Origin of the sequence: Novosphingobium sp. AAP93 (genome assembly GCF_001296055.1) — a bacterium.
Lineage (GTDB): Bacteria > Pseudomonadota > Alphaproteobacteria > Sphingomonadales > Sphingomonadaceae > Novosphingobium.
In genome coordinates this window covers 55,518-170,860 of sequence record NZ_LJHZ01000019.1, presented here as the reverse complement: position 1 = coordinate 170,860, position 115,343 = coordinate 55,518, and the positions used below count along the sequence as shown (strand labels likewise).

Sequence of the window (115,343 nt, the reverse complement as noted above, 5' to 3'; positions counted from 1 at the left end):
TGCCGGGATCGTTGGTGCCCGATTCCAGACCGATATCGAACCATTGGCGCGCAAGGTAGCGCAAGGTCAGCGTCTCGCCGGGCGTACCGGGTTCGCGACCGCCGTATTCGTCGCTGGACAAGGTGGTGACGTGCTGGCGCAGCTGCGCCTCGATCTGTTGCAACTGGCGCTTGGTGGGGGCCGCGGCGGAAGCGGGAAGCGCGCAGGCCGCCATCACGGCAAGGCAAACTCGGGCGAACCGGATGCGCGGCCGAGACCACCGACGGGGAACCGGAGGGAGGATCATGGTAACCGGTTCACTCACAACGACTCATCGCCATCCTCGAACGCCCCGACGCAGTCACCTTGCTGGCAAATGCCACGCCCCCGCGCAAGTTCCGTCTGATGCGGAACGGACGCCGCGGTTGGCTCTTGCAGGTCTGGCCCAGCCTCGGGCAAACCGGCAGCGGGGACAGGAGAACACTGGATGCGGCTCGACGATTTTGACAGTTCGATCAATGTCGAGGACCAGCGCGGCGGCGGCGGCTTTGGCGGACCGGGCGGCAAGATCGGCTGCGGCAGCCTGATCATCGCGCTCGTCGGTGCGCTGGTCTTCGGGATCAACCCGCTGCAGACGCTGGGCGCGCTGCAGAGCATGCAGGGCTCGTCGGCACCGCAGACCCTGCCCGGCCGGCCCGGCAGCCTGGCCGAGAGCTGCTCGGTGAACGCGTTCAGCCGTGAAAGCTGCAATGCGCTCGCCTCGCTCAACAAGACGTGGAGCCCGCTGTTCCAGAAGGCGGGGATCGACTTCCGCGCGCCCAAGCTGGTGTTCTATTCCCGCGAAGGGCAATCGGGCTGCGGCGAGGCGCAGAGCGCGATGGGGCCGTTCTACTGCCCGGCGGACCAGGGCATCTACATCGACACCGATTTCTACACCGAGATGGACAAGCAGCTTGGCGCGGGCGGGGACTTCGCGCGGGCCTATGTGATGGCGCATGAATATGGCCACCATGTGCAGAACCTTGTCGGCACCTCGGAGCAGGTGACCGAGGCGCAGCGGCGCAATCCGCCGATGGCCAACCGGCTCTCGGTCGCACTCGAACTGCAGGCCGATTGCTACGCCGGGGTCTGGGCGGCGCGGAACAAGGACAAGATCGAGGCCGGCGATATCGAGGAAGGCCTGCGCGCCGCGCACCAGATCGGCGACGATACGCTGATGGCCTCGGCCGGGCGGACGCCGGTGGAAGCCGCCTTCACCCATGGCAGCAGCGCCCAGCGCATGGCGTGGTTGCGCAAGGGGCTGGAGACCGGCAACGAGGACGCTTGCGATACGTTCAGCGCACGCTCACGCAGGGGAACCGAATAGTGCTGGCGACATTGTCATGGCTTGGAGGGGAACCCGCATGAACCACTACCGTCTGGCCATAACCTTCCTGATCGGCGCTGCTGCCACTCCGCTTGCGGCGCAAACCGTCGTCGCGCCGCCCAATGTGACGGCGGGCGATGTGGCGACCGCGCCGCTCGATACGCTGAACCTCAAGAAGGACGAAATCCCGCCGATCCTGATCGCGGCGCGGGAAGACACCTATACCGTCAAGGGCATGAAGTCCTGCAAGGCGATCGGGGCCGAGATTGGCGAGCTTGATGCCGTGCTGGGGCCGGACATCGATATCGCCGCCGACAAGACCAAAGCCGAGAAGCGCGGGAACGCGGTGGGCTCGGTCGCGAAGTCCGTGGTCAACAGCTTCATCCCGTTCGGCGGCGTGATCAAGGAAGTGACCGGCGCGGCTGCGCGAGAACGCCAATGGCAGGTGGCGCTCTATGCCGGGGCAAGCCGCCGCGCGTTCCTCAAGGGCTATGGCCAGGCGCGCGGATGCCGCTATCCGGCGCGCGCGGCCACCGCAGCGCAGGCGGCAGCGATGCAGGCGGCAGCGGAGACCGGCAGCACGCCGCCGCCCCCGCCACCCCCGAAGAAGAATTGGAACGCCCGCAGGCGCCGCTAGATCAGTCTGCCCGCTGCTGTGACAGAGCCTGCGCCACGTCGCGTTCGGCCTTGTCGAGCGCGGCGAGCGCCTGGGCGCGGGCCTTGGCCGGCATATCCTTCTCGCGCATGATTTCCTTGCGGGCCTGAGCGATTTCCATGCGGGCCTCGGCGATGGCTTCGCGTGCTTCGGCCATGCTTTCGGCCGCCTCGCGATCGATCTCGGCGCGGTCGACGAGGGGGGCGTCCGGCGGCGTCGGCGCTTCAGGCGGCGCGGGGGGCGCCGGGGGTGCAGGCGGGGCGGGCGGAGCCGGCGGCGCGGGATGGGCCGCATTGCTGCCGTAAGTGCTTTGAGCCGAGGCCGTTCCGGCAAGGGCGAGAAGTGCGGCGCCGGCAATCAGCATGGCGCGGGTCGGCAAAGTGCGAAGGTGCATTCAGGGGATCCTTTCCGTGGGCTGTCCCATAAGATGCACGTGCCCCTTGCCGACGTCGCCGTCAGCCGGGCTTCTGCGAACAGCAGACTGCGTGCAGATCAACGACAGGTGCGGCACCCCGCCGCGCGACGGCTTGGCCCTTGCGAAAAGCGACAAAAGCGACACCGTGTCGCTTTTGAGAAAGTACATCAATATATTGATATCATGATATAACTTTCACAAAAAGCGACACGGCGACAGAATTGGCGTGCACGCTTGGCGGCGATTGATCCGACGATGGCAAAGAGCGTGAAGGCGGGAGCCGCCCTGCGGCGCGGTCATGCCAGAAAAGGCGGATGTAGGAAAATCGCACGGGCCAACGAAGGCTGACAGGCAAGCAGCCGAGTTCGGTTCTACCCGACCGGGTGCTTCGGCTCGACGATCAGGTAGACGCCGGTGGTCGTGCCGATGTTCACCCCCTCGTGCCAGTCAATGCCGTCGCTCCACCAGTTGTCGCCGGCCTTGAGCTCGCGCACGACAGTGCCTTTCGCCGTGGTGATCCGCATGGTCGAGCCTTGCAGGATGTAGCCCCAGTGCGGCGCGTGGAAATGGCGCTCGTGCCCCCAGCCCGGCGGGAACGTGCAGCGCAGGACGCGCATCTGCGCATTGTCCTTGAGCAGTTCGCAGACGTGCTGGCCCTTCCAGCCTGCCTGCAGCGGATCGGGCAAAGTGGCGGCTTCCGGGGCCGCAACGGCAATGGCCGGGCCTGCCACGAGGACAAGCCCGGCCATCATAAGCCGAAACCCGCTGAGTGCGGACACGTTCAGTACACGCGCTTCTTCGGCTTGATGTACTCGACGTCGTCGGTGAGCGTATATTCGTGGACCGGGCGGTAATCGAGCTTCACGCCGCCGCCCTTGCCGCCCCAGCCGTCGAACCAGCTGACGGTGTGCTTCATCCATTCGCCATCGTTGCGATCGGGGAAGTCCTCGTGCGCGTGGGCGCCGCGGCTTTCCTTGCGGTTGAAGGCCGAATGCATCGTGACCGAGGCCTGCGCGATCAGATTGTCGAGCTCGAGCGTCTCGATCAGGTCCGAGTTCCAGATCAGCGAGCGATCCGAAACCTTGATGTCGCCCATGCGCTCATACGTCGCGGCAAGCTTGGTCTTGCCTTCGGCCATGAGCTCGTCGGTGCGGAACACCGCGGCGTGGGCGGACATCGTGCGCTGCATCTCGATGCGCACCTGCGCCGTCGGCGAGCCGCCATTGGCGTGGCGGAACGTGTCGATGCGGGTGAGCGCCATGTCGGCGCTGTCTGCAGGCAGGGCCTTGTGCGCCAAGCCGGGCTTGATGATCTCCTTGAGGCGCAGGCCGGTGGCGCGGCCGAACACGACGAGGTCGATCAGCGAGTTCGAGCCGAGGCGGTTGGCGCCGTGGACCGAGACGCAGGCCGCCTCGCCCACCGCGAAGAGGCCGGGGACGACGGTTTCCGGATTGCCGTCCGGGCCGATCGTCACGACTTCGCCGTGGTAGTTACAGGGGATGCCGCCCATGTTGTAGTGGACGGTGGGCACGACCGGAAGCGGCTGGCGCGTCAGGTCGACACCCGCGAAAATCTTGCCGCTTTCGGTGATGCCCGGAAGGCGCTCGGCCAGCACCTTCGCGTCGATATGGTCGAGGTGGAGGAAGATGTGGTCCTTGTGCGGGCCGACGCCGCGGCCTTCGCGGATTTCGAGCGCCATCGAACGGCTGACGACGTCGCGGCTGGCGAGGTCCTTCGCGGAAGGCGCATAGCGCTCCATGAAGCGCTCGCCTTCGGAGTTGGTGAGGTACCCGCCCTCGCCGCGCGCGCCTTCGGTGATGAGCACGCCTGCGCCGTAGATGCCGGTGGGGTGGAACTGGACGAATTCCATGTCCTGCAGCGGGAGCCCTGCGCGCAGCACCATGCCGCCGCCGTCACCGGTGCAGGTGTGGGCAGAGGTCGCGGTGAAGTAGCAGCGGCCATACCCGCCCGTCGCCAGCACGACGGCATGGCTGCGGAAGCGGTGGATCGAGCCGTCGTCCATGCACATGGCGATCACGCCGCGGCATTCGGGCACGCCGTTCGCGCCGGGCTCCATGATGAGGTCGATCGCGAAGTACTCGATGAAGAAGTCCGCGTCGTACTTCAGGCTCTGCTGGTAGAGCGCGTGGAGCATGGCGTGGCCGGTGCGGTCCGCCGCCGCGCAGGTGCGCTGAACCGGCGGGCCTTCGCCCATGTTCTGCATGTGGCCACCGAACGGACGCTGGTAGATCGTGCCTTCGGCGTTGCGGCTGAAGGGCACGCCCGCGTGCTCGAGTTCGTAGACCGCCGCCGGGGCTTCGCGCACCATGTATTCGATCGCGTCCTGGTCGCCGAGCCAGTCGGAACCCTTGACGGTATCGTACATGTGCCAGGTCCAGTGGTCCGGGCTGTTGTTGCCGAGGCTGGCGGCGATACCGCCCTGCGCCGCCACGGTGTGCGAGCGGGTCGGGAAGACCTTGGTGATGCAGGCGGTGCGCAGGCCCGCCTGGGCCGAACCCATCGTGGCGCGCAGGCCCGAACCGCCGGCGCCGACGACGACGGTGTCATAGGTGTGGTCGATGATCTTGTAGGCAGTGGAAGCCATGGCTCAGACGCCCCCGAGAGCGATGCGCACGACCGAGACGATGCCGAAGGCAGCGCCCGCGAACGGCACGAAATTGACGAACAGCCAGGCGGCGATCTTGCCGCCATCCTCATGGACGTAGTCTTCCAGCATGACCTGGATGCCCAGGCGCGCGTGGTAGAACGTGTTGATCAGGATGAGGATCAGCGCGGTGGCGGGCAGCGGCTTGGCCGCCCAGGCATGCACCGTCGCGTAATCATGCGAGGGCATGAGCGCGAGGCTGATCATCAGGAACGGGATCAGCACGAGATTGCCGACCGCCGTCAGCCGCGAGGACAGGAAGTGACCCGTGCCGTGGTGGCTGGAGCCGAGACCGCGCACGCGGCCGATGGAAGTTCCGTTACCCATGGGATGTCCTTGAGAAAGGTATGGGGTGAAGGGTTCAGCGCAGCAGCACGACTGCCCAGAACAGGCTGGTGGCCGCGACCGAGAACAGGAGCGTCAGCGAGGACCAGCGCGCATTGGCTTCCAGCTCGTAGCCCGCGCCGATATCGAGCACGAAGTGGCGGATGCCGCTCGCCATGTGCTGGAAGAACGCCCAGGTGAGGCCGACGAGGACGACTTTGCCGAGCAGCGCGGTTGCCGTCTGCAAGCCGCCATCGGGGGCGAGCCAGACCCAGTCGAGGAAGGTCTGATAGCTTTCCGGACCACCGGCAATCGCGCCGACCCACCAGAGGAACAGCGCAAGGCCCACAAAGGCCAAGCCTTCGCCCGTGATGCGGTGCAGGATCGAGACCAGCATGGCCGGACCCCAGCGCCAGATTTCGAGATGCGGCGAAAGTGGCCTCTTGCCGGGCGCCTGCGCCATAGAACCCCCTAAATTGATTACCAAAACCTCTCATGCCTGTGGAGCATGAAGCGAGTGCGATTCGTATTAGCCCAAATGGCCGGGTGTGCAACTATCGCGACGGGGCAATTCCCCTGCCCCTGTTGCACGGCCCATATTCGCTGGTAGAGCGCTTGATGATGCAAGCACCTGTCATTTTAGTCACCGGCTCGACCCGGGGCATCGGAGCAGCGCTCGCCGACGCGCTCGGCGCGCGCGGCGCGGCGGTCATTCGCCATGGGCGCAAGGAGGCACCGGGCGTGGTCGGCGCTGATCTGGGCGAGCCGGCCTCGGCGGAAATGCTGTGGGAACAGGCGCTGGAAATGGCGGGCGGGGCAATCGACATCCTCGTCAACAATGCGGGGCTGTTCGCCGCCAATCCCATCGATGCCTCGGACATCGCGTGGCTGGACGGCTGGGAGGAAACGCTGCGGATCAACCTCACCTCCGCCGCGCAGCTTTCGCGGCTGGCGGTGCGGCACTGGCAGGCGCGCGGCGTGGGCGGACGAATTGTCCATGTCGCGAGCCGGGCGGCCTACCGCGGGGATTCGCCCGCGCACTGGCACTATGCGGCGGCCAAGGGCGGGATGATCGCGATGCACAAGACCATCGCGCGGGGGTACGCCGCGCAGGGCATCCTGAGCTTTGCGGTGACGCCGGGCTTCACGAATACCGACATGGCGGGCGATTACCTCGCCAGCCGGGGCGGACCGGGGCTGCTGGCGGACATTCCGCTGGGCCGGGTGGCGAGCCCGGAGGAAATTGCGGCCATCGGCGTGTTCTGCGCGCTCGATGCGCCTGCGAGCATGACGGGAGCGGTGATCGATGCGAATGGAGCGAGCTTTGTTCGCTAGGGCGCTGATGGCGCTTGCCCTGGCAGCAGCACCGGGCCTCGCCTTCGCGCAGGCCGGACCGGACCGCGCGGCCACGCAGGCGGTGGTGAAGCAGTGCGAGGGCAGGGAGGACTTTTCCGCCCCTGCCCCGCCCGCGCGGCTTTATGGCAACACCTGGTATGTCGGAACCTGCACGGTCTCGGTGCTGCTGGTTACCTCGCCGCAGGGGCATGTGCTGGTCGATGCCGCGACCGAGGAGGCCGCTCCCTCGATCCTCGCCAATATCCGCGCGCTGGGGTTCCGGCCGGAGGACGTGCGCTGGATCGTGACGAGCCATGAGCATTTCGACCACGTCGGCGGGCTGGCGGCGCTGGTGAAGGCCACCGGCGCAAAGGTGGCGCTGAGCGCGCCGGCGGCGGCGGTGATTGCCAGTGGCAAGGTCGATCCGGCGGACTCGCAGGCTGCGGTGCTCAAGGATCACGACTTCGCACCGGTCGCGGCGGACCGAATCGTCCAGACCGGCGATGTCGTGCAGGTCGGCCCGCTGCGGCTGACCATGCTGGCGACGCCGGGGCACACCACCGGTTCGAGCAGCTGGTCGTGGCAGAGCTGCGCCGAGCGGCAGTGCCAGACGGTCAGCTACATCGATAGCATTTCCGCGCTTGCGGCCGGACCTTACCGCTTCACCGATCATGCCGACGTTGTCGCCCGGTTCCAGCGCACCTTTTCCGCAATCGCCGCGCTGAACTGCGGCATCCTTGTGACGCCGCATCCCTCGGTGAGCGATCTGTTCGAACGGATGCTGGGCGAGCAGCCGCTCGCCTCGCCGACGGCTTGCCGCGACTACGCCGCCATGGGCCGCCGCAATCTCAATGCGCAGCTGGTGCGGGAAACCGTCAAGTGAGCTGGAAGATCACCGTCCGCGCGCCCGCCCACGTGGTGCGCGCGGCGCTTGTGGCGCATGAGGATGCGCAGGACTGGGATTTCTCCATTGTTCTGGGTGGCGGGCAGACCGATCCGGCGGTGCCTGATGCCTGGCAGCTGGAAGCCTGGCTGGAGCGCAAGCCGATGGCGGCGGACACGGCGGCGATTTCGGCATTGTTCGCCGAGGGCGCACCCAAGCTGATCATCGAGGAACTGGCAGATGCGGACTGGGTGACGTTGAGCCAGCAGAATGTCGAGCCGATCACCGCAGGCCCTTTCCATGTCCGCACGCCGGATCACCGTCCGGCTCCCGGCTTTCGCGATTTCGTGATCCCGGCGAGCCAGGCTTTTGGAACAGGTCATCACGAGACGACTTCGGGATGCCTTGCCATGCTGGGGCATATGAAGGCCAAGGGCCTCGTCGTGCGCAATCTGGCGGATATCGGCACCGGGACCGGGCTGCTGGCGTTCGCCGCGCTCCACCTGTGGCCGCGCGCGCGGGCGACGGCGAGCGATATCGATGCGGTGTGCGGGCCGGTCGTGGCGGGGAATGCGGAGCTTAACGGCATCGCGCTGGGCGACGGGCCGGGCAAGCTGGCCATGGTCATCGCGCCGGGGATGGAGCATCCGCTGCTCCGGGCCGCTGCGCCTTATGACCTGCTGGTCGCCAACATTCTGGCTGGACCGCTCGCAGAATTGTCGCGCGACTTCGGCAAGGCGGTGGCGCCGGGCGGGAGCGTGCTGCTGGCTGGGCTGCTCACCGCGCAGGAGCCGACTGTGCGGGCTGCCTATACCCGCGCCGGCTTCTCTCTGCGCGCGCGGATGCAACGCGGCAACTGGTCGATCCTGTGGCTCAGACGGCGTTCAGGCCGCTGACGAGCAAGTCCAGGGCATTGCGGGTAAAGGCGATCATGTTGGCGAGGCGGTCGTCATGCCCCGTCTCGATCACCAGCGCCGCTTCGTAGTCTGGCCCGACCACGGCCGCCGCACTGGTGCCGGAGGCGACGCCCAGCGGATGCACGCCCGGCCCCGCGGCGCCGGTTTCCGCGACGCCCCAATCGCTTTCATAGCGCGCGCGGATGAGGCGCGCCTGCGCGAGGGCATAGGCTTCGGTGGCGGAAGTAAGCCCGCGCAGCGAGCCAGGCTCGTGCCCCAGCACCATGCGGCGGCCCTTGAGCGTGTAGATCACCCCGCCGCCGCGAAAGTAGGCCGAAGCGCCGGGCATCGCGAGGAGCGCGGCGGAAATGAGCCCGCCGGTCGCGCCATCGACGACAGCAATGGACTGGCCGCGCGTTTTGAGCAGCTTGCCTGCCTCGGTGCCGATGGGGGTGAGATCTTCGAAGGTCATGGAATGGAGTCCCAATCGCGTGTTTTCTTCAGCAGCCAGATCACACGCGGCAATTTCGCGTATCGCCGCTTGAGACGCCGCTCGTCGAGATCGATCCAATTGCACCGCAACATGCGGGCGGCTTCCGCGATCTGCCTCGCCCGATCGGCGTCGTAGGCTTCCTCGCCGCCCCAATGGTTGCAACCGGCGCGCCTCACAAGGAATTCGCGCACCGGGCGCGGGGCTGCCCGCATCTCGCGCCGGACACGGCCCTCATCAGGATAGGCCGACATCATGGTGGCAGCGGCGAGCAGCAGCAACATCGCCTTACCCCGCTGCCTTGACGATTTCGGCCCAGGCCGCCTCGTCGATCACTTCGATGCCAAGCGCGGCGGCCTGTTTGAGCTTGGAACCGGCGCCGGGACCGGCCACGACCAGATCGGTCTTGGCGGATACCGAACCGGCTGCCCGCGCGCCGAGTGCTTCGGCCTGTGCCTTGGCCTCGTCGCGGCTCATTGTCTCGAGCTTGCCGGTGAAGACGACTGTCTTGCCCGCAACGGCGCTGGCTTTCGTCTCGACGATGTAGTCCGGTGGCGAGACTTCGCTCAAGAGGTCGTCCCACACCGCCACGTTGTGCGGCTCGTGGAAGAAGTCGCCCAGCGCCTCGACCACGACGGGGCCGACGCCTTCGATGGAAAGGAGTTCGGCGCGGGCGTGTTCGGTCTCATCGTGCCCCTCCACCACCTTCGGTGGTTCCCCTCCCCGTTCCGGGGAGGAATGGGCGGCTTCTGCTACGGCGCGCAGCGCCGGCAGCGTGGTGAACCGCTTTATCAGGTCGCGCGCTGTCACCGCGCCCACGTGGCGGATGCCGAGCCCGAACAGCAGCCGCGCTGCATCGGGGCTGCGCTTGGCCTCGATCGCTGCCAACAGGTTGTCCACAGACTTGTCCTTCCACCCCTCGCGCCCGACGATCTCGGCACGGCGGCGGTGGAGGCGGAAGATATCGGCAGGGCTTTCCAGCCAGCCGAGGCCGAAAAACTCGACAATCGTCTTCTCGCCCAACCCCTCGATATCGAGCGCGCCGCGGCTGACGAAGTGGCGCAGGCGCTCGACGCGCTGGGCCGGGCAGATCAGGCCGCCGGTGCAGCGCACATCGACTTCGCCTTCTTCGGCGACGGCTTCGGACTGGCATTCCGGGCAGTGATCGGGAAAGTGATAGGCCTCGCGCGGTTCCTCGCGCGTCAGGTTGTCGACGACTTGCGGGATCACATCGCCCGCGCGCTGGAGCACGATGCGGTCGCCCACGCGCAGGCCGAGCCGGGCGATCTCGTCGCGGTTGTGGAGCGTGACATTGGTGACGGTGACGCCGCCCACAAGCACCGGACGCAGACGACCGACGGGAGTGAGCTTGCCGGTACGACCGACCTGAATGTCGATGGCTTCGATCACCGTTTCGGCGCGTTCCGCCGGGAACTTGCGCGCAAGGCCCCAGCGCGGCGCCTTGGCGACGAAGCCCAAGCGCTCCTGCCAGTCGAGCCGGTCGACCTTGTAGACAACGCCGTCGATATCATAGGGCAGCGACGGACGTTGCGCCCCGATGGCCCGGAAGTGCCCGACCATGGCTTCGACCGAGAGACAGCGCACCAGCAGCGGCGAGACGGGCACGCCCCATGCGGCGATCTGCTGCATCACATCGAATTGCGTCGCGCCAGGGACATGGCTCGCCGCGCCCCAGCCATGGGCAAGGAAGCGCAAGGGGCGGCTGGCGGTGACGCTCGCGTCCTTCTGGCGCAGCGATCCGGCGGCGGCATTGCGCGGGTTGGCGAAGAGCCGGTCGCCCTTCTCTTCCTGCGCGGCATTCAGGGCGGCGAAATCAGCCTTGGCCATATAGACCTCGCCGCGGATCTCGAACACGGCGGGGGCATCGCCGCTGAGGGTCTGCGGGATATCGGCGATATGGGCGACATTGGCGGTGACATCCTCGCCCACCTGCCCGTCGCCGCGTGTGGCGGCGCGGACGAGGTGGCCGTTCTCGTAGCGCAGCGAGCAGGAGAGGCCGTCGATCTTGTCCTCGGCGGTCATCGGCACTTCGGCCTCGGGCGGCAAGGCGAGGAAGCGGCGGACGCGGGCGACGAATTCCTCGACTTCCTCGTCCGAGAAGGCGTTGTCGAGGCTCATCATGCGAACCTCGTGGTTGACCTTGCTCAGCGGCGAGGCGGCGACTTCATGGCCCACCTTGCGGCTGGGGCTGTCCGCGCGGATGAGGTGCGGGAACGCCGCTTCGAGCTCCGCATTGCGGCGGACGAGCGCGTCGTACTCGGCGTCGCTGATCTCGGGCGCATCCTGCGCGTGATAGAGCCGGTCATGATGCGCGATCTGCCTCGCTAGGCGCATCAGTTCGTTGGCGGCATCGGCTTCGGAGATATCAGGCATCACTCTGCTCTCCCCAGCACGGTCACCACCAGCGAAATGCGCGCGCGGAAGCCGAGCGTTTCGTAGAGGCGGATCGCGTGGGTGTTGTGGGCGTAGCTGTGCAGGAACGGGGTGTCGCCGCATTCAAGGAAGCCCGCCAGCACGCGCTTGATCATGCGGCCAGCGAGGCCCCTGCCCTGGCGGTCGGGCGCGGTGCAGACGCCGCTCAGTTCGGCGAGGCCCGGCGCGGGGCGCATGCGCTCGCCGGCCATGGCGATGAGGCGGCCTTCTTCGCGCAAACCGTAGTAGGGGCCGTAGCGATGGGTGTGCGAGCGCCAGGGACCGGGCTGGGTTTCCAGCGCGAGCGCGGTCATTTCCGGCGCATCGGCTTCGGTCATGAGGATGAGCTCGGGATCGATCGGGTGCGATTCGAGCTGACCGTCGGCGATCATCTGGAGCAGCGGGGCGGTGCGCAAGGTCCGGGTGCCGGGCGGCGGGGCCTGCTCTTCGGCCTCGACCAGCCAGATCTCGTCGTCGGCGCCGGTGAGAAGGCCGGCAAGTTCGGCTTCATGGCCGGGCGCGGCGGCGGCGAAAGGGCCGTAGGTCGGATCGATGCGGCAGACCGTGCCGGTGGCCACGGCAAGCGAAGCCTGCGGGCCATTGAGCAGGGACCAGATCGGGCGGTCGAGCGGGTGGGAGGTCATGCCTGTTCGAGCAGACGTTCGGCCTGTGCGCGCGCTTCGGGGGTGATCTCGGCGCCGGACAGCATCCGCGCGATTTCCTCCTGCCGCCCCTCGGCATCGAGCTGGACGACCGAAGTGCGCGTGACGGTGCCTTCGGAGGACTTGGCGATGAGGTAATGCGCCGTGCCGCGCGCGGCGACTTGCGGGCTGTGGGTGACGGCGAGAAGCTGGCCGTTCGATGCGAGCCGCGCCAGACGTTCACCGATGGCGCTGGCCACCGCACCGCCGACGCCGCGGTCGATCTCGTCGAAGATCACCGTGGCGGCGCCGCCCTCTTCCGCCAGCGCGACCTTGAGCGCGAGGATGAAGCGCGAGAGTTCCCCGCCCGAGGCGATCTTGGCGAGCGGGGCGAAATCCGCGCCAGGGTTGGTGGAGATGAGGAACTCGGCGGCATCGACGCCTTGCGGGCCCCAGCGATCTTCCGGCAGGCGGACGACGGCGGTGCGGAAGCGGGCGGCATCGAGCTTCAGGGGCGCGAGTTCCGCCGCGACTGCCGCATCGAGCCGCCGCGCTGCTTCGGCGCGCGCGACCGAGAGGCTTTCGGCCTTGGCGCGGTAGTCGAGCCCGGCGTCCTGTGCGGCGCGGGTGAGGCCAGCGATGGCGGCTTCCCCACCTTCGATCTGATCGAGCGCGGCGCGCATTTCCAGCATGCGGGCGGGCAGTTCGTCGACGCTGCAGCCGTGCTTTCGGCCGGCGGCCCGCAGATCGAACAGGCGCGTCTCGATCCGGTCGAGCAGCATGGGATCGTGCGCGAGGGCCTCGGCGGCCTTCTCGAGCTTGTCCTCCGCCTCGCTCGCCTCGATCACGGCGCGGTCAAGCGCTTCCATCGCTTCGGTGAGCAGCGGGTGCTCGTGCGCGATACGGTCGAGCCGGCGCGAGGCGCTGCGCAGCGAGGCAAGCGCGGAATCCGAGCCGGACCAGAGGTGCTGGAGTTCAGCCAGATCTCCCGAAAGGCGCTCGCCCTTCTGCATGCCCGCGCGCTGCTGCGCCAGTTCCGCTTCCTCGCCCACTTCCGGCGCGAGCAAGGTGAGTTCGGCGAGATGCGCGACGAGGAGGTCCTGTTCGGCCGAGGCGGCGGCGAGACGTGCCTCGGCTTCGGCAAGCGCGTTTTCCGCAGCGCGCCACTTGTCCCATGCAGCGGTGACGTCCGCCACGTCGGCGCGGGCATAGCGGTCGAGCAGGGAACGGTGGCCGCGCGCGTTGACGAGGCCGCGGTCATCGTGCTGGCCGTGGAGTTCGACGAGACTGCGCGCGAGCTCGCGCAGCAGGGCGACGCTGACTGGCTGATCGTTGACGAAAGCCCGGCTGCCCACCGCATTGCCGCCTTCGGCCCGCAGGCGGCGGCGGATGATGAGCGGCTCGCCCGGCTCCACCGCGATCTCGGCATCGGCCAGCGCAGTGCGCAGCGCATCGGGCAGTGCGGCGAACTCGAACGTCGCCGTGACGCTTGCCTCATCGGTGCCGGCGCGGATCAGGCCGCCGTCGGCGCGGTCGCCCAGCACGAGGCCGAGCGAATCCAGCAGGATCGACTTGCCCGCCCCAGTCTCGCCGGTGAGCACGCCGAGCCCGCGCCCGAACGCAAGGTCGAGCGCTTCGATCAGGACCACATTGCGAATGGAAAGCCCGGTAAGCATCGTCAGCGATCCTTACCCAGTCCGCCGCGCCGCGTCACCATGCTCGCAAAGAGAACGCACGATGTTGGCAAACTTGTGGATAAGCCCGGGAAACAGGCCCCTGCGTGACATTGGTGTGACAGAGTGCAACGTGAGCGACACGGGATTGTGACAGGGATTCGGCTCAGTTAGCAAACTGATAGGGATTTCGGGATGACACGCCGCGCACAGGCCTGGGGAATGTCCTCCCCGGCGACCGAACTTGCCAAGTCCATTCCTGCCTGGCTCGATCTGCCCGAGCCGCGCGGTTTCCGGCCCAAGCGCAAGGTGCGCACGGTCTGGGTTTCGGACATCCACCTCGGCACGCGCGGCTGCAATGCCGACATGCTGCTCGATTTCCTCGCCTCGATCGAGTGCGAGACGCTCTATCTGGTCGGCGACATCGTCGACGGCTGGCGGCTTTCGCGCGGGTGGTACTGGCCCGATGCGCACAACGAAGTGGTGCGCCGCGTGCTCAAGATGGCGCACCGCGGCACGCGCGTGGTGCTGATCGCGGGCAACCATGACGAGATGCTGCGGCCCTATGCGGGCATGAGCTTCGGCGGGGTGGAGATCGCGCTGGAGGCGGTGCACACGACCGCCGACGGCCGCCGCCTGCTCGTGACGCACGGCGACAAGTTCGACGGCGTGGTGCTCTATGCGCGCTGGCTCGCCTTCCTCGGCGACCAGGCCTACGCCTTCCTGCTGCGCGCCAACCGCTGGTTCAACAAAGTCCGTCGCTGGTTCAAGCTGCCCTACTGGTCGCTCTCCGCCTACCTCAAGAAGCGGGTGAAGAACGCGGTGCAGTTCGTCTGCGCGTTCGAGGAAGCGGTGGCCCACGCGGCGCGCGACATGGACGTCGACGGGGTGGTCTGCGGACACATCCACTGCGCGGAAATCCGCCAGATCGGCGAGGTGACCTACTACAACGACGGCGACTGGGTCGAAAGCTGCACCGCGCTGGTCGAGGACCATGCAGGCGCGATCAGCATCGTCGACTGGGCGGCGATCTGCTTCGAGGAAGCCTTCGCCAAGACCGCCAAGGACAGCGCCGCCGAAGCTTCGCGGATCAAGGAAGAGGCATGAAGATTGCGCTGTGCACCGATGCCTGGCATCCGCAGGTCAACGGTGTCGTCCGGACGCTGGCCACCACCATCGAACATGTGACCGCGCGCGGCCATGAGGTGATGCTGGTCACGCCGAACCAGTTCTTCACCTTCGGCCTGCCGGGCTACAAGGAAATCCGCCTCGCCATGTTGCCGCGCTTCCGCACCCGGCGGATGCTGCGCGATTTCGATCCGGACATCGTCCACATCGCCACCGAAGGCCCGATCGGCTGGGCGGCGCGCGGCTGGTGCAAGGCGAACGGCGTGCCGTTCACCAGCGCCTTCCACACCCGCTTCCCCGAATATGCGGCGGTGCGTACCGGCCTCAGCCCGGACCGCTTCTGGCCGATCATGCGGCGTTTCCATTCCTCGAGCCACGCGGTGCTGGCCTCGACCCAGACCTTGCTGACCGAACTGGCCGGGCACGGCCTGACCCAGGCAAGGCTGTGGTCGCGCGGAATCGATGCAAGCCTGTTCCATCCGCAGCATGCGCCGCTCGATGTGCTCGCCGATCTGCCGCGCCCGATCCTGCTCAATGTCGGCCGCGTCGCGGTCGAGAAGAACCTCGGCGCGTTCCTCGATGCCGATGTGCCCGGCACCAAGGTCATCGTTGGCAACGGCCCCGACCTCGCGCAGCTGCGCGCGCGCTACCCCGATGCGAAGTTCCTCGGCGCGCTTTCCGGCGCGCCGCTGGCGCAGGCCTATTGCTCGGCGGACGTCTTCGTTTTCCCGAGCCGGACCGACACCTTCGGCCTCGTGATGATCGAGGCGATGGCCTGCGGGCTGCCGGTTGCCGCCTATCCGGTGCCCGGCCCCATCGACGTGGTCGGCCCCGGCGGCCTTGGGCCGGACGGCAGTCTGGCCGAACCGGTCGGCGCGCTGGACGAGGATCTGGCGAAGGCGATCTCTGCCGCGCTCACCTGCAACCGCGAGGCGGCTGCGGCTTACGGCGGCAGCTACAGCTGGGAATGCGCGACCGATCAGTTCCTCGGTGCGCTGGGCAGCGCCGCCCGAAATCGTACCGCGAGCAAGGCGGCCTGATCAGGCCCGCGTTGGAGCCGGGGCTCAGCTGGCGGTCGTGCCGGGCGCCTTCTTGTTCATCAGGCTGTAGGCGCGCTCGTACCACTCGTTGCCGGGATAGTTCGCGCCGAGCACGGCGGCGGACTTCTGCGCCTGCTCTGGCAGGCCAAGCACGAGATAGCTTTCGACGAGGCGGTAGAGCGCCTCGGGCGTGTGGCTGGTCGACTGATACTTGTCGATCACCGTGCGGAAGCGGAGCGCGGAGGCGAGCCACTTGCCGCTGCGCTGGTAGAAGCGGCCGATCTCCATTTCCTTGCCGGCAAGGTGATCGTTGACGAGATCGAGCTTGAGCCGCGCGTCGATGGCGTAAGTCGTGTTGGGATAGCGTCGGATCACTTCGGTCAGCGCGGTGAGCGCCTGCTGGGTGATCTTCTGGTCGCGCGTCACGTCGCTGATCTGCTCGTAATAGCACAGCGCGACGAGGTAGTAGGCGTAAGGCGCGTCCTTGTTGCCCGGATGGATCGACAGGAAGCGCTGCGCCGACTGCACCGACTTCGCATAATCGCGCGCGGCATAGTAGCTGAACGCGCTCATCAGCTGCGCACGGCGAGCCCAGGGCGAATAGGGGTGCTGGCGTTCGACTTCATCGAACAGCGCGGCGGACTGCTTCGCGTCACCCTTGTCCAGTCGGTCCTTGGCGGCGGCGTAGAGCGTATCGACGTCGCGCGCGACATAGGCCACGTCCTTCTTGGCCTTGGTACCGGCGCAGCCTGCGGTCAGTCCGAGCAAGGCGGTGGCGGAGGCTAGTGCGAGAAGGCGCAAAGGGCTGCGACCAGTGACAGGCGGGATCATGCCGGGTGCTATAGCCAGCAGGCGAATGAACGCCAAGTGAAGTTCGCAGCTTTTGCCGGACCTATTGCGCAGCTTCTGTGGGGGCTTCCTCGAACGGCGGTTCGAGCGTGATCGGATCGGCGAGCGTGATGCGGTCGAGCATCGCCGCCATCTCGTCGCGCAGCTGGAGCATCAGGCCGCGCAGGCGGCATTCGGCTTCAGGCAGGCAGTTGTTGCACGTCTCGTGCGCGTTGCGGCTGGCGCAAGGCGTGAGCGCGAGGCTGCCGCGGGTGAGCCGGATGATATCGCCATAGCGGATGTCGACGGGCGGAAGCGCGAGTTCATAGCCCCCTTCCCGCCCGCGGTGCGAAATCACGATGCCCTCGCGCGCCATTTCCGAGAGGATGACGGTGAGGAACTTGCGCGGGATGTTCTGCGCTTCGGCAATCGCGTCGAGCCGCACCGGACCGTGCCCCTGCCCGAAGGTATCGGCAAGGTGCTGGAGAGCGCGGATCGTGTATCGCGTCTTCTGCGAAAGCATGTCCCCAATTTGGCCGGGGACTGCCGAATGTCAACGCCGGGAGTAGAATTACCCCCGCCGCCGTTTACCCTTCAAGCGGCTCGACCGGACGCACCGCATAGAGCCCGAACGCCACGATCACCGCATAGCACAGCGCGGGCAGCACCAGCGCCAGGGTGAGGCTTCCAGTCGCATCGGCGAGCGCGCCGGTAGCGAGCGGGACGACCGCGCCGCCGAAGATCGCGACGTTGATGATGCCTGACCCGTCCGCCGCGCGCTTGCCGAGGCCTTCGCAGGCGAGCGTGAAGATCGTGGGGAACATGATCGAGTTCATCAGGCCGATGGCGAGCAGGCTATATGCCGAGACGAGGCCCGAAGTGTGCGTCGAGATCGCCAGCAGCGCGATCGCACCAGCCGCGCAGCCCGCGAGCGTCCTGCCCGGGCTGACGACCCGCAGCAGCGCCGAGCCGATAAAGCGGCCGACCATTGCGCCGAACCAGTACTTCCAGATCTCGCCGCCCGCCGCCTCGTGCGTGAGGCCCATGACGGTGGGCTGCGCGAGATAGTTGACGATGATCGAGCCGATCGAGACTTCGGCACCGACATAGAGGAAAATGCACAGCGCACCGAAGCCGAAGCGGGGCCGCGAAAGGAGCGCGAAGCTGGCGGAGAGCGAGCTTTCCTCGTGGCGCTCGCCCTTCAGGCGGTTGCGATTGGCCCAGACGACAGCGGCGACCAGCGCGAGGCTGACGGCGAGGCCGATGTAGGTGTTGACGACCAGCTGGCTCTCGGTGACGCGATAGGCATCGAGCGCCGGGCCGACGAGCTGATCGGCCTTCACGTCCTTGATCTGGCCGAGGATGAGGCTGGCGCCGACGAGCGGGAACAGCACGGTGCCGAGCGAGTTGAACGCCTGCGCGAAGGTCAGGCGGCTGCTGGCAGTCTTTGCCGGGCCGAGAAGCGAGATCAGCGGGTTGGAGACGACCTGCACCAGCACGACGCCGCTGGCGAGAATGAACAGCGCGAGGAGGAAGAGCACATAGAGCGCGCTTTGCGAGGCGGGAATGAACAGCAGGCAGCCCGCCATCATCGTCAGCAAGCCCACCGCCGCACCGCGCATGTACCCGATCCGCTTGACCAGCGCCGCGCCGGGGACGCCGACGACGAAATAGGCGGTGAAGAAGCAGAACTGCACCAGCATGGCCTGGGTGTAGTTGAGCGTGAAGAGGTCCTTGAGCTTCGGGATGATCACATCATTGAGCGACGTGATTCCGCCGAACAGGAAGAACAGCGCCATGACGAAGACGCGCAGTTCGGGGGCATCGATATTGCCGGAATCGGACGCGGAAGCGGAATCAGCAGCGGCTGTCGGGGCCATGGCCATGGGGTCTAACTCTCCTTGCAGCCGATTATCCGCCGGCCTTGCTGGCCCTGTTTGTGCCAAGCATGGGAGGAAAGTCCACCTGCATATGCGGCGCATACGTATCGCCGGGGTGGACAGGAGTCCCCCATTCTCCGGAGCTTATACGACAAGCCCCGCTCCGATCGGGCCGGAGCGGGGCTCAAAAGTGAACGTTATCAGCGCGCTGTTACTTCGCCGCGGCCTTGAGGTAGGCGATCACGTCGGCGCGGTCCTGCGGGTTGCTGAGGCCCGGGAAAGCCATGCGCGTGCCGGGGACATACTTCATCGGCGCGGTGAGGAACTGGTCGAGCGTATCCGGACCCCAGGTCACGCCCTTGCTCTTCATGCCGGCCGAGTAGCTGAAGTTGGCGAACGTGCCCGCCTTGCGGCCGATCACGCCCTTGAGGCTGGGGCCGAGGCGGATCGCGCCGGTATTGAGATCGTGGCAGGCGGCACAACGGGCAAAGACCGTCTTGCCACGGGCCGCATCGCCCGCCGGAAGGGCAGCCTGCGCCGCCGTGGCTGCGGCGAGTGCCGCGAGCGTGACCGCGCCGAAAGCCGTGAAACCAAGACCAGTCTTCGAAATTGCCATGAGAAACTCCCCTGTCTGACCCCGACCTTTTAGGACCGGCGTCCTGTATCCGAGCTTAATGTGTTGTTCGCCGGCCCGAAAGGTTCAGGTCCGGTTCGGTGCGGAAAGATAGACCTTGATGATGAGCCGGTAGAGTTCGGCCTGCTCGTCCGCCGTCAGCGGGCTGAGCAGATCGGCTTCATCGGTGAAGATGATCTCGCGCGCGGCGGTGAGCGTGGCGGTGCCGGTCTCGGTGATCCACAGGCCTCCGGCGCGGCGATCGAGCTTCGAAGGTTCCGAGACGAGATGGCCGTTGAGCGTGAGCTGGCGGACGAACTGGTGCACGGTCGGCCGCTCGATCTTGAAGAAGCGCGACAGGTCGGACTGCTTGACGCCGGGATTGGCGTTGACCAGCCAGAGGATCGCGACCTGCTTGGGCGTGACCTTGAACGGTTCAAGCTGGCGCTCGATCCGCGAGACGAGCAGCGTGTTGATCGAGCCGACGTGGATGCCGAGAATGCGGTCGAGCCCGTCGAGGTCTAGTTCGGGCGTGGCGGCCTGCCGACTGAGCGGCACCGGGCGCGTCGCAGTGTCATTGGACCGCGTTGTCTCGATCGACAAGGGGTGGCCTTTCTGTCTCGCTGAGGCGGATTGCGACGGTTTCCTTACGTCGGCGGAAGTCAGGACGCAAATTTTTGTCGCAGTGCAGCGTGAAACGCGGGGGATTTACAGGGTGGGTGCTGTGCTTGGCCCTTGCCCACCCCAAACCCCTCCCGCATGCGAGAGGGGCTTCAGGTCGACCTCAATGGCGGATCAGGTAGTCGAAGGCGGAGAGTGCGGCCTTCGAGCCCTCGCCCATGGCGATGACGATCTGCTTGTAGGGCACGGTCGTGACGTCACCCGCCGCGAAGACGCCGGGCAGGCTGGTCGCGAGATGGCTGTCGATCTCGATCTCGCCGTAGTTGGTCATGGCGAGCGCGCCCTGCAGCCATTCGGTGTTGGGGACAAGGCCGATCTGGACGAACACGCCTTCGAGGTCGACGCGGTGCTCCACGTCGGTGGTGCGGTCGCGGTAGACGAGGCCGGTGACCTTCTCGCCGTCGCCGGTCACTTCGGTGGTGCGCGCCGAGGTGATCACGGTGACGTTGGGCAGGCTGCGCAGCTTGGTCTGGAGCACGGCGTCGGCACGCAGTTCGCTGTCATATTCGATCAGCGTGACGTGCGCGACGATACCGGCAAGATCGATCGCCGCCTCGACGCCCGAGTTGCCGCCGCCGATCACCGCGGTGCGCTTGCCCTTGTAGAGTGGGCCATCGCAGTGCGGGCAATAGGCGACGCCCTTGTTGCGGTATTCCTCCTCGCCCGGCACGCCGATCTGCCGCCAGCGCGCGCCGGTGGAGAGGATGACGGTCTTTGCGCGCAGGCTTGCGCCGCTTTCGAGCTCGACCGTGGCGAGGCCGTCGCCGTTGGCGGGCTTGAGGCTGACGGCCTTCTGCAGGTTCATCACGTCGACATCGTAGTCCTTCACGTGCTGTTCCAGCTGCGCGACAAGGCGCGGGCCTTCGGTGTGCTGGACCGAGATGAAGTTCTCGATGCCCATGGTGTCGAGCACCTGCCCGCCGAAACGCTCGGTGACGACGCCGGTGCGGATGCCCTTGCGCGCGGCATAGATCGCCGCTGCCGCGCCGGCCGGGCCGCCGCCGACGACGAGCACGTCGAACGGCTCCTTGGCGGCGATCTTCTCCGCCGCGCGGGCGACCGCGCCGGTGTCGATCTTGCTGGCGATCTGCGCGAGATCCATGCGGCCCTGCCCGAACGGCTCACCATTCAGGAACACCTGCGGCACGGCCATGATCTTGCGGGCTTCGACTTCATCCTGGAACAGCGCGCCGTCGATGGCGACATGCGTGACCTGGGGGTTGAGCGCGGCCATGATGTTGAGCGCCTGCACAACGTCCGGGCAGTTCTGGCAGGTCAGTGAGAAGAACGTCTCGAAGTGCAGCGGTCCTTCGAGGCCGCGCACGGTTTCGAGCAGGTCCGCTTCTTCCTTGGGCGGATGACCGCCGACATGGAGCAGCGCGAGGATCAGCGAGGTGAATTCGTGGCCGAGCGGCAGGCCGGCGAAACGCACCCGGGCTTCTTCGCCCGCCGCGCCGATGGCGAAGCTGGGCTTGCGGGCGTCGGTGCCGTCGAAGCGGGCGGTCACCTTGTGGGAGAGCGCGGCGATCTCCTCGACGAGGCTTTTCGTGTCGGCGCTCTTCTGGCCTTCCCCGAGCGAAGCGACGAGCTCGATCGGACGGCGCAGATTGCCGAGATAGGTCTTGAGCTGGGCGGTCGTGGCGGCATCGAGCAGCGACATGGCGGAGAGTCCTTGAGGAGGCGTGCGGCGTCCGGCGCGGGGGTGGCATCACCGGCGCGCGAAGGGGAGCTGCATGGAAACGAGGGGCCGGGCGGCGGCAGAGGGGGGAGGAGAAACCGCCGCCCGGCGGGGTGCGAGAGGCCGTGCGGGGGGAGTGCCGGCGCTCTCGCATCAGGTCATCAGATCTTGCCAACCAGGTCGATCGAGGGCGCGAGGGTCTCGCTGCCTTCTTCCCACTTGGCCGGGCAGACCTGACCGGGGTGCTCGCGCCAGTACTTGGCGGCCTTGATCTTGCGCACGAGTTCGGCAGCGTTGCGGCCCACGCCCTCGGGCGTGATCTCGATCAGCTGGATGATACCATCGGGATCGACCACGAAGGTGCCGCGATCGGCGAGGCCGACGCCGGGGCGCAGGTTGTCGAAGGCATTGGTCAGCGTGTGGTTTTGGTCGCCGACGAGGTAGTAGGTGATCTTGCCGATCGCCGGCGAGCTGTCCGCCCAGGCCTTGTGGCTGAAGTGCGTGTCGGTCGAGACGCCGAACACTTCGACGCCCATGCCCTGCAGCTCGGCGTAGTTATCCTGGAGGTCTTCGAGTTCGGTCGGGCAGACGAAGGTGAAGTCGGCCGGGTAGAAGAAGAACACCGCCCACTTGCCGGCGATATCGGCTTCGGTGATGTCGACGAACTTGCCTTCCTTGTAGGCCGTGTTGGCGAAGGGCTTGATCGGGGTGCTCAGCAGGGACATGCGCTCGCTTCCTTGTGATCGCGGGCCGGAATGGTCCGCATGAATGGGGTTAGCCGGTGTGGCTGGCGCGCCTTTAGCGCGAGTCGGTGCGCGGCGCTAATGATCAATCCTGAGCGTATTGATTGATTGGATCGATCAATCACGACCGCGCTTCCGCCCGCCGCAAAGATGGTTAGCGCCTTCGTGTTCGGCAATAGGCAAAGCGCCCGATAGCCCGTTTCACACGCCGCGCACCGGCCTGATGGCATCTCCCGCACCCAACAAACATGCGGAAAGTCTGTGCAGCGATGAAGGGCGTCGTGTTCAACCTCCTCGAGGATGCCGTGGTGCGCGAGCATGGCCTGCTCGCGTGGGACAGCCTGCTCGAAATGGCGGGGCTGGAAGGCGCCTATACGTCCCTTGGCAGCTATCCTGACAGCGAGGTGGTGCGGCTTGTCGACGCCGCCTCCACCGCGCTGGGGCTGAGCGCGGGCGAGGTCCTGCGCTGGTTCGGGCGCAGCGCCATTCCCTTGCTCCACGAACGCTACGAGATGTTCTTCACGCCGCACAAGAGCGCGCAATCGTTCGTGGCGAGCATCAACGACATCATCCATCCCGAAATCCGCAAGCTCAATGCCGGAGCCGGCTGCCCGCATTTCCATTTCCACGATCTGGACGATGGCCGCACCGGCCTTGCCTACAAGTCTCCGCGGCGCATGTGCCGACTGGCGCACGGCTTCATCGAGGGCGCGGCGGATCACTACGGCGACCGGGTGGCCATCGAGCACCTCTCCTGCATGCTGGATGGCCATCCCGTGTGCCGGATCGCGCTGGACTGGAACCCGTGAAGCAGGAAGCGATCCCCCTCCCCGATGATGCGGCGATGGCCGTCGAGCGGCTCGAACGCCTCGTCCAGCGCGAACGCGAGGGGCGGCTGCAGGCCGAGGCGATCGCCGAGCGAGGCTTGCGCGAACTGTACGAAAGCCAGGTGCGGCTCGCGCTGCTGCAGCGGATCACCGATTGCGCCAATCGTTCAAACGATTTCAGCGAAGCCATCGGCGAAGTGCTCAAGGAAATCTGCGAGCACATGAACTGGGCCTTCGGCACGGCCTACCGCGTCGAGGGCGGCGGCGCGGCGGTTTCCTGCGACGCGTGGTATACCGCGGAACCGGCGAAGCTGTTCCCGCTGGTAGAAGCGACGCGGGATCGGACGTTCCCCCGCGGCGAAGGCCTGCCCGGCCGCGTGCTGCGCGATGGCCACCCGCACTGGATCGACGAGACCGAACTTGCCGCCCATGCCTGCCGCCGGATCGCCGCAGCCTGTTGCGGGGTACGTTCCGCCTGCGGCTTTCCGGTGCTGATCGGCGACGAGATCGTCTGCGTGCTCGAATTCTTCTCGCATACGTCCATGCTGGACAAGGACGCGATCCTTTTGACGGTGACTCAAGCCGCGACGCAGCTTGCCCGGGTGATCGAGCGCGAGCGCGCGCGCGCGACCCTGCTTCATGATGCGCTGCACGATGCGATGACCGGCCTGCCCAACCGTACGCTGCTAGACGAACGCTCGCGCGCGGCGTTCGAGCGCCTCCCGGAAAGCCGCGAGGGCCTTGCCGTGCTGGTGATCGACCTCGACGGGTTCAAGGCGATCAACGACAAGTATGGCCATCATGCCGGCGATATCGTGCTGATCGAGACGGCGCGGCGCTTCGACAGCGTGATCACCGCGCGGATGGGCGGCCGGAGACGCGGCGATCAGGCGAGCTGGCGAGCAACTCTGGCGCGAGTGGGCGGTGACGAATTCGTCGTTGTGCTCGATGCCCTGCCCGATCCGGCCATCGCCATGGACCTTTCGGGTGCGCTGATCGATGCGCTGAAAGCACCGATCCTGGTGGCGGACGAATACGTCAACGTCGGGCTTTCGATCGGCATCGCCCACAGCGGCACGAGCTATTGCTCGGTGGAGCAGCTGCGGCAGGATGCGGACCTTGCGATGTACGAGGCCAAGTCTGGCGGCCACGGCGGCGTGGTGACATTCTCGGAAAGCCTCGGCAACGAGCGGCGCAACCGCATGGCGCTGGAAAGCGAGCTGCGCGATGCGATCCGCGAGAAGCAGTTCACGCTCTATTACCAGCCGATCTTCGCGCTGGGAAAGGCGGGCGCGAACACCGGAAAGCTGCGCGGTTTCGAAGCGCTGATCCGCTGGAATCACCCGGATCGCGGTCTGGTCGAGCCGGGGCGGTTCATTCCGGCGGCCGAAGCAGGCGGGCTTATCGTGTTCATCGGCGACTGGGTATTGCGGCAGGCCTGCAACGCGATGGCGCGGCTCCATGCCGAGATGACCGCGCAGGGCCTCGATCCCGGCGAGCTGCCCTACATCAGCATCAATATCGCGCCGCAGCAGTTCCTCCAGCCCACGTTTTCCTCGCACGTCCAGCGCGTTCTGCTGGAGACCGGCGTGCCCCCCGAACTGGTGCGCCTTGAGGTGACCGAGGGCGTGGCGATCATCGATCCCGACCAGACGCGGCAAGTGCTGGAACAGGTCCGCAGCTGGGGGGTGAAGACGAGCCTCGACGATTTCGGCACCGGCTATTCCTCGCTGAGCTATCTGCAGAACCTGCCGTTCGACACGCTCAAGATCGACCGCTCGTTCATCGCCTCGATGGACGATCCCAAGAGCCGCAAGATCATCCGCGCGATCCTCGACCTCGCCAGCAATCTCAACCTTTCGGTGGTGGCCGAAGGAATCGAGACGATGGAACAGGGCGCTTCGCTGCGCGAGATGGGCTGCGAATATGGCCAGGGTTATCATCTCGGCCGGCCGCTGGATGAAGCGAGCGCTTTCGCGCTGGTCTGGCCGGAAGGAACGGCATCGGCTGCGTAAAAACCCTCTGCGGAGACGGCGGGACCGGCTATGATGGCGCCAGTACCGTCACCAGCCGCAGCAAGGAGCCGCCGATGGCCATGAACAGTCCCTGGAGCCACACCCGCAGTGCGGGCATTGCCGACGATATCGATTTCGAGATCAAGGGTCAGGAGCTGCAATTCGTCGAGATCGAGCTCGATCCCGGCGAAAGCGCGGTGGCCGAAGCCGGGGCCTTCGTGTGGAAGGACGGCTCGATCGAGATGACCACCGTGTTCGGCGACGGCAGCGCGGATCAAGGCGGCGGCTTCATGGGCAAGCTGCTCGGCGCGGGCAAGCGCCTGCTGACGGGCGAGAGCCTGTTCACCACCGTGTTTACCCATACCGGCCACGGCAAGGCGCGCGTGGCGTTTGCCTCCCCCACCCCCGGCGCGATCCTGCCGCTCAAGCTTTCGGATCTGGGCGGCACGCTGATCTGCCAGAAGGACAGCTTCCTGTGTGCCGCACGCGGGGTGAGCATCGGGATCGCGTTCCAGCGCCGGATCATGACCGGGCTGTTCGGCGGCGAAGGCTTCATCATGCAGAAGCTGGAAGGCGACGGCTGGGTCTTCGTGCAGATGGGCGGCACGCTGACCGAGCGGACGCTGGCGCCGGGCGAGGAACTCCATGTCGATACCGGCTGCCTTGCCGCCTACACGCCGGGCGTGACCTTCGACCTGATCGGCGCGGGCGGCGTGAAGAGCGTGCTGTTCGGCGGCGAAGGCCTGTTCTTCGCGCGGTTGACGGGGCCGGGCAAAGTGTGGATCCAGTCGCTGCCGTTTGCGCGGCTCGCCGGGCGGATGCTGGCGGCGGCCATGCCGGGCGGCGGGCAGAACCGGGGTGAAGGCTCGGCGCTGGGCGTGCTGGGAGACTTCATCGACGGGAACCGCTGAGCGGCGGGTTCGGATGCGGGGAGGCGCTGCGGGCACCTCCCCTCACCCGCCTTGGTCAGAACGTGAGCTTGACCGTGCCGCCGAACGTGCGCGGATCGCCGACATTGCCGACGATCAGACCGGTGCTGCCGGGCGCGACCGCGAGCTGATCGAAGTAGTTCACATCGAACGCGTTGCGGACCCAGCCGAAGACATCGATGCCGTTTTCCGTCCGGAAGCCGAGGCGGAAGTTCGACAGCGCATAGCCATCGACATTGGTATAGGCCGAGGGGCTGGCATTCGACGACCATGACGAGCGGTAGCTGCCGTCGAAGCCCAAGTAGACCTGGCCTTCCTTGCCCAGCAGCGTGACCGGGACGTTGCCTTCGGCGCCATAGGAGAACGCCCACTTCGAGACACCGGGGAGGCGCGAGCCCGAAATGTCGCACTGTGCGGGGCTGATGCCGGGCGTACCGGGCGCGGCCGTCGGGCCGGTGGGCACGCCGTTCGCATCGAGCGGCTGTGCGGTGCCGCCCGAGAGCTCCGGCGGGCACGGCGCATTGGTGAACTTCACGAACTTGGCATCGGTATAGGCGCCGTTGCCGTAGACGTTGAAGCGCTCGCTCGGGCGGAACGAAGCATCAAATTCCACGCCCAGCGACCGCGCCTTGTCCGCATTGGCGAGGTAGCCGCGGATCAGGCCCACCGCAAAGTTCGAGACCTGCGCCTGATAGTTGCCGATATCGGTGCGGAAGGCCGATAGGTTGAAGGTCACCTTGCGGCCGAACCACTGGGTCTTGATGCCCACTTCGTAGTGATTGACCGATTCCGGCTTGATCGTGGCAAGATCGAGCAGCGGCACGCCGGTCACGGCATCGGCAGGCACGCCGTTGAGGTTGATGCCGCCCGTCTTGAAGCTCTTCGCATAGGTTGCGTAGAGGTGGATGTCGCGGGTGACATCCCACGCGGCGGTGACGTCGCCCGAGAAGTTCCAGTCGCTGAAGTTCGCCTTGAACGATTGCGGGGCAAGCACCGCCAGCTGCGCGCGTTCGCGAGCGCTGTTAAGCGTCCTTCCAGCCGAATCAAATTCGAACACCACAAGATTGCCAGCGCTGTCGGTGACGACCGAGTTGTAGTTGCCTTCCTTCTTGTCGTAGTTGAGGCGGAAGCCGGGCTGGATCGAGAACGTATCGGTCAGCTTGTAGGTGAACTTTCCGAAGATCGCGGCGCTGGTGTTCTTGAAGCTGATGGCGTTGTTGGCGGTCAGCCCGTCGAGCACGGTCGGATCACGCGACAAGGCGTTGCTCGGCGCGATCAGCCAGCGGCTGGCGGCTGCGCCCTGCTGCTGCAGGCCCTGCGTGGTGATCTTCTGGTAAAAACCGAAAGCACCCAAGGTGTAGCCCAGCTTGCCCGTCTCGCCCGAAAGGCGCAGTTCCTGCGAATACTGATCCTGCTGCGAGGGATTCTGCGACTTGGCGGTGATCGGCAGGCCGAGGAAGTCGCGGTCGTTCGAGGGGTCCCAATCCCAGAAGCGCCATGCGGTGACCGAGGTGATCGTGCCGATGCCCGTATCGATCTTTGCCCTGAGCGAGACGCCGCCGATCTTGTTCTTCGCGCGCAGCGGCGTATCGACGTCTGTGACGCGGTCGAACGGATTGGTGCTCGGCACCGCATAGTTCTGGGCGGCGGCGAGCGCCTCGTACTGGCGGTTGAGCGGCCGCTGGGTGGCGCCGACGCGCACGTGGAGCTGGGTGCAGCAAGCGGGATTCTGCCGGCTGAAGTCACCTGCCAGCGTAAACTCGACGCCGTTGGACGGCTTCCACAGGATCTGGCCGCGCAGGCCGAGGTTGTCCTGCGCGTTGACGTCGAGCTTGGAGGTGACGTTGTAGATCGTGCCATTGCGACGGGTGTATGACCCAGCCAGACGCACCGCGACGGTATCGGACAAGGGCGTGTTGACCGCCGCCTTGCCCTGGAAGAAGCCGTAGTTGCCGCCGCTCAGTTCGACACGGCCCTCGGTGTCGAACGAAGGCTGGCGGCTGGTGATGTTGATCGCGCCGGCGGTCGTGTTCTTGCCGTAGAGCGTGCCCTGCGGCCCGCGCAGCACTTCGATCTGCTTCACGTCGAGGAAGTCGAAGGTCGAGGACGCGACGCGCGCCATGTAGACGTCATCGACATAGATGCCAACGCCCTGCTCGATGCCGTCGTTGGTGAGGCCGAGCGGCGCGCCGAGGCCGCGGATGTTCACCGAGGTGTTGCGCGGGTTGGACGAGGTGAACTGCAGCGTGGGGGTGAGCTGCTGGAGGCGGCCCACGTTGAACGCGCCGGTCGCGTCGATGTGATCGCCGCCGACGACCGAAATGGCGAGCGGCACATCCTGCGCGGTCTCGGCCCGGCGGCGCGCGGTGACCACGATGGTGTCGTTGTCGGACTGGCCGGTGCCGACCGAGGTGGTCTGGTCAGCAGGCGCGGCAGCGTCGGTTGCAGGAGCGGTTTCGGCAGCAAAGGCCGGAGTGGCGGCGGCAAGCGGCAGGATCGCCGCTCCGCCGAGGAGCAGGACACGCAAAGTCATCGTCAATCCTTTGGATGAGGGTCACGATGCCTCCGGTGGTCCGGTTGGCGATTGTGAATGAAGTTAAGGGTAGTGGATCAGGTCAGCTCGGCTTGAGCCGCTTCTTTTCGGTCACGTCGATCTGGACGACGCGGCCTTCGTGCACGGTGAGCGCAACGGTGCCGAAGCGCAGTCCGGTCAGCGCCTCGCGCACGCTGGCGAGGCTTTCTTCGAGGTGGCGCTCCGCGTCGGAAGGCGCCGGTTGGGTGGTCATCGGGTTTCTCCTTGGGTCTGGTCTCCATTTGGGTTGAACACGCGGGCGCGGTGGGGATGGAAGCGGATCGTCTGGCCCAGCTGCGGCGCATCGCCGCTGCTCGGCAGATCGAGCTCGACGAACTGGCCACTGCCTTCGAGCAGGCCTTCCGCGCGCCACACCGCGCCCTTGCGGAACACGTTGTCGACGAGCAGCGCCTCCGCGCCGTCCGCCGCGAGCGTGATCTCGTGCGGGCGGAAGTGGATCTCGCCGCCGGGTGCCGGCAAGCGATTGGTCTCGCCCACGAAGTGCGAGACGAAGGGGGTTTCGGGGTTCATGTAGACCGCGTCCGGCGCGCCGATCTGTTCGATCCGGCCCTGGTTCATCACCACCACGCGGTCGGCGAGTTCGAGCGCTTCTTCCTGATCGTGCGTCACGAAGATCGAAGTGAGGCCCATCTGCTTGTGCAGATCGCGCAGCCAGCGGCGCAGGTCCTTGCGGACCTTTGCATCGAGCGCGCCGAAGGGTTCATCGAGCAGCAACAGGCGCGGCTCGATCGCCAATGCGCGGGCGAGCGCGACGCGCTGGCGCTGGCCGCCGGAAAGCTGCCCCGGATAGCGGGGCCCAAGGCCTTCGAGCTGGACGAGGCGCAGCAGCTCCTCGGCGCGGGCGCGGCGCGCGGCCTTGGGCAGGCGGCCCTTGCCCCGGCGCACGCTGAGCCCGAAGGCGACGTTGTCGGCCACGGTCATGTGGCGGAACAGCGCATAATGCTGGAACACGAAGCCGACATGGCGGTCAGCCACCGGGGTGCGCGAGACGTCATCGCCGCCGAGCAGCACGGTGCCGCTGTCCTGGAATTCGAGGCCAGCGATGATGCGCAGGAGCGTCGTCTTGCCCGAGCCCGAGGGGCCGAGCAGCGCGATGAACTCGCCCGGCGCGACATCGAGATCGATGCCGTGAAGCGCCGGATAGTCGCCGAAGCGCTTGGTGATGCCGCGAAGGTGGATCAATGCCGTGCTCCTGCATGGAGGCCGAAGCGCCATTCGAGCACCGTCTTGGCGACAAGCGTCACCAGGGCGAGCAGCGCCAGGAGAGAGGCGACCGCGAAGGCGCCGACGAAATCGTACTCGTTGTAGAGAATCTCGACATGGAGCGGCATCGTGTTGGTCTCGCCCCGGATATGGCCCGAGACGACCGAGACCGCGCCGAATTCACCCATGGCGCGGGCGTTGCAGAGCAGCACGCCGTAGAGCAGACCCCAGCGGATGTTGGGCAGGGTGACGTGCCAGAAGGTCTGCCAGCCGCTTGCGCCCAGGGAGATCGCGGCTTCCTCGTCGTCCTTGCCCTGCTCCAGCATGAGCGGGATCAGCTCGCGGGCGACGAATGGGAAGGTGATGAACACGGTCGCGAGGACGATGCCGGGGACCGCGAAGATGATCTTGAGGTCGTGCTCGGCCAGCCACGCGCCGAACAGGCCGTTGGCACCGAACAGCAGCACGAAGATGAGGCCCGAGACGACCGGGGAGACCGAGAACGGCAAGTCGATCAAGGTGATCAGCAGTGCCTTGCCGGGGAACTGGAACTTGGTGATCGCCCAGCTTGCGGCAATGCCGAAGACCATGTTGAGCGGCACCGAGATCGCGGCGATCAGCAGCGTCAGCCGGATCGCGGCAAGCGCATCGGGGGTGTGGAGCGCATCGAGGAACGGCCCCGCCCCTTCGCGCAGGGCCTCGCTGAACACCGCCAGCAGCGGCAGAAGCAGGAAGAAGCCGAGGAACACCAGCGCGACGGTGATCAGCACTGCGCGCATGATTGGGCTTTCGGTGGTGGCGCGCGTGTTCATGCACCCATCCTCCGGCGGCTGGCGGCCTGGATCAGATTGATCAGGAGCAGCACCGCGAAGGAAGCCAGCATCATCACCACGGCAATCGCGGTGGCGCCTGCATAGGCATATTGTTCAAGCTGGGTGACGATCAGCAGCGGCGCGATTTCAGTGCGGCCTGGCATGTTGCCCGAAATGAAGATCACCGAGCCGTATTCACCCACACCCCGCGCGAAGGCGAGCGCGAAGCCCGTGAGCAGCGCGGGGCCGATGGCCGGGAAGATGACCTGCGTGAAAGTCTGCCAGCGCGTGGCACCCAAGGTGGCGGCGGCTTCCTCCACTTCACAGCCGAGGTCGGCCAGTACCGGCTCGACCGAGCGGACGACGAATGGCAGGCCGATGAAGACGAGCGCGATGGTGATGCCGATCCAGGTGAAGGCAACCTTGATGCCAAGCGGTTCGAGGAACTGCCCGATCCAGCCCTGCGGCGCATAGAGCGCGGTGAGCGCGATGCCTGCGACGGCGGTGGGGAGTGCGAACGGCAGATCGACGAGCGCGCTCACCACCTGCTTGCCGGGGAAGTCATAACGCACAAGCACCCACGCGACGACCAGGCCGAACACAGCATTGACGAGGCCGGCGGCGGCGGCTGTCCCGAAGCTCAGCTGATAGGCCGCCATGGCGCGCTCGCTGAAGCCGACTTCGACGAACTCCGCCCAGCCAAGGCCCGCCGCCTTGAGGAAGATCGTGGCGAGCGGGATCAGCACGATCAGCGTCAGCCACGCGAGCGTGAAGCCGAAGCTGAGGCCGAAGCCGGGCAGCACGGAAGGCTGCCGCCATCGCCAAGTGGAAGTGGACATGGGGCGCCGCGCCTACTTCTTCGTGTAGATGCGGTCGAACACGCCGCCATCGTCGAAGAAGGTCTTTTGCGCCTTGGCCCAGCCGCCGAAGTCCTTGTCGATGGTGACCATCGGGATCTCGGGGAACTGCGCCTTGAACTGCTGCGCAATGGCCGGATCGCGCGGGCGGTAGAAGTTGTGCGCGATCGCGGTCTGCGCTTCGGGGGTGTAGAGGTAGCGCAAGTAGGCGTCGGCCACTTCGCTGGTGCCGTGCTTCTTGGCATTGGCGGTAACGACCGCGACCGAGGGTTCGGCGAGGATCGAGATCGAGGGCGCGACGATTTCGAACTTGCCCGCACCGAGCTTCTTCTCGGCAAGGAAGGCCTCGTTTTCCCACGAGATCAGCACATCGCCGATGCCGCGCTCGACGAACGTGGTGGTGGAGCCGCGCGCGCCGCTGTCGAGCACGGGAACATGCTGGAACAGCTGCTTCACATAGGCTTCGGCTGCCGCATCGCTGCCGCCCGCCTTGCGGCCATAGGCCCAGGCGGCGAGGAAGTTCCAACGCGCGCCGCCACCGGTCTTGGGATTGGCGGTGATCACTTCGACGCCGGGCTTCACGAGATCGCCCCAGTCCTTGATTCCCTTGGGATTGCCCTTGCGCACGAGGAACACGATCGTCGAGGTATAGGGCGCGCTGTTGTCCGGCAGGGCCTTTTGCCAGCCGGCATCGAGCAGCTTGCCCTTGGCCGAAATGGCATCGATGTCGTAGGCGAGCGCGAGCGTGGCAACGTCCGCTTCCAGACCATCGATGATCGCGCGGCTCTGCTTGCCCGAGCCGCCATGGCTCATGCGGAAGGTGACGTCCTTGCCGGTCTTCTGCTTCCAGAACGCCGCGAAGGCCGGGTTGATCGCCTGATAGAGTTCGCGCGTGGGATCGTACGACACGTTGGTCAGCTCGATCGCACCCGACTTGCTGCCGCTGCCTGAACAGCCCGCCAGCAGCAGGCCCATCACGAGCGAGCCGGCGAGAAATGCGCGGCGGGACTTGGATCGGCCTTCAGTCATGCATCGTACTCCCGTTTGCGTCGGCCGAAGGCTTGTGGCCTGCGGCGTCGGGTCGTCCCTAAACTCAATTAATCAGATAGACATTAGAGTTCTGCTTCGTGGCCGGAAAGAGAAGCTATGGGTGATGCGCCTCCAGCGCATGCCCCTGCCCCGCACTTTGCCCCGAATCAGTGCGAATCTGTCGCGAGGAAGCTTATCTCCACCTAATGAGTAGAGAATAGGTCAGCGCCGAAGCGAGGGAAATTGTCGACTAAATGAGTAGACATAGTTTGTTTCGAACGCCCCTCAGGTGATCGGGCATAAGGGTGCCGCTCCCCTTGCATGCCCCGCACTGCCTCGTGCTATGCGAGCGACTATGTCATCGCTCTGTTGCAATCGGCCAGCATTCCGCGCCGCGTTCCGCCGCAATCCGGCGGGCACAGGGGGGATCAATGGCCATGAGTGAACCGCAGCCGCTGGCAGCCAAGGAGAGCCTGCAAGCCCCGCCGCCGCACCGCTATTTCAACCGCGAGTTGAGCTGGCTGGCCTTCAATCGCCGCGTGCTGGCCGAAGCGCAGAACCCGAACTATCCGGTGCTCGAGCGGCTGCGCTTCCTCTCGATCTCGGGCAGCAACCTCGACGAATTCATGATGGTCCGCGTTGCCGGCCTTGCCGCGCAAGTGCGGCAGGGGATCGACGAGCTATCCATCGACGGGCTGACCCCGACGCAGCAGCTGCACGCCGCCTATCGCGGGGTCGAGGAACTGGTGCGCGCGCAGCAGGCGATCCTTGCCGATCTCACCGCGCAGCTCGACGAGGCCGGAATCCGCATCGTCGGCGACCGCAAGCTGGACAAGGCCCAGTCCGAATGGGTGGCGCAGTACTTCGAGGAACATGTGTTCCCGGCGCTGACCCCGCAGGCAATTGACCCGGCGCACCCGTTCCCTTTCATCAACAATCAGGGCACCGGCATTCTCTTCACGCTGACGCGGCTGGCGGACAGCGAGGCGGTGACCGAGATGATTCTTGTGCCGCCCGCGCTCCCCCGCTTCGTCCGCCTGCCGGGAGCCCCGGCGAGCTGGATCAGCATCGAGGAACTGATCCTGCGCGGCGCGGGCAAGCTTTTCCCGGGCTTCCGCATCCACGGCCACGGCACCTTCCGCGTGCTGCGCGACAGCGACATCGAGATCGAGGAAGACGCCGAAGACCTGGTCCGCTACTTCCGCACCGCGATCCAGCGGCGCCGTCGCGGCAAGGTGATCCTGCTGCAGGTCCAGGAAGACTTCGATCCCGAGGCGGAGGCGCTGCTGCGCGACAAGCTGCGGCTCGACCACGCGATGGTGATCAAGGCAGGCGGCCTGCTCGCAATGAACGGGCTTTCGGTGATCGTCGACACCGACCGGCCGGAGCTGAAGTTCGAACCCTATATCCCGCGCTATCCCGAACGCGTGCGCGAGCATGACGGCGATTGCTTCGCGGCCATCCGCACCAAGGATCTTGTCATCCACCACCCGTTCGAAAGCTTCGATGTGGTGGTCGATTTCCTGCGCCAGGCTGCCTCCGATCCGGACGTCGTCGCGATCAAGCAGACGCTCTACCGCGCCGGCAAGCAATCGGCCGTCATCGCAGCACTGATCGCGGCGGCGGAGGCGGGCAAGTCGGTGACCGCGGTGGTGGAGCTCAAGGCCCGCTTCGACGAGGAGCAGAACCTTCACTGGGCGAGCCAGCTCGAACGCGCGGGCGTGCAGGTGATCTACGGCTTCGTCGACTGGAAGACCCACGCCAAGGTGAGCATGGTCGTGCGGCGCGAGGGCGATGGCTACCGCACCTACTGCCACTTCGGTACGGGCAACTATCACCCGGTGACGGCGCGCATCTATACCGACCTCAGCTTCTTTACCGCCGACCCCAAGTTCGGGCGCGATGCAGGGCTGCTGTTCAACTTCATCACCGGCTACATCGAGCCCAAGACTACCGAAATGCTGGCGATCGCGCCCATCGGTGTGCGCCGCAAGCTCTATGAATGCATCGAACGCGAGATCGCCTTTGCGGCAGCGGGCAAGCCGGCTTCGATCTGGGCCAAGCTCAACGCGCTGACCGACAGCCAGCTGATCAGCCGGCTCTACGCGGCAAGCGAGGCGGGGGTGGAGATCAATCTCGTCGTGCGCGGCATCTGCTGCCTCCGGCCCGGCGTTCCGGGGCTTTCTGAGAAGATCCGGGTCAAGTCGGTGATCGGCCGCTTCCTTGAGCACAGCCGCATCTGGGCCTTCGGCAATGGCGCACCGCTGCCCAACCGCCGCGCCAAGGTGTTCATTTCCTCGGCCGACGGGATGACCCGCAACCTTGATCGCCGTGTCGAAGTGCTGGTGCCGATCAAGAACCCGACGGTGCACGATCAAGTGCTCGATCAGGTGATGCTGGCAAACCTGCTCGATACCGAGCAGAGCTGGATACTGGAGAGCGACGGCACTTATCACCGCGCCGATCCCGGGCCCAAGCCGTTCAACGTACACCGCTATTTCATGACCAATCCTTCGCTGTCCGGGCGCGGCGCGGCGCTCACCAAAGGCAGCAAGGTACCCAAGCTCGCCCTGCGACGCGGCGGGATGGCAACCACTTGACCCGACCGGACTGAATGACCCGCTATACCCGCGCCCCTGCCTACGTGCCCACCCGGGCGATCATCGACATCGGTTCGAACACCTTGCGCCTCGTCATCTATGGCGGACCGGCGCGCGCGCCCGAAGTGCTGCACAACGAGAAAGTGACCGCGCGGCTCGGCAAGGGCGTGGCGGAGAACGGCAAGCTGGGCCAGCGCGCGATGAGCACCGCGCTCGCGAGCCTTGCCCGCTATCGCACCCTGCTCGATCTCAAGGGCATTGCCGAGGTCGATGTTGTCGCGACTGCGGCGGCGCGCGATGCAGTGAACGGGCAGGACTTTCTCGCGCAGATCCGCGCGCTGGGCCTCACGCCGCGGCTGCTGAGCGGTGAGGAGGAAGCGATCACCAGCGCGCACGGCGTGATCGGCGCGTTCCCCCGCGCGCAGGGCGTGGTCGGCGATCTCGGCGGCGGAAGTCTTGAACTGGTCGATGTCGATGCGGATGGCTGCCGGCATGGCACCTCGCTCCCGCTCGGCACGTTGCGGCTGCCGGGCCTGCGAGCGGGGGGCGAGCGGGCGTTCGGGCAGACGGTCGCCAAGATGCTCAAGCGCGCGGATTGGCGGGCGGCTCCGGGCTCGACGCTGTACCTGGTCGGTGGATCGCTGCGTGCATTTGCCCGGTATGCGATGACGACGTCCGGCTGGCCGATCGACGATCCGCACGGATTCGAGATCGACGCGGCGCCCGCGCAGGCCCTCGCGAAGGCGCTGGCAAAGCGCAAACCCGAGGCGCTGCTGCCAGTTCCCGGGCTTTCGAGCTCGCGCCTTGCCGCGCTGCCCGATACGGCGGCCCTTCTCTTCGTACTGATCCGCGCGCTGCAGCCGGGGCGGCTCGTGTTCTCCTCGTGGGGCCTGCGCGAGGGACTCCTGTGGGAGCACATGGCGGACGGCGTGCGCATGCAGGACCCGCTGGTGGCGGGCGCGGCTGCGTTCGCGACCGAATACGGGATTGCCGCAGGGACCGCCGCGATGGTCACCGGCTGGACTGCCGCAGCGCGGCTCCCCGATGGAGTTGCCAGTTCCGAACACCTGCGACTGACAGCGACGATGCTGTGCCTTGCCACCGCGATGGTCGAGCCCAATCTGCGCAGTGACCTCGCGCGGGACTGGGCCCTGCGCAAGCGCTGGATCGGCGCCTCGCCCGTTGACCGCGCGATGCTGGCGGCGGCGATGATCGCCAACACCGGGCAAACCGATCTGCCGCCAGACCTCAGCCTGCTCGCCGCACCCGAGCAGTTGCGCACGGCTCAAGCCTGGGGCTTTGCGACACGGCTGTGCCGGCGCTTCAGCGGCAATACCGCGCAAGGGATCAGCGGCAGTGGCTTGCGGGTAGAAGAGGGCACGCTGGTGCTCAACGTGCAGCCGCAGATCGCGGTGCTGGTCAACGAAGGCGTGGAACGCGACCTCCGGACCCTAGCGGCACATCTGGGGCTGAAGGCGGACGTGCGCTAACGCTTCTCGCGCTCGGCCTCCGCCTCGGCCGCCGCCAGCACACGCAGCACGTTGCCTGACCAGATCCTGGCGACATCCGCTTCGGTATAGCCCGCCGCAAGCAGGGCCTTGGTGATCTTTGGCAGGTCGGCGATGTCCTCAAGACCGACCACACCACCGCCGCCATCCCAATCGAGCCCGATGCCGACGTGATCGGCGCCCGCGACTTTCAGGGCATGCAGCAGATTGGCCATGACGTCATCGAATGTGGCGCGGACTTCGGGGTACTTCGCATCGATGGCATGGCGTTCGGCGAGCATCGACTGGCGCTCGGCTGCGGTCAACGTCTTGTCCTCGGGATACTTTGCCTCGAGCGCTTTCATCGCCGCTGCGCGCTCGGGGCTTTGCTTGAGGTCTTTCACGTAGACCGAATTGATCTGGATGACCCCGCCTGCATCGGCGAGCGCCTTGAGGTGTGCGTCGTCGATATTGCGCGGGTGATCGAATACCGCCTTGCAGCCCGAATGGGTGAGGATCAGCGGCGTTTTCGAGAGGCGCAGCGCATCATCGAGCGCGCGGTCGGAGCTGTGCGAGAGATCGGGGACAACGCCGAGGCGGTTCATCTCTGCCAGGAGCTGCACGCCGAGCGGGCTGAGGCCATCCCACTTGGCCTTGTCGGTCGAGCTATCGGCAAACTGGTTGGTGCGGAAATGCGCAAAGCCGGCAATGCGTACGCCCATCGCGTAGAAGCTGCGCAGGAGCGTCGAGTCCTCGCCCAAGGGCCAGGCATTCTCGATCGAGAGATAGACCACGCGCTTGCCGCTGGCCTTGATCGCGGCGGCATCGGCGGCCTTGCTGGCGAGCGCGAAGCTTTCGGGATGGGCGGCGACCATTTCGCGGATGGCAGAAGCGCGCAGGAACGCGAAATCGCGCGCCTTGCGGGTGGATTCCGCATCGAGAGGCCCCTGCGGCGTGTAGATCGCCCAAAAGCCGCCATCGAGCCCGCCCTGCTTCATGCGCGGCAGATCGACCTGCGTGTAATCCTGCGCCACAGTGTGTGCGTCCATGATCGACCAGCCGGGAAAGGCGAGCGAAGCGGGCGTATCGAGATGGGTATCGAGCGTCAGCAGGCGCTGCTGGAGCGCGGCCGCAGGGTCAGCGACCTTCTTGGGCGCGGCGAACGCAGGGCCGGCAGCGAGGACAAGGGCAGAGGCGGCGAGAAGGATCGTTCTGATGCGCATGACCGCAACCTTCGCGCTGCGCCCGCGAAAGTCAATCAGGCGGGGTCGGCATCCACTTGTGCGGCGGGACGCGCAGATGCAAAAGCCGGATGCGCGAGGGCGGCGGCTTCGATCGCTTCAAGCCGGGGATAGTCGGTCCGGGCACCGAAACGGCGGGCATTGGCCAATTGCGGGATCAGGGTGATGTCCGCCAGCGTGATCATGTCCCCGAAGCAGAACGGGCCGCTGCGATCCGCGATCAGGCGCGAGCAGGCTTCGAGCCCGCCCTCGATCACTTCGCGTGCCCAGGCATCGACCGCGGCCTGATCAAGCCCCCGCGCGCGCAGCATCCGCAGCACGCGAAGATTCTGCACCGGGTGGATATCACAGGCGATGGCGAGCGCGAAAGCGCGGACGCGGGCGCGTTCGAGCGGATCGGCGGGGAGCAGCGCAGGCTCCGGGAAGCGTTCCTCGAGGTATTCGATGATCGCGAGGCTCTGCGTGAGCACGGCGCCTTCGACTTCGAGCGCGGGTACCAGCCCCTGCGGATTGCGCGCGACATAGTCCGGCGCGGTCTGCTCGTTGGTGCGCAGATCGTGCGGTGCCGCCTCCCATGGCAGCCCCTTGAGCGCGAGCGCTGTGCGCACCCGCCAAGCCGCAGAAGAACGCCAGTAGGTGTGGAGGACGAGATCCATGCCCGGCGGATAGCGCGGAAATCCGCCGCTTGTCATCATTTCTATCGAGTTAAAGGAATCGTAGTCATTGTGGATATATATCATGCGGGTCCGCCCATTCCGGAGTTCGCATGTCCGCCGAGATGCCCGAGCAACGTCCCCAGCAGGAGCGCCAGTCCGAGCGCCGCCCGCTTATGGTGCGCGTGCAGTACCGGCGCACGATCGTGCGGCTTGCAGCGCAGATCCTCGACCTTTCGTGCCACGGCCTGCGTCTTGCCGGCATGGAGCGGCTGCGCGTCGGCGAATGCGTGTGGATCACCCTCCCCGGCCTGCCGCCGCGCCAGGCCAAGGTGGTCTGGGTGGACCGCTTCGAAGCCGGCTGCGCGTTCGTCGAGCCGCTGCACCAGGCGGTCTTCGACGCGATTGTTGCGGGCCACATGCACTGACGCTTTCCCCCCGCCCCGCGAGTGGGTAGGGGACAGGAATGCTTCGCCTCACCGAACTCAAGCTTCCCCTCGATCACACGACTGCCGAACTTGAAGCCGCGATTGCCGAGCGGCTGGAGATCGAGCCTGCCGAACTGCTGCACTACAGCGTGGCGAAGCGCGGGAATGATGCGCGGCGCAAATCAGCCATCAAGCTGGTCTACGCCATCGATGCGAGCGTGACGGACGAGGCCGCCGTGCTGGCGCGCCATGCCGGGGACGCGCATGTCCGCCCTTCTCCCGATACGTCCTACCGCTTTCCGGTCATGGCGCCCGAGGGCTGGCAGGGCCCGCGTCCGGTAGTGATCGGTGCGGGGCCGTGCGGGCTGCTGGCGGCGCTGATCCTTGCGCAGATGGGGCTCAAACCCATCATCATCGAGCGCGGCAAGGCGGTGCGCGCGCGGACCAAGGACACCTGGGGCCTGTGGCGGCGGAGCGAACTGACGCCGGAATCGAACGTCCAGTTCGGCGAAGGCGGCGCGGGCACGTTCTCGGATGGCAAGCTCTACAGCCGGATCAAGGACCCGCGCCATCTGGGGCGCAAGGTGCTGACCGAGTTCGTCAAGGCGGGCGCGCCGCCGGAAATCCTGACCGAAGCGCATCCGCATGTCGGCACGTTCCGGCTGGTCACGATGGTCATGTCGATCCGCGAGACGATCGAGGCGCTGGGCGGCGAGTACCGGTTCGAGACACGGGTCGAGGACTTTGTCATTGGCAAGGACGAGCGCGGCGAGCGGCAGCTTGAGGGCCTCGTCCTGTCAACCGGAGAAGTCCTGCCGGCAAAGCGCGTGATCATGGCGGTCGGCCATTCGGCGCGTGATACCTTTGCCGTGCTCCACGCTGCAGGGGTGCATATCGAGGCCAAGCCTTTCGCGGTGGGCGTGCGGATCGAGCATCCGCAGCGGCTGGTCGACGTGGCGCGCTATGGCCCTGGTGCCGGCCATCCGATCCTTGGCCCGGCGGCCTATTCGCTGGCGCATCAGACGAGCCATGGCCGCTCGGTCTACAGCTTCTGCATGTGCCCGGGCGGGCGCGTGGTGGCGGCGGCTTCGGAGCGGGGGCGCGTGGTAACCAATGGCATGAGCCAGTATTCGCGCGCCGAGTTCAATGCCAATTCGGGCCTCGTCGTCGATATCAGTCCGGAGCGCGATTATCCGGGTGGGCCGCTGGCGGGTGTGGCGTTCCAGCGCAAGTGGGAGGAACTGGCCTACGTGGCGGGCGGCAGCAACTACCGCGCGCCGGGCCAGCGCCTCGAAGACTTCCTCGCCGGGCGCCCATCGACCCGCTTCGGTTCGATTGCCCCATCATACCAGCCGGGGGTAACGCCGACCGATCTGGCCCAGTGCCTGCCGGACTTTGCCGTTGCCGCGATGCGTGAGGCTCTGCCGGTGTTCGGCCGCCAGATGCCCGGCTACGACCATCCGGATGTGGTGCTGACGGGCGTCGAGACGCGCACATCTTCGCCGGTAAGGATCAACCGGGGCAGCGACTTCCAGAGCCTCAATACGCACGGCCTCTATCCGGCGGGTGAAGGTGCAGGCTATGCGGGCGGCATTCTGTCAGCAGCGGTGGACGGCATCCGCGTTGCCGAGGCGCTGGCGCTCGATTTGCTGGGTCAGTCTGCCGCAGCGCGGGTATAGGCATTCAGCAGCGATTGTCGCAGCGCGCCGAGCGGCGGCAGGTCGAGCCCGCCGAGCTGCGCAATGCCGACGATCTCGTCCGCGCCGTAGCACTGCGAGAGCATGATCGCCTCGCTCTTGATCTTCTTTCCAAGCGGTCTTGACCAGAACGTTAAGACTGTCGGCAGCGCGCGCTCGGTGGGGTCCTCGTCCACGACCATGGCGAGCCGGCCCGAGCGCAGTTCGACGAAAGCACCGATCGGGAAGATGCCGACCATCTCGATGAAATCGACCATAATCGCCGGGTCGAGCCCCTCGCAATGCTCGCCCATGTGGCGGATCGCCTCGGCCGGATCGAGGCCGGGCCGATGGCCCTTGCCCGCGACGAGCAGATCATAGGTGTCGCAGATCGCAGCCATGCGCGAGAGCTGGTCGATCTCGTCCCCGGACAGGCGGTTGGGATAGCCGCAGCCGTCGAGCCGCTCGTGATGGCGCATGCAGACCTTGAGCACGGCGTCAGGAATGTCACCCGCCGCCTTGAGCAGGGCGTGACCGGAAAGCACGTGCTGGCAATGGACATCGTTCTCGGGATCGGCGGTGCTGCCGGACCACGCCTCTTCCGGGTGGGGCGGGCCGCCGGTTTCCTGATTGGCGCCGATGTCCAACAGCAGCCCCGCCATCCCGGCCTCGCGGGTTTCGGCGGCAGAGAGGTTCATTTGGCGGGCCAGCGCGATCATCAGCGCGCTGGTGGCGAGCGCATGGCGATAGGTTTCCTCGCTGTCCTCGCGGCAGCGCAGGAGGCCGTTGAAGGCATAGAGATTGCGCTGCACCGAAGCGTAGATGTCGTCGATCAGAGGATCGACCGTGCGCGCACTGATGCCGCGGCCGAGGCGGGCCTCGATGAACACGCGGCTGACAAGCCTAGAATGGCGTTCGGCAAGTTTGCGCGCGGTGCCGAATTCCCGGGCAGTGGCGACCCGTGCGGTGGCGAACTTGTTTGCCGCGGGGCGCGGCGGCACCAGCGGCATGCCGCGCTGTGGGGGTGGCGGGGCGCCGACGGTTGCCACCTCGCGCTGGGGCACGTTGCTCAGCCCGCGCTCGGTATCGATGATGACCCCATCCACATCGCTGCCCAGCAGCGCATCGAGCATCCACTGTTCTTCCAGCAGGAACTTGCTCTTCCAGAAGGGATGCTTGAACCAGCTCCCCTCCAGCTTCTGGATGAACATGCCGAGCCGGAGCTCGGAGGTTTCGACGCGTTTCAGCATGGTCCGGACAACATGGCACCGGTGTGGCTGAAACCGGCTGACCACACAGCTACGCATTCGCCCTGATAGGGTGCGCAAAGGGTCATTCCCCCGCGCCGGATTCTTGGCTAGCGTTGGAAAGAAAAGCAAAACGATGAGGACGACCTGATGAGCAATGCGAGCGGCGCGGGCCTCAATCCCGGCATGGACCCGGAGGTTTTCGCCCAGTTCCTCGAACAGCTGCAGCGCTATGTGCGCGAGCGGCTGATTCCGGCCGAGGCGCAGGTCATCGCGGGAGATGCGATCCCCGAGGACCTGCTTGCCGAAATGCGCGAGATGGGGCTGTTCGGCCTGACGATGCCCGAGGAATACGGCGGCGCGGGCATGAACATCAGCCAGTATATCGAGACGATCCACGCGATCAGCTATGCGATGCCGGCGTTCCGCTCGATCATCTCGATCAACATCGGCATGGTCTGTTCGGCGATCAAGAACGCGGGCACGCCGGAGCAGAAGGCCGAATGGTTGCCGCGTCTGGCAGCGGGCGAGATTGCGGCGTTCGGGCTGACCGAGCCGGGTTCGGGCTCGGATTCCGCAGGGCTCGCGACAATGGCGGTCCGATCCGGCAATGGCTATGTGCTGAGCGGCACCAAGCGCTACATCACCAATGCGCCCTATGCGAAAGTGGGCCTGATCATGGCGCGCACGAGCAAGGAGAACCTGCCGAGGAATGCGCATGTCTCGGCCTTCCTCGTGCCGCTCGACACGCCGGGGGTGACGCGCGGCAAGTCCGACAGGAAGATGGGCCAGCAAGGCAGCCATATCGGCGACATCATCCTCGAGGATGTCTATGTGCCGGGCGAGGCATTGCTGGGCGGCGAGGAAGGCAAGGGCTTTGCGACCGCGATGCAGAGCCTCGACAACGGGCGGCTTTCGGTGGGCGCGGCAGCGACGGCGCAGGCGCGGCGATTCCTCGATACCGCGATCCGATATGCGAACGAGCGCAAGGCCTTTGGCGAGCCGATCGCGCAGTTCCAGCTGATCCAGGCGATGCTGGCGGACAGCCAGGCCGAAATCTACGCCGCGCAGTGCATGATGCGCGATGCGATCGCCAAGGCGGATGCGGGGCAGAAGATCCTGATGGAAGCCGCCGCTTTCAAGATGTTCGCCTCGGAGATGTGCGGACGCGTGGCGGACCGCTGCGTGCAGATCCATGGCGGCGCGGGCTACCTCGCCGAGTATGAGGCCGAGCGGTTCTTCCGCGATGCGCGCATCTACCGCATCTACGAAGGCACCACCCAGATCATGCAGCTGGTGATCGCCAAGCAGATGCTGAAGGACTTTGCCGCCGGCGCCGCCTGACCCTCACACCTCCGGCATGTTGCATACTTCGCCGTCGCCCTCGGCAAGCGCCACGAACTGATCGAGCAGCCAACGTGCAGCTGGCCCCGGCGGGGTATCGCGGCGCCAGATCGCGGTGAAGCGATAGGCGCCACCGGGGTGATCGGGCATGGCAAGGCGGGTGAGCGTGCCCGCCGCCAGATCACCCGCCACCATCGGCAGCGGCATGTTGCCCCAGCCGATCCCCTCGCGCAGCAGGGCATGCTTGGCGCCGAGATCGGCAAGACGCCAGGTCTTGGGACTGACCACCCCGAAATCGCGCCCCGCCGTGGTGCCCGAGCGGTCCGACAGCACCAGCTGGATGTAGTCGCGCCCGGCGCCGGGCAGGATCTCGGTCATGCGGCCGAGGGGGTGATCGGGCGCCGCGACCGGCACCAGCAACGTCGCTCCGGCCACTCTGCCGTCGATCTCGGCCATTTCGGCGGCCAACGGACCGGAAATCCCGATGGTGGCCGTGCGCGCCTGCACCATCGCGCTGACCGCACCCAGCGCCTCGACGTGAAGCCGCAGCTGAACCGTCGGGAACCCCGTCGCAAACCCGCGCAGCACGGTTGCCAGGCGTTCGGGCGGGACCATGACGTCGACCGCAAGATCGACCTCGGCTTCCAGCCCATCGAGCAAGCCCTTCACTTTCGCGCGAAGGCCATCGACGCCCTGCGCAATGGCGCGCGCCTCTGCCAGCAGCGCGCGGCCGGCTGTGGTGAGCTGCGGCTTGCGCGTGCCCTCGCGGTCGAACAGGATGACGCCCAGTTGGGCCTCCAGGTTGGCAACACCGTAGCTGATCACGGAAACGGCCCGGCCCAATTGGCGTGCCGCACCCGCAAAACTGCCGGTATCGACAATCGTGAGAAAGATGCGCAACTGATCAAGCGTGGGCGTACCGGGACTAGCCACTGTTCAGCTCCATCGAATAAATCGGTGCACTTTATCCCACTGAACAGGAAAGCAGGCAACCGCTATATCGGCTCCAACGAAGGCGCCCTGCCCGTTCCCGTGGCGGGCGCATGACAGGAGAACAGGTCATGATCGAACTGCGCCCCTTTGCCAGCCTCGGCGGTGCGAACCACGGCTGGCTTGATGCCAAGCATCACTTCTCGTTCGCCGAGTACCACGATCCGGCGCGCATGCACTGGGGCAACCTGCGCGTGTGGAACGACGACACGATCGCGCCGAAGAGCGGTTTCCCGCCGCACCCGCACCGCGACATGGAGATCATCACTTACGTCCGCGAGGGCGCGATCACCCACCAGGACAGCCTTGGCAACAAGGGCCGGACCGAAGCGGGCGACGTCCAGGTGATGAGCGCGGGCACCGGCATCCGCCATTCGGAATACAACATGGAGGACGTGACCACGCGCATCTTCCAGATCTGGATCATGCCGACCCGCAGCGGCGAAGCCCCCGGCTGGGGCGCGCGTCCTTTCCCCAAGGGCGAGCGTGCCGGGCAATTCGTGGCGCTCGCTTCGGGCTATGCCAATGACCAGACCGACGGCGATGCCCTCCCCATCCGCACCGATGCCCGCGTTGTCGGAGCAACCTTGCGCGCCGGCGAAACCGCGAGCTATCCGCTGGGCAAGGACCGCAGGGCCTACCTCGTCCCCGCCACCGGCGCGGTGAAGATCGCGGATGTGACCGTGAACGCCCGTGACGGCGCGGCGATTCGCGATCTCGAAGTGCTGACCGTGACCGCGCTGGAAGACAGCGAGATTGTCATGGTTGACGCTGCCTGAAGCGTTGGCGGGGCGTTTCGGACCTGCTCCGGGCTCCCCGCAATGGCGTTTGTCAGGAATTATTGCTCAATTCGAATGATTGAAAGACGATCCATAACGGATCATTTACCGTTTTTGGTCCACAATGGGCTGATGGCGCCGGATCAGCGCCAAGAGGCTCGTTGCAAGGTGATGGTGCGGTAGATGTCATTCATGGCTCCCATTCCACCGACGGATCAGGTCGTGCGGGCCCAGCGCCAGCCGCGGATCATCCGCGCTCGCCTCGTCCACCGCGATGGCGAAGTTCAGGATATCGTCATCCGCAACGTTTCCGAGACCGGACTTGGCGCGAGCGCGCGCGGGCCGGCTCCGGTGCGCGGAGAGCGGGTGCTGGTGGTGCTGCCGGGCGAACAGGAAGCGACCGGGATCGTCCGCTGGTTCAGCGGTCACACGTTCGGCATGCAGCTTGATACGCCGCTCGATCTCGAAGCACTTGGCCGCGCGCTGCAGCGGCAGGCGCATGTCGCGCAGGTTTCCGGCGAATGGAAGGTCGAGACACGGCACCGTGTCGTCACGCCGATGACCGACCCTTCGCGCATCCGCCGCGTCTGACTTGCATCAGCCGGACTGAAGCCCTGCATCAGTTTTTCTTGATGGGAACCAGCGTTCGCCGCGCCGGTTGACCGGACTTGCGCAGGCGTCATGCTGCGCGGCCATGACCAGACAGATCGAAGAACCCGCCCGCCGGATCGACGTGATCCACGAGACCGACGTGCTGGTGGTGGGCTCCGGCCCGGGCGGCCTTGCGGCGGCGCTGGCTTCGGCGCGCGCGGGGGTGAAGACGACTCTGGTTGAACGCTATGGCTGTTTTGGCGGCAATATCACCCAAGTCGGCGTCGAAGGCTTTGCCTGGTATCGCCACCCGACGACCATCGACAGCGAAGGCATCGGCCGCGAATTCGAGGACCGCGCGATCGCGATGGACGCCGCGCTGCCCGAGCCGCAATCGATCAGCCATGCGCTCGATGCCGAAGCCTTCAAGCATGTGGCCGACGTGCTGGTGAAGGAAGCCGGGGTCATCCCGATGCTGCACAGGCTCGTCGTCGCGCCGATCATGGAAGGCGATGTGATCAGGGGCGTGATCGTCGAAAGCAAGGCAGGGCGCGAGGCCATCCTCGCCGCCCGCGTGATCGATGCGACAGGCGATGCCGATCTGGCCCATCGTGGCGGCGCGCCGACGATCAAGCATCCGGTTGACGAGATGATGTCCGTCTCGGTGATGTTCTCGATGAGCGGGGTGAACAAGACGCGCTTCATCGAGGCGGTGAAGGCCGATCCGCAGACTTATGGCGACTGGTCCGGCGGCGGCGAATGGGACATCACGACGAGCGGCAAGGAAGACGAAATGTTCTCGCCGTTCCTGCGGAAGCCCTTCCGGCAGGCGCTGAAAGCCGGGCTGCTGCCGGAAAACCTTGCGACCATCGCGGGCACATGGGGCACCGTTTCGGATCAGGGCGATCTCACCTACCTCAACCTCGTCCACCATTACCTTGACGGCACCGATCCCGACAGCCTGACGCGCGGCGAGATGGACGGGCGCGCCGATGCGATGCATGCGATTGCCGCGCTGCGCGCGTTCATGCCGGGGTGCGAGGGCGCCAAGTTGCGCAACTTCGGGATGACTTTGGGGATTCGGGATACGCGCAAGATCGACGCCCTTTACAACATGACCGGCGACGATGTGCGGGGCGAGGCGCGGTTCGAGGATTCCATTGGCATTTTCCCGGAGTTCATCGATGGTTACGGGCTGCTGATCCTGCCGACGACCGGACGCTATTTCCACGTGCCCTACCGCTCGCTCGTGCCCAAGGGGATCACGAACCTGATCGTCGCGGGCCGGGTGATCGGCGGCGACAAGGTGAGCCACGCCGCCGTGCGCAACATGATGTGCTGCGCGGTGTCAGGCCAGGGCGCGGGCGTGGCCGCGGCGATTTCGGTGAAGACCGGGCGGGATTTCGCGCAGGTGGATATCGCGGCGGTGCAGGCCGAACTCAAGCGGCAGGGCGCGCGGATTCACTAACTGCAACCTTCGTCATTGCGAGGAGCGGAGCGACGAAGCAACCCAGAGCGGCCGTGCGCTCACGCTCTGGATTGCTTCGCTTCGCTCGCAATGACGACGAATGGGGCAGGCCTCAAGCGCCCAGCAGCGGCAGGGCCTCATCCCAGAAGTGGTGCAGGCTGAGCGCATAGCTTGCAGGGACATAGGCGATGCAGGCTTCGTCGCTTTCGGCCCAAAGGCGCACGCCGACATGGTCGATCACGGTCGCAGCCGTGGCGCCAGCCGGGAAGGCGACGGGGCTGGTATCGAAGAAGCCGCCTTCGAGCAGCAGTTCGCGCCAGTGCGGCCCGGCAAGCCGCATGCGGACGATCCCGCCACCGATCGCCGTCAATGCGCCGTCATCGCCAAGAGTGTCGGCCAGGACTGACACATCGCCTTCAACGAGCCAGACGGTCGGCTCGTAACGCAGCAGAGTGGTGTCCGCATTGCCGGCGCTGCGGTTCATCGGCGGCAGCGCGAAGCCGAGTGCCTTCAGGATGCGCGCGGCGGTGGCCAGCGGATTGCTCCAGATCTCCAGCGCATGGAGCGGCGCAGCCGGGAGGGCGGTGATCGAAGTCGGCTCAGTCACGATAGCGTTCCCCGGCGGGATCATAGAAGTGCGGTGCGGTCACGCGGACGCGGGCCCTTTCGCCACGGGTGGGCGAGGTGACGATCAGCTCTTCGCCGTGCCGCTTATGCCCGCCCTGAAGCAAAGCGAGCGCGATGGCGCCGCCTTCGAGGATGCGGCGCGCGGCGGCGGTGACATGGCCTTGCGGCGACTGGCCCGCGCGCTGGATCAGCATGCCGCCTTCGGGGATCGGCCCATCGAGGCCGACGAGGCCGACGAGGTTGTTGCGGTTCGGTGCGCTGAGTGCAGGCCGCGTCAGGCCCGCCGCGCCGATGAAGCCGCCCGCCTTGTTGAGCATGCCGCCCAGGCCGAGATCGTGCGGCGTGCTGCGGCCGTCGACTTCGCCGCCGACGACGACGTGGCCCTTCTCGATCCGCAGCAGTTCCATGGCCTCAAGGCCATAGGGCGCGCCGCCCTCCGCGCGGGTTGCGTGTTCGATGGCCTGCCAGACGGCGGCGGCATGCGTCGCCTCGACATGGATCTCGAAGGCGCGTTCGCCGCTGTAACTGGCAGCAAGAACATGAACCGGAACGCCCGCCAGCACGCCGGGAGCATAGCCCATGTGGCGCGGCGGTTCGGCGCCGATGAGCGAGGCGAGGATGGCGCGTGCCTTGGGTCCGGCCAGCGCAATCCCGGCGTAATGCTCCTGCACGTTGACGACGGAGCACCTGAGGTCCGGCCGCAGCGAGTTGCGCACGTAGGAGATGAAGTGCGCCATGCGGTCGGCGCCGCCGGTGGAGCTTGTCAGCAGGTAGCGGTTTTCGGCGAGGCGCCAGACGGTGCCGTCATCGTTCACGAAGCCGTCTTCCCGGCACATGAAGGTGTAGCGCCCCCGCCCGACGGCGAGCTTGCCGACCGTCGTCGCGCAGACGAGTTCGAGCAGGGCGGCGGCGCCGGGACCGCTGACCTCGAACTTGCCCAGCGTCGAAACATCGCTCAGGCCCGCCACGGTGCGCACAGTGCGCGCTTCGCGCAGGGCCGCCTGCTGCAGCGTTTCGCCGTTCACCGGATACGCGCGCGGGCGGAACCAGTAGCCGAGCGGCTGCCAGATCGGATCGTGCACCTCGTGCAGGCTGTGCAAGGGGATCCGGCGCACGTGTGCCCCCGCATGGCGTGCGCCGGCGCCCGCCATGAGGCCCATGGTGACGGGCGTGAACGGCGGGCGAAACGTGGTGAGACCGGCTTCCGGCACGGTCAAATTCTGCTTTTCGGCAAGGCGCGACAAGGCGACCATGTTGCTGGTCTTGCCCTGATCGGTCGCCATGCCGAGCGTGGTGTAGCGCTTGAGGTGCTCGACCGAGCGGTAGCCTTCCTGCCAGGCGAGATCGATGTCCGCGAGGCTGACGTCGTTCTGGAAATCGACGAAGCTGGTCTTGGCCTTGCCCGCGGGTGCGATGGCGGGCGCGGACGGCGGATTGAGCGCGGCGCCGACGGTCTCGCAAGCCTGCGGCGTCTCGCCCGGGATGAAGGCCTGTGCGGCCTCGTTCCAGGTCAGCTTGCCGCCCGCCTGCATGTGGAGGTGCGCGACGGGGACGAAGCCGCCCGATACCGCGAGCAGATCGGCGTCGAAGCTGTGCTCGCTGCCGCCGATGACGGCAGTGACCTTGCGCAGCGCATGCTTGCGGCCGATGACCTTCGCGGGCTTTGCATCGTAGAAAACCTGAACACCGGCAGGCGCGGTCGGACCGCTGCCGGGGGCGCGGGCATCGAGCAGCGCCACGACTTCCGCGCCCGCTGCGACCAGCGCTTCGGCGGTCAGATAGGCATCGTCGTTGTTGGTGGCGATGACGACGCGCTTGCCGGGGAGCACACCCCAGCGGCGGACATAGCTGCGCACGGCCTGGCTGAGCATCACGCCGGGATGGTCATTGTTGGCGAAGGGCACCGGGCGCTCGATCAGGCCGGTGGCCAGCACCACGCGCCCTGCCCGCACATGCCAGAGCCGCTGGGCAAACCCTTGCGGAGGAACCGCGCCGGGTTCGACAAGGCGCTGGGTGAGCGTGAGGAAGTTGTGGTCCCAATAGCCAGACGCCGTGGTGCGCAGGAGGACTTCGCCGCCGAGCGCCTTGATCCTCTCGATCATGGCGGCGGGATCGATGGCGGGATCGGGATCGCGTAGCAGCGAACCGCCAGGCACGGCATCCTGCTCGACAAGCATGACGCGCTTGCCTGCTTCGGCCGCGGCGAGTGCGGCCTTGAGGCCAGCGGGACCGGCGCCGACGACAAGTACGTCGCAGAACCCGGCCTTGTGCGAGAAGTTGTCCGGGTCCGCCTCGGTCGGCGCATTGCCGAGACCGGCGGCGCGGCGGATGAAGCCCTCGTAGAGCATCCAGTGCTTCGCCGGGCCGAAGAACGTCTTGTAGTAGAACCCGGCGCCTAGCGCAGGCGCGGCGAGCCCGAAGATCGAGGCGACGTCGAACGACAGGCTGGGCCAGCGGTTCTGGCTCTTCGCCACCATGCCGGGATAGACGAACACGTCGGTCGCGCGCGTGTTGGGCTCGGTGCGGCCACCGGTGCCAACGGTGACGAGCGCGTTTGGCTCCTCGATCCCGGCCGTCATGATCCCGCGCGGGCGGTGGTATTTGAAGCTGCGGCCGACGAGGCCGATGCCGTTTGCCAGCAAAGCGGCGGCGAGCGTGTCACCCTGGCGGGCGTGGTATGTAGTGCCGTCGAAGGTGAAGGGGATCGTCTCTTCACCCGTCGCGCTGCGCGAAGGACCGCTCATGGCAGCGCCTCCGGGCCGATGGCCTTCACGGCGTGGATCTCGTGCGTCACGCGGTGGCGAGTGAGCACCATCCATGCGCGGCAGCCATAAGTGTGGCGCCAGATTTCATCATCGAGGCCCATCGGATTGGCGCGGGTGTAAAGCGCCTGCATCGCGGTTTGCGGATCGCCAGCGGGATCGACGACGGAGTCGGTCGTGCGCTCGTAAGTAAACTCGGTCTGGGCGCGCGGGCCGCAGTGGGGACAGGTGATCTGGTACATCGCGTTGCCTGTCTCAGCGGTGGTTCGGGAAAGGACCGACGGACGTTTCGTCGATCGTGGCGCCGGTCATGAAGCGTTCGAGGCTGAAGGGCGCGTTCAGTTCGTGCGGCTTGCCGGTGGCGAGCGTGTGGGCGTAGGTCCAGCCCGAGGCGGGCGTTGCCTTGAAGCCGCCGTAGCACCAGCCGGCGTTGAGATAGAGCCCGTCGATGGGCGAAGGACCGATGATCGGCGAACCGTCGAAGCTCATGTCGGTGACACCCGACCAGGTGCGCAGCATCCGGAGGCGCGAGAGCGCGGGCATGCAGGTGACGGCCTGCGCGATGGCATGCTCCTTGATCGTCGGCTGGCCGCGGCGGGCATAGCTCGGCCAGTTATCCGGATCGCCGCCCATCACGATGCCGCCCTTGTCGGACTGGCTGACGTAGAAGTGCAGCGACTGTGACATGATGACGGACTGGACCATCGGCTTGACGCCTTCGGTGACGAGCGCCTGCAGGGTCTGCGATTCAATCGGCAAGCGCAGGCCCGCGAGGCCCGCGACATGACCGCTGTGGCCCGCGACGCAGATGCCGGTGCGACCCGCAAGGATGCGTCCGCGCGTGGTCTCGACGCCGGTCACGCGGTTGCCGTCCTTGACGAAGCCGGTCACCTCGCACTTCTGGATGATGTCTACGCCGAGCGCATCGGCGGCGCGGGCATAGCCCCAGGCGACCGCGTCGTGCCGAGCGGTGCCGGCGCGCCACTGGATCAGCGCGCCGTCGATGGGGAAGCGGGCATTGCGGGAGAGGTCGAGCAGCGGCTCGATCTTCGCGATCTGCTTGGGGGTGAGCAGTTCGGCGTCGATCCCGTCGCAGCGCATGGCATCGCCGCGTTCGGCGAGCTTGATCATGTCGCCATCATTGTGGCCGAGGAACATCGCCCCGCGCGGGCTGAACATCACGTTGTAGTTCAGGTCGTCGCTGAGATTGTGCCAGAGCTTGAGGCCGAATTCGAAGAAGTTGTGCAGCTGCGGCAGGCGGTAGTTCGAGCGCACCAGGGTGGTGTTGCGCCCGACATTGCCGCCGCCGATCCAGCTCTTCTCCAGCACAGCGACATTGCGGATGCCGTGCACCTTGGCGAGGTAATAGGCCGTGGCAAGCCCGTGCCCGCCGCCGCCGATGATGATGACGTCATAGCTCGCGCGGGGCTCCGGATCGCGCCACGCCGGTTCCCAGTGCTTTTGCCCGTTCAGCGCGCCGCGCAGCAGGCTGAAGGCGGAATAGGGCGTCTTCATGCGGCTTGAGGGGCCTGCCAGCCGCGCTTTTCGCGCCAATCCGCGCCGATGCCGTCAAAGCGCGAGAGGCTGAGCTTCTTGATGTCGGTGAAGCTGCAATCGCCATCGACGACGAGATCGCGCACCGCGTGACCCGAAGCCGGCGAGAGACCGAAGCCGACGCCCGACATCGTGACGACGGTGACGTTCTCGGGGGCCTTCATCCGGTCGATGATCGGGCGGCCGTCCGGCGTGTTTTCGACAATGCCCGCCCACGAGCGGATCACGTTGAGGTGCGCGGCCTTGGGGAACAGCTCGGCGACGCGGCGCGCGAGATTGCGCGTGAGCGGGGAGGACGGACGCGCGGGCGGGCCGGCCTCGTACGTCTCGAGCCATTCGTGCGGACCGCCGCCATAGGCGAGATTGCCGCGCAGGGTCTGGCGGCCATAGAGCCCGTTTCCATCGACGCCGCCGATGGGCATCATCGGGGCGGGCTCGGTGACGATCATTTCGGCACGGGCAGCAGCAAGCGGCACTTCGACGCCGAGCTTGGCCATGAGTGCCTGGATTTGCGGTCCGGCGGCGACGACGACCGCATCGCATTCGTGGCGGCCGCTGGTTGCGTGCACCGCGACGACCTTGCCGCCCTCAGTCTCGAACCCGGTGACGGGGCTGTGCTGGTAGATGCGCCCGCCAAGGTCCTGCAGCGCCCAGGCATAGGCCTGCACGCTGCGCTGCGGGTTCGCGTGGCCGCCGAAGCGGTAGTGCATGCCGCCGAGGCAGTTGTCCCCGGCAAGCGGCACCATGCTGCGCACCTGATCGCCGTCGAGCAGATCGACACGGTAGCCCATGTCGTTGTTCATCTTGGCGAGATAGTGGTATTGATTCAGCTGCTTGGGGCTGACCGCGATAACGAGGCGTTCCTGCTGGTGCTCGGTGGGATAGCCAAGCAGTTCGTCCATGTGCGGCCACATGCGCTGCTCTTCCTCGAACAGCGGGCTCTGGTAGTGCGAGGCGCCGCCGCCGTTGCGACCCGAGGCTTCCCAGCCGACGATGCCCTTGTCGAGCACAGTGACCTGAGCACCCGAGCGCGCAAGCCACCAGCCCGCGCTGAGGCCGGAGACGCCGCCGCCGACGATCACGACCTTCATCTTCGCCGCGGTCCCGGCGATCTTCGCCATGGTTTCCTGCGGGGTTTCCTTCGGAGTGGGCATACCGACGTAAGTCATGTTACAGGCTCCACCCTTCGGCAATGGCAGTCTGGTGCTCGCGTTCGCGCGGCGTGTCGATATCGCGGTAGGGCACCCACTGGGTCGGTATGCCGAACCAGACGTCCCACCCGGCGCGCATCTCTTCGCTTTCCTCCCAGTCGGCCAGAATGCGCAAGGGGAGCGGGCGAACCGGTGCGCGGTGCGTGGCAAGCGGGACCGAGCCGAACGGGCCATCCGCCGCCATGGCCAGCATCATCGCCACCTGATCCCGGCAGCGGCGGCCCTGGCACACGCCCATCCCGGCGCGGGTCAGGCGCTTGATCTGATCGGGGTTCGGCGGGCCGTCCTTGATCAGCGTATCGAGCGAACGGGCCTGCATCGGCGCGGGGCGCTCTAGGTAGCGCGGGGGCTGCACGCCGAGCAGGTCGGCGCGGGTCACTTCCTCGCACTGGCAGACGATGGTGTCGGGCTTGGAGAGCTTGCCGAGTTCGCGCGCCCATTCCATGCGATAAGCGACATGGTCGAAACCGGTATCGGCAAGGCCAGCGCAATCGCCGACGCAGGTCACGCCATCGTTGTCGCCCGGGATAAAGCCGCCGCGCGCGCCATCGAGCACGCGCTTGCCGCCCATGGCGTCGATCAGTTCAATCGAGGGGACGAGGCCGATGGCGAGAACAATCGTGTCGACCGCAATTTCGGCGCCCGAGCGCAGGCGGACCTTTTCGACACCGTCAATGCCGCCGATGGCCTCAGCTGGCGCATCTTCGAGATAGAACGGGATTTGCGCAGCGCGGACGGCTTCGGCGAGCGCTTCCTGTCCTTGCGGCGCGGAGCGGACCTCGACGACACCAGCGACATCAACGCCCTTTTCACGTGCCAGCAGCGCAGTTTCGAGCGCAAGGTCATGGCTGCCGACGATCAGGATGCGCTTGCCCGCGAAGGCCTCGTAATGCGCGAGCAGGCGTTCGAGCGCGGCGGCGCCCATCACGCCCGGCTGGTTCCAGCCCGGAAAGCCGATGGCCAGATCACGTGCGCCAGTGGCAAGGACGAGTTCGCCGTAGCCGACGATCCAGCCGCGATCCTTGTCCGCCAGCGCGACGACGCTTTCCGGAAGTCCTGTCATGCCGGGGCCATTGCGATAGACGCCCCAGGCGCTGGTGCCGAGGAGCACTTCGACACCCGCTTCCATCGCGGCCTCAAGCTGCGGCTCGCTCATGAACACGGTCTCGAGCATGCGCTCGGCGTTCTGCGTGGCAGTGGTCATGCGGCCGCCGAACAGCAGCGGTACGTCGTTGCCCATGGCAGCGCCCGGGATCGGGTTCTCGTCGACGAGGAGGACGGACTTGCCCTCCCCTGCCCCGGCGAGCGCGGCAGCAAGGCCCGCAGGCCCCGCGCCGACGACGACCATGTGATAGTGCGCTTCGGGCGCAGGGAGTTTCGTGCCGATCGCGTGGGGATCGGTGCCGTTGTTGATGTGCATGTGTCAGACAGCCTCTAGTGCCTGGGAAAGGTCGGCGATGATATCATCGGCGTGTTCGAGCCCGACGGACAGGCGCATCGTGCCGTCGGTGATGCCGCCGGCAAGGCGCCCCTCGCGCGGGACGGCATAATGGGTGGTCGTCGCCGAATGGCAGATCAGCGTTTCCGATCCGCCGAGACTGACCGCGAGCTTGAGCAGCTTCAGGGCATCGAGCATGCGGAACGATTCCGCCTCGCCGCCATGGAGGTGGAACGAGAACGTCGAGCCCGCGCCCTTGCACTGGCGATCATAGACCGCGCGCGCCGGGCTGCCCTCGGGCAGGAAGCCGAGATAGGTGACGCCCGCGACCTTGGGATGATCGCGCAGGAACTCCGCCACCTGCCGCGCATTGCTCATGGCCCGCTCGATCCGCACGGCGGCGGATTCGAGGCTGCGCACGACGAGCCATGCCGTGAACGGATCGAGATGGTTGCCCCAGGTGGTGCGCAAGGTGCGCAGCTGGTGGATCAGCTCCAGCCTGCCGCTGACCCCGCCCGCCAGCAGGTCGCTGTGCCCGGCGCAGTACTTGGTAAGCGAGGTCATGCACAGGTCGACACCATGCTCGATCGGACGCTGCGCGAAGGGACCGAGCAAGGTGTTGTCCACCACGACCAGCGGCCGCCGCCCGGTCTCGCGGCCGATCTCGTCGGCAACCGCGACCATGAGATCGAGATCGACCATGGCAGCAGTCGGATTGGCCGGGGTTTCAGCGACAATCAGCGCCAGCGGCCCCTTGGCCAGCGCAGCCCGGGCAGCAGCGCGCACGGCATCCGGATCGCAGCCGTCGGTATAGGTTTCGACGTGGGTGCCAAAGCCCGGCATCACCGAGCCATAAAGCATGTCCACGCCGCCATAGATCGGGCGGCCATGGAGAACGCTATCACCCGGCTTCACGAACGTGAGCGCGATCGAGGAATGCGCTGCCATCCCCGACGAGAACGCGGCAGCCGCCTCCGCCCCGTCAATCGCGGCGAGGCGCGATTCCAGAATGTCGAGCCCCGGATGGCCAAGGCGCGAATAGATGTGTCCCTCACCCTTCTTCCCCGCCAGCGGCCCGGTGCCGTCGAAGAACGCCTCGTGGACGTCCTTGGCGTGCTGGGCGCTGGGGTAGATGAAGGTCGAGGTCAGGTAGACCGGCGGCTTGACCGCGCCGAGCGCCTCGGCGGGATCATAACCGAAGGCGACGGCGAGGGTTTCGGGGCGTAACCCCTTGAGAGAATCAGCGGCCATGCGTCTCGACATACTTGCGGGCGGTGTCGCAGTACCAGTCGGTAAAGCGCAGCGCGAGCATCTCGGCCTCCTGCGAATAGGGACCGGGGACGTAGCCGGGGCTGTTCACGCCGAGCTGGTTGTTTTCCGCCAGTTCCTTGTCCTGCAGGTTGGTGCGCGTCCACAGGTCCGCGAGTTCCTCGACAGAGTAGTCGACGCCCTCGACCGCATCCTTGTGGACGAGCCACTTGCCGGTCACCGCGGTCTCGTGCGGCCCGATGGGCATCGCGCTGAACATGAAGGTGTGGTCTGCGGTCGAATGGGTGAAGCAGTGCGGATCGACGGCAAGGCGCATCGAACCGATATCGCCGCCATTGAGGTCGCACATCAGCTTCTTGACGAGATGCTTGCCGTCCATCGAGAGCGAGACGACCTGGGGATTGAGCTGGAAGCGCGCGAGCTGCCACCAGTCGCCTTCGATCGCGTCGGTAGCAAGTCCGAGAGAGGCCATCGTTTCGTGGAAGGTCTGGACCTGCGTGTCGCCATCGATCTCGAAATGCTTGGACATGCCGACCGGGAAGGTGCGGGCCAGTTCCGGGTGACCGGTTGCGCAGTGATAGCACTCGCGCCCGTTCTCCATCACCAGCTTCCAGTTGGCGTATTCGATGATCGTGCTCTCGAACGCGAGCTTGGCGTTCTTGAGGTCATGCGGCGCGAGGTACTCCTCGAGCCGAAGCGCGAACTCGTTGAACGGCGGCGGATTGTCATCGAAGCAGATAAACAGGCAGCCGGCGACGCGTTCGAGCTGGATCGGGCGCAGGCTGTGGCTCGCCTTGTCGAAATCGGCTTCCATGCGCATGGCGGACAGCAGCGAGCCGTCGAGCTCGTAGGTCCAGCGGTGGTAGGGGCAAACGATCTTTGGAGCCGCACCCTTGCCGGCCGCGCACAGGATCGAGCCGCGATGGCGGCAGGTATTGTGAAAGGCCCGGATTTCGCCATCGCGGCCCTTGACGATGAGCACCGGCCACTTGCCGACCATCTGCGAGATGTAGCTGCCGGCCTTGGGCAGCTCGCACTCGTAGCCGGCCATGAGCCAGCTGGTGCCGTAGATGGCGGTCATGTCGAAGTCGAAAACTTCGGCATCGTTATAGAGAGCCTGGGGGAGGCAGTGGCCTGCCGGCCGCTGGTCCAGAAGCGAGCCGATCCGGCTGAGGTCGATCATGTGTGGGTTGTCCCGATGAGACGAGGAACGAATATACCATCGGGTGGACCAAGCAGGCGAATGCAGCCAATCGGATTTCCTTATGCCGCCATGGAAAATTGACAAAAAGGCATGGCCCGCGGGCGCCGTGAACGCCCATACGGCACCGGCGGATGGTTGCGATTTCGTCCAATTTCGAGCAAACTTCAGCAATATCAGTGCGTTGTGCGCGTGCGCAAACCTATGCACGGCAAGGAGGACCAAAAAGCCACAATCGCCCGCGACGTTGCAGCGCCGCAATCTTGGGGTGGATTTAGGCCTTGCTTTGACCTAGGCTTGTCCAAACGCGACGATGAGCGTGCTGAAAACGGGGAGTAAAATCAGGGAATTGCCTGCTCGGGAATGGTTCGGCCGGATGAGGCAGAACCAGTGAAAGCGGCCAAGTGAAGTGCCCTTCACACAGTTTCCTGCAGGATGTCTCTGATCCTTCCCGCGACATGCACGCGCCGTCGGCGTGGTTTTGAGGGCCCCGGTCAGGTGCCGGGCGGGAAATGAGAAAGATGGGGGTACACATGAAATCACGGTTTATGTTGTCGTGCGCTGCTGCTGCAGTCGCGCTCGGCTCGGGCGAACTGGCGCTGGCGCAGTCCGCGCCGCAGGCCGAGGCCGACTCCACCAGCTCCGATGTGATCATCGTGACGGCGCAGCGCCGTGACCAGTCGATCCAGGACGTGCCGTTCACCCTGCAGGCGTTCAGCACCGACACGCTGAGCAAACTCAACGTCACCAATATTGACGGCCTGCTCCGCTACACCCCGAACGTCACCTTCTCGAACAACGGCCCGGGCCAGGGCGCGATCTTCCTGCGCGGCCTGTCGGCGGGCTTTGCCGGTCAGCAGTCTTCGGCGACGATCGGTGGCTTCCCGAACGTCGCGCTCTACCTCGACGACCAGTCGATGCAGTTCCCGGCGCGCAACGCCGACGTCTACCTCGCCGACATGGAGCGCGTCGAAGTGCTCGAAGGTCCGCAGGGCACGCTCTTCGGCGGCGGCGCGCAGGCCGGTGTGGTTCGCTACATCACCAACAAGCCGAAGCTGAGCAAGTTCGAGGGCCGCTTTGAAGGCAGCTTCGGCGGCACCGTCGGCGGCACCACCAACGGCTCGTTCAACGCCATGATCAACGTGCCGATCGTCGAGGACAAGCTCGCGATCCGCGCGGTTGCCTATATCGATCACCGCGGCGGCTACATCGACAACAAGCTGTCGACCTTCACGCGCCGTCCTTCCGACCTTGGTTCGTACTACCTCGCCTACAACGGCAACGGCAACCAGCTCACCCCGGATCAGCAGAGCCGCGGTGGCAACTACAGCAATGCCGCGCTCGTCGAAGACAACTTCAACCCGGTCGACTACACCGGTGGCCGTCTCGCGTTGGCCTGGCAGATTGCGCCGGATTGGGACCTGCTCGTCACGCAGTCGTACCAGAAGTTGGAATCGAAGGGCACCTTCGCGGTCCAGACCTACACCTACGACTATCAGCCGCTCACTGGCCTTTCTTCGACCCTGTTCTCGCCCCAGTACAACAAGGACGACTACTGGAACACGTCGTGGACGATCAACGGCAAGATCGGCGATTTCAAGCTGATCTACACCGGCGCCTACCTCAAGCGTCACATCTCGCAGCAGGGTGACTACACCAACTACGCCCGCGCGACTTACGGCATCTTCTACCAGTGCACCGGCGGTGCAAACTACTACTGGAACGTCGGCAAGGCGCCTTACTGCTACGAGCCGAACAGCTACTGGTACGACAAGGTGCGCAACACGCACGAGAGCCATGAAATTCGCATCTCGTCGCCCGACGACAAGCGGATCCGTGCGATCGTCGGCGGCTACTACGAGAGCTTCAAGATCCAGGACAACATGGACTGGGCCTACACGACCATTCCGAACTGCGATCTCAACATGAGCGCGGCGGATATCAAGGCTGCGGGCACCGTTTGCCTTGCGCACGTGGCACCCAACCCCAGCGCGACGCTTAACGTGCCGGGTCCGCGCCCGGCGGGTGTGGCGTTTGGTGAGGACATCAACCGCGGTTACAAGCAATACGCAGCATTCGGCTCGATCGATTTTGACATCCTGCCGAACCTGACGCTGACTGCCGGCACCCGTTACTACTCGTACGACAACTACGAAGTCGGTTCGGTCTACTCTTCGTTCAGCGCGAGCTGCTATCAGGCTCCGATTTGCGCAACGGGTTCAAACCTCGATGCGTTGAACCTGAAGAAGAACTACCACGGTTTCCGCAGCAAGGGCACGATTACCTGGAAGCCGCAGCAGGGCACGATGGTGTACTTCACCTTCAGCCAGGGCTTCCGTCCGGGCGCATTCAACCGCGGTCCTTCCGCCCGCGTGTCGGATCCTGTGGCACCGCACCCCAAGCAGCTGCTCGTTCCGGCCGAGTACGCGCCTGATAACCTGACCAACTACGAACTCGGCCTGAAGACCGATCTGTTCGACCGCAAGGTCACGTTCAACCTCTCCGCCTACTACATGGAGTGGAAGAACATCCAGATCGGCTTCTTCAATCCGGCCGCCGGCTTCGGCAACACCGCGTTTGCGACCAATGGCCCGACCTACCACATCAAGGGGCTTGAAGCACAGATTGCGGCTCGTCCGATGGACGGCCTCAGCATCAACGGTTCGGCCACCTACAACGAGAGCAAGCAGGCCAACGCGCCCTGCTTTATCGCCAACAATCCGGCGGCCTCTACTTTCGGCAAGTGCATCACCGAGGTGTTCTCGGGCGGCGTCGTCAAGCCGGTGCAGAGCCCGTTCGGCACCGTCGGCAGCATCACGCCGTTCAGCCCCAAGTTCCAGGGCAATATCCGCGCCCGCTATGAATGGGCCGGCAAGAACGAAATGAACTGGTTCATCGGTGCTGGCGTGAACTACATCAGCACGCAGTACAACCAGCCCGCGACATATCCTGACGGCAACGTCCCGGGTAACGGTAACGGTGTCGGCCCCGGCGGCATCATCGTTCCCGCCACGACCGTGCTGCGCTACAAGATGCCCGGCTATGCCCTTGCGGACGCCCAGATCGGCTTCTCCAAGGACAACTGGACGCTGACGATCTTCGGCGACAACATCTTCAACAGCCACGCTTCGACGTTCACCAACTCGTCGCAGTACATCAAGACGTCGACGATCGTTCGTCCGCTGACCTACGGCATCAAGATCGCAGCCAAGATGTGATCTGATGCAACGGATTGGAGGGGGTGGCGCTTGCAAGCGCCACCCCTTGCTTTCTGGCAAGACATCGAATGCTATGGGCGAGTTTGATGGACACGCGCGGCGATGGCCGACATTGAAAGTGCGTAGATGGCCACGCAAGCTGACTTGACCCGTTCCGAGAATACCCGTCCCGCCCCGCCTTCCGCGGTTCCGCCGGAGGCAGAACTGAGGGCACTCCACGCGCTGCAAGCCAAGGGCGACTATCAGGCGGCGGTCAACGGTGTCCGGCGGCTCCTCCCCACCGCCCCCGCAAATCGCGATCTGCTGCTGATCGAAGCGCATTCGCTGCGCATGATGCAGCAGATCGATACCGCGCTCGCCGCGCTTGACCGGCTTGGAGCGCATCACCCCAATTTCAGCCAGATGTTTCTCGAACGTGGGCTGTGCCATGTCGCCCGGCGCGATGCGCCGGCAGCAATCCTGAACTTGCGCACGGCCGTCACCGCCAACGCAGCGCTGGCGATGGGCTGGCGCATGCTGGACGGGCTCTACCGGATGACGGGCGACACGCGCAGCGCCGAGGTTGCCGCGCGTCATTTTGCCCATCTCGCCAGCCTGCCGCCGCCGATCGTGCAGGCCAAGGTCCTGTTTGGTGACGGTGAGGTCGATGTCGCCGAAGCGCTGATCCGCCGCTTCCTGCTGGAAGCAGGCAATCATCCCGAAGCGATGCGACTGCTCGCCCAGATCGGCCACCAGCGCAACGTGCTCGACGATGCCGAGACGCTTTACGAGGGCGTGCTCGCACTGGTGCCAGACCATGACGAGGCACGGCACGAATATGTCCAGGTGCTGATCGCCCGGCACAAGTTTCCCCAGGCCCGCGAGGCACTTGAACCGCTGCTACAGCGCGATTCCCGCGCTCACCCTCACCGCATCCAGGCCGCAACGATCCGCGTCGGGCTGGGCGATTTCGAAAGCGTGATCCCGGAATACCGGGCCATGATCAGCGAGATTCCCGGCGATACGCTGGAGGCACGGGTCCGCCGCGCCGATCTCAATCTGTGGCTGGGCCATGCGCTCAAGACCGAGGCACGCACCGCCGAGGCGATCGATGCCTATATGGCGGCGACTGCAGACCGGCCCGATTTCGGCGATGCCTGGTGGAGCCTCGCCAACCTGAAGACCTACCGCTTCTCCGCAGAATCCATCGCTGTGATGCAGGAACAGCTCGACGCGCCGGAGACTGCGGAAGTCGATCGCATCCACATCGCTTTCGCGCTCGGCAAGGCGCTGGAAGATGCAGGAGACTACGAGGCCTCATGGCAGGCCTATTCGCGCGGGAATGCGATGCACCGCGCGAGCAACGGCTATATCCCTGAAGTGTTCGAGACCAACACGCGCGAGCAGAAGCGCGTGTGCACGCCGGCCTTCTTCGCCGCGCGCGAAGGCTGGGGGCTCGAAGACCCCTCACCCATTTTCGTGCTCGGCCTGCCGCGCTCGGGTTCCACCCTTCTCGAGCAGATCCTCGCTTCGCACTCGATGGTCGAAGGCACGCAGGAACTGCCCGACATCCAGCGCATCGTCCACGAGTTGCAGGGCCGCGAGCTCAACTTCGACAAGCCGCTCTATCCCGGCTCGATGGCGGATCTGGACCGTGAGGCCGTCCTTCGCTTTGGTCAGCAGTATATCACCGATACGATGCCCAACCGCATCCTCGGCCGGCCCTACTTCATCGACAAGATGCCGAACAATTTCCGGCACATCGGCCTGATCCACCTGATCCTGCCCAACGCCAAGATCATCGATGCGCGGCGCGATGCGATGTCGTGCTGCTTCAGCAATCTCAAGCAGCTCTTCGCGCAGGGGCAGGAATTCACCTACGGCATCGAGGACATTGCGCGCTACTACAAGACATATGTCGAGCTGATGGACCACTGGGACGCCGTGCTCCCCGGCCGGGTGCTGCGCGTGCAGCACGAGGACGTGGTCGACGATCTCGAAGGCAGCGTGCGGCGCATTCTCGATTACTGCGGGCTCCCCTTCGAGGACGCCTGCATCGAATTCCACAAGACCAAGCGCTCCGTGCGCACGCCAAGTTCGGAACAGGTTCGCCAGCCGATCTTCCGTGACGGGCTCGATCAGTGGAAAAAGTTCGAACCTTGGCTCGAACCCCTGCGCGAGGCGCTGGGGCCCGAGCTGGCACCACGATAAGACATCAGGAAAAGGGACAGGAACGGCCAATGGCAGCGATAGGCGCAACGGCAGCCCCGGCGGGCGAGGAGAATGCTTCGGTAGCGCTGCGCTGGTACGTGCTGTTCATCATGATGCTGGCCTACACGATCAACATCGCGGACCGTTACGTGATGTCGACCGTGCTCGAGCAGATCCGGCTCGACCTGCACCTCAGCGATGGCGGGGTTGCCTTCCTCACCGGTGTGTCACTCGCGCTGTTCTACGTCAGCATGGGCATTCCGCTTTCGTGGATTGCGGACCGCTACAACCGGCGCAACCTGCTCGCCATCTCGATCACGCTGTGGTCGCTGATGACCACGCTGTGCGGCCTCTCGCGCGGCTATATCGAGCTGCTGCTGGCGCGCATGGGCGTGGGCATCGGCGAGGCGGGCGGCACGCCGTCGTGCAACTCGATCATCTGCGACTACTTCCCCGCCGCGCGGCGCCCGATGGCGCTGACGATCTTCTGCCTCGGCGCACCGATCGGCGCTTGGATTGGCGCGGACATGGCGGGTGCGGTTGCCAATGCCTATGGCTGGCGCGCGGCGTTCCTCGTGCTCGGCGTGCCGGGACTACTGCTCGCCCTGCTTATCATGGCGACGATCCGCGAACCCAAGCGCGGCTGCCTCGACGTGATCAAGAGCGACGATGATCCGACCCTGATGGAAACACTTCGCTTCTGCATGACGCAGAAATCGGCGGTCCACGTGATGATGGGCAGCGGCGTCGGCGCACTCTGGGGTTGGGGCCTGATGTGGTTCATCCCGACCTTCCTCCAGCGCACCTATCAAATCGACGTGGGCCAGGCCGGCGCGATCGTCGGTCCGATCCACCTCGTGATGGGCATCGGAGCCTCGCTGCTGACGGCGTGGATCCTGGCCCGCCCGTCCTACACCGATCCGCGCAAGATCGTGTATCTGCTCGGCGGCGTGACCGCCGTGGCGACGGTGCCGGGCATCATCGCGATCTACACGCACAACCTGACGCTGGCGACCGTGTCGCTGTGGTTGTTCATTCCGGGCATCTACTTCTACATCGGTCCCGCCTTCGCGCTTGGCCAGAACCTCGCGCCGCCCAAGATGCGCGCGATGTTCAGCGCGATCGCGCTTCTTATCGCCAACGTCTTCAACCTCATCGTCGCGCCGCAGGGCGTCGGCATGCTGAGCGACTGGTTCGCGGGTCCGGCGGGGCCTGACGCCAATTCGCTGCGCTCGGCGCTCCTCATCCTCGCGCCGACCGGGTTCTGGGCGGCGCTCCACTATTTCCTCGCCGCACGCACGATCGTCGAGGACCAGCAGCGGGCTATCGGTCATGTCTGAGCTTTCTCCCCTCCCCTCCTACATCAACGGCGAATGGGTCCTCCCCGCCACGTCCACCGCGGTCTTCGAGGCGATCAACCCGGCGACCGAGGAAGTCTGCGCGCGCGTGGCGCTGTGCGGGCCTGACGATGTCGACAAGGCGATGGCGGCAGCCCGCGCGGCGTTCGACGGCTACTCTTCGATGAGCCTCGAAGAGCGCCTTGCGCTTGTCGAGAAGCTGATTGCCGTATTCGAGGCGCGCTATGACGAGATGGTCACCGCGATCAGCACCGAAATGGGCGCGCCTTACGACCTCTCGTACAACGCGCAGGCCGAATGCGGACCCGGTCACCTCAAGGAAACGGTCAAGGCCGCGCGCGAGATGGTGTGGGAGCGTCCGCTCGGCGGGCGCGGCCGTCTGGTGCACGAAGCGGTCGGCGTCTGCGCGCTGATCACGCCGTGGAACTGGCCGATCAACCAGCTCGCCGCCAAGATCAGCCCGGCGCTGGTCGCGGGCTGCACGATGGTCCTGAAGCCGAGCGAGATCGCCCCGCTTTCTGCGCAGCTGTTCGCTGAATTCATCCACGAAGCCGGCTTCCCGGCGGGCGTGTTCAACATGGTCCATGGCACAGGCCCCGGCATCGGCGACCACCTGACCAGCCATCCCGAAGCCGACATGGTCTCGTTCACCGGCTCGACCCGCGCGGGCATCCAGGTGGCGAAATCGGCTGCCGAGACGGTCAAGCGCGTCAGCCAGGAACTGGGCGGCAAGTCGGCCAACGTGGTTTTTGCGGATAGCGGCCTTGAAGCCGCCGTCACGCGCGGGGTGCGCCACTGCTTTGGCAACTCGGGCCAGTCCTGCAACGCGCCGACGCGCATGCTGGTTGAAGAGTCTGTCTACGACGAGGCCGTCGCCATTGCCAAGAAGGCCGCGGAAGGTGTCACGCTGGGCGATCCGATGGAAAAGGGCCCGCATATCGGCCCCGTTGTCAGCAAAGTGCATTACGACAAGATCCAGCGCCTGATCGAGGCGGGCATTGCCGAAGGAGCTACGCTCGTAACCGGCGGCCCGGGCCGCGCCGACGGGTTTGACCGGGGCTACTATGTGAAGCCGACCGTGTTCGCCGGCGTAAACAACGAGATGACCATCGCGCGCGAGGAAATCTTCGGGCCGGTGCTCGTGATGATCCCGTTCAAGGACGAAGCGGAGGCGGTCAGGATCGCCAACGATACGCCCTATGGCCTCGCCGGCTACGTCCAGAGCGGCGACATGACCCGGGCGCGGCGTGTGGCGCGGCAGATCCGTGCGGGCAGTGTCTACGTGAACGGTGCGGGACAGGATTACTGCTCGCCGTTCGGTGGCTATAAGCAGTCCGGCAACGGGCGGGAGTGGGGCGAGTTCGGCCTCCACGACTACCTCGAGATCAAGGTGATCAACGGCTTCGAGGCGGCATGAAGCTCGCCGATATCGAGACGTTTGTCGTCGGCAACCCGCCGCCGCATTTCGGCGGGCGCTATTTCGTGTTCGTCAAGCTGACGACGGCCTGCGGGATCAGCGGGATCGGGGAGGCCTATTGCGTCCCGTTCTCGCCGCACCTTGTGGCGAAGATGATCGAGGATGTCTTCGCGCGCTATGCAGCGGGGCGCGATCCGCACGATATCGAGAACCTGTGGCGGCGGGTCTATTCGAGCGGGTTCACCCAGCATTCCGACCTCTCGCTGATGGGCGTGCTGAGCGCGCTCGAAATGGCGTGCTGGGACATCGTCGGCAAGGCGGCGGGCCAGCCGGTGTACAAGCTGCTTGGCGGGCGAGTGCATGACCGCCTGCGGGCCTACACCTATATCTATCCGCGCCCGGGCGACCAGACCGACGTCTACCACGATCCCGATCTCGCGGCGGAGCGGTCCGCCGAATACCTCGCCATGGGCTTCACCGCGCTGAAGTTCGATCCGGCGGGCCCCTATTCGGCATTCGACGGGCGCCAGCTGTCGCTGGAAGCGCTTGATCTGTCGGAGCGGTTCGCGAAGACCCTGCGCGAGGCTGTCGGCAGCAAGGCGGACCTCCTGTTCGGCACCCACGGCCAGATGACGGCAGCAGGGGCCATTCGCCTGGCAAAGCGGCTTGAGGCGGCCGATCCGCTCTGGCTTGAAGAACCCGTCCCCCCCGATGCGCCGGAGGAAATGGCCAAGGTTGCGCGGGCGACCTCGATCCCCATCGCGACGGGCGAGCGGCTCTCCACCAAGTACGACTTTGCGCGGCTGCTCGATGCCGGAGGCGCGGCGATCCTGCAGATGAACCTCGGGCGCGTCGGCGGGCTGCTGGAAGCCAAGAAGATCGCCGGCATGGCCGAAGTGCGCCACGCGCAGATCGCGCCGCATCTCTATTGCGGACCGGTGGTGGGCGCAGCGAACATCCAGCTGGCGACGGCAACGCCCAACTTCCTCATCCTAGAAAGCATCGAGGATTGGGGCGGCTTCCATACCGCGATCCTGAAGAAGCCGATCCGCTTCGAGGAGGGCCATGTCATCCCGCCGGCGGAACCGGGCCTCGGTGTCGAGCTCAACGAAGAAGTGGCGCGAAACCATCCCTATACCGGGGATATGCTGCACCTCGAGATGACACAGCACCCGGTATTCTGATGACTGAAATGTTTGATTATATCGTGGTGGGTGCTGGCACCGCAGGGTGCGTGCTGGCAAATCGCCTTACAGAGGACGGCAGGTCGACCGTGCTGCTGCTCGAAGCAGGCGGCAGCGACCTTTCGATCTGGATCCAGATGCCGATCGGTTATGGCCGCACCTTCTTCGACCGCCGGATCAACTGGATGTATGATACGGAACCCGTCGAGGGCCTCGGCGGACGCAGCAGCTATTGGCCGCGCGGCAAGGTCATCGGCGGCTCGGGCTCGATCAACGCGATGGTCTATGTGCGCGGGCAGCCGCGCGACTTCGACGATTGGCAGGCGGCGGGCAATCCGGGCTGGAGCTGGAGCGACGTGCTGCCCTACTTCACCAAGTCCGAGGACTTCGACCGCTTCAGTGCACACCACGGGCGCGGCGGGCCGCAGCACGTGACCGAGATAACCCCGCACGTCCACCCGGTGTGCCACAGCTTCATCGAAACGGCGGAAGGCCTCGGTTTCCCGGTGACGAGCGATTTCAACGGGAGCAACCCGGAAGGGGTCGGCTTTTACCAGATCAACACGCGCGGAGGGTGGCGCGCTTCGACTGCCAATGCGTTCCTGCACCCCGCCCTAAAGCGCAAGAACCTGAAGCTGCAGACCAAATCGCATGCGACGCGTGTGCTGTTCGAAGGCAATCGCGCGGTCGGCATCGAATACCGGCGTGGCGGCAAGCTGCACCAGGTGCGGGCACGGCGCGAAGTGATCCTCTCCGGCGGCGCGATCAATTCACCGCAGCTGCTCATGCTTTCGGGCATCGGCGATGGTGCAGCATTGGCGCGGCATGGCATTTCCGTGCAGCAGCACCTGCCTGCCGTGGGCAAGAACCTGCAGGACCATCTGGCGGTCTCGTACTTCTACAAGGTTCGCACGGCCACGCTCAACGATGAGCTGCATCCGCTGCTCGGCAAGGCACAGGCCGCGCTGCGGTTCGCGTTCGACCGGCGCGGGCCGCTTTCGCTCAGCGTGAACCAGAGCGGCGGCTTTGTGCGCAGCGGGCCGGACGCGCCGAACGTCGATCTGCAGCTCTATTTCAGCCCGGTCAGCTATACCAAGACGCCCTTGGCCGCGCGCAAGCTGCTCAATCCTGACCCGTTTTCGGCGTTCCTGCTTTCATTCAATCCCTGTCGCCCGACGAGCCGGGGGCATCTGGAACTACGCTCAGCCGATCCGCTGGAGCATCCGCTGATCCAGCCGAACTACCTCTCGACCGAGAACGACATCGCCGAAGTGCTGGCCGGAAACCGCCTGCTGCGCCGGATCGCGCAGAGCCGTCCGCTGGCGGACATGATCACCGAGGAACTGATCCCCGGCCCCGAGGTGCGCACCGAGGAAGACCAGCTCGCCGATTTCCGCGCGCGGGCGGATACGGTCTATCACCCGACCGGCACCTGCGCGATGGGGCCCGATGCGGCGACCTCGGTGGTGGATGCGCAGCTGCGCGTGCACGGCATTCAAGGCCTGCGCGTGATCGATGCCTCGATCTTCCCCAATATCACCAGCGGCAATACCAATGCGCCGACGGTGATGGTGGCGGAAAAGGGCGCGGCGATGATCCTCGAGGATGCGCGGCCGTGAGGTCAGCCGTTACCCCGTGAGATCGTTGGCCCTTGCTTGACACGGGCCTTGGCTTTCTTCTTCGGGCGCCGCGCCGGAGGAACAGCCCAACCCCGTGTCAAGCACGGGGTGACGGGGAAAGATCAATACAAGCCGGGCCTTACCGGCGCACCACCACTTCGTAGCCCTGCTCTTCGGGTTCATCGTCGACCATCTGCTCGGGGAAGCCGGTGCCAAGCACCTTGATGCCCAGCGGCTCCTCATAGCGGCGGATGATGTTGGGCGAATGTTCGCGCGGGCCGAAGGCGGCTTCGCCTTCCTTGAACAGGCGCACGATCAGCGGCGACATCTCGACCGGAACGCCGGTCTCCTGCGCGATCTTGTCGAACAGGCCGACATCCTTGGAGACGAGGTCCATCGTGAAGTTGATGTCGCGGCTGCCGTTGAGGATGACTTGGCTCTCGGTCTCGTGGACGAAGCTGTTGCCCGAAGAGATGCGGATCGCCTCGTAAGTCGTGTTCATATCGAGACCGACGGCCTTGCACACCGTCAGCGCCTCGGCGAGCGCGACGAGGTGCGCGGTGCACAGGAAGTTGGTCATCACCTTGAGCTGCGAGGCGGTGCCCCAGTCGCCGGTGTGGAGTACACGGCGGCCGAGCGTCTTGAGCACAGGCAGTACGCGCTCGAAGCCCTCGCGCGGGCCGGCGGCGAAGATCGAGATGTTGCCGGTATCGGCACGGTGGCAGCCGCCCGAGACGGGGCATTCCATGAACAGGCCGCCCCTGGCTTCGACCAGCGGGCCGAGGCGGAGCACTTCGGCATAATCGGTGGTGCTCATTTCCATCCAGACCTGCCCCGGGCGCATGACAGCGAGGAAACCGTCCTCACCTTCGGCCACGGCGGCGCTGGCGGCGGGCGATGGCAGGCAGGTGATGATGACATCGACCGCTTCGCCCAGTTCGCGCGGGCTCGCCGCTTCCTTGGCGCCGCGCGCGACATATTCGGCGACGAGTTCGGGATTGAGGTCGCGCACGGTGACGTCGTGGCCGTTGCGGATGAGGCTGCCCGCGAGCTTGCCGCCGACATTGCCGAGGCCGATGAAACCGATCTTCATGTGCGTTATTCTCCGGGGATCAGCACGATCTTGCCGACGTGCTTCTTTTCAAGAAAGGCGCGCTGCGCCGCGACGATTTCGGAAAGCGGGAAGGTGGCGGCGACGATCGGGCGGATTTCGCCGCGTTCGATGTAGCCGACAAGATTGGGGAAGACCTGCGGTTCAAGGATCGTGCAGCCGTAGAGAGTCAGGTCCTTGAGGTAGAGCGTGCGCAGATCGAGTTCGGCGATCGGGCCGGAAATCGCGCCCGCCACGCCATAGCGCCCGCCGCGCTTGAGCGCGACCAGCAGGCCAGGGAAACCCGCGCCGCCGGCTACGTCGATCACCACATCGAAGCTTTCGGAAGCGAAACTGGCATCGCGGGGCAGGACTTGGGATGCGCCGAGTGCGCGGACGCCATCTGCCTTGTCGGCGCTCGCAAGCGCGGTGATCTCGGCTCCGCGCCGCTTTGCCAGTTGTATCGCTGCCGAGCCGACGCCGCCCGATGCGCCGGTGATGAGGACGCGCTCGCCAGCGGCAAGCGCTGTGCGCGTCAGCATGTTCTCGGCAGCCGAATAGGCGCAGGGGAACGAGGCCAACTCGGTATCGGTCAGCCCCGTATCGATGCAATGCGCATGCACCGATGGCATCTTTGCGAATTGCGCGAAGGCCCCGTCGACTTCCGAACCGAAATAGGTGGCTTCAAAGCGGCTGGCCCCGCGGAACACAGGTTCCACCAGCACACGCTGACCAACGCGGGCGGGGTCTATCCCCTCCCCCACGGCCACGATCCGGCCGACAGCATCGGCGCCTTGGATGCGCGGGAACTGTGGCAGCGCGCCGGTCCAGCCGGAGTCCTCTGTCCTGGCCTCTGCAAAGCCATCGCCCCCGCCCGCCTCGGTCGCCACGGTGACCGACTTGGAATACCACGCGGTGCGTGTGTTGATATCAGTGTTGTTCACCCCGCAGGCGCCGACACGGATCAGCACTTCTCCGGGGCCGGGCTGCGGCACCGGCACGTCGGTGCGATACGACAGGCATTCGAACCCGCCATTGCCGGTTAGCAGCACGGCTTCCATGGTGGCGGGAACACCTTCCATTAGCTCAGGCCAGCGGAGGAAGTTGCGATTTCAGCCAGTCGAAATGCGCATAGGACATGCCGCGATAATCGTCCCACCCGCGCGCCGTTTTCTCGGCAACTTCGTCCGAGAGCACGTTGAGCGGCTGGCTGCTGGCATAGGCAAGCAGCAGCGTCTGCGCGGCCTTCTCGAAGAAGTAGAGGTCCTCGAAAGCTTCGGCGACGGACGTGCCGGTGCAGGTGATCCCGTGATTGCCCATCAGCAGCGTCTTCTTGCCCCCCAGCGCGGCGGCAAGACGCTCGCCCTCCTCCGCCTCGTCGGCAATGCCGCCAAAGCCCTGATCGATCGCCAGCCGATTGAAGAAGCGCGCCGTGTTGTTGTCGAGTGGCAGCATGCGCGGATCGGCAAGCGTGGCGAGCGCGGTGGCGTGCGGCGGGTGGCAGTGGATGATCACGCGCGCGGCAGGGCACTGGCGATGCACGGTGCCATGGATAGTCCATGCGGAGGCATCGGGCGCATCGGGGCGGTTCATCACATCTGCATCGTCGGCATCAAGCAGCATCAGGTCTTCGGGTTTGATGCTGGCGAAATGCTGCCATTTGCGATTGAGGAGGAACTGCTTGCCGTCGTCCGAAACCGCCGCGCTGAAGTGGTTGCCGACCGATTCCGACCAGCCCATCTGCGCGGTGATGCGAAACGCTGCGGCAAGATCCTCACGCAGCGCGGCGACGTCGGCTTCGGTCACTTGAAGCGGCCCTCGCTCGTCAGCGCGCGGTAGGTGCTGCGCATCTCGCCGCGATCGGCATAAGTCCCGCGCAGGTAGCGCGCGCCGCTGGTTGCCGAATAGGCCTCGCGCCCGTGGACGATGCGGTGGTTGTCGAACACGATGCATTCGCCCGCGTTGATGCGGAAGCGCATGAGGTACTTGGCGGACTGCAGCATGCGGCCGAACCGGCAGAACGCGGGGTAATAGCGGTCGAGCACGTCCTGCGGCAGGTCGAACACGTCGGCCATGTGCTGACTGATCGTCACGCCCGAGACTTCGCCGTGCGCATCAAGCTCGATCACCCGCTGGCGCGAGCGGACGTCGTAGGTGTCGTGCTCGCAGTAGAACGGCACTTCGGTTTCGGCGAGGAGCTTGAAGTCCTCCGGGTACAGTTCGCGGAAATCGTTCGCGACCGCTACGCCGTCGAGGAACAGGTTGGCCCCGCCCTCCACGCTGTTGGCACGGCAGTGGAGGAACTGGACGCCGGGGGCCATGTCCTCGGCCGGAGTGTCGGTGTGGAGTTCGAGCGCCTTGGCGGTGTAGGCAAGGTTGGTCGGCTCGATATGGGTCATCACGTCGAAGTATTCGCCGAAGAACGTCGGCCGCACGTGGCCCATCAGCTTGACCAGATCGGTCAGCGCCTCGTCGCTGTCGGGCATGTCGGTCACCAGCGCGACGCCTTCGACGATCAGCGCCTTCAGCCACTCGGCGACCTTGGCCTTGTCTGCCATGAGGTCCGCTTGGCGGAAGCGGGCGACGTTCGGGTAGTGGTCGGCAAACCAGGCACGGCGCGGCAGATCGGAAGGGTCGGGGCGGCGCTTGCCTTCGGCATAGCTTGCCAGCCACTCGAGCGGGTAGCGGCTGGTATGGTTCTCGCCGTCCCACGCGATCTCGAGCGCCCCCTCGACGACCTCGGCGCGGCGCGGACGCGGAGCAGCCTCCAGATGGAAGATATCGAAGACCCGCTCGCGGGTCTGGCTGTCGAACGAAGTCGGGCAGTTGTCGCGCAGCCAGTAGTTGTTGAAATAGGCGGTCTTGCCGCCGGGAAGCAGCACTTCGAGCCCGGTGTCGGTCAGCGTGACCGGTGCGGCGGACGAGGTGGTCAGCGTCATTGTCTTCCCCCGCTGGGATGTGCGGCGGCCTGCCTGCCGCTGTCAGTTACGACTTTAGCCCGGAATGGACTGGCTCAGCAGTGCATCATCAAGAATCATATATCGTATCAATGCGTGTAATGCACTCGCATCGATGGATCAGGCGCCGCCGAGCAAGTCTTCCGCCCAGGGCAGCTGCGCGAGGATCGGCGGGAGGCTTTCCTTGCGGATTGTCTCGCCGGCCAGCGTCGCAGTTTCCAGGGCCAGATCGCCCAGTTCGCCGGCGCGGCTGACGACCTGGATGCGGCGGGCGAAGCGTGCACGCGGGAGCGGCTCGATGCGCAGGTCCGGGATCAGCGCGGGCATCGCGGCGAGGCAGAGCAGCGAGGTGATGCTCCAGCCGATACCGAGCGCGACTGCATTGAGCTGCTGCGGCACGATATCGACTTCGATCACATTGGGCAGGCGCAGCCGCATGCGGGTGAGCTGGCTTTCGATGCGCTGGCCCATGCCGGTATCGAGCGAATAGCGCACGAACGGCAGGCCCTCGGCCGCCGCGATGGGATCGGCAGCGCCGCGGAAACTCGGCGGGAACACCAGCACAAAGGGATCGTCGAGTACGTCGTGGTGGACGACGCCTTCCTGCTTTTCGAGCACGCTGCTGCCGGTGATCAGCAGATCGACCCGCCGTGCAAGGAAATCCTGCTGCTGGTTGAGCGAGATGCCCGAGCGCACACGCCAGCGCGCCACGCGGGGCCCGAGCCGGCTGAGCAGCGGGCCGGTGAGCAGGATCGCAAGCGATTCCGCCATGGCCACGGTCACCTTGTCGATCGGCTGGTTGGCGCCTTCGCGCACTTCATCGACCATCGTGCGCGCAGTGGCGAGCAGGTGCGTTGCGCGTTCGTAGAGTGCCCTGCCCGCTGGCGTCAGGCCCAAGGGACGCAAGGTGCGATCAAACAAGGTCGCGCCAATGCCCTGCTCCAGCCGCGCGATGGTCTGCGAGACGGCGGACTGGGTGATGCGCAGCTGTTGTGCGCTCGCGGTCATTCCGCCCAGCTCGACAGTGAGGACGAAGACTTCCAGCGCATGGAAATCGAACTCGGCTGGGAGCAGCATCAGTGCCTCACGATAAAAATGACTGAAGCGCCATATTATAAACCGTTATCATGGAGCAAGCATGTTCCGTCGGGGCAACGCGGATTGACGTAGATCAATGCGGGGCGCAAAATGTCCACATCGCAAGGGAGATACCGAGATCGCGCCCGATCGCCTCATCAACCGCCGCTGGCTGCCGCTGAACGCGCTGCGCGCGTTCGAGGCAGTGGGACGGCATATGAGCTTCACGGCCGGTGCGCAGGCGCTGACGGTGTCGCAAAGCGCGATGAGCCGCCATGTCTCCAGTCTCGAGGATCTCATCGGTCGCCCGCTGTTCGAGCGCGGGCCAACCGGCCTCAAATTGACGCCTGCGGGTTCGATCCTCCTCCCGGTCGTGAGCAAGTGCCTCGACCGGATGGAGCAGACGATCAACACCATCCGCAACAAGGATCTCGAAAGCCGTCCGATCCGGCTGCATATCCCTCCTTCCCTGCTCTATCAGAACGCACTGCCGCTGCTGGCGAAGTTCCACAAGGAGCATCCGGAAATCCGCATCGATGTGGTGACCTCGAATGTCACCGGCGTCCCCCGCGACAATGTCGACATGGCGGTGGTGTTCGACCGGCCCAATGTCGACGACAGCGTGGCCGACCTGCTGTGGATGGTGCGGGTCGCCCCGCTGTGCTCGCCCGAGACAGCAGCGGCGCATGTCGGCAAGAGCTTCGAGCAGTTCCTGCACGACAACGAGCTGCTGCACGTGAAGCTGGAAGGCGAACCGCGCGGGCTGCTCTGGTCGAGCTACGCCGCGCAGCAGCGCCTCGCGATCGAGACCAATGATGGCCTTGCGTTCGATACTGCGTTTTCGGCCGTGCGCTATGCGATCGGCGCTTCGGGCGTGGTGCTGGCGGATATCGACATGTTCGCGCAGGAAATTGCCAGCGGGCAACTGGTAATGCCCTATGACCGCGTTTCGGCGGACGGCTTCGGATACTATCTCAAGACCCACGCCGAAGACCTCGGCGACCCGGCAATCTTCCTGCTGCGCGAATGGATCATCCGGCACTTCTCTGGCGGCATGGGACGGGATGCCAATGCGCCGACCGAGATGGTGCCGGAGATGCGGGGCTGACCCGCAGCGTCAGGGCGCGGGTGGCAAGTGCTTGAGCAGCAGCCCGTCCTGGTGATCCTTGACGAAACCCTTCCACGTCGGGTTCGCGCCGCCTTCGCTCACTGCATCATAGCGCTTGTCCTCGCTGGTCCACTCGGCGCCGTCGGATTCCTCTGACGGCACCGCGAGGTACTCGGCCTTTGCTGTATCGCCCTTGAGCTGCACATCGAGGAACGCGGTGATGAAGTGAAGCGCGATGGAGTTCACGCGGGGCTTTCGCCACATGCGGTCTTCGAACCAGTCGAAGTCCCACACGGTGCCGCGCATTTCCGCCGGTGCGGGATTGGTGCCGATGGCGTGGCCCGCCCCCTTGAGCGCGAGCAGCCAGCGGTCGGAGCCCTTGGCATCGCGGAAAATGGCGGCAGGGCCGGGATCGTAGCCGACAGTGCGGTCCGCCGTGCCTGCGACGACAAGCAGCGGCGCCTTTATCGCGGAGAGGCCATTGCCGCCCCATGCGGCCCACGGTGCGCCGCCCGCAGGCGCGATGGCCACGACAGCCTTGATGGCAGGATCATGGAGCGCGGCTGCTTCAGAACCGTTGCCGGTGTAGCGATCGACCATTGCGGGGGGCAGGCGCTTGACTGCCGGGCTCGCCGCATCAAGCTCGGCCCCTGCAACAGTAAGCGCGCCATAACCGCCGAACGAATAACCAGCGAGCGCGATGCGTGTGGTATCGCCGAGCGGCCCGAGCAGGCCGCCGCGGATGCGCCGCAGCACATAGGTGATATCTAGCGGGCGGCGGATCAGCGTCGCGGGCGTCTGCGCGGTATCGGTGATGGCCGGATCGCGGTGGCGGATCGCGACGACGACATAGCCCTTGGTGGCAAGGTTCTCACCCAGCCACGAGAGCATGACCGGATCGTTGTTGTAGCCATGCGAGAGCAGCACGATCGGATAGCCCTGCCCCGCCGGCTTGGCATCGGCGACCGCGAGCGCGGGCACGGTGAAGTAGGCAGGCGGCTTGGGCGGTTCGGAGACAAGGCTGGCACGGTAGGTGGCGCGGCGGTCCTTGGGGCCGACTTGCGCGGGATACCAGATGACCAATGGCATCGTGCGGTCGGCGCGGACCAGTTCACCCTTGGCCAGCGTACCAAGCGGATCGACCGCGCCTTTGTCCACCACCGTTTTCTCGATCACGCCCACCCCGTTGGGGCCGACTGCAGCAAGCGCAGGCGATCCGACTTCGGGAATGCTGGGCGGCGGCGCGGCCTCGGCTGGCGCGGCGGCGACCGACGACGCGCTGAGCATCGCGGCAAAAACGGACAGCGGCTTCAAGCGCGAATCATCCGCATGGCGCGATCGCAGACGCGAATGTCCGCGCAATCGGTGGGTTATCCGGGGTTTCCCGATCATGTGCCGGGTTAGTCCTGTCCTCTCGCATGGCCCCTGTTACCGCATTTACCTTGGCGCGCGCTATCTTGTATTCGCATCCCACCTTGCGCTAGCTGCATTTGTCCGACCACGCACGCGTGGCTAAGGAGCGGGCGCCACCACACACGCCGCAATGGCAGGCAGGAGCAACCACGTGCCGGATCCGGAAACCTATGACCTGCTGATCGTCGGCGGGGGGATCAATGGCGCAGGGATTGCCCGCGATGCCGCCGGACGTGGGCTTTCGGTGCTGCTGGTCGAACAGGAAGACCTCGCCAGCCACACCTCCTCGGCCAGCACCAAGCTGATCCATGGCGGGCTGCGCTATCTCGAATACTACGAGTTCCGCCTGGTGCGCGAGGCGCTGATCGAGCGCGAACGGCTGCTGGGCATGGCGCCACATATCATCTGGCCGCTCGCTTTCGTGCTGCCGCAGATGAATTCACCGCGCCCCGCCTGGCTCGTGCGGCTGGGGCTGTTCCTCTATGACAACCTCGGCGGACGCAAGAAGCTGCCCGCCACCCGTACGGTCAACCTCGCCCGCTCGGCGCTCGGCAATGGTCTCAAGCCCGGCGCGAAGACGGCGTTCGTCTATTCCGACTGCTGGGTGGAGGACAGCCGCCTCGTCGTGCTCAACGCCCGCGATGCGGCGGAACGCGGCGCAAGGATCGAAACGCGCACCCGACTGGTTTCGGCCATGCGGGAGGGCGCACTGTGGAAGGCCGAGATCACCGGCAGCGGCGGCACGCGGAGCGTGATGGCCAAGGGCCTCGTCAATGCAGCGGGTCCGTGGGTGGAAGACGTGCTCCAGCGCGCCGCCAGCGCCAGCCAGGACCGCGGCGTGCGGTTGATCAAGGGTAGCCATATCGTGGTGCCGAAGCTCTATGAGGGCGACCACGCCTTCATGCTGCAGAACCCCGATCGCCGCATCGTTTTCGCCATCCCCTACGAACATGATTACACGCTGATCGGCACGACCGACGAACCGTGGCAAGGCCAGCCAGGCAAGGCGCAAATCTCGCCCGAGGAAACCGACTACTTGTGCGAGACGGTGCGGCGCTACTTCGCGCGGGAGATCCACCCGGCAGACGTCGTATGGAGCTACGCCGGCATCCGCCCGCTTTATGATGATCATGCCGCGAGCGCGTCGGCGGTGACGCGCGACTATGTGCTCGATCTTGATGGGGGAAACGGCAAGGCCCCGCTGCTCAGCGTGTTCGGCGGCAAGATCACGACCTACCGCAAGCTGGCCGAGCATGCGCTGGAAAAGCTGGTGCCGTTCTACCCCGGCGCCAAGGGTCACTGGACGGCCGGTGCGGATCTTCCCGGCGGTGACATTCAGGGTGATGACTTCGCGGCGTTTGTCGCGCGGCTTGCCGCCGCGCATCCGGACTTTCCCCGTCCGCTGCTGACCCGCCTCGCCCGCGCCTATGGCACCCGCGCGCAGGCGATCCTCGGAACCGCGCAGACGATGGATATGCTCGGAACCGACTTCGGCGGCGGGTTGACCCAAGCGGAAGTCGACTATCTGGTCGATCAGGAATGGGCGCGCAGTGTGGAAGATGTGCTCTATCGCCGCAGCAAGCTCGGCCTACATGTGCCGCCGGGCACAGCTGAAGCGCTTGAAACTTATCTGGCGCGTAAAAACTTCTAAAATCGAAGGCCTGTTCGCTTAACCACTTTGTGCACCGCAATTCTGCGGTAGATGACGGCTGTGACGCTTGGGACACGACCAGCGCCTTCATTATCGCTGCGAAATAGTCGGCATGGGCGTTTAGAAGGGATTCAGCAGGCACTGGCATTGTCGTAGCTGCCACCCAGCAGCGCGAGCCTTCTGCCATGCCCCGGTTCTCAGACCTGTCCGTCGTAACCCGCGCCGCCGCGAGCACCGACCCGTTCATCAGAGCCCTGCTTCCCGCCGACGCGATGTTCCGGGTAATCTGGTCGACCAAGGATGTCGGCGGTACGACGCAGATCAGCTACAGCTTCCCTTGGGCAGGCGGTGTCGCCAGCCAGTTCACCACGCCCTATGGCCGCGCCGAGAACACCGCCGCGGTCACCGGCGCGGTAAATGCCAATCAGGCGCCGATGATCGCAAAGGCCTTCGAGGCCTGGTCGAATGTCGCCAACATCAAATTCACACCCGTCACCGAGACCGCCGATGGAACGGTCGGCGATATCCGTATCGCCTTCTCCTCGGCGATCTCGGCCGGATACTGGGGCTATTCGCTCGGCGTCTCGGACGGACGCGCCAACGCGCACGGCGATATCTGGATCGACGATACCTACATCGGCCAGTCTTTCGCGCCGGGCACTTACAACTACATGGCGATGCTCCACGAGATCGGCCACAGCCTCGGCCTCAAGCACACGTTCGAAGCACCGAAGATCCCGGCGGGGTTCGACAACCAGCGCTACTCGATCATGTCCTATACCTCGCCCGAGCAGGTGTGGTGGCGCAATCCGGCGACAAGCCGTACCGAGTGGCTGATCAAGACACCGATGGTCTACGACATACTCGCGATCCAGAAGCTCTACGGCGCGAACATGACGTATCGCACCGGTGCCGATACCTACGCCTTCGACCCCGCAGCACCTTCGTTCGAGACGATCTGGGATGCCGGCGGGACGGATACCTTCAGCGTCGCCGCGTTCAGCCAGGGCTGCACCGTGGACCTCCGGCCGGGAGCCTATTCTTCGCTTGCCTATGACAGCGTCGCGCTTACCAACAACATCGGCATCGCCTTCAATTGCAACATCGAAAACGCGTTGGGCGGCAGTGGCGGCGATACGCTGATCGGCTCGGAACTCGCCAACCTGCTCGATGGCGGAGCCGGGGCAGACGGGCTGCAGGGCAACGGCGGCGACGACATTCTGCGTGGCGGCACGGGCAACGACCAGCTCGACGGCGGCGTCGGCAATGACACGCTGAGCGGCGGTGACGGCGACGACGTGCTTATCGGCGGTGCCGGCAATGATCTGCTCGACGGCGGCGCCGGTACCGATACCGCCAGCTTCGCCGCAGTCAGTGCCTCCTTGCGGGTGAGCCTCGCCATCTCAGGCGCGCAGAACACAGGTGCGGGGAACGACACGCTCGTCAGCATCGAAAACCTGATCGGCGGCACCGGTGCGGATATCCTGACCGGCAATGACGGCGCCAACCTGATCAACGGCGGCGGCGGGGCGGACCAGCTGTCCGGCGGCGGCGGCGCGGACATCCTCATCGGCGGCGGCGGACGCGACTCGCTGCAGGGCGGCCTCGGCGGCGACGTGTTCCGCTTTGCCGAACTGGGCGACCTTCCCGACACCACCGCGACTACGGCAGACACGATCCTCGATTTCAGCAGCAGCCAGGGCGACCGCATCGATCTTTCCGCCATCGACGCAGTCAAGTCGACCTCCGGTGTGAACGATGCCTTCACCTGGATCGGCAACGGCGCCTTCACCAAAGTCGCCGGGCAACTGCGCTATGTCGTGGCCAGCGGCGTCGGCCTCGTCAGCGGCGATATCGATGGCAACGGCGTGGCCGATTTCGCGATCCGGATCGAGAAAGCTCCTGCGCTCACCGGCCTCGATTTCATCCTCTAGTTCCGGACCACCTTGAGCGGCACGCCCTGATAGGACAGGCCCGGCAGCAGGCTTTCCTGCTTCATGATCACGCTGCCAGGGCCGACATGCGCGCCCTCGCCCACCACGCAGCCGTAGAGCGGGACGGTGCCGGCGCTGATGGTCGCGCCAGCCATGATCCGCACCTTGTCGACCTTGAGCACGCGGTCCTCGAACGTGTGCGCCTGGAAGAACGCCGTGACCGTCGCCCCGTCGCCGATCTCGATCATGTCGGGATCGACAACTTGCGAGAACTGCGGCCCGAGCACCGCGCGCTTTCCGATCTTGAGGCCCATCAGGCGCAAGTAGAGCGTCAGCAGGAACGTGCCTTCCAGTTGCTGCAGGATCGCATTGGCATAGCGCGCCCAGGCGACGAAGACGAAGTCCCACCGGCTCGCCCAGCATGACCAAAGCGCGTGCTGGCCGGGCTTGACACGGCCCATCAGCGTCCATTTGAGCACGGTCACCGCCAGCAGCAGCGCGAGCAGCGGGGCCAATGTCGCCAGCGGAATGACGATCAACGCGAACTCGAGATTGGTCGCTTCCGGCGCGCCTTCGACCAGCAGCTTGTACCACAGCACCGTCGCCAGCAACGGGCCGACCGGCAGCACGAAGCGCAGGAGTTCCCAGAACACGCGGTTCCAATAGCGGATCGGCGAGGGATCGTGCGTCAGACTGCGGTCCATCTCGACCACCTGGCGGCGCGGCAGATCGAAGCTCGGCCGGCCGAAGCGCGATTGGCCGGCGGCGATTTCCTTCGAATTGGCGACCGTGCTGATGCCGATCAGGATATCGTCCGGTAGCACTTCCCCCGCCGGGATCACCGCATGGTTGCCAAGGAACGTGTTGCGGCCCAGCACGATGGGCGCAAGTCGCACCGTGCCGCGCGAGATTTCTGGCCCGCCGAGGTAGATGCCGTCGGCAAAGAACGTTTCCGCGCCGATGGTGACGAGTTCGGGCGTCACGTCGAAGATCGTGCTGATCTCGCATTTTTCGCCGATGTTCGCACCCGCCAGCCGCAACCATTGTTTCCAGAACAGTGTGCCTGAAAGCCACTGGCCCGCGTTGAAGGTCGTCGCGGATTTGAGCCAGACGCGGATATAGGCAAGGCTCCAGCGGTCAATCACGCCGGGCTTGACGCGGCCCATCGCGCGCACCATCAGCGCGCTCCACACGAGGCTGACAGGGACGCTGATCACAGTCACGCCAAAGACGACCGCGAGGACATGCGGATCGAGCTTGGGCTCGTAGATCCAGACCCAGATTTCCTCCGAACCGACCCCGAGGAGGCCGCACAGCAGCAGCGCGAGGAGCCCAGTCGGCAGTGCACCAAGCATGGTGGCGACGCCCTCGGCCGCGAGCATGGCGAAGCCGTGGGTGACCGGATGGAGGTGGCGGCCATGCGTGGTGAAGGCCGGTGCGTCCGGCGCCGGGCCGACGCGGCGGGCGGGTACGCCGTCCCACAGCTCGCCCGCTGGAATCGTGGTGCCCGAATTGATCACCGAGAGCGGCGCGATCACGCTGCCCGCGCCGATGCGGCAATCGTGCTCGACCGTCGCGCGGGTTTGCAGCGTGGCATCGGCCTCGATCACGATCCGCCCGAACACCACATCGCCCCGGTCATATTCGGCGAGCCCGATATGCGCGTCCTGCCCGAGCGTCACATTGTCGCCGATCTCGAGCAGGTCCCAGCCGCCGCGATGGAGGTGCACGCCGCGATGGATATGCACGCCGCGCCCGATCTTTGCGCCCAGCAGCCGCAGCACCGCATTCTGGAAGACCGTGCCGGACAGCATCGGCCAAGGGATCAGCCGCGCCGACTGGACAGTAACCCAATGCCGCAGATGATAGGGGCTCCACACCGGTGCCCGCACCGGACGATAGCGCCCGATTGCGATCGCCTTGACCAGCAGCGTGAAACCGACCGAGACCGGCAGGTAGAGCGCGACCCCGGCCACGGTGATCAGCGGCGTGAGCAGCACGAAGCCGACGAGATCAAGCTTGTCGAACAGTGCCGGGAACAGTTCCCACGCCACCCACCAGCTGACCCAGCCGCCAAAGGCAAGCTCGCCGGCCAGCCATACCAGCTGCACAATGTTGGCGAGCAGCGGCTGCGCCTTGCCCTCGCGCACCAATTCGGGCGCCTCATGCTGCGCAGCATGGGCAGTGGCCGCATTGGCCTCCTCGCCCATCGCGGCCAGCGCACGCACGGTGCGGGCGGAATAGATATCGCTGACTGTGATCCAGTCTGCCGCGCCGGCTTCGCGCAGCAGTGTGACGAGCAGCGCGGCGCTAAGGGAATCGCCGCCAAGGTCTTCGAAAAAATCGTCGTCGACCGACACGCCGCCCGGCCGCGTCAGGATATCGGCAAAGGCGGCGGCCAATGCGGCTTCGTGCGGCGTTGCGGGCGGTACGATGTCGCGGCCCGGCAAGGTATCCGCCGTAAAGCTCATCGGCGGCAATGCGGCCCGGTTGAGCTTGCCGCCGACCGTCGTGGGCAGTTCATCGAGCAGGCCGATCCGGCGCGGCACCATATAACCCGGCACGGTGCTGGCGAGCTGGGTGCGCAAGTCGTCGAGATCGAGCGCCGTGACGCCTTCCCCCGCCACCACATAGGCGACCAGTTCCGGCACCCCGCCTGCATCCTGCAGCCGCGCCGCCGCTGCGCGCACGCCGGGAAGTGCGGCCAGGCGGGCCTCGATCTCACCCAGTTCGACACGGTAGCCGCGGATCTTGACCTGCGCATCGATGCGGCCGTGATAGAACAGGCTGCCGTCAGGTTCGCGGTGGACGAGGTCGCCGGTGCGATAGATCCGCCCGCAAGTCGGGTGGTCGACGAACTTTTCGGCGGTCAGGTCCTCGCGGTGGCGATAACCGCGCGCAACTCCTGCCCCGCCCATGCACAGCTCGCCCTGCTCGCCTTCTCGCACCGGCTGGAGCGCATCATCGAGCACATAAGCGGCCATACCCGGCACCGGACGACCGATGGTGATCGGGCCGCCGGTCACGATATCGCCGCGCAGGCAAGTGACCGCGCATTCGGTCGGGCCATAGCCGTTGACCATCCGCCGCCCCTTGGCCCAGCGGTCCGCAATATCGCGCGGCAGGGCTTCGCCACCAACATAGAGCAGCTTGAGTTCAGGCAGGGCGCTTTCCGGCTCGCGGCAGCCGCTGCTGCGCAGCAAAGTCGGCGGCGGGCAGAACACTGTGGCACGCTCGTTACGCAGCCATTCGACGATGTCAGGCCCAAGCCGCGCGGCTTCGTCGTCCATCACCACCAGCGTCGCGCCCGAGGCGAGCGCCAGCCAGATTTCCTCGATGGAACTGTCATAGGCGGCGGACGAGCCTTGAATGACGCGATCTGACGGGCCGAGACCGAATTCGGCGAGATCGGACGCAACAAGGTTAGCGACGTTGCGATGTTCGACCATGACGCCCTTGGGCTTGCCGGTCGTGCCGCTGGTATAGATCACGTAGGCGAGCTGTTCCAGGCGGATTTCATCCGGCAATGCTGCGCCCGCAGGCGGCTCCTGCGCCGCCAGCTCCGTCACTTGCAGCAGGGGCACCTCGCCCGCGACGGAACCGAGCCGCACGGCGCCAGCCGCATCGGTCAGGACCGCGACCGCATTGGCGTCTTCCAGCACTTCGGCAATGCGATCATCCGGAAACGAAGGATCGATCGCCGTGTAGGCCCCGCCCGCCTTGAGCACCGCGATCTGCGCCGCATAGAGCATTGGCGAGGTGCGCGGTAGCAGCAGCGCGACAATCCGCTCCGCCTCCAGCCGCGGCGCGAGATGGTGACCGAGCCGGTCGGTAAGGGACACAAGTTCGGCATAGCTGATCGCCTGCCGGTCCGGCCGATTGCGCGCAGGCGGCACCTCGATCGCGGTCTGGTCCGGATAGCGGGCAGCGGCCTCCGCAAGGAAAGCGTGCAGCAAGGCAGGACGGACTTCGGGCGCGGTCAGCATCGCGCCCCTCTATCGCTGCGGCAATTGCGGTCAAGCCGGTGTTCGCCCCGATTCCTTGCAGGAAGTTCCCGTTGCCATAGGCCTCTTGAGGGACCCAGTGTGCAGTGCAAAGAGCATGTGGCAGCACACACTGCGGCAACCACCCTCCTCCGCACTGAGGGCGATCAGCTCCCGAAAAGCCGCTGCGCCGCAGCATCGCACAGCGCAACGCAGCGCTCGCGCGGGGTGCGCTGGTCCGAGAGGTAGAATTCGATCCACAGGCCATCAAGCACGGCAGACAGCAGCGCAATGCCATCCGCAAGCGGCAGCTTGCGCTCCTCCTGCGGCAGTTGCGCGACCAGCCGTTCGAGCAAATCACGCTGGCGGAAGTTGAACCGTGTGGAGACAGCCGCGAAATCGTCCCGGCTGCGCGCCAGCTGCCAGAACACCATCCACGCGCCGATAATGTCCGGCCCGGCCCAGTCGTCGGAGAAAACCGCGACGAAGTAGCGGTGCAGCGCCTCGCCTGGCGCGCCCTCACCGGGCATTGCCGCCGCTTCGAGCTGGGTCAGCATGTCCTCGCAGAGCTGCTCGTAAGTTTCGAGCAGCAGATTGTCCGGATTGCGGAAATAGTGGCGCAGCAGGCCATGGCTGACCCCGGCTTGCCGGCAGATCTCGCGCCCGGTTGCGCCCTTGGCACCCAGCCGGGCGAGGCAGTTGACCGTCGCGGCGACAAGGTCTGCCCGGCGCACTACAGGCGAAGCCCGGCGGCGGCGCGGCGTTGCCTCCTCCCCAGGTGGGCTGGCCATGTTCACGCCGACCGCCTGGCAGCGCGTTGGCCAAGGAGGTAGACGACTGATCCACTGCCGAGAAGGATCGTGGTGAGACCGAGAATCTTGATCACGGCGAGCAGCTTGTTCGGCTCATCCGGCGCAGGAAATCCCGCCAGCACCAAGGCGGTCAGCGTCGTGGCCAGGCCAATGCAGGCGAATACGGTCGAGGTGACGCGGCCGCCCGGCAGGCGCGTGAGGGGCACGTCGCTCGGCACGCCCTGCAGCCGGATCACCGCGAGGAAGACGAGCGCGAACGGCAAAAAGGCGGCGATGATTCCCATGCTGACGAGCACGTCATAGGCGCCTTTCACGCCAGTACCAGCCTGTCCAAGTATGCATAGAACTGCACCAAGCCCGCCCTGCACCAGGATGGCGACATAAGGCGTGCCCCATTTGGGGTGGACCTTGGCGAAAACGGGAGGAAGCAACCGGTCGATGCCGACCGCAAACGGGATGCGAGCGGCGCAGGAAAGAAAGCCGCTCGCCGCGCCCAGATTGCCAAGCGTGATGAGGAGCGCGAGGGGCACGACGATCCACCCTGCCCCCACTTTCTCAGCCGCCACCGCGCCCGCCTGAACGAGGCCCTGCAGCGTATTGACTTCGCTGGAAGGCATCGCCAGCAGGACCGCGAATGTGCCGATGATGTAGCACGAGACGATCACCAGTCCAGCAATCGGCAGCGCGCGCGGGATGGTGCGGCGCGGGTCCTTGATCTCGCCGCTCATGAACGAGGCGGTCTCCGCGCCTGAAAGCGCGAAGGCGATCGCGGCCCACATGATCATGTGCTGCAGATCGAACACCGGCACGAACGATTGCGACGTGAACTCGGTTGCGGAACCGAACTGCGACCACGCGATTCCGCCCAGCACGATCACGATCAGCGCCGGCCCCCACATGCCGACCGCGCCCAGATTGTGCAGCCAGCGTCCGAAGCGCATGCCGAAAATGTTGATCGCGGTGATGAACGCGAGGGCCGTCAGCGCAAAACCCATGAAGAACAGCGGATTGCCGCGCAGGAACAGCAGGCTCGTCCCGCCGATGTAGAGCGCATTGCCGGCATCGAAATAGAGCACGCTGGGGAAATAGGGGAGGTTCGAGGTGAAGTAGCTCCACCCTGCCATGAAGCCGACATATGGGCCAAATGCCTCGCGCGTCCAGATGTAGAGCCCGCCTTCCTGCGGGTAGCGCGAAGAGAGCTCGACGATGGCGAGGACGAACGGCAGATAGAAGCACAGCAGCGCCCCCACCCAGACGACGATCGAGCTTGGCCCGAAAGCGGCTGCAGTGGCGATCCAGCGCAGGCTTACGCCGGTGACGATGTAGAACATCGCAAGATCGGCAACGCCCATGACCTTGTGAGGCTGAGGCGCGCCGCCGGCCATCAGCGACGGCCGTCCCGCTTTGTATCCTTGAGCACCTGCATCGCCGCGTTATGCCCCGGCGCCCCCGTCACTCCGCCGCCGGGATGCGCGCCCGCACCGCAGAGGTAGAGCCCCTCGACCGGCGTCCGATACTGCGACCAGCGCGGCACCGGGCGCATCGAGAACAGCGCGCCGGGATGCAGGTCGCCGTGGAAGATATTGCCTTCGGTCAGGCCGTAGATCCGTTCCAGATCGAGCGGGGTTAGCATGACACGGCCGAGGATCAATTCGCGCAGGTTCGGCATGTGGCGGCTGATCTGGTCGATGATCGTCTCCGCCAGCGCCTCGCGCTTCTCGTCCCAGGTGCCCTCGCGCAGCTCGTAGGGCAGGTACTGGATGAAGCAGGTCAGCATGTGATGCCCCGACGGGCAGAGGCTGTCGTCGACTAGGCTGGGGATCACGCAGTCGATCCACAGCTCGTCAGGCACATCGCCGAAGCGCGCGGTATCAGCGCAGCGCTGCGCGCCTTCGAGCGTCGGCGCGATGGTCAGCAGTGCCCGCTCCAGCGGCGTCGCGTCAGGACTACGACCGATGACGGTCGGCTCGCCGGAAAGCGCGATGTTGAGCTTGGCCGCCGGGCCGCTCATCTTGATCGCGGCGATATCGCGGCGGAAATCGTCCGGCAGATCGGCCTTGGCCAGCAGCGCAAGGAAGGTGCGCTTGGGATCGGCGTTGGAGAGCACGACTTTCGCGCGCACCTGCCGCCCGTCGAGCAGCGTCACACCGGTCGCGCGGCCTTGGTAGACATCGATGCTGCCGACCGGCGCGCTGGTCTCGATCACCGCGCCGAAGCCGCGCGCGGAGGCCGCTATGGCGCCGGAAACCGCGCCCATGCCGCCCATCACGTGGCCGTTGAAGCCCTGAACCGCGTTATCACCGCCCGCGAGCAGATGGAACAGCAGCCCAACGGCCGAGCCCGGCTCATAGGGGCCGCCGTGCTTGCCGTAGACGTTGTTGGCAAGGATCATGCGCTTGGCCGCATCGGACTCGAAATGCCGGTCAAGGAACTCGCCGAGGCTGCCGGTAAGGAACTGCACCATCTCGCCGATTTCGCTGCCTTTGATGCGGCGGAAGCGGCGGATCATCCGCAGCCCCTCGCGGATACGGTCGAGCCCGCGCGCGGCAAGGTCCGGCGGCGATTCCAGGAAGAACGGCTGGAGATAGGCAGCAAGCGCCTTGAGCTTGCGGTCGATCTCGAGAAAGGCCTCGGCATCGCGCGCGGAGAAGCGCGCAATCTCCTGCGCTGTCCGTTCGGGATCAGCCCACCAGCGGATGATCTCACCCTCGCCGAGCGGCACCGTCAGGATCGGATCGCAGGCCACCATGCGCAGACCGTGGCGACCGAGATCGAGATCGCGGATGACCGTCGGCATGAGCATCGATGCGATGTAGGAGGTGAAGGACACGCGGTGGCCGGGGATCACTTCTTCGGTCACGCAGGCACCGCCGACGATGGGCCGCGCTTCCAGCACCAGGACCGAGCGTCCGGCCTTGGCAAGATAGGCCGCAGCGGTAAGGCCATTGTGCCCGGCCCCGACGATGACCGCATCCCAGACCGTGGTCGTCACATCCACCACTGCGCCCGAATTCCTTCCTTGCATTCTGACTGGCTGAGTGCCTCAATGGCACTTATAAGGCAAGCGTCTAATAAGCGGTGCGGAGTGTTGGTGATGAGCGACAAGGCCAATGGCGGAATGGAAAAGTCGCTCGACAGCGCCGCCTACCTGACAGCGGATGCCTTTGCACGTGACAAGGCCGCCATCTTCCACAGGCAATGGTTCTGCGCCGGCCGCGAAGAGGACATGCCCGCCCCCGGCGACCACAATATCCTCGATATCGCCGGCGAAAGCGTGATCGTGGTGCGCGGCAAGGAAGGTACGGTTCACGCCCATTACAACGTCTGCCGCCACCGGGGCGCGCGTATGTGCGACGCCGTGAGCGACGCGCGCTGGAACGTGAAACTGGACGCAGGCGTGGTCGGCCGCACGATGATCCGCTGCCCCTATCACGGCTGGTCCTATGCGCTCGACGGCCGCCTGCTCGCCGCACCGCAGCTGCAGGACGCGCCGGGTTTCGACAAGGCCGCATTCGGCCTGCATCCTGTGGCGGTCCAGACATGGGGCGGCTTTGTCTTCCTCAATCTCTCACCCGATACCGCACCCGATTTCACAGCGGACCTTGCCGAACCCTCGCGCCGCCTTGCCAATTATCCGCTCGCCGATCTCGTGACGGCGCGGACGATCAATTACGAGGTCAACGCCAACTGGAAGCTGATCCTCGAAAACTACAACGAGTGCTACCATTGCCCCGGCGTGCACCCGGAGCTGACCGCGATTGTCCCCGCGTTCAAGGTGCGCGGCGGGATCGATCTCGATTGGGAAGCCGGCATCCCGCACCGCGAGGGCGCCTATACGTATACCTGGGACGGCACCACAAGGCGCGCGCCCTTCCCCGGCCTCTCCGAGGACGAGAAAGTGCGCCACAAGGGCGAGCTGATCTACCCGAACCTCATGCTCAGCGTTTCGTGCGACCATGCCGCCGCTTTCGTGCTCTGGCCGCTGGCGGCGGGTCGTACGTTGATCGAATGCCGGTTCCTGTTCCATCCGGACGAGGTGGCCAAGGGGGATTTCGACCCGTCGGACGCGGTCGATTTCTGGGACCTCGTCAACAGGCAGGACTGGGCGGTGTGCGAACGCGTGCAGTCGGGCATCGCCGCGCGCGTCCACACCCACGGGTTTTACGCCCCGATCGAAGACCTCAGCCTCGATATCCGCCGCTATATCGAACGCTGCGGCGAGCCCTGACGTTAGCCGCTAAACTGGAGAGGAAGTGGCGGAGAGGCAGGGAGTTCAATTTTTCTCTTAACACTATGATTTTAAATTGAATATATTTTTCGCGTTTTGGTAAGACCCACACCCGCCCCCACATTCTGGGCTGGATTGCTTGGGACCAATCAACACTGCGGCCAAATAGTTCCAATCTCAAATTCCCATCTCGAATGGCACGACCTTTGTGATCGTGCGCTCAAGCTCGCGCTTGTTTTCTAAGTCCTGCGGCCGAGTAATGTCCTGGGGCCTACCTGCAGCCTGGCCCTTCGCGGCTGCGGCCCCTAGCCGCTCCGTCACCTCAAGCGCTGAAGTCTTGTCACCGGGGTTGCGACCGACCCCCATCTCGACCTTGTCGCGATTGTCGACGATCAGGGTTAGCTCGTCGCGAATGCGGGTAATGGTGACGAGGAAGTTGCGAGCCGAGAGCAGCTTGCGGGTATGGCTGTCCATCACAGCGATGCCTTTGTCAGAGGTTAGCCCCTGCGCCATGTGGGCATTGAGCGCATAGGCCAGATCGATCCGTGCCAGCATCGGATCGCCAGCCTTGAGTTGCTGGTCCATGCCTGCCGATGTCCGCACCGTCAGGCCACCCTCAGCCATCGCAGTAACAATCGCCCTGTCGGCGTTGATCAGCCCGCGCTGATGATCGTTGGCGGTCCAGCGGACGGTGTCGCCGATGTAGACGGTCAGCGCCTTCCGCTCGTGGAGCTGCAGGGCCTCGTTGTCTCCTCTCGCCGCGATCCGCGAAGGCAGGAACGTTTGCCGGTGACCCTTGGCGTCCCTGAGCTCGACTGTGCCGTTGGCGGGGTCCACTTTCAGAACATCATACCTCCCCTTCGCCAGGTTCTGCCGCGACTGCCGCGCCGTGACCTCCAGAACCATGCCAGGCGCGTAGGTCCGCACCTGTCGGAGCTCCTCGCGTGTCGCGTTGACGCGGGAGAGAACAGTCAGGGTCATATTGTCTGGCCCGATTTCGCCATTGGCGGCGAGCCCGGTCTGCACAGCCGCGTTGACCTCGTCGCGCAGTTGGCGCCCGGAGACATAGATGCCCGTTCGCTCCCGCTCGGCAGGAGGAAGCGTCAGCCAGCGCTCTGCCGCGACGACCGCGCTGTTTTCGCTGACCTCGACAATGTGATCCTTGAGATGGTCCATCGCTTCACCAGTCCGGCCCTGCTGCGCAGCGGCCTGGGCAAGCTTGAGCGTCTCGGATCGCGCCCGCAGATTGGTCTCCATCCGCGCCGTTTCGGTGCCGGCTGCAAGCGCCAGTGCGAAGGGCTTGCCTGCCTCGACCGCACCAAGCTGTTTCGGATCACCCATCAGGACCAAGCGGTCCACCTCGAGCAGATTGGCGAGCCTGACAAGTCTGTCCTGATCGCGTGTCGAGACCATCGAAGCTTCATCAAGCACCAGCACGGTATCGCGATAAGAGGAGCGTGCGTCGTTCTTTTCAGCCTTGGTCGCCGTCCCATCAAGCAACGCCCGGTGCTGCCCTAGGAACCGATGCAAAGTCATCGACGGGATCCCCGTATCGCGCTCCAACATGCGCACCAGCGTGTTCTGCACGCCGAGCCCGATCACGCGCTTGCCATGCTCGGCAAGGATCTGCGCGGTGGGGCGGAGCAGACTGGATTTGCCGGCACCGGCCACGCCCTGCACGGCAACAATGCGGTTGGTCGACGAGAGGATCATCCTCCCCGCCGCTTCCTGTCCGGCGTTGAGTTGCATCCCGAAGTTCAGGCCGGCCGAAGCCTGCAGCTGAGGACCCGCTTTGTCCATAGGGATGATCGGAGCCACGGCGCCTTTGCCCTTCTCGATCTCTGCGAGCATGCGGCTTTCCAGAGCGACGGCATCGGTGGTGGTAAGCCAGCCCTGCATGGCACCGCGCCCCTTGCTGAGCGCCCCTTGGTCAGCCAGCTGACCGATGCGTTTCTCGATCAGCGGCATGGTGGTCGGCAGCGAAAGATCGAGCGCAGCCTTGGCGAGATCGGTCGCCTTAAATGCCGCCTCACGCTCCGACAGATGCCGTACCGCTGAGGCAACAGCATGGGCAGCGGCGATCTCCTGCCCAGGCCGCAGATGGATGCGCGCGGGGACGAGCGGGTCCCCTTCCCTGATCCCCAGACGCTCCGCCAGTTGGAGCACCATGACCTTCCCGCGCTGCGCGATCGAAGGGCGATCGTGTGCCGCCTTTCGGTCGGCGATGGCCATCAATGATGACCTCTGGCGCGCATCACGGACCATGCCGGCGGGGTCGAGACCAAGCCCCCAGGCGCGCTCCTGCCATTGGTTAAGCAAGGCATCGCGATCGACGCCTTGTTCCTTCGCAGAGCGCGTCGCCAGCGTGGCAATCACGCCTGCTTCAAGTCCACTGCCGCGTCGCGCGTCGAGCACTTCCTTCCGCCGCGTTGAGAAGGCCATGACGGCCTCGCGGTCGATCCCGGCAGCCTCGAAGTTGCCATGCTTGCCGACCTCACCGACGCGGTAGCCGAGCTTCTCAACCGCGACCCTGAAGCGCGCCATGGTCATCGCATTGAGCAGGGTATTGAGCTGCCATAGCCGGTCATTGCGGAGCGCTTTCCAGGTGCCGTCCTTGCCCTGCGTCATGTTGGCAACGACCGCGTGGAAGTGGAGATTGGGCTCCTGATTGCGATTGGTATCGTGCTGGAACAGGGCCACAGTCAGGTTGTCCGTCTGGACCTGCCGTTCCTTCCCTGCCTGCTCGACGCGCATGAAGGCGGCGTTCTTCTCTGCCCATTGCAGCGTCTCGATCACGGCTTTGCGGTAGGCATCGATGATGCGCTGATCCTTCCCGATCAGCGCCAGCATCGACCAGCTTTTGGGGAGCGAGAAGGTCAGGTCTGTGCCTGCGCGGTGCGCTGCGCCTTCGTGCCCGATCCGGCCGCCAGTCGGAAGCTCGCCCCGCAGAATGGCCTCGAAGGCACGAGCTTCGACGGTACCCGTCAGACCGAGCTGCTCAGCGCCTTTGCCGACCCAAAGGCCAGACCGATCGGCATCGGCTGAAGTGTAGTAGTTGTCCTTGGCGAAGTAGCTTGCAGCCCCGCCGGCCGAACGCACATTGGCGACCGACAGCATGGCTCAGTCTTCCCTTCTGGCGCGGGCAACCCGCTCGCGGTACTCGTTCAGGCGCTTGCCGTGAGCAGTGTGGACCCGGGTGCGGATACCCTTGTCTGCCTGAGCAAGCAGCAGGCCTTCGGCAGCCGCTGTCGCAAACAGCATATGGCCCATCAACTGGTCGCGATAGGCGGCCTCATCATGACCCTCGATCTTCTCGATCACGGCCAGCTTGAGCCACTGGCTCATGCTCATATGGGAAGCGGCTGCGGCTGCTTTTACAGCCTCATGGAGGCGCTCATCGACGTAGCATTGAAGCGCAAAGCGCATGGGTTCCAGCTCATGCTGGCCGCCACCCTCGGCCGGGAACCCCTCCAGGACGAGACGTTACGATACTGCCAGCGCTGGGAATTGGAAAGAACAAATATAGAACGATTTCTCAGCAACTTAGCAAACCAGGAAGAGCGAGGACCTGCAGATCAAGGGCTGGCATCATCTGACATCAGCCGAGCGCAGAGCCGGAAGCTTCTGGGAACGCAAGCAAATCCGCCAACTTCAGCACACCGGGCACCCGGGTACGGTGTGCTTACCTTACCCCATCCAGAGTGGTGGTTCGAGGCGCGAACACGGTCTGAAAATCGGGATCTGGAAAGCAGGACCGGTGGGATCTGGGGTCGCCCTTAGGCGCTGGCCTGCCCGTACGTAAGCTAGACTATCGGAGCACCTTTCGCGGCGGAGCGTGGGGCTCGATGCCCCCGCGTCGCCGAGTGCGGTTCAAGCACAAAGAAGGCCCCGGCAGATCGCTCTGCCGGGGCCTTGTTCGAGAGGGAATGAGCTCCTCAGTCTTCGTCGATGTCGGGGGGCGCTTTCGCCGGAGGCGGTGCGGCCCCTGGTGAGGAAATCGACCTTGTCGGCGACGATCTCGTCGCGACATACTGAACCGCCCCGGGATTGCCGGAGGCCCTAACTCCTGAGAGGAAGGGTCTACGATGAGCAAGACGACGAACAAGTTTGCCCCTGAGGTTCGTGAACGGGCTGTTCGCTTGGTGCTGGACCAAGAGGGCGAGCACCCATCCCGCTGGGCCGCGATCACATCCATAGCCGCCATGATCGGCTGCTCGGGGCACACGCTGCTGGAGTGGGTGAAGAAGGCCGAGGTCAACAGCGGGAAGCGTGCTGGCGTGCCCGCCGAGTTGGCCGAACGGCTGAAGGCGCTGGAGCGCGAGAACCGCGAGCTGCGGCAGGCCAATGAGATCCTGCGCAAGGCTTCCGCGTATTTTGCCCAGGCGGAGCTCGACCGCCCGTTCAAGCGATGACCAGCTTCATTGATGAGCATCGGAGTGAGTATGGGGTCGAGCCGATCTGCCGGGTATTGCCGATCGCCCCATCCACCTACCACGAGCGCGTAGCACAGCGCCGCGATCCGTCGCGCCTGTCATCACGTGCCCAGCGTGACGAGGCTATGAAGCCAGAGGTTCGGCGCGTGTTCGACGCCAACTTCAAGGTCTACGGCGTGCGCAAGGTGTGGCGGCAGATGCAGCGCAAGGGTTTCGACATTGCCCGTTGCACGGTCGAGCGGCTGATGCGCGAGTTGGGCCTGCAGGGTGTAATCCGGGGCAAGCCAGTGAAGACGACGATCAACGACAAGGCAGCGCCGTGTCCGCTCGATCAGGTAAACCGGCAATTCCACGCACCGGCGCCGAACATGCTGTGGGTGTCGGACTTCACCTATGTCGCGACCTGGCCGGGGTTCGTCTACGTGGCCTTCGTGATCGATGTCTACGCCCGCTATATCGTGGGCTGGCGGGTGAGCAGGACTGCGCATGCCAGCTTCGTGCTCGATGCCTTGGAGCAGGCGATCCATGATCGGCAGCCCGTTCATCGTGGTGGCCTGATCCACCACAGCGACCGCGGCACCCAATACGTGTCGATCAAGTATACCGAGCGCCTTGCCGAGGCCGGGATTGAACCATCGATGGGCAGCGTCGGCGACAGCTATGACAACGCCTTGGCCGAGACGATCAAAGGTCTTTATAAGGCCGAGGTCATCCACCGTCGAGGCCCTTGGCGATCATTTGAAGCCGTGGAATACGCCACGCTCGAATGGGTGGACTGGTTCAACAACCGGCGATTACTCGCGCCGATCGGCAATATCCCGCCCGCCGAAGCCGAGGAACGCTACTACGCCATGCTGGACGACACGCCCATGGCAGCATAATTTAATCCGAATGGCCTCCGGCAATCCCGGGGCGGTTCAGATCAATCTACACAAACCTCATCGTGCATCAGCGAAGGTAATAGGTCGAGTCCCTGCCGACCTTATGCCCGGAACAAGCGTCAGCGCGGCAGGGCGGCAGCAACAGCCGGCTTTGCGGCATCTCCGACCACGACAAAGGCAGCCCAGTAGAACGGGTGCGAGGTCTGCGGATCGTCCATGAGCGCGGTCTCCGCACTGGCCAGCGCATCGCCGACCGATTGCCCGGGCTTGCCGGCAATGAGACCGCCAATGAGCCGCCGCGTCGCGTTGTAGTCGTCCGGAACGGGCCAGTGGCTGGCGATCACGGCACGGGCACCCGCACCTGTGAAGGCACGAACAAGGCCGTCGAGGGCATAGTTGCCGCCCGTGGTGACCCCTGCCTCGCGGCTCGCCGCGACGGTGGCCATCCCCGCCGTATCGCAGGCGGAGAGGATCACGAGATCGGCATCGAGCTTAAGGTCGAAGATCTCGCGGAAGGTCAAGAGCCCATCCGAATCCTTCGCGCCGAAGCTTGTCACCAGCGCCGGCCGCGCCGGACAATCCTTGCGCGGTGCCGATACAAGCCCGTGGGTGGCGAAATGCAGGACCCGGTACTTGTCGAGCGAGGGATCGGCGAGGAGACCGTTATCGGTGAAGCTGGTCCCCGTCTTCACCACGCTGGTGCCGCCCAGTGTCTTGGCGGCAAACAGCAGTTCGTCGGGCTTGACCGGACGCTGCCAGACGGCAAGCGGCCAGTCACAGCTATCCGCAACCGCCGTCACGGGCCGCTGCTGCGGCACGGCGTTGTTGCCGAGGCCGAGATAGGGACGCGGTGCGCTGGACGGGGCCAGCGCCCTGAGATCAAGGAAGGCCCGCGGACTGACCGCGATGGAAATCGCGCGCCCGCGACCGAACCAGGCGATTCCGGTAAAATCGAAGGCATCGGCATCGATGTCCACCGTCCGCGCCTTGTAGGCCGTGATCCCGGCATCCTCGGTCACGAGAACCGCAGGCGGCAATTGCAGCATGGCCGCGTCCGGTTCGAACACCAGATGGCGCACCGCGCCGAGGTCTGTCGCAACGGGGCCAAACAGCGCCTTGTAAAGCGCGCGCGAGCGATCGAGATCGAAGGGCCGGTTGACGGCCTTGCCATTCTCGACGGTGACGATGCTGTTGCGGATCTTCTGGACCTCGCGCGCAAGATTGCCGCGTGTCAGAGGCACAGTGAACAGGCGGGCAGATCCGGAGGTCGCATAGAGGCCGTAGAGATCCTGACCGACCACCACGAGCTTGTAATAGGCCTCGCCTGGCTTCAGCGCGGCCTGCATTTCCGCGAGGGTAACGCGCTTGGGAGCCAGCGCAGTGTAGCGTGGATAGGCGGCCAGCTTGGCGAGGATTTCGGTCTGCTCCCGGCGCAGTGCAGCGAGTGTCTCCTGCTGACCAGCCAGCTCTGCGGTCTCGGAAGAAGTCGCCGTACCGAGCGAGCCTAGCCGCGCGACCTCACCCTCAGCGCGGGCAATATCGCGGCTGCGCACTAGCGAAAGCCGGAACAGCGCGGCCGCGTCGTCATTGCCTTCGGCGAGCTGGCGAGCAAGGATCGCCTGCGTCTGCGCAACGCCGGGGCGTTCCAGCACTTGCGCTGCAGCAAAGGCGGCAGTCGCGCTAGCGGCGGGATCGCTCCCCTCGCCCGCAAGCAGCCCAAAATAGGGTGTGAGCAGATCGCGCAGCGTTGTGCCACTGTCGGGAATCGATGCACTGGCATCGACCACTGCGGCAAACATCGCACGAGCAGGCTCCTTCTCGCCCACAGCCAGCAAGAAGGCAGCCTTGCGCGCTTTGGCCAAAAGCACAGAAGGCGAGGCGGGATAAGCAGCATCCAGCGCGCCGATGGCCCGATCAAACCCCGCCTTGCCTTCCGCGATGTGGCCGGATGCTGCTGCGATCTTTGCGAGTTCGATATCTATTTCAGCATTGAGCCAAACTATCGAGCCAACCGCACCATTGCGTATGAGCGAGAGCCGCTGCCGCGCATGCTTGAAACCTTTCACAGCCTCATCCATGCGTCCAGCCACGTGCGCCGCCGTTGCGGCGATGGCTTCCGCCTGTCCATCGAGGACCTCCGCCTTTTCAGCCCGGGTCAGTGACGGATCGGCAGCACCCATCTGGCGGGTCGCGCTGCTCTCGCGGTTAATCGCCTCGGCCAGCGAATAGCTGATCTCGCCAGCCGCAAGCGCCCCAGCATCGAACACCGCGTTGACCGGATCGACGGGCTTGGCCAGTTCGGCTGCTGCGCCAACCGGGCTGCGCTGGTTGAGTTGATCGAGTGCGCGGTAGTTGCGCAGCAAACGCTGCGCAACGCCGTCACCCTCCAGCGCCGCGCGCTCGCTTTCGCGGAACAGCCGTGCCGCCGCATCGAAATTGCCGAGATTGGATTGCTGCAAGCCCTCGTTGGCGAGGGCTTCGGCAATGGCCGCCTGCTCGCCCTTCTCGCCGCGCGCCTTCTCCGCAAGCACTTCGAAGAACGCGGCGGATTCGGCAAAGCTGTTGCCATTGTTGCGCAGATAGCCCTCACCGCGCACTCCGCGCGGATCGAGCAGCCCAGCCTGAAGGCGTGCGAATGCCGCGGAGTCGGTCAGTTCGGTCGTTGCAACCTTGATCTCGCCGTCCACTGTACGATCGAGCACGACGCTCGCCAGGGCAAGGCGCAGCGCCGCGTCATAGGCGGACAGGCCCTCGACACGGTAGCTCGTGTCCCCGCGCGTTAAGCCATAGCGCCGGTAATCGAGCCCGCTCGCCGGATCTCGGCAGATGATCGCCTGAGCGTCGCCCAGAGCGTCTATCTCCACACGACCGACCGCGCCGCAGACCCGCGTCGCCCCAGCCGCCGCTGGAATCCCCGGCTCAGGCGAGGCATCGATAGGCAGCGCATGACGCACAGCGATGAGTGTGCCAACAGGTCCAGCTGCATCACGGCATGTCAGCGTGTAGGCGCGATCGAACATGCCCGTGAGCCTCGGATCATGCGGCGAGACTTGTGCGGTGCAGACAACCCCTGCTGATCCCAAACGGAAACTGCTGCGCACCGAAAAGGGCACTGACTTCGCCATCAGCGGCGGGGCAGCAACGCCGGCCACAAGTACGCCAAGAACCGCGCACGTGCAGGTCACCCGCCTCATGGCCGCGCCCCTTCCTGCATCTCGCCGATCAGAGCCGGATTGCCGCTACCCGCGATCGGCTCTTCAACTTGTCCCGTCAGAACGTTGGGCTGCACCGGCAGGACAATCTGCGGCGGCTGAATCGCACTCCGGGCCTTCGGTGCCCGCTTCTCCGGATCATCCGGGCTGACGTCGAGCCTCGGCCCGTCAACCCCGTTAATGACCGAGGGCATAAGCGGATTAGGAACGTTAAGCGCGCAAACCACTTCGCTCAGCAGGCAACTATTAAGTCGGCTGTCTGCGCTGAAGCCCGAAAGATCTGCCCCGCTCGCCTTGAATTGCCGCCAGGCTTCCGCTCCGCTGACCAGACCGGTCGCGGTCCGCAGCGTGCCATTGATGATTACCACGACTGGGCTCGCCCCTGCCGCGCGAACCTTGATCGCGCCAAGCGGTTCCTCGAAGCCAAGCGGGTCAAGTCCATTGCCGCTGCGCTGGATATAAAAGCTGCGTCCGACGGTGAATTCGAGGGCACCGGCAGCGAGAACTGGCCCGCTGCCGCCAGCGCTCACCTGATCAAGCGCAGGTTCAACGCCCCCGAAGAAGGGATCGGCAGAAAGCCGGGCAAGGAGGGGCGACGCCGCCACATGGATGTCACGTGCATCGATCCGGAGCGATCCAGTCAGCGCACCGCCCTTGCCCTGTACGGCGATGCTTCCGGTATCCGAGGCGAGCTGGAACTGCTCCGTCGCAAAGACCAGCGCATTGGTCGAGCGGAACCCGGTGGCTTTCAGCGCACCGACGACGCGGATGGCTCCGCTCGGCCCGCCGGTCGGCGTCTCGCTTGTCCTGAAGCTGACAGTCCCGGCAGGATCATCGATCGTGCTGCCCGCATCAGGCCCGGTCACATCGAGCTTCCCGATCACGATATCGACAGCACCTGCATTGTCAGTGCCGAACACGCCGAGCGAGCCGCTGTTGATCCGGCTCCATTCGGCGTTGTCGATCGAGAAGCCACTGGCAGGCACGACGCTGCCGTCGAGCCCGTCGCCGATGCGCATTCCGGCAGAATTGCGGGAATTTATCGCAATGCTCCCGGACAGACCAGCATTGAGGCCGCTTCCCACGGGCATATCGAGATCGTTCGCGGTGAGCGTGATCAGCGGGGAGCGCCATAGTCCACTCAGCCATGCGGTTCCGCCCGCATCGACAAGGATGCTGCGCGAAGCGGTGACGGCATTCAGCCTAGCATCACCGCCAACCGTCGCCGTGAACGTTCCGCCTGAAATCGCGCCGGATACGGTGATGTTGCCCGTTGCCGTCGCACGCAGCGAACCTACTACGCTCGCCGTCTGAATGAGGAGCGATCCACCCCCTGCCACCGGCGCTCCGGCGAAGACTGCGTTGAAGTCATAGGTTCCGAGAGGATCGCCGCCGAAACTCGCCGTCGCGTAGTCAGCGAGCAACACTCGCCCGCTGGCAGCAAGTCCGAAGATCGTTTGATTGCCACCCGCCAGCAGGACAGCGTCGCGCGCGGTGATCTTCCCGGACGACAGCGTGAGCGGGGTGAGCAGCGCAACATCATGCAGCGCGCCAAGATCACCCAGTCCAATCCCGCCCTTGCCGAGAACTGTGATGTCATAGGTCGCAGAGGAAAGCGCCGATGGGCTGACGAGCCCAGCTGATACCCCGTTGCCGGTGATCGCGCCGTCCGAGACGAGCAATACAGAATCGCCCGACTGCACATCCCCCGACAAGGTGAGCTGTGACGTGCCGGTGAGCCGGATCGCCTGCCCGGCTGTCATCGCCCCGGCAGAGAGCAGGCCACCCGCATCAACCGTGATGCTATCAACCGCAGAAACCGTGCCGAGTGTGATGTCGCTGGGCGTCGTGACCGAAACCGCGACGCCCGCCGAAAGATTGCCGAGCGCCGCCGAACCGCCTGCCGAAACGAGCAGCCGCCCGCCGGTCGCGGTGAGATCGCCCGACACGAGGTTCCCAGTCGCCGTAATCGAAACGTCGCCCGTCGTGCTGCTCGCCGAAGTCAGGCCAAGATCCGCGCTGCTGAGTGTGATCCCGCCCGCCGCCGTGACCTTGCCGGCCGCGCCCGCACCCTTGGAACTGAGCGTCACGGTGCCGCTAGTCGCCGCCACATCACCCGCCGCAAGCGTCCCCCCGCCGCTGGCGAGGAGAACCGAACCGTGCCCAGAAACCGCGCCCGACGAAAGATTGCCCGCCGCATTGACCGCCACGTTGCCGCCGCTCGATCCGACCAGACCAGTGGTGACCGCACCGAGGCCCGTCACATCGACCCCGTTCGTTCCGGCAAGGTCACCTGCCTTCAAAACGCCACCGCTGCTGAGCGTGACGACGTCACCGCCGTTCGCCGAGACGATGTCCATCGCCCCCTTCGAGGTCGCAGAAATCGCTCCGCCAACTGATGTCTGCGCATCCGCCTTCACCCCGCCGCCCGTGCTGGTCAGCGTCACCTGCCCCGAAGCGGTGATCGAGCCTGCGACAAGATCCCCCGCCGCCGTAAACAGCGCGCTTCCGTTCGCAGCTTGAACCTTTCCGGTCGTCACTGCGGCCAGACCGTTGACGCTGACGCCCGTCGCGCCAGAAAGATTGCCCGCCGTCAGCACGCCATCCGCGCTCAGGTTGAGGAAATCTCCGGCGCTCGCTGACGTCAGGTCGAGCGTCGTGCCCGCAATGAGATAGATCCTTGCATCGGCGACAACTATGCCCGCCTTGAGTGCAGCGGCGGACCGCAGGTCGACCGCACCACTGGCCGTCAGCGTGCGGGTTGTCGTCACATCGCCGAATGTTACGTTGCCCAGCGAATGCGCGGTGATCGCGCCGACTCCTGACGAGCCTGTCACGGTAATCGGCCCGGAGGCGGCCTGCGGGGCGGCCGTCAGCACCGCATCGAGGTTGTAGGCGCCAAGCGCATCGCCGCCGATCCCGCTCATGGCATAATCGGCCAGAAGCACCCGGCCCGGGGCACTGATCGATGCGATCGATTGGGCCCCGCCTGCCAGCACCGCGATCTCGCGCCCTGTCACCGCGCCGGAAGTTATCGCCACCGGCGAGAGCAGTACGATATCGTGCGCAGCGGCGAGGTCCCCGATGGTCACCGTGCCCTTGCCGAACACCTTTATCCCATAGGTCGCACTGGACAGCGCAGAGGGGCTGATCAGCCCAGCGGAAACGGCGCCTGCACTGATCGCCCCGTCCGAGACGATGAGCACACTGTCACCAGCATCGACCGGCCCGCTCGCCGTCACGCTGGTCGCACCGTCAAGGCGCACCGACTGTCCAGCCGAAACGGCTCCATTATTCAGCGCAGCGCCGGAATTCAGCGAAACGGCATCCGTCGCCGTCGACGCGCCGACCGACACATTGCCCGGTGCATCGACGGAAATCGCGCCGCCCGCCAGAATATTGCCGAGTGAAACGGTCGTCCCCGCCGTGACGAAGACGCTGCCCGCTGACGTCAGGTTGTCGAGTCTCACAAGCCCCGGTGCGCTCAGCGTCAACGCCGAACCGCTATCTGCGGAAAGGTGCCCAAACAGATCGCCGCCAGTCAGGAGCGCGACCGAGCCACTGCCGAAGAGCGTGCCGGGAGCGCCGACAGGCGCCGCGCCAGGGAGCCAGTCCGCCGCCGAGATCAGCGCATTGACGCTGCGGATGTTCGCCCGGTCGAGCGTTGCCGAGAGCGTGCCGGGGATGACGAAGTTGAAATCGCCGGTCACCGTCGTGTCACCGCCGCCCAGCGCAATTACCGATGGCAGCGCGCCGCTTGCCGCCGTGCCGGCCGACGTGAAATCGAGACTTACAGCGTTGATAGCCCCACCCGATTGCAGGAAGCTCAGCGGCTGATCGAGCACCGTGGCAGTGCCCGTCGTGCCGCCCATGCCCCCAGTCGCTGCCGCACTGAAATTCAGCGATGTGGCGCTGAGGGTGCCATCAGCGACCACAAGCTGCGCGCCTCCCGCGCCACCGCCGACCGACGCCGCGCCGCCAGTACCCATCGGGTACGGCCCGGGCTGGATGCCACCGGTTCCTCCGGTCGCATCTGTCTGAATGGTCGCACCAGCACCAAACGTGACAGGCCCGCCCTGAACTAGCAGGGATGCGCCGCCTCCCGCTGCGCTGCCTCCCGCTGCGCTGCCTCCGAGACCGCCAGCTCTGGCTAGAGTACCCAGACCCCCTGCACCACCGCTGCCACCAAACCCGCTTGCGATGACTGTTGTTCCGCCGAAATTTGCTGACCCGCTCGCGGGCGCGCCGGTCACCACCCCAGCGACAATACCAATGGCTGCTGTACCGCCGATGCCGTCGCCACCCGCACCGCCAGTGCCGCCTGTACCTGTGCTGAGCCCATAGCCGCCGAGGCCACCCGCACCGCCGCTGCCATTGGCATTAAGCTGAGTTCCGGCGAGGGTCAGTGTGCCATTGCCCGCCTCGGCCAGCGCACGGGCCTGACCGCCGATGCCAATGCCTCCTGCGCCGCCCGAACCCGCAAACAATTGCGCGGCACCGCCGGCACCGCCAGTGCCGCGCGCTATCAGCCAGGTGCTACCGAACATAACGCGGCCATCACCTTCGATCGCGCTGGAGGCAATAACATCGGCGTCACCGCCTTTGCCTGTGCCGCCATTCCCACCATTGCTACCTGCACCGCCATCGCCATAGGCACGGACGGTTAAGCCGGCGCCGCCAATGGTGCCATTCCGGGCCGTCAGCGATGCCGTGCCACCTTCTCCTACTCCGCCAATCCCGCCAGCACCGCCTATGCCGGTTGCAGCAATAATGGTGGAACCGGTGACAGAAATCGTACCACCAGCGCCGAGCGTGGCTGAATCTCCCGCCGCAAGGTTTGCGCTGCCTCCCGTGCCCGTGCCACCCACGCCGCCGGACCCGGTCGGACTCGAAGCGGCAATGTTATTGATCGCACCTCTACCGCCCACGCCATCGGCGAGGACCGAAAGCGCCGCGTTTGATGTCAAGCTGCCACCACTCGAACGCACAAACGCGGTGCCGCCATGTCCAGCCCCGCCATCCTTGCCCGAACTGGTCGCCGCATTGCCACCAACGCCGACCGCGTCGACCGTGATGTCGCCGCCAGCGGTCAGATTGAGGCCAGAGGTCAGGTCGATGCCAGCGCTGCCGCCGGTCCCGTTGCCACCCTCCACCGTGCAGGCCGAGCAGAAATTGCCATCCGCGCCCGTAGCATCGGCGTAGACACCCAGCGTCCCGCCGACGGTGATCGTGCCGCCACCCGTCAGCCCTTCGACCTGTGCGGTCCCCCCGGTGCCATTTCCGCCACCGAACCCACCCGAACTGACCGTGCCGCCCTGTCCGAAGGCTTCGACCGACAGGTTGCCCGTCACGCCAACCGACGCGCCTCCCCCGACGGAGAGATGCGCCAATCCGCCAATGGCCGCGCCCGATGTTGCCAAGAAGGAATCGGATGAAACCCCCTCACCCGTCGCAGTGCCCGTCACCGCGAGATCGCGCCCGATCGTAACCTTGGCGCCGCCATCCGCAATGAGCGCCGCCTCGCCGCCGGTTGCCACCAGGCCGCCAAAGCCGGAACGGCTGGCATCGATGTTGAGGCTCCCACCGACGGCCAAGCTGCCGCCATTGGCAATCACGCGCGCAGGCGTGCTGTCGCTTGGACCATTGCCAAAGACAACGCCAGCATCGAGCGAGCGCACGGTTAAGTCGCCGTTGACGTCGAGGGTCGAGTTGACGCCCGCCACGCTCACGAATGCAGCGTCCGTTGTCGCTGCGGCCGGGTCCTGGATGCCTTCGAGGATCACGTTCGAGGCAAAACTTCCCGAGGTCCCGCCTTGGACGACGAGCGAGGCCTGCCCGGTGGCCCGTCCCGAGACTTGCGACATTGCCGTGACCGCTCCGATCGAGAGCGTGACAGGCGAATCCCCGCCTGCGGGTGAAACTGTCGCGACGATGTCGCCGTTCGAGACGTCATACCCGGCCGAGAGCACGATCGCGTTGCCAACGACGTCAGCCGCCGCTGCGACGTCAAAGCCGAGCTTGCTGCCCCCCTTGATCGCCATGATGATGGCGTCGTTCTTGGGCACGGCGACCATGTAGACACGGTGTGCCACCTCTGCCGTACCGGCGATGCCGGTGATGGTGCCATCGTTGGTCACCACTTCGCCCGCCGCGTTCGTGCCCTCGTCGATCTGGATATCGAACAAACCGCTTGGCCGGAACGTGATCGTCGAGGCATCGGCGGCGACGATGGCCGCCGAGCCATCGACGTTGATCGTGCCGGAATTGGTTACCTTGGGCGCGATGAGGGCGACAAATGCATCGGACGAGGGCGGCTGGGCATTGATCTTTGCCCCGCTCTGCAATTGCACCGAACTGCCAGGATTGGCCGGCAGGAAATTGTAAGTACTGCCATTTCCGAACACACCGGTGGCGGTATCATAGGTCAGGTCCGATGTGGATAGGACCAGATTGCCGACGTTGAATACCCCGGTCGAGGACACGAGAATGCCGCCGGGGCTGTAGAAGAACAGCGTGCCTCCACGGCTGACCGCACCCGTAGCCAGATCGACAAGCTGGGAAGTGACGGTGCCATTGAACGTGATCGGGCGGCTGATGTCGTTCGGGATGATCCGGTTCAGAACCGTGACGCTTGTCGTATTCTGATTGAAGAACAGCGCATTGGTGCCGGCCGATTGGAAATCGATCGGTCCGCCACCAACAGCCGTGTCATTGGGCGACCAGTCGATGACCACGTTGGCCGCCGTCGTACCGACCGTCGTCCTCCCCGGCGCGGTCGAAATGATCGCACCGCCCGCGACAACCGTGCCCGTGGCATTGAAGGACTGGGCCTGAACGACGCCCGGAAGGCCCGCCAGCACGGCCGCAAGCGCGATGCGCGATGGAAGGCTGCGAGCAGGAGCGGTGCGCATCAGCGGCCTCCCCAGGGCAAGAGGCGGGTCGTCAGCGATATGAGCAGCCGCGGCGCGGGCTTACGCCAGCTCGGTCCGGCATGGTCAAGTGGCACGGCAAGGCTCGCGTCGAGACGGAACCGGCTGCCCAGATCGGCCCGGAAGCCGCCGCCGACCGATGTCAGACGCTGCGCCTTGGCCACGCCGCGATCCCACGTCCATGCCGCATCAGCAAAGGCGAAGGGTTGCACCAGCGGGCCACGGCCATGCTCGATCGCGAAATGCGGCCCGCGCAACTCGGTCGCCACGCCCACGCCGCTGTCACCGGTAATCGTGCCCGGATCATAGCCGCGCCCCACGGTGTAGTTGCCCGGCGCAAACGCCTCGAAGCCGAAGACCTTGCGGAAGGCGTATTGGCCACGTGGATGAATGGCGAGCGAGAAGCGGCCCAGCGCGCGCTCGTATTCGACCTCGCCGCGCAGCACGGTGGCGGCTGGCGATGCGTCAAACCGGCTGGTCGGCACGCGCCCGTTGCACGCGGTGCCGATGCAGGACGGGCTCGCACCGAGGCCATTGACGCCCTGCCGCAGTTCGAGCGAACCGCCAAGGCGCCAGCCCGGCTGCGGGCGCGAAAGATCGACCTTGTCGAAATCGAGACGCGCCCAGAACACGCGCAGATGATCGCGGCTGAGCGGGACGATCAGGTTTGCCGTCTGGTTCAGGAGCTCGAATCCGCCGCCGATCCAGACGTCGCTGGCCTGCGAACGGACCAAGGGATAGCGCGCATAAAGGCTGGCCAGGAGGGTCCGCGCGTCGAGCACCGCCCCCCCTCCGGCCTGTCCCAGATCAGGCCGCGTCCAGGCATACGTGAACGAGGCGCCGAGGAGCAGCCCCTCGTTTCCGGGCCGAAACTCGTGGCTCACCTGCAGGATGCGCTGCTCGCGAAAGTCCGATGTCGAATAGTACGAAAGCGTCGTCGCATCGCCCTCGCCGGTCAGCCCGAACGCTTGCACGCGCAATTGCCCGCCCCACCGCCCCGTCGCCGCCGACGAGAGGTTCTGGACTGAGAAGTCCGCCACAACAGGTTGTCTCAAAACGGTAACTTCACCGATGAGGTCACCCGGTGCAGTTCCAGCGGGGCGCAAGGTGAGTTGCACATTGTAGCCGGGCAGATCCCGCGCAAGCAGCAGATAGCGCTCGGCATTGGTTCGATTGAACACGTCATCCCGCGTCAGCCGGCCGAGATAGCCCATGAGCTTGCGTTCGGCGCCGCGTGTTTCCCCGCGCGCCCGGATCGCTGTGATCCGGGCATAGAGCACTTCCATGCGGACCCGACCGTTCTCGATCCGCTGGACGGGAACCTGCACCGCCGCGAGATATCCCTTGGCACGCATAATCGTTGCCGCAGCGTCGCGAATTTCGCAAAGCACCGAAATGGGCTGCGGCGTTCCTGCCAGCGGCTTCCATGCCGCTTCCAATTCAGCGGCGCTCACGCCTTTCAGCCCGTTGAACGTCACCGCAGTCAGGGTGGTAGTGATCTTGGCAAACTGCGGATCAGCGAGCGGACATCCCGATCGTTCGATCCCGCCCGAAATCGTGAGGCGCGGCGCCTCTGGCGCAGGTACGCTGGTGATCCCGCCGAGTTCATCCCGGCTCGGGCCAGACGTGACGGGTATGCTGACTTGGGCAAGGGCAGCAACAGGAAAGAAAAGCTGGTAGGAAAACACGGCCCCAGCAAGACATAAAGGCAACAAGCGCGGCAAATTTATCAATGCCACAGGCTTGTCAATGCTCGCCCCCTCGCTCATTGCGGGCCCTCGTCTGAGAATACTGCGCTTGTAGCGACCTCGCTGCTAAAACTACCGCTTAATTAATTAGCGCTAGATTACCCAGTCAAATACATTTGGTACCACTCTAAATTATTATAAAATATGCATTTTAAACCGATATTGCCAAATTATAATCATTTTGGTTCCGATGCTTGACTGAGGGTCAAAACAGCAAGGTTGGGCCAAGAGACCTGATCTTGCCGCCGGATCAAACAACCCGCTCGCGCCACCCCAGACAAAGACCCATTAACCGACTCGGGATTGCCGGAGTCCCAACTCTTGAGAGGAAGGGGCTACGATGCCCATACTATGCTTCTGCCCGGCAAAGACATGCTCGATGACCGATCGCTGTGCGTGTGCTCTGGCAACGCGCTCAGCCTTCAAGATCAAGAAACCGCTGGGTCCGTAGAACCCGGACTGGGTCGGCGCTCGGTAAGATCAGGATGAGGTGAAGGTCTATCTCGTAACCGAGAGCAAGGGCAGTGCCAACAATCTGCGCGACGAAGAAAAGGCGGAGATTACCTGCGGGAAGGCACACTTGAAGGCTTTGAAAGTGCCCTACGGCGTCGCCATTGCACTGGATAGGGTACTGGCCATCAAGCGCCGAACAAGACCATGAATACCCGAAGGAAGTAACTTACATCCCTATCAGTATAGTCGTGTCGCGGCCGCCGCGGGCCAAGTCGCAGCGTCGCTTGGAAGCGATGCATTGTCCGCAGTGGTCAACAATGCGGGGATGAGCATCTCGGGGCCGCTGCTGCTCCAGCCAATGGAAGAGATCAAGCGGACAACCGCGTGCCAATTGCGCAAATCGACGAAGCGCATCTCCTCAAGATGACCAAGGTCAACTACTTCGGCACAGTCTGGTTCGTGCAAGCCGTCGCGCATAGTGGCAGGTACATCGAACTCGATCTGCACATCACTCATTCTGACCACCCTTTTCGCATCCCGATCCCACGGCTCCCGACCTCGCGCGACGCGCGAGGCAAGTGAACTTCACAATCCTCGATAGAGCCCGCCCGTCCCGCCGTCCAAGCTGCTTCTTTCCCCGATTAAGTGGATTTCCGAATGATTAGGTCTCCATCGCCCATGCCCTTTCCATGCTTCTCGCCTGACTGGGCCAAACCGCTTGCAGAGCCTTTATGTCATTGAAGCCGACAGCCGCGAGCGATGGCAGCATTATCCTCGCCGCCGAAATGTTCAGTGGAGATCAGAGATTGAAATTTTTCCACTCCTTGCGCAGACTATTTCGGTTCTTCCTCTAGGGCGCTCATTTAAATCTATTAGACACAATCAAAACAATACTTAGCCCACTCGGCCATCATCATCTTGCGCTTCTCGAAAAAGTCTGTGCGCCGATAGGCGGCTTCAACCTTGTTTGGAATGGTGTGAGCCAAAGCAACTTCAGCTACTTCACCAGCATATTGCGTCTCCTCGGCGCACCAGTCTCGAAAGGTAGATCGGAAGCCATGGACGGTGACGGGTACCTCCATCACCTGCAACACCTTCAGCAGTGTCATATCTGAAAGCGGCTTCTTAGGCTTCTGTCCCGGAAAGATCAGGTCACTAAAATCTGATTTGAAGCGTGCCACGCGCTTCAGCACATCAAACGCCGCATCGGACAGGGGAACGCGATGCTCCTTGCCAGCTTTCATCCGTTCGGCAGGAATGCGCCAAATCTTCTCTGCCTGATCAATCTCTGACCAGCGCGCCCCACGCACTTCGCCTGAACGAGCAGCTGTAAGAATCAGGAATTCAAGGGCCAGCCTGGTCACCGATGATCGCTGGCGAAGACGAAGGAGAAATGCCGGCAAATCACTGAACGGCATGGCTGCAAAATGGCCATCCTTGCGAGGCTGGCGCGGAAGCCCGCGCGAAAGTGATCGCATGGGCGCCTCGCTTGCCCGATAGCCTTTAGCGTAAGACCAATCGAGCACTGCCCCGATCCGCTGGCGGACCCTGCGCGCGGTTTCGGGTTTGGCGAGCCAGATCGGGGCGAGCACATCGCGAATTGCAGGACCTTCAATCTCACTGACAAGTTGTGAGCCGAGTTTGGGAAATGCGTAAGTCTCCAGCGTGTTGATCCACTGCGCCTGATGCTTGCCATTCTTCCAAGCTGCCTGATGCTCAGCATGGACTGCTTTAGCTGCATCCTCGAATGTCGGAACGACGACCTTTTCGCGTCGCCGTTTGGCCAGTGGATCGATCCCGCTCCTTGCTTGCCGCCGAATCTCGCCTGCTGCAGCACGAGCATCTGCCAAGCCAAGACTATCAAGCGATCCCAGCCCGATATCACGGCGCTTACCGGCATATTGCACACGCACCACCCAATGTCCGCGGCCAGGGCCCTTAAGATCAAGAATCAGGCCTTCGCCGTCGGAATAGCGTCCGGGCTCCTTAAGACTTTTGATCTTCAATGCAGAAAGGTTTCCCATCGGTCTGGCTCCGAAAGACCCCCACACTTGACCCCACACTCTGCCCCGGCTTGATTGGAACATAGATGGAACAACGAGGATGAGCAATGTGCAAAAACCGCAGCAATTCTGCGGATTTCCGGACTATAGTGGATGGATCTGGAAGAGCCACTTGGCGGAGAGGCAGGGATTCGAACCCTGGATACGGTCACCCGTATGCCGCATTTCGAGTGCGGTGCATTCGACCACTCTGCCACCTCTCCGCGAAGTGTCGATGAGCCAGCAAGCGCCGTCCCGGTCGAGGAAGAGCGCCGTTAGCGCATGGTCTGCCGCTTGCCAAGGGGAAACATGTTACACCTGCCCTACAATCCACGGCTCTGCAGCACGGCTCGCTTGTTTCCCTCAGGCAGCGCCCTATATTCGCACGTATGGATAGAGCGATTTTCTTTTCGCCTCAGGCTGGCCGGGAGATCACGGCTCCCCACGTCGCCAAAGCTCGGTTCGGCATCGGTGATGTCGTGCGGCACAAGCTGTTCGATTTCCGCGGCGTCATCTTCGATATCGATCCGGTCTTCGCCAACAGCGAAGAGTGGTACGAATCGATCCCGGCCGAGATCCGCCCCCCGCGCGAGCAGCCGTTCTACCACCTTCTCGCGGAGAACGACGAGAACAGCTATGTCGCCTATGTCAGCCAGCAGAACCTGATGGCTGATGCGGAAGGCGGCCCGGTGGACCACCCTTCGGTGCACGAGATGTTCGATGCGTTCCGCGACGGGCGCTACCGCTTGCGCCGCGGCCTCTCGCACTGATCCGATGCGCTGACGGCGGCGCGCCCTGCCGTCAGTTCTTCAGCTTCCAGCCCGACTGGAAGATGGCGTAGATCGCCACCCACAGCACGAGGTTCAGCACGCCGAGCCCGATCGCGCCGTGCAGCACCGCCTCATTGGTCGTGCCGATATCGCTCTGGCCGAGGAAACCGAAGCGGAATCCCGATATCACATAGAAGATCGGGTTGAACCGGCTGATCATCTGGAATGTCGGCGAGAGGTTGCTGATTACGTAGAACGTGCCAGAGAGCATCGACATCGGGGTGATCACAAAGTTGGTGATCGCGGCGTTGTGATCGAACTTTTCCGCCCAGAGCGAGGTCAGCACGCCGATCAGGCCGAGGAGGATCGATCCCATGAGGCCAAACCAGATGACAGCCCACGGGTGATGCACCGTAAGGTCAACCCCTGGCCAGAACAGCATCGCGCCTGCAACCGCCAGGCCCACGAGGATCGCCCGCGTCACCGCGGCTGCCACCAGCGCCAGAATCAGTTCCGCGTTCGAAATCGGCGGCATCAGGTAATCGATGATCGTGCCCTGGATCTTGCCCACCAGTAGACCGAAGCTCGAATTGGCGAAGGAGTTGTTGATCATCCCCATCGCGATCAGGCCCGGCGCGACGAAAGTGGCGAAGGGCACGCCGAGCACCAAGCGGCCGCCGCCACCCAATGCCAACGTGAAGATCATCAGATAGAGCAGCGTCGTCACCGCCGGCGCCCAGATCGTCTGGGTCTGCACCTTGAAGAACCGGCGCACCTCCTTCATATAGAGGGTCCACAGCCCCAAGCGATTGAAGCTGCGGAAGCGCAGTTGCCCGGGCGGCGGAAAATCGCCCGAACGGCTGGGTTGTTCACGGAAGGATGCGGCCCCGTCGTGGGGGATCGGTTGATCGGCCATGATCGGTGCGGTATCGCGCATGCCGGATCAAGGCAAGGCATTGCGCGGTTTGCTTCACAGGGCAGGCCCTGTCCTGCGGCGACGGTGCCGACAGGACCACGTACTGAAGGATTTGAGACGGCATGAGCTGGACGGACGAGCGGATCGAGAAGCTGACCAAGATGTGGGAAGGCGGCGCCACCGCCAGCCAGATCGCCGAAGAACTGGGCGGAGTCAGCCGCAACGCTGTCATCGGCAAGGCGCATCGCCTTGGTCTCAAGGCGCGCCCATCCCCGGTCAAGCCGAACGAGAAGACCGAGCCTGCGCCTGCTGCCAAGGCCCCGCGCCCAGCGCCTGAACCTGCCGCCGCGCCCGCCGAACCGCGCGCCGCCACGCCGCGCCCGGTCTCGGCTCAGGCCCAGGCAGCGCCTGCCAGCTCTCCGCCTGCGCCCCGCGCGCCTGCCGCGCCGGTCGAGGCCGCACCGGCTCCCGCCGCGCCCGTACCTGCCGCATCGGCTGATGCTCCCGCCGCCCCGCCGCAGCCGCGCATCGTCTCGGTCGGCCCCGGCGGCTTTCTGCGACAGGGCCCCGGTGACCAGCAGGCGCCGATTCCTCCTGCCCCGCCGCGCCGCCTCGTGCCTGCGCGCCCGAGCCAGGAAGTGGCCGACAAGACCAGCCTGCTCGATCTCAACGACCGCATCTGCCGCTGGCCGATGGGCCATCCCGGCGAGCCGGACTTCCACTTCTGCGGCGACAAGGTGAACCCCGGCTTCCCTTACTGCGTCGAACATTGCGGCCGCGCCTATCAGGCGCAGCTGCCGCGCGGCCATCGCCGTCCGCCGCCGCCGATGCCATTCGGCGGGCCGCGAGTGCGATAGATCCAGTCCGGAATGGCCAATGGGGCAAGCCCCGTCCGATAGGTTTGGGCAGCGCCATATGTCCGTTCCGGTCTAAAAACCGCAGATTTGCCTCACTTTCAGCTCCCACCCGTGGTTAACCTCGGGTGGATACGGCCGTTCTTCCCGGCATGAGCGAACAGACATCAGACGAGAACGCGCGCAAGTCGCGCTGGTGGCAGTGGTTCAGCGGGAGCGCGGAAGCAGACGCCGATGAACCGGGCGTGGAGCCGCAGATCTCGCGTGAGCTTACCGCACGCGAGGTGTGGCTTCCGGCCAAACGGCGGATGATCAGCAAAATTGCCGATTTCCTGATCGATCACGATCTCGAAGTCCTGCCGATGACGCTGACGGTGGCTTACGAATGCGTCACCGGCGGAGCCCCCCGCCTCGCCCAGCTGATCCTGGAGCGCACCGAGAAGGGCCTCCCGATCACGCTGAGCTGGATCGAGGAGCAGCGCGGCGAAAGCACGTACGACAAGAACGGCGAAGCGCTGGCCGTGCTGATGAGCCGGCTGGAGGACAGCCTCGACGAGTTCAGCAAGACCACCAGCGGCGCGCGCACCGCGACGAGCGAGTACAGCAGTGCACTCAAGCAGCATGTCGATGAACTCGAAGGCGTCGGTCGTGCCGGTGTCGTCATCACCGAACTTGCCGCACTGACCCGGGCGATGATGGAACGCAGCATCGCCATCGAGAACGAACTCGCCTGCAGCGAACGCCGCGCCGAAGTGCTGCAAAGCTCGCTCGAGGAAACCCGCCGGATGGCCGAAATGGACCACCTGACCGGCCTGCCCAACCGCCGAGCCTTCGATCACATGCTGGACCGCGAAATGCGCGAGGCGCGCGAGGCCGGGGAAACGCTCTGCGTCGCATTCGTCGATATCGATCACTTCAAACGCGTGAATGACACCCACGGCCACCCGGCCGGCGACCGCGTGCTCAAATTCGTCGGCGAGACACTCAACCGCATCGCCGACGCGCGCTGCTTCGTCGCCCGCCACGGCGGCGAGGAGTTTGCCGTCATCTGGCGCAACCACACCGTTGAAAAGGCGTGGAAGAAGCTTGATGCGGCACGGGAAGATATCGCGGACCGCCGACTGATCAACCGTGCCAACGACACGCCGTTCGGCAAGATCACCTTCTCGGGCGGCATCGCCGATGTCTTTGCCTATCCGGAAAAGAGTGCGGCATTGAAGGCGGCGGACGAGGCGCTCTATCTTGCCAAGCAATCGGGCCGCAACCGCATTCTCAAGGCCGGCGAGGACCCGGGCCCGCTGGTGAAGGCGGCCTGAGGAGGAACACGACATAGCCCGCAAAGCGCCGGTCCCGTGCCAGCGCGGCGGGCGGAGTCCACTCGCCGCCTTCGACCAGCGCGATCTTGTGGGTCAGCGGCAGTGTGTCGATCCGGCGGAACCACGCGGCATAGCCGGGTATCGTGGTGCGGCCCTGATAGGTCTGGATCACCACTTCATCGACCAGCCCGGCGAGCCGCGCCAGTTCCGCAGGATCGCCGTTCGCGCTCCAGTCGAGCAAGCCGGTGATCGAAAGCCGCGTGCCGGGCGGCAATTCGCGCCGGACCTGCCCGAGGAAAGCGCGATAGCGGTCCAGCCCCGGCGTCGCCGCATCGAAATCGATCTGCAATCCTTCGAGCCGGTTGCCCGCCGCCCGCCACCGCGCCAGCATCGCGCGTAACGCATCCCACACCTGCGCATTCCAATCGAGCCGCTCGGCCCTGACGGTCAGCCAGACCCTGGCCCGGCGCACATGCGGCACACCCGCCCGCATATCGACAAGCTGCGCCGTTCCGCCGCGCCGGATTTCGCCGCCGAGAATGTAGAGCTCGCGCGCCCTGCCGACCGCAGGCGGCGGCGGCACCCCGGCCCAGAGGAAGAAGCGGTCAAAGCGCGCCGGATCGACCGGCTGCGGCGCCTCGGTGCCTCGACACGCCCCGAGCGCGAACGCAGCCAGCAGCGCCGCCCAGCCGCGCCTCACCAATAATACTTCAGCTTCTGCGCCCAGGGACTCTTCGGGAATTCGCGCTTCAGCCGATCATACCAACCCTTGCGCACCGGTTTGTCCACGTCATCGCCGCCGCAACTGTTGTAACCCGAGGGCCCATAGCAGTTGACCGCGCGGTAGAGCGCATAGGCGCGGTCTCCCGGCGTGCTGCGCGGATCGGCGATGACGCCAGCGTAGATCGCACCGCGCGCCAGCGGCCGGCCGGGAAAGTCGTTCGCCGCCCCGCCGAGCAGTCCCTTGGACGGCGCCGTGTCGAGTGTGGTGAACCCGTCGAAATTGTTGAGCCGCCAGAACTCGCCGAGGCACAGCCGCGCATGGATATCCCGCGGGTTCGCCGCCAGCGTGGCAACTGTCCCCAACAGCGCCGGACAAGCAAACCCGGCCTGCGCCGTCCTGCCCTTGGCAAACAGGCCGAGCGGCGCCGTCGTACCCGGCGCAAAGCCCCACAGCCCGTCGGTTGGCGCATCGGCACGCACCAGCGACTGGTTGGCGCGGAACCCGGCGTAGTCGCCCCGGCTGAGCTGCTTGTAGAGCAAGGTGAACAGCGCCGTATCGCGCTGCTCCTGCGGGTTCGCGACATCGAGCGCCAAGCGGCGCAGCAGCGCGGGACCGGCCGAGTGAGTCATCAGGATATCGCGGATCATCCGGTCGGTGATCGGCGACCCGGGGGCGAATACTGCCCCGAGCCTGCCATGCCGCTCCCAGTTCATCGCAAGGCCCAGCTCGACCGTCGGCCGCTGCCACAGCGCCTTGGCCCCACCGAGCAGTTCGAGCCAGAAACCCGCCTCATTGGGATCGCCCTTCGCCGCCAGCGCCTGCCCGCGCAGGACCTGCCGGCTGAACGCGAGCGGCGTGTAGCTGGGCCGCTTCGCATCGTCCGGGATCAGCTGCAGCACCCGCGCGTAGTCCTTGGCGACATAGAACGCGTGGTTGGCCTGCAGGAATGCATAGAGCTGCGGCGCGCGCAGGAAGCTTGCCTGCTGGCTCGCCAGCACGTCGGCGCCGAGCGGGCTCTCCCCGCCTCCCATGTCGTAGCGGTCATCCGGATTGGCAACCCGCATGGCCGTGAGGTCCGCCGCCGCCAGCAGCAACAGCCCTCCCCCGCGCGGGTTGGGGTTGTCGCTGGTGGACAGGTACTTGCCGTCCGCCTCGTTGATAAGGCCGACGAGCGCCTCGCCGTCGGTCGGCATCGCCGCGAGCAGGCTCTCGTAGCGCTCGCCGAGCGCCGCGAAATCGCCGGTCAGCCACATCGCGCGGCGCTCCAGCCCCCGCGCGGATTCGGCATAGCGGCCCTTGGGCCAGGCCTTCAGATAGTCAGCGAGCGCCGTCCGGCCGCGCTGGGCCGCAGCCTTGTCGACAGACTTGAGGCCATCAAAAAAGCCATACTGATCAATGCTCTTTGCCAGAGCCAGGCGCAGCTCCGCGCGCGCGACCATGTAGCGCGCGGTCTCCGCCACCCACGGGTCGGGCGCACCGGTCAGCGCGGCATAAGCCTTGGCGGCGTCTGCATAGCGGTCGGCGTAAAAGGCATCCGAGGCGGCGAGGTAGCCGAGGAACGCCTTGCCCGGCGCGCTGTTCACCGCGATCCCCGGCAGCACTTCGGGCAGCGTGCTGTCGCTGCACCGCGCGACCATCTTCTCGCGCGCGGCGGTGAGCGTGCTGCGCTCCGCCGCCGGCAGCGCACGATTGGCGCCCAGCGCTGCAGCAAAGTCCGGCGCCCCGCTACGAAACCAGTCGCAAGGGCCGTTTGTCACCTCCGCCGTGGCCGCCGCGTTGGGATCGAGCTCCGGCACCCACGTCCGCGTCACCATGCCCCAATCGAGGAACGTGTGGCCAAAGCCCTCCTCGTCGTACTCCGGCTTGGGATAATCACCCCCGCCCGTCACTGCGCCGGTCAGGCCCAACCCCGCCGAATCCCGCAACAGCGCCAGCAGGTTCACCCGGCTGTCGTTCCCCGGCGCGATCACTACGCGATTGTGGCAGGCCTGCGCCCCGCCGAACAGCGACCAGTTGGGATCGCAGCCGACATCCGCACAGGCCAGCGCCGCGCCCGATGAGGCCAGCAGCCCCGCCAGAATTGCGCCCTTGGTGAGCCGCAGCCGCATCGTCTCTCTCCCGAATCCAGTCCGGCCAATGCTCTCCCGCCGCCCGCGCCGAGGCAAGAAAAAAGGGCCCGCAGCCAGCTGCGAGCCCCTCGTTCGGTTTGGCCTGAAGCCGGACGATCAGTCGTCAGACTTGAGGAACGCCGGCATGTGATCGCCGCCGCCTTCGCCGCCGCCACGCGGGCCGCGATCACGATCACGGCCGCCGTCGCGACCGCCGCCGCTATCACGGCGCGGACCGCGATCACGGCCACCGGGGCCGCGGCGGTCACCACCGCGATCGCCGCGATCACCACGCGGCTCGCGCGGTTCGCGGGGCGGACGGGTATCTTCGAGCTCGGCGCCGGTCTCCTGATCGACAACGCGCATGGAAAGGCGAACCTTGCCGCGCGGATCGATCTCGAGAACCTTGACCTTCACGGCCTGGCCTTCCTTGACCACATCGGTGGGCTTCTCGACCCGCTCGTTGCGCATCTCGGAGACGTGGACGAGGCCGTCCTTCCCGCCCATGAAGTTCACGAACGCGCCGAAATCGACGATGTTC

General features: G+C 65.5%; 90 protein-coding genes, 1 tRNA gene and 1 other annotated feature (2 of these 92 cut by a window edge). Of the genes, 33 read left to right on the top strand and 58 right to left on the bottom strand.

From position 1 onward, the window contains the following. A protein-coding gene (locus IP83_RS04595) for a M28 family metallopeptidase (protein WP_054121028.1) crosses the window boundary here: on the bottom strand, window positions 1-214 show its beginning. It extends 1,295 nt beyond the left edge of the window; 214 of the gene's 1,509 nt are visible here — the first part of the coding sequence; the start codon lies at window positions 212-214; its stop codon lies off the left edge, out of view. Window positions 215-466: 252 nt separating this feature from the next. Here IP83_RS04595 and IP83_RS04590 point away from each other — a divergent pair, with 252 nt between their 5' ends. Further along, window positions 467-1,345: a neutral zinc metallopeptidase gene (locus tag IP83_RS04590; protein ID WP_054121027.1), complete on the top strand. Its 879-nt coding sequence runs from the start codon at window positions 467-469 to the stop codon at window positions 1,343-1,345. 37 nt (window positions 1,346-1,382) lie between these two features. After that, the gene (locus IP83_RS04585) at window positions 1,383-1,982 is read left to right on the top strand and encodes a hypothetical protein (protein ID WP_054121026.1); all 600 of its coding nucleotides are present in this window, start codon (window positions 1,383-1,385) and stop codon (window positions 1,980-1,982) included. Window position 1,983: 1 nt separating this feature from the next. Here IP83_RS04585 and IP83_RS04580 read toward each other — a convergent pair whose 3' ends face one another. From IP83_RS04580 to sdhC, 5 genes are all read right to left on the bottom strand, one after another. After that, window positions 1,984-2,394: a hypothetical protein gene (locus tag IP83_RS04580; protein ID WP_156309578.1), complete on the bottom strand. Its 411-nt coding sequence runs from the start codon at window positions 2,392-2,394 to the stop codon at window positions 1,984-1,986. Between the two features lie 392 nt (window positions 2,395-2,786). Next, the gene (locus tag IP83_RS04570) at window positions 2,787-3,164 is read right to left on the bottom strand and encodes a cupin domain-containing protein (RefSeq protein WP_197274276.1); all 378 of its coding nucleotides are present in this window, start codon (window positions 3,162-3,164) and stop codon (window positions 2,787-2,789) included. A 32-nt stretch (window positions 3,165-3,196) separates the two neighbouring features. Next, window positions 3,197-5,020 (bottom strand): succinate dehydrogenase flavoprotein subunit, encoded by a 1,824-nt coding sequence (gene sdhA / locus IP83_RS04565; RefSeq protein ID WP_054121022.1) that lies wholly within the window; start codon window positions 5,018-5,020, stop codon window positions 3,197-3,199. Window positions 5,021-5,023: 3 nt separating this feature from the next. Continuing rightward, window positions 5,024-5,407, bottom strand: coding sequence for a succinate dehydrogenase, hydrophobic membrane anchor protein (sdhD, locus tag IP83_RS04560; RefSeq protein WP_054121021.1), 384 nt, complete (start codon window positions 5,405-5,407; stop codon window positions 5,024-5,026). Between the two features lie 34 nt (window positions 5,408-5,441). Further along, window positions 5,442-5,867 (bottom strand): succinate dehydrogenase, cytochrome b556 subunit, encoded by a 426-nt coding sequence (gene sdhC, locus IP83_RS04555; protein WP_054121020.1) that lies wholly within the window; start codon window positions 5,865-5,867, stop codon window positions 5,442-5,444. Window positions 5,868-6,025: 158 nt separating this feature from the next. On the opposite strand from sdhC, the gene IP83_RS04550 reads away from it, so the two are divergent. From IP83_RS04550 to IP83_RS04540, 3 genes are read left to right on the top strand one after another with little or no spacing between them, the layout of a single operon-like run. Then, a complete protein-coding gene (locus IP83_RS04550; RefSeq protein WP_054121054.1) occupies window positions 6,026-6,739 on the top strand; it encodes an SDR family NAD(P)-dependent oxidoreductase in 714 nt (237 codons plus the stop codon). 7 nt (window positions 6,740-6,746) lie between these two features. Next, window positions 6,747-7,622, top strand: a complete 876-nt coding sequence (gene bla, locus IP83_RS04545) for a subclass B3 metallo-beta-lactamase (protein ID WP_231624902.1) — start codon at window positions 6,747-6,749, stop codon at window positions 7,620-7,622. Beyond that, window positions 7,619-8,518 carry a 50S ribosomal protein L11 methyltransferase gene (locus IP83_RS04540; protein WP_054121018.1) on the top strand — a complete coding sequence of 300 codons (900 nt, stop codon included), beginning with the start codon at window positions 7,619-7,621 and terminating at the stop codon, window positions 8,516-8,518. The genes bla and IP83_RS04540 overlap by 4 nt, the downstream gene beginning before the upstream one ends. Here IP83_RS04540 and IP83_RS04535 read toward each other — a convergent pair. The 5 genes from IP83_RS04535 to recN are packed head-to-tail and all read right to left on the bottom strand — an operon-like array spanning window position 8,496 to window position 13,758. Beyond that, window positions 8,496-8,990, bottom strand: a complete 495-nt coding sequence (locus IP83_RS04535) for a CinA family protein (protein ID WP_054121017.1) — start codon at window positions 8,988-8,990, stop codon at window positions 8,496-8,498. The genes IP83_RS04540 and IP83_RS04535 overlap by 23 nt on opposite strands. After that, entirely contained in the window at window positions 8,987-9,292 is a 306-nt protein-coding gene (locus IP83_RS04530) for a hypothetical protein (protein WP_054121016.1), read from the bottom strand. Before IP83_RS04530 ends, IP83_RS04535 begins: the two co-directional genes overlap by 4 nt. Window positions 9,293-9,296: 4 nt before the next feature. Continuing rightward, the gene (gene ligA / locus IP83_RS04525) at window positions 9,297-11,402 is read right to left on the bottom strand and encodes an NAD-dependent DNA ligase LigA (RefSeq protein WP_054121015.1); all 2,106 of its coding nucleotides are present in this window, start codon (window positions 11,400-11,402) and stop codon (window positions 9,297-9,299) included. Next, window positions 11,402-12,085, bottom strand: a complete 684-nt coding sequence (locus tag IP83_RS04520) for a GNAT family N-acetyltransferase (RefSeq protein ID WP_054121014.1) — start codon at window positions 12,083-12,085, stop codon at window positions 11,402-11,404. The genes ligA and IP83_RS04520 overlap by 1 nt, the downstream gene beginning before the upstream one ends. Next, the gene (gene recN, locus IP83_RS04515) at window positions 12,082-13,758 is read right to left on the bottom strand and encodes a DNA repair protein RecN (RefSeq protein WP_054121013.1); all 1,677 of its coding nucleotides are present in this window, start codon (window positions 13,756-13,758) and stop codon (window positions 12,082-12,084) included. The genes IP83_RS04520 and recN overlap by 4 nt, the downstream gene beginning before the upstream one ends. Window positions 13,759-13,977: 219 nt before the next feature. On the opposite strand from recN, the gene IP83_RS04510 reads away from it, so the two are divergent. Together IP83_RS04510 and IP83_RS04505 are read left to right on the top strand one after the other, a co-directional pair. After that, window positions 13,978-14,862: a UDP-2,3-diacylglucosamine diphosphatase gene (locus IP83_RS04510; protein ID WP_054121012.1), complete on the top strand. Its 885-nt coding sequence runs from the start codon at window positions 13,978-13,980 to the stop codon at window positions 14,860-14,862. Then, the gene (locus IP83_RS04505; protein ID WP_054121011.1) at window positions 14,859-15,923 is read left to right on the top strand and encodes a glycosyltransferase family 1 protein; all 1,065 of its coding nucleotides are present in this window, start codon (window positions 14,859-14,861) and stop codon (window positions 15,921-15,923) included. Before IP83_RS04510 ends, IP83_RS04505 begins: the two co-directional genes overlap by 4 nt. A 24-nt stretch (window positions 15,924-15,947) precedes the next feature. On the opposite strand, the gene IP83_RS04500 is transcribed toward IP83_RS04505, so the two are convergent. The 7 genes from IP83_RS04500 to ahpC all read right to left on the bottom strand — a co-directional run bounded on the left by IP83_RS04500 (window position 15,948) and on the right by ahpC (window position 22,328). Beyond that, the gene (locus IP83_RS04500) at window positions 15,948-16,754 is read right to left on the bottom strand and encodes an outer membrane protein assembly factor BamD (RefSeq protein ID WP_054121010.1); all 807 of its coding nucleotides are present in this window, start codon (window positions 16,752-16,754) and stop codon (window positions 15,948-15,950) included. A 61-nt stretch (window positions 16,755-16,815) separates the two neighbouring features. Further along, window positions 16,816-17,274, bottom strand: a complete 459-nt coding sequence (locus tag IP83_RS04495; RefSeq protein ID WP_054121009.1) for an Rrf2 family transcriptional regulator — start codon at window positions 17,272-17,274, stop codon at window positions 16,816-16,818. A 64-nt stretch (window positions 17,275-17,338) separates the two neighbouring features. After that, complete coding sequence (locus IP83_RS04490) at window positions 17,339-18,637, bottom strand: sugar MFS transporter (RefSeq protein ID WP_054121008.1); 1,299 nt, start codon at window positions 18,635-18,637, stop codon at window positions 17,339-17,341. Window positions 18,638-18,842: 205 nt separating this feature from the next. Further along, window positions 18,843-19,247 (bottom strand): cytochrome c family protein, encoded by a 405-nt coding sequence (locus IP83_RS04485; RefSeq protein WP_054121007.1) that lies wholly within the window; start codon window positions 19,245-19,247, stop codon window positions 18,843-18,845. A gap of 84 nt (window positions 19,248-19,331) precedes the next feature. After that, on the bottom strand, window positions 19,332-19,847 hold the full coding sequence (locus IP83_RS04480) for a MarR family winged helix-turn-helix transcriptional regulator (RefSeq protein ID WP_054121006.1): 516 nt from the start codon (window positions 19,845-19,847) through the stop codon (window positions 19,332-19,334). A 181-nt stretch (window positions 19,848-20,028) separates the two neighbouring features. Further along, window positions 20,029-21,579, bottom strand: coding sequence for an alkyl hydroperoxide reductase subunit F (ahpF, locus tag IP83_RS04475; protein WP_369816994.1), 1,551 nt, complete (start codon window positions 21,577-21,579; stop codon window positions 20,029-20,031). Between the two features lie 185 nt (window positions 21,580-21,764). Then, window positions 21,765-22,328, bottom strand: coding sequence for an alkyl hydroperoxide reductase subunit C (ahpC, locus tag IP83_RS04470; protein WP_054121004.1), 564 nt, complete (start codon window positions 22,326-22,328; stop codon window positions 21,765-21,767). A 266-nt stretch (window positions 22,329-22,594) separates the two neighbouring features. Between ahpC and IP83_RS04465 the strand changes: the two genes are divergently transcribed. The 3 genes from IP83_RS04465 to IP83_RS04455 all read left to right on the top strand — a co-directional run bounded on the left by IP83_RS04465 (window position 22,595) and on the right by IP83_RS04455 (window position 26,099). Next, window positions 22,595-23,155 carry a heme NO-binding domain-containing protein gene (locus tag IP83_RS04465; RefSeq protein ID WP_231624900.1) on the top strand — a complete coding sequence of 187 codons (561 nt, stop codon included), beginning with the start codon at window positions 22,595-22,597 and terminating at the stop codon, window positions 23,153-23,155. Further along, the gene (locus IP83_RS04460) at window positions 23,152-25,188 is read left to right on the top strand and encodes a bifunctional diguanylate cyclase/phosphodiesterase (protein ID WP_054121002.1); all 2,037 of its coding nucleotides are present in this window, start codon (window positions 23,152-23,154) and stop codon (window positions 25,186-25,188) included. Before IP83_RS04465 ends, IP83_RS04460 begins: the two co-directional genes overlap by 4 nt. 74 nt (window positions 25,189-25,262) lie before the next feature. After that, entirely contained in the window at window positions 25,263-26,099 is an 837-nt protein-coding gene (locus tag IP83_RS04455) for an AIM24 family protein (RefSeq protein ID WP_054121001.1), read from the top strand. A gap of 55 nt (window positions 26,100-26,154) precedes the next feature. On the opposite strand, the gene IP83_RS04450 is transcribed toward IP83_RS04455, so the two are convergent. The 6 genes from IP83_RS04450 to IP83_RS04430 form a co-directional block, all read right to left on the bottom strand. Beyond that, window positions 26,155-28,650: a TonB-dependent receptor gene (locus IP83_RS04450; protein WP_054121000.1), complete on the bottom strand. Its 2,496-nt coding sequence runs from the start codon at window positions 28,648-28,650 to the stop codon at window positions 26,155-26,157. Between the two features lie 82 nt (window positions 28,651-28,732). Continuing rightward, window positions 28,733-28,903: a YezD family protein gene (locus IP83_RS19510; RefSeq protein WP_072382174.1), complete on the bottom strand. Its 171-nt coding sequence runs from the start codon at window positions 28,901-28,903 to the stop codon at window positions 28,733-28,735. Next, window positions 28,900-29,892, bottom strand: a complete 993-nt coding sequence (locus tag IP83_RS04445; protein WP_231624899.1) for a sulfate/molybdate ABC transporter ATP-binding protein — start codon at window positions 29,890-29,892, stop codon at window positions 28,900-28,902. The genes IP83_RS19510 and IP83_RS04445 overlap by 4 nt, the downstream gene beginning before the upstream one ends. After that, window positions 29,889-30,725, bottom strand: coding sequence for a sulfate ABC transporter permease subunit CysW (cysW, locus tag IP83_RS04440; RefSeq protein WP_054120998.1), 837 nt, complete (start codon window positions 30,723-30,725; stop codon window positions 29,889-29,891). The genes IP83_RS04445 and cysW overlap by 4 nt, the downstream gene beginning before the upstream one ends. Beyond that, window positions 30,722-31,564 (bottom strand): sulfate ABC transporter permease subunit CysT, encoded by an 843-nt coding sequence (gene cysT, locus IP83_RS04435; protein ID WP_054120997.1) that lies wholly within the window; start codon window positions 31,562-31,564, stop codon window positions 30,722-30,724. The genes cysW and cysT overlap by 4 nt, the downstream gene beginning before the upstream one ends. Window positions 31,565-31,576: 12 nt before the next feature. Continuing rightward, the gene (locus IP83_RS04430) at window positions 31,577-32,611 is read right to left on the bottom strand and encodes a sulfate ABC transporter substrate-binding protein (RefSeq protein ID WP_054120996.1); all 1,035 of its coding nucleotides are present in this window, start codon (window positions 32,609-32,611) and stop codon (window positions 31,577-31,579) included. Window positions 32,612-33,048: 437 nt separating this feature from the next. On the opposite strand from IP83_RS04430, the gene IP83_RS04425 reads away from it, so the two are divergent. After that, window positions 33,049-35,211, top strand: a complete 2,163-nt coding sequence (locus IP83_RS04425; protein ID WP_054121053.1) for an RNA degradosome polyphosphate kinase — start codon at window positions 33,049-33,051, stop codon at window positions 35,209-35,211. Between the two features lie 14 nt (window positions 35,212-35,225). Then, complete coding sequence (locus tag IP83_RS04420) at window positions 35,226-36,701, top strand: exopolyphosphatase (RefSeq protein WP_054120995.1); 1,476 nt, start codon at window positions 35,226-35,228, stop codon at window positions 36,699-36,701. Here the strand turns inward: IP83_RS04420 and IP83_RS04415 are convergent. Both IP83_RS04415 and maiA read right to left on the bottom strand, forming a co-directional pair. Continuing rightward, window positions 36,698-37,921, bottom strand: a complete 1,224-nt coding sequence (locus IP83_RS04415; protein WP_054120994.1) for a dipeptidase — start codon at window positions 37,919-37,921, stop codon at window positions 36,698-36,700. The genes IP83_RS04420 and IP83_RS04415 overlap by 4 nt on opposite strands. A gap of 35 nt (window positions 37,922-37,956) precedes the next feature. Further along, complete coding sequence (maiA, locus tag IP83_RS04410; RefSeq protein WP_054121052.1) at window positions 37,957-38,595, bottom strand: maleylacetoacetate isomerase; 639 nt, start codon at window positions 38,593-38,595, stop codon at window positions 37,957-37,959. Between the two features lie 110 nt (window positions 38,596-38,705). Here maiA and IP83_RS04405 point away from each other — a divergent pair, with 110 nt between their 5' ends. Then, entirely contained in the window at window positions 38,706-39,020 is a 315-nt protein-coding gene (locus tag IP83_RS04405) for a PilZ domain-containing protein (protein ID WP_054120993.1), read from the top strand. Window positions 39,021-39,058: 38 nt separating this feature from the next. After that, on the top strand, window positions 39,059-40,699 hold the full coding sequence (locus IP83_RS04400; protein WP_054120992.1) for an NAD(P)/FAD-dependent oxidoreductase: 1,641 nt from the start codon (window positions 39,059-39,061) through the stop codon (window positions 40,697-40,699). Here the strand turns inward: IP83_RS04400 and IP83_RS04395 are convergent. Then, window positions 40,675-41,946, bottom strand: a complete 1,272-nt coding sequence (locus tag IP83_RS04395) for an HD-GYP domain-containing protein (RefSeq protein ID WP_054120991.1) — start codon at window positions 41,944-41,946, stop codon at window positions 40,675-40,677. The two genes, IP83_RS04400 and IP83_RS04395, sit on opposite strands and share 25 nt — an antisense overlap. 147 nt (window positions 41,947-42,093) lie before the next feature. Here IP83_RS04395 and IP83_RS04390 point away from each other — a divergent pair, with 147 nt between their 5' ends. Continuing rightward, entirely contained in the window at window positions 42,094-43,287 is a 1,194-nt protein-coding gene (locus tag IP83_RS04390; protein ID WP_054120990.1) for an acyl-CoA dehydrogenase family protein, read from the top strand. 3 nt (window positions 43,288-43,290) lie between these two features. Here the strand turns inward: IP83_RS04390 and IP83_RS04385 are convergent, their stop codons facing one another. Then, window positions 43,291-44,220, bottom strand: coding sequence for a LysR family transcriptional regulator (locus IP83_RS04385; protein ID WP_054120989.1), 930 nt, complete (start codon window positions 44,218-44,220; stop codon window positions 43,291-43,293). A gap of 128 nt (window positions 44,221-44,348) precedes the next feature. Between IP83_RS04385 and IP83_RS04380 the strand changes: the two genes are divergently transcribed. The 3 genes from IP83_RS04380 to IP83_RS04370 all read left to right on the top strand — a co-directional run bounded on the left by IP83_RS04380 (window position 44,349) and on the right by IP83_RS04370 (window position 47,115). Beyond that, complete coding sequence (locus IP83_RS04380) at window positions 44,349-45,056, top strand: pirin family protein (protein ID WP_054120988.1); 708 nt, start codon at window positions 44,349-44,351, stop codon at window positions 45,054-45,056. A 192-nt stretch (window positions 45,057-45,248) separates the two neighbouring features. Then, window positions 45,249-45,647 (top strand): PilZ domain-containing protein, encoded by a 399-nt coding sequence (locus IP83_RS04375; protein ID WP_054120987.1) that lies wholly within the window; start codon window positions 45,249-45,251, stop codon window positions 45,645-45,647. A 103-nt stretch (window positions 45,648-45,750) separates the two neighbouring features. Then, window positions 45,751-47,115 carry an FAD-dependent oxidoreductase gene (locus IP83_RS04370; protein WP_054120986.1) on the top strand — a complete coding sequence of 455 codons (1,365 nt, stop codon included), beginning with the start codon at window positions 45,751-45,753 and terminating at the stop codon, window positions 47,113-47,115. A 112-nt stretch (window positions 47,116-47,227) separates the two neighbouring features. On the opposite strand, the gene IP83_RS04365 is transcribed toward IP83_RS04370, so the two are convergent. Genes IP83_RS04365 through IP83_RS04330 form a run of 8 tightly spaced genes read right to left on the bottom strand, consistent with a single transcriptional unit; the run spans window position 47,228 to window position 57,159 of the window. Then, window positions 47,228-47,722 carry a hypothetical protein gene (locus IP83_RS04365; protein ID WP_197274275.1) on the bottom strand — a complete coding sequence of 165 codons (495 nt, stop codon included), beginning with the start codon at window positions 47,720-47,722 and terminating at the stop codon, window positions 47,228-47,230. After that, complete coding sequence (locus IP83_RS04360; protein WP_054120984.1) at window positions 47,715-50,486, bottom strand: 2Fe-2S iron-sulfur cluster-binding protein; 2,772 nt, start codon at window positions 50,484-50,486, stop codon at window positions 47,715-47,717. Before IP83_RS04360 ends, IP83_RS04365 begins: the two co-directional genes overlap by 8 nt. Next, window positions 50,483-50,746 (bottom strand): sarcosine oxidase subunit delta, encoded by a 264-nt coding sequence (locus IP83_RS04355; protein WP_054120983.1) that lies wholly within the window; start codon window positions 50,744-50,746, stop codon window positions 50,483-50,485. Before IP83_RS04355 ends, IP83_RS04360 begins: the two co-directional genes overlap by 4 nt. A 13-nt stretch (window positions 50,747-50,759) precedes the next feature. Then, the gene (locus tag IP83_RS04350) at window positions 50,760-52,019 is read right to left on the bottom strand and encodes a sarcosine oxidase subunit beta family protein (RefSeq protein ID WP_054120982.1); all 1,260 of its coding nucleotides are present in this window, start codon (window positions 52,017-52,019) and stop codon (window positions 50,760-50,762) included. Continuing rightward, complete coding sequence (locus IP83_RS04345) at window positions 52,016-53,227, bottom strand: FAD-binding oxidoreductase (RefSeq protein ID WP_231624898.1); 1,212 nt, start codon at window positions 53,225-53,227, stop codon at window positions 52,016-52,018. The genes IP83_RS04350 and IP83_RS04345 overlap by 4 nt, the downstream gene beginning before the upstream one ends. Before the next feature lies 1 nt (window position 53,228). Beyond that, entirely contained in the window at window positions 53,229-54,689 is a 1,461-nt protein-coding gene (locus IP83_RS04340) for an NAD(P)/FAD-dependent oxidoreductase (RefSeq protein ID WP_054120981.1), read from the bottom strand. 3 nt (window positions 54,690-54,692) lie between these two features. After that, window positions 54,693-55,958 (bottom strand): cystathionine gamma-synthase family protein, encoded by a 1,266-nt coding sequence (locus IP83_RS04335; protein ID WP_082364475.1) that lies wholly within the window; start codon window positions 55,956-55,958, stop codon window positions 54,693-54,695. Next, complete coding sequence (locus IP83_RS04330) at window positions 55,948-57,159, bottom strand: aromatic ring-hydroxylating dioxygenase subunit alpha (RefSeq protein ID WP_054120979.1); 1,212 nt, start codon at window positions 57,157-57,159, stop codon at window positions 55,948-55,950. Before IP83_RS04330 ends, IP83_RS04335 begins: the two co-directional genes overlap by 11 nt. Window positions 57,160-57,710: 551 nt before the next feature. On the opposite strand from IP83_RS04330, the gene IP83_RS04325 reads away from it, so the two are divergent. From IP83_RS04325 to IP83_RS04300, 6 genes are all read left to right on the top strand, one after another. Continuing rightward, window positions 57,711-60,395 carry a TonB-dependent receptor gene (locus IP83_RS04325; protein WP_082364474.1) on the top strand — a complete coding sequence of 895 codons (2,685 nt, stop codon included), beginning with the start codon at window positions 57,711-57,713 and terminating at the stop codon, window positions 60,393-60,395. 144 nt (window positions 60,396-60,539) lie between these two features. Then, the gene (locus IP83_RS04320; RefSeq protein WP_369816992.1) at window positions 60,540-62,585 is read left to right on the top strand and encodes a sulfotransferase; all 2,046 of its coding nucleotides are present in this window, start codon (window positions 60,540-60,542) and stop codon (window positions 62,583-62,585) included. A 29-nt stretch (window positions 62,586-62,614) separates the two neighbouring features. Beyond that, window positions 62,615-63,925 (top strand): MFS transporter, encoded by a 1,311-nt coding sequence (locus tag IP83_RS04315; protein ID WP_054120977.1) that lies wholly within the window; start codon window positions 62,615-62,617, stop codon window positions 63,923-63,925. Beyond that, window positions 63,918-65,360 (top strand): aldehyde dehydrogenase family protein, encoded by a 1,443-nt coding sequence (locus IP83_RS04310; RefSeq protein ID WP_054120976.1) that lies wholly within the window; start codon window positions 63,918-63,920, stop codon window positions 65,358-65,360. Before IP83_RS04315 ends, IP83_RS04310 begins: the two co-directional genes overlap by 8 nt. Continuing rightward, window positions 65,357-66,544, top strand: coding sequence for a mandelate racemase/muconate lactonizing enzyme family protein (locus IP83_RS04305; RefSeq protein ID WP_054120975.1), 1,188 nt, complete (start codon window positions 65,357-65,359; stop codon window positions 66,542-66,544). The genes IP83_RS04310 and IP83_RS04305 overlap by 4 nt, the downstream gene beginning before the upstream one ends. After that, the gene (locus IP83_RS04300) at window positions 66,544-68,163 is read left to right on the top strand and encodes a GMC family oxidoreductase (RefSeq protein ID WP_054120974.1); all 1,620 of its coding nucleotides are present in this window, start codon (window positions 66,544-66,546) and stop codon (window positions 68,161-68,163) included. Before IP83_RS04305 ends, IP83_RS04300 begins: the two co-directional genes overlap by 1 nt. A 139-nt stretch (window positions 68,164-68,302) precedes the next feature. Here the strand turns inward: IP83_RS04300 and IP83_RS04295 are convergent, their stop codons facing one another. The 5 genes from IP83_RS04295 to IP83_RS04275 form a co-directional block, all read right to left on the bottom strand. Continuing rightward, window positions 68,303-69,256, bottom strand: a complete 954-nt coding sequence (locus IP83_RS04295; RefSeq protein ID WP_054120973.1) for an NAD(P)-dependent oxidoreductase — start codon at window positions 69,254-69,256, stop codon at window positions 68,303-68,305. Between the two features lie 5 nt (window positions 69,257-69,261). Further along, window positions 69,262-70,335, bottom strand: coding sequence for an alcohol dehydrogenase family protein (locus IP83_RS04290; protein WP_054120972.1), 1,074 nt, complete (start codon window positions 70,333-70,335; stop codon window positions 69,262-69,264). 4 nt (window positions 70,336-70,339) lie between these two features. Next, a complete protein-coding gene (locus IP83_RS04285; protein ID WP_054120971.1) occupies window positions 70,340-71,059 on the bottom strand; it encodes a class II aldolase/adducin family protein in 720 nt (239 codons plus the stop codon). Next, a complete protein-coding gene (locus IP83_RS04280; protein ID WP_054120970.1) occupies window positions 71,056-72,192 on the bottom strand; it encodes a TauD/TfdA family dioxygenase in 1,137 nt (378 codons plus the stop codon). Before IP83_RS04280 ends, IP83_RS04285 begins: the two co-directional genes overlap by 4 nt. A gap of 138 nt (window positions 72,193-72,330) precedes the next feature. Next, entirely contained in the window at window positions 72,331-73,287 is a 957-nt protein-coding gene (locus tag IP83_RS04275; RefSeq protein WP_054120969.1) for a LysR family transcriptional regulator, read from the bottom strand. 97 nt (window positions 73,288-73,384) lie between these two features. Here IP83_RS04275 and IP83_RS04270 point away from each other — a divergent pair, with 97 nt between their 5' ends. Continuing rightward, window positions 73,385-74,395: a LysR family transcriptional regulator gene (locus tag IP83_RS04270; protein WP_082364471.1), complete on the top strand. Its 1,011-nt coding sequence runs from the start codon at window positions 73,385-73,387 to the stop codon at window positions 74,393-74,395. Window positions 74,396-74,404: 9 nt separating this feature from the next. On the opposite strand, the gene IP83_RS04265 is transcribed toward IP83_RS04270, so the two are convergent. After that, window positions 74,405-75,709 (bottom strand): hypothetical protein, encoded by a 1,305-nt coding sequence (locus IP83_RS04265; protein WP_054120968.1) that lies wholly within the window; start codon window positions 75,707-75,709, stop codon window positions 74,405-74,407. 250 nt (window positions 75,710-75,959) lie between these two features. Between IP83_RS04265 and glpD the strand changes: the two genes are divergently transcribed. Then, window positions 75,960-77,459, top strand: coding sequence for a glycerol-3-phosphate dehydrogenase (gene glpD, locus IP83_RS04260; RefSeq protein WP_231624897.1), 1,500 nt, complete (start codon window positions 75,960-75,962; stop codon window positions 77,457-77,459). 185 nt (window positions 77,460-77,644) lie between these two features. Next, window positions 77,645-79,393 carry a M10 family metallopeptidase gene (locus tag IP83_RS19505; protein ID WP_082364470.1) on the top strand — a complete coding sequence of 583 codons (1,749 nt, stop codon included), beginning with the start codon at window positions 77,645-77,647 and terminating at the stop codon, window positions 79,391-79,393. Here the strand turns inward: IP83_RS19505 and IP83_RS04250 are convergent. The 4 genes from IP83_RS04250 to IP83_RS04235 all read right to left on the bottom strand — a co-directional run bounded on the left by IP83_RS04250 (window position 79,390) and on the right by IP83_RS04235 (window position 87,213). Then, a complete protein-coding gene (locus IP83_RS04250) occupies window positions 79,390-83,379 on the bottom strand; it encodes a non-ribosomal peptide synthetase (RefSeq protein ID WP_054120966.1) in 3,990 nt (1,329 codons plus the stop codon). The genes IP83_RS19505 and IP83_RS04250 overlap by 4 nt on opposite strands. Window positions 83,380-83,543: 164 nt before the next feature. Further along, window positions 83,544-84,167, bottom strand: coding sequence for a TetR/AcrR family transcriptional regulator (locus IP83_RS04245; protein ID WP_082364469.1), 624 nt, complete (start codon window positions 84,165-84,167; stop codon window positions 83,544-83,546). 2 nt (window positions 84,168-84,169) lie between these two features. Then, entirely contained in the window at window positions 84,170-85,573 is a 1,404-nt protein-coding gene (locus IP83_RS04240) for an APC family permease (protein WP_054120964.1), read from the bottom strand. Beyond that, window positions 85,573-87,213 (bottom strand): NAD(P)/FAD-dependent oxidoreductase, encoded by a 1,641-nt coding sequence (locus IP83_RS04235; RefSeq protein ID WP_054120963.1) that lies wholly within the window; start codon window positions 87,211-87,213, stop codon window positions 85,573-85,575. Before IP83_RS04235 ends, IP83_RS04240 begins: the two co-directional genes overlap by 1 nt. A gap of 69 nt (window positions 87,214-87,282) precedes the next feature. Here IP83_RS04235 and IP83_RS04230 point away from each other — a divergent pair, with 69 nt between their 5' ends. Then, the gene (locus IP83_RS04230) at window positions 87,283-88,416 is read left to right on the top strand and encodes an aromatic ring-hydroxylating dioxygenase subunit alpha (protein ID WP_197274274.1); all 1,134 of its coding nucleotides are present in this window, start codon (window positions 87,283-87,285) and stop codon (window positions 88,414-88,416) included. Window positions 88,417-88,593: 177 nt separating this feature from the next. On the opposite strand, the gene mobF is transcribed toward IP83_RS04230, so the two are convergent. Next, entirely contained in the window at window positions 88,594-91,533 is a 2,940-nt protein-coding gene (mobF, locus tag IP83_RS04225) for a MobF family relaxase (protein WP_054120962.1), read from the bottom strand. A 3-nt stretch (window positions 91,534-91,536) separates the two neighbouring features. Further along, window positions 91,537-91,761 carry a hypothetical protein gene (locus IP83_RS04220; RefSeq protein ID WP_231624896.1) on the bottom strand — a complete coding sequence of 75 codons (225 nt, stop codon included), beginning with the start codon at window positions 91,759-91,761 and terminating at the stop codon, window positions 91,537-91,539. Between the two features lie 740 nt (window positions 91,762-92,501). Between IP83_RS04220 and IP83_RS04210 the strand changes: the two genes are divergently transcribed. Beyond that, window positions 92,502-93,730 (top strand): IS3 family transposase gene (locus IP83_RS04210; RefSeq protein WP_156309574.1). Its coding sequence is split into 2 segments (ribosomal slippage): window positions 92,502-92,790 and window positions 92,790-93,730, totalling 1,230 coding nucleotides; the frame shifts between segments, so codons are not numbered across the junction. Continuing rightward, window positions 92,783-92,899, top strand: a sequence feature (AL1L pseudoknot). It overlaps the preceding gene by 117 nt. Window positions 93,731-93,849: 119 nt before the next feature. On the opposite strand, the gene IP83_RS04205 is transcribed toward IP83_RS04210, so the two are convergent. From IP83_RS04205 to IP83_RS04195, 3 genes are all read right to left on the bottom strand, one after another. After that, window positions 93,850-96,750, bottom strand: coding sequence for a CHAT domain-containing protein (locus IP83_RS04205; RefSeq protein WP_054120958.1), 2,901 nt, complete (start codon window positions 96,748-96,750; stop codon window positions 93,850-93,852). 170 nt (window positions 96,751-96,920) lie between these two features. Further along, window positions 96,921-103,853: a hypothetical protein gene (locus IP83_RS04200; RefSeq protein WP_054120957.1), complete on the bottom strand. Its 6,933-nt coding sequence runs from the start codon at window positions 103,851-103,853 to the stop codon at window positions 96,921-96,923. Beyond that, entirely contained in the window at window positions 103,853-105,559 is a 1,707-nt protein-coding gene (locus tag IP83_RS04195) for a ShlB/FhaC/HecB family hemolysin secretion/activation protein (RefSeq protein WP_054120956.1), read from the bottom strand. The genes IP83_RS04200 and IP83_RS04195 overlap by 1 nt, the downstream gene beginning before the upstream one ends. Before the next feature lie 550 nt (window positions 105,560-106,109). On the opposite strand from IP83_RS04195, the gene IP83_RS19840 reads away from it, so the two are divergent. Then, entirely contained in the window at window positions 106,110-106,280 is a 171-nt protein-coding gene (locus IP83_RS19840) for a hypothetical protein (protein ID WP_156309572.1), read from the top strand. Between the two features lie 29 nt (window positions 106,281-106,309). Here IP83_RS19840 and IP83_RS19835 read toward each other — a convergent pair whose 3' ends face one another. The 3 genes from IP83_RS19835 to IP83_RS04180 all read right to left on the bottom strand — a co-directional run bounded on the left by IP83_RS19835 (window position 106,310) and on the right by IP83_RS04180 (window position 108,338). Next, entirely contained in the window at window positions 106,310-106,588 is a 279-nt protein-coding gene (locus IP83_RS19835; RefSeq protein WP_156309571.1) for a hypothetical protein, read from the bottom strand. A gap of 356 nt (window positions 106,589-106,944) precedes the next feature. Continuing rightward, window positions 106,945-108,096 carry a site-specific integrase gene (locus tag IP83_RS04185; protein WP_054120954.1) on the bottom strand — a complete coding sequence of 384 codons (1,152 nt, stop codon included), beginning with the start codon at window positions 108,094-108,096 and terminating at the stop codon, window positions 106,945-106,947. Between the two features lie 152 nt (window positions 108,097-108,248). Further along, a tRNA-Ser gene (locus tag IP83_RS04180) sits at window positions 108,249-108,338 on the bottom strand. A gap of 165 nt (window positions 108,339-108,503) precedes the next feature. On the opposite strand from IP83_RS04180, the gene hspQ reads away from it, so the two are divergent. Next, window positions 108,504-108,884 carry a heat shock protein HspQ gene (gene hspQ / locus IP83_RS04175; protein WP_054120953.1) on the top strand — a complete coding sequence of 127 codons (381 nt, stop codon included), beginning with the start codon at window positions 108,504-108,506 and terminating at the stop codon, window positions 108,882-108,884. Between the two features lie 31 nt (window positions 108,885-108,915). Here hspQ and IP83_RS04170 read toward each other — a convergent pair whose 3' ends face one another. Beyond that, the gene (locus IP83_RS04170) at window positions 108,916-109,800 is read right to left on the bottom strand and encodes an ABC transporter permease (protein ID WP_054121047.1); all 885 of its coding nucleotides are present in this window, start codon (window positions 109,798-109,800) and stop codon (window positions 108,916-108,918) included. Between the two features lie 122 nt (window positions 109,801-109,922). On the opposite strand from IP83_RS04170, the gene IP83_RS04165 reads away from it, so the two are divergent. Both IP83_RS04165 and IP83_RS04160 read left to right on the top strand, forming a co-directional pair. Continuing rightward, entirely contained in the window at window positions 109,923-110,657 is a 735-nt protein-coding gene (locus tag IP83_RS04165; protein ID WP_054120952.1) for a GcrA family cell cycle regulator, read from the top strand. Window positions 110,658-110,806: 149 nt separating this feature from the next. Next, window positions 110,807-111,970 carry a GGDEF domain-containing protein gene (locus IP83_RS04160; RefSeq protein WP_082364484.1) on the top strand — a complete coding sequence of 388 codons (1,164 nt, stop codon included), beginning with the start codon at window positions 110,807-110,809 and terminating at the stop codon, window positions 111,968-111,970. Here the strand turns inward: IP83_RS04160 and IP83_RS04155 are convergent. The 3 genes from IP83_RS04155 to pnp all read right to left on the bottom strand — a co-directional run. Next, entirely contained in the window at window positions 111,927-112,670 is a 744-nt protein-coding gene (locus IP83_RS04155) for a DUF3142 domain-containing protein (protein ID WP_231624895.1), read from the bottom strand. The genes IP83_RS04160 and IP83_RS04155 overlap by 44 nt on opposite strands. Further along, on the bottom strand, window positions 112,667-114,802 hold the full coding sequence (locus tag IP83_RS04150; protein ID WP_054120951.1) for a hypothetical protein: 2,136 nt from the start codon (window positions 114,800-114,802) through the stop codon (window positions 112,667-112,669). Before IP83_RS04150 ends, IP83_RS04155 begins: the two co-directional genes overlap by 4 nt. A 117-nt stretch (window positions 114,803-114,919) precedes the next feature. Further along, window positions 114,920-115,343, bottom strand: the end of a protein-coding gene (gene pnp / locus IP83_RS04145) for a polyribonucleotide nucleotidyltransferase (protein ID WP_054120950.1). It continues 1,886 nt past the right edge of the window; the window shows 424 of its 2,310 coding nt (coding positions 1,887-2,310); its start codon lies off the right edge, out of view — the gene reads right to left on this strand; the stop codon is at window positions 114,920-114,922.

Excerpts from the sequence above, each read along its gene's own strand:
- IP83_RS04160 (WP_082364484.1), top strand. The coding sequence starts at position 110,807 with ATGAGCGAACAGACATCAGACGAGAACGCGCGCAAGTCGCGCTGGTGG.
- IP83_RS04290 (WP_054120972.1), bottom strand. The coding sequence starts at position 70,335 with ATGGAAGGTGTTCCCGCCACCATGGAAGCCGTGCTGCTAACCGGCAAT.
- IP83_RS04205 (WP_054120958.1), bottom strand. The coding sequence starts at position 96,750 with ATGTTCGATCGCGCCTACACGCTGACATGCCGTGATGCAGCTGGACCT.
- IP83_RS04350 (WP_054120982.1), bottom strand. The coding sequence starts at position 52,019 with ATGAAGACGCCCTATTCCGCCTTCAGCCTGCTGCGCGGCGCGCTGAAC.
- IP83_RS04360 (WP_054120984.1), bottom strand. The coding sequence starts at position 50,486 with ATGAGCGGTCCTTCGCGCAGCGCGACGGGTGAAGAGACGATCCCCTTC.
- IP83_RS04345 (WP_231624898.1), bottom strand. The coding sequence starts at position 53,227 with ATGACTTACGTCGGTATGCCCACTCCGAAGGAAACCCCGCAGGAAACC.
- IP83_RS04395 (WP_054120991.1), bottom strand. The coding sequence starts at position 41,946 with ATGCTGAAACGCGTCGAAACCTCCGAGCTCCGGCTCGGCATGTTCATC.
- sdhD (WP_054121021.1), bottom strand. The coding sequence starts at position 5,407 with ATGGGTAACGGAACTTCCATCGGCCGCGTGCGCGGTCTCGGCTCCAGC.
- cysT (WP_054120997.1), bottom strand. The coding sequence starts at position 31,564 with ATGTCCACTTCCACTTGGCGATGGCGGCAGCCTTCCGTGCTGCCCGGC.
- IP83_RS04405 (WP_054120993.1), top strand. The coding sequence starts at position 38,706 with ATGTCCGCCGAGATGCCCGAGCAACGTCCCCAGCAGGAGCGCCAGTCC.
- sdhA (WP_054121022.1), bottom strand. The coding sequence starts at position 5,020 with ATGGCTTCCACTGCCTACAAGATCATCGACCACACCTATGACACCGTC.
- IP83_RS04415 (WP_054120994.1), bottom strand. The coding sequence starts at position 37,921 with ATGCGCATCAGAACGATCCTTCTCGCCGCCTCTGCCCTTGTCCTCGCT.
- IP83_RS04200 (WP_054120957.1), bottom strand. The coding sequence starts at position 103,853 with ATGCGCACCGCTCCTGCTCGCAGCCTTCCATCGCGCATCGCGCTTGCG.
- IP83_RS04430 (WP_054120996.1), bottom strand. The coding sequence starts at position 32,611 with ATGACTGAAGGCCGATCCAAGTCCCGCCGCGCATTTCTCGCCGGCTCG.
- ligA (WP_054121015.1), bottom strand. The coding sequence starts at position 11,402 with ATGCCTGATATCTCCGAAGCCGATGCCGCCAACGAACTGATGCGCCTA.
- IP83_RS04305 (WP_054120975.1), top strand. The coding sequence starts at position 65,357 with ATGAAGCTCGCCGATATCGAGACGTTTGTCGTCGGCAACCCGCCGCCG.
- IP83_RS19835 (WP_156309571.1), bottom strand. The coding sequence starts at position 106,588 with ATGAGTGATGTGCAGATCGAGTTCGATGTACCTGCCACTATGCGCGAC.
- IP83_RS04380 (WP_054120988.1), top strand. The coding sequence starts at position 44,349 with ATGATCGAACTGCGCCCCTTTGCCAGCCTCGGCGGTGCGAACCACGGC.
- IP83_RS04280 (WP_054120970.1), bottom strand. The coding sequence starts at position 72,192 with ATGACGCTGACCACCTCGTCCGCCGCACCGGTCACGCTGACCGACACC.
- ahpC (WP_054121004.1), bottom strand. The coding sequence starts at position 22,328 with ATGTCCCTGCTGAGCACCCCGATCAAGCCCTTCGCCAACACGGCCTAC.
- IP83_RS04370 (WP_054120986.1), top strand. The coding sequence starts at position 45,751 with ATGACCAGACAGATCGAAGAACCCGCCCGCCGGATCGACGTGATCCAC.
- IP83_RS04230 (WP_197274274.1), top strand. The coding sequence starts at position 87,283 with ATGAGCGACAAGGCCAATGGCGGAATGGAAAAGTCGCTCGACAGCGCC.
- IP83_RS04500 (WP_054121010.1), bottom strand. The coding sequence starts at position 16,754 with ATGATCCCGCCTGTCACTGGTCGCAGCCCTTTGCGCCTTCTCGCACTA.
- IP83_RS04375 (WP_054120987.1), top strand. The coding sequence starts at position 45,249 with ATGGCTCCCATTCCACCGACGGATCAGGTCGTGCGGGCCCAGCGCCAG.
- IP83_RS04425 (WP_054121053.1), top strand. The coding sequence starts at position 33,049 with ATGAGTGAACCGCAGCCGCTGGCAGCCAAGGAGAGCCTGCAAGCCCCG.
- IP83_RS04420 (WP_054120995.1), top strand. The coding sequence starts at position 35,226 with ATGACCCGCTATACCCGCGCCCCTGCCTACGTGCCCACCCGGGCGATC.
- IP83_RS04510 (WP_054121012.1), top strand. The coding sequence starts at position 13,978 with ATGTCCTCCCCGGCGACCGAACTTGCCAAGTCCATTCCTGCCTGGCTC.
- IP83_RS04495 (WP_054121009.1), bottom strand. The coding sequence starts at position 17,274 with ATGCTTTCGCAGAAGACGCGATACACGATCCGCGCTCTCCAGCACCTT.
- recN (WP_054121013.1), bottom strand. The coding sequence starts at position 13,758 with ATGCTTACCGGGCTTTCCATTCGCAATGTGGTCCTGATCGAAGCGCTC.
- IP83_RS04590 (WP_054121027.1), top strand. The coding sequence starts at position 467 with ATGCGGCTCGACGATTTTGACAGTTCGATCAATGTCGAGGACCAGCGC.
- IP83_RS04580 (WP_156309578.1), bottom strand. The coding sequence starts at position 2,394 with ATGCACCTTCGCACTTTGCCGACCCGCGCCATGCTGATTGCCGGCGCC.
- IP83_RS04340 (WP_054120981.1), bottom strand. The coding sequence starts at position 54,689 with ATGCACATCAACAACGGCACCGATCCCCACGCGATCGGCACGAAACTC.
- IP83_RS04185 (WP_054120954.1), bottom strand. The coding sequence starts at position 108,096 with ATGGGAAACCTTTCTGCATTGAAGATCAAAAGTCTTAAGGAGCCCGGA.
- IP83_RS04335 (WP_082364475.1), bottom strand. The coding sequence starts at position 55,958 with ATGGCCGCTGATTCTCTCAAGGGGTTACGCCCCGAAACCCTCGCCGTC.
- IP83_RS04235 (WP_054120963.1), bottom strand. The coding sequence starts at position 87,213 with ATGCAAGGAAGGAATTCGGGCGCAGTGGTGGATGTGACGACCACGGTC.
- maiA (WP_054121052.1), bottom strand. The coding sequence starts at position 38,595 with ATGGATCTCGTCCTCCACACCTACTGGCGTTCTTCTGCGGCTTGGCGG.
- mobF (WP_054120962.1), bottom strand. The coding sequence starts at position 91,533 with ATGCTGTCGGTCGCCAATGTGCGTTCGGCCGGCGGGGCTGCAAGCTAC.
- IP83_RS04170 (WP_054121047.1), bottom strand. The coding sequence starts at position 109,800 with ATGGCCGATCAACCGATCCCCCACGACGGGGCCGCATCCTTCCGTGAA.
- IP83_RS04490 (WP_054121008.1), bottom strand. The coding sequence starts at position 18,637 with ATGGCCATGGCCCCGACAGCCGCTGCTGATTCCGCTTCCGCGTCCGAT.
- IP83_RS04150 (WP_054120951.1), bottom strand. The coding sequence starts at position 114,802 with ATGCGGCTGCGGCTCACCAAGGGCGCAATTCTGGCGGGGCTGCTGGCC.
- IP83_RS04270 (WP_082364471.1), top strand. The coding sequence starts at position 73,385 with ATGCGGGGCGCAAAATGTCCACATCGCAAGGGAGATACCGAGATCGCG.
- IP83_RS19510 (WP_072382174.1), bottom strand. The coding sequence starts at position 28,903 with ATGACCACCCAACCGGCGCCTTCCGACGCGGAGCGCCACCTCGAAGAA.
- IP83_RS04295 (WP_054120973.1), bottom strand. The coding sequence starts at position 69,256 with ATGAAGATCGGTTTCATCGGCCTCGGCAATGTCGGCGGCAAGCTCGCG.
- IP83_RS04275 (WP_054120969.1), bottom strand. The coding sequence starts at position 73,287 with ATGCTGCTCCCAGCCGAGTTCGATTTCCATGCGCTGGAAGTCTTCGTC.
- IP83_RS04325 (WP_082364474.1), top strand. The coding sequence starts at position 57,711 with ATGAAATCACGGTTTATGTTGTCGTGCGCTGCTGCTGCAGTCGCGCTC.
- IP83_RS04400 (WP_054120992.1), top strand. The coding sequence starts at position 39,059 with ATGCTTCGCCTCACCGAACTCAAGCTTCCCCTCGATCACACGACTGCC.
- IP83_RS04550 (WP_054121054.1), top strand. The coding sequence starts at position 6,026 with ATGCAAGCACCTGTCATTTTAGTCACCGGCTCGACCCGGGGCATCGGA.
- IP83_RS04520 (WP_054121014.1), bottom strand. The coding sequence starts at position 12,085 with ATGACCTCCCACCCGCTCGACCGCCCGATCTGGTCCCTGCTCAATGGC.
- IP83_RS04390 (WP_054120990.1), top strand. The coding sequence starts at position 42,094 with ATGAGCAATGCGAGCGGCGCGGGCCTCAATCCCGGCATGGACCCGGAG.
- IP83_RS04450 (WP_054121000.1), bottom strand. The coding sequence starts at position 28,650 with ATGACTTTGCGTGTCCTGCTCCTCGGCGGAGCGGCGATCCTGCCGCTT.
- IP83_RS04455 (WP_054121001.1), top strand. The coding sequence starts at position 25,263 with ATGGCCATGAACAGTCCCTGGAGCCACACCCGCAGTGCGGGCATTGCC.
- IP83_RS04310 (WP_054120976.1), top strand. The coding sequence starts at position 63,918 with ATGTCTGAGCTTTCTCCCCTCCCCTCCTACATCAACGGCGAATGGGTC.
- cysW (WP_054120998.1), bottom strand. The coding sequence starts at position 30,725 with ATGAACACGCGCGCCACCACCGAAAGCCCAATCATGCGCGCAGTGCTG.
- IP83_RS04315 (WP_054120977.1), top strand. The coding sequence starts at position 62,615 with ATGGCAGCGATAGGCGCAACGGCAGCCCCGGCGGGCGAGGAGAATGCT.
- IP83_RS04505 (WP_054121011.1), top strand. The coding sequence starts at position 14,859 with ATGAAGATTGCGCTGTGCACCGATGCCTGGCATCCGCAGGTCAACGGT.
- IP83_RS04250 (WP_054120966.1), bottom strand. The coding sequence starts at position 83,379 with ATGCTGACCGCGCCCGAAGTCCGTCCTGCCTTGCTGCACGCTTTCCTT.
- IP83_RS04485 (WP_054121007.1), bottom strand. The coding sequence starts at position 19,247 with ATGGCAATTTCGAAGACTGGTCTTGGTTTCACGGCTTTCGGCGCGGTC.
- IP83_RS19505 (WP_082364470.1), top strand. The coding sequence starts at position 77,645 with ATGCCCCGGTTCTCAGACCTGTCCGTCGTAACCCGCGCCGCCGCGAGC.
- IP83_RS04465 (WP_231624900.1), top strand. The coding sequence starts at position 22,595 with ATGCGGAAAGTCTGTGCAGCGATGAAGGGCGTCGTGTTCAACCTCCTC.
- IP83_RS04245 (WP_082364469.1), bottom strand. The coding sequence starts at position 84,167 with ATGGCCAGCCCACCTGGGGAGGAGGCAACGCCGCGCCGCCGCCGGGCT.
- IP83_RS04240 (WP_054120964.1), bottom strand. The coding sequence starts at position 85,573 with ATGGCCGGCGGCGCGCCTCAGCCTCACAAGGTCATGGGCGTTGCCGAT.
- hspQ (WP_054120953.1), top strand. The coding sequence starts at position 108,504 with ATGGATAGAGCGATTTTCTTTTCGCCTCAGGCTGGCCGGGAGATCACG.
- IP83_RS04535 (WP_054121017.1), bottom strand. The coding sequence starts at position 8,990 with ATGACCTTCGAAGATCTCACCCCCATCGGCACCGAGGCAGGCAAGCTG.
- IP83_RS04570 (WP_197274276.1), bottom strand. The coding sequence starts at position 3,164 with ATGGCCGGGCTTGTCCTCGTGGCAGGCCCGGCCATTGCCGTTGCGGCC.
- IP83_RS04355 (WP_054120983.1), bottom strand. The coding sequence starts at position 50,746 with ATGTACCAGATCACCTGTCCCCACTGCGGCCCGCGCGCCCAGACCGAG.
- sdhC (WP_054121020.1), bottom strand. The coding sequence starts at position 5,867 with ATGGCGCAGGCGCCCGGCAAGAGGCCACTTTCGCCGCATCTCGAAATC.
- IP83_RS04330 (WP_054120979.1), bottom strand. The coding sequence starts at position 57,159 with ATGATCGACCTCAGCCGGATCGGCTCGCTTCTGGACCAGCGGCCGGCA.
- IP83_RS04585 (WP_054121026.1), top strand. The coding sequence starts at position 1,383 with ATGAACCACTACCGTCTGGCCATAACCTTCCTGATCGGCGCTGCTGCC.
- IP83_RS04300 (WP_054120974.1), top strand. The coding sequence starts at position 66,544 with ATGACTGAAATGTTTGATTATATCGTGGTGGGTGCTGGCACCGCAGGG.
- IP83_RS04220 (WP_231624896.1), bottom strand. The coding sequence starts at position 91,761 with ATGAGCCAGTGGCTCAAGCTGGCCGTGATCGAGAAGATCGAGGGTCAT.
- IP83_RS04530 (WP_054121016.1), bottom strand. The coding sequence starts at position 9,292 with ATGTTGCTGCTGCTCGCCGCTGCCACCATGATGTCGGCCTATCCTGAT.
- bla (WP_231624902.1), top strand. The coding sequence starts at position 6,747 with ATGGCGCTTGCCCTGGCAGCAGCACCGGGCCTCGCCTTCGCGCAGGCC.
- IP83_RS04165 (WP_054120952.1), top strand. The coding sequence starts at position 109,923 with ATGAGCTGGACGGACGAGCGGATCGAGAAGCTGACCAAGATGTGGGAA.